Raw genomic sequence first — 115,343 nt, 5'->3', positions numbered from 1 at the left:
GAGTCCTCCCGGGCGCCTGCCGGATGTGCCTATACTTTTCAGCGGCGGGCAGTTCGTTTGGCCGCCGTTGACATTGGTGATTCCCGATGAAAGGCCCGTCATGAGCATCATTCCCGAAGAACTGTCCTACACCGCAGAACACGAATGGGTTTCGGCCCCCAATGCCGACGGCGTGGTCCGGGTCGGCATCACCGATTTTGCCCAGGACGCCCTCGGGGATGTCGTCTACGCCCAGATGCCCGAAATCGGGACAAACATCAAGGCCAACGACGTCGTCGGCGAGGTGGAATCAACGAAGAGTGTCAGCGACATCTACGCCCCCGTGGCGGGCGAAGTCGTGGCCCGCAACGAGGCCCTGGACACCGATTCGGCCCTGATTAATTCGGATCCTTACGGTGAGGGCTGGCTCATCGAAATCAGGCTCGCGGAAGCGGACGCCGTGGAGTCACTACTCAGTGCATCCGAGTATGAACAACAGGTAGGCTAAAGACAGAGGTCGTTCGGGCAGGGACGGTGGGGGAGTGTTGTTGGACAACGAGATGTTGGATGGCAAGACGTCGCCACACCCTGTCGAAAGCCTCGATACCGGGACTGCGAGGCTTTTCCGGACGGCATGCGTTGTTTGCAGGGGGGACACCTGCAACGAATGAGGAGGACTCAATGTTTGGGCACGAACGGAACCCCACCGGGCGCGGTAAGGATACAGGTGGAGTGAAGGCTTCGGAGACCACGTCGATCAACCTCACTCCGGTGCGCGACGAACCCCATTTCACCCCGAAGCTCACCTCCGAGGAATGGACGTCCGTGGAGGCCCTTCCCTTCGGATCGGCGCTGCTCGTGGCGCACAGCGGTCCTAACGCCGGCGCACGTTTCCTGCTGGACTCCGACGTCACGACGGCGGGCCGGCACCCGGACGCCGATATTTTCCTTGACGACGTCACCGTGTCCCGTAGGCACGTTGAGTTCCGCCGCACCGCGCGCAGCTTCGAGGTCGTGGACACCGGAAGCCTGAACGGCACCTACGTAAACCACGACCGCGTCGACGCCGTGGAACTAAAGTCCGGCAACGAAGTCCAGATCGGCAAGTTCCGCCTCACCTTCTACCTGAGCCCTGCCCGCGCAGCAGGCAACGTCTGATTGCGGGGTAGCTGCCTGTGGCCACGGCACAAGCGGATCGGCGCGGACCCCAGGTTCTGAACATCGGTGAGGTCCTCGCTCAGTTGAGTGATGACTTCCCGAGCATGACGGCGTCCAAAATCCGGTTCCTTGAGGAAAAAGGGCTGATCAACCCGCAGCGGACGCCCGCCGGCTACCGGCAGTATTCCGAGAACGACGTCGAACGGCTGCGTTTCGTACTGGCCCTCCAGCGGGACCAGTACCTGCCGTTGAAGGTCATCAAGGACTACCTGGACGCGATCGACCGCGGCGAACGGCCCGAGAACCTGCCGGCAGGCGTCACCGTTTCCCCGAGGATTGTCTCGGAGGAACTCGCCACAGAGCTCCAGAGCCGGGCCCGCCGGCTCAGCGAAGAGCAGCTGCGGGCGGAATCAGGGGCGAGCGTTTCGCTGCTGGAGTCGCTCCTGAGCTACGGTCTGATCGGTCACGTCAACGGCAAGTTCGACGAACACGCCCTGCAAGTAGCGCGGGCTTGCGTCCAGCTGGAGAGCCACGGCCTGGAGCCGCGCCACCTGCGGCCCTTCCAGGCGGCCGCCGACCGCGAATTTGGGCTCGTGGAACGCGCCGTGGCCACGCTGACCTCCCGCAAGGACGCCGCCTCCCATGCCCGGGCCGCCGAGGCTGCACGGGAAATCAGCGACCTCTGCCTGTCTCTGCATCAGGCACTGGTCCACGACCGCATCTCAAGAATGGACATCTGATGATTGAGGTGGAGATTGTGGGCGTGCGGATCGAGTTGCCATCCAACCAGCCGCTTGTCCTTCTCAAGGAATTCCATGGTGAGCGCCACGTACCGATCTGGATCGGCACCCCGGAAGCCAGCGCAATCGCGCTGGCCCAGCAGGGGGTTGTCCCGCCGCGACCGATGACCCATGACCTCCTGGTGGACGTCGTCGAGGCCCTGGGCCACACCATCGTCAGCGTCAATATCGTGGCGGTGGAAGACAACATCTTCTACGCCCAGCTGCAGTTCGAGAACGGCACCACCGTGAGCTCACGGGCCTCGGATGCGCTGGCGCTTGCCTTGCGCGCCAAGTGCCGGATCTGGTGCGCCGACGCCGTCATGGATGAGGCCGGCGTCCGGATCACCGAACACGACGAGGGCGAGGACACACACCCCGGTCCCGCCGTCGACGAGGAAGGCGAGATGCGCCGCTTCCGCGAGTTTCTCGACGACGTCGAACCTGAAGATTTCGCGGGCTGAGGGCCGTCGAACGTTAAACCCGAGAATGAAACTTTCGACACGCCCACCCAATAGGCCCAACGTCTTTGACCTTGGGCCCCGGCAGGCCTAACGTCGGAGGTACAAGTTCCCATTGCATACGGTAGCCGCGCAAGTCACACTGGAGAGTGCAGCCCGGCTGAATTACACGGATGGATTCTTCATTCTGTGTTCTGCAGCTGCTCACACACATTGCTGCCGATGCAATTTACTCAGGGGGAACTCACAACAAGGAGGGTCCACGTGAGTCCGAAAGGCGAAGCAGGCGAGCTCAAGCAGGCCATGACGGCCGGTGTTGCTCTGCCCGCCAGCGGTGCCCAAGGCCTGCTGTTCACCGAGGATCTTCCCGTTCTGGACGAAGACGCGGGTTACCGCGGCCCCACCGCCTGCAAGGCGGCCGGTATCACCTACCGCCAGCTCGACTACTGGGCGCGCACCGGACTTGTTGAACCCGCCGTCCGCGGCGCGGCCGGATCCGGCTCGCAGCGGCTCTATGGCTTCCGCGACATCCTGGTCCTCAAGGTGGTCAAGCGCCTCCTGGACACCGGAGTCTCCCTGCAGCAGATCCGCACCGCCGTCGAGCACCTGCGGGAGCGCGGCGTCGAAGACCTCGCGCAAATTACGCTCATGAGCGACGGCGCGAGTGTCTACGAGTGCACCTCGGCCGACGAAGTGATCGACCTCGTCCAGGGCGGCCAGGGGGTGTTCGGCATCGCCGTCGGCCGTGTTTGGCGTGAGGTTGAAGGTAGCCTCGCCGCCCTGCCCAGCGAACACGCCGCGGACCAGTCCTTTCCCGACGACGAACTGAGCAAGCGCCGCGCAGCCCGCAAGATCGGCTAGCACCAGCAACGCGATTTAAAACCGCAGCAACGCGGGGTCACTTAGCGCCTATTGGAACCCGAAAATTGGGCGCTAAGTGACCCCGCGTTGCTATTTGCGGGCGTTCAGGGTGCGGTGTTCAGGGTGCGGTGTTCAGTGTGTGCCGTGTTCAGCGCTGGCTGCGGTCGCGCACGGCGCCCGCGGCGGCGAGCCCGCGTGGGTGCAGCAGGTTCTGCAGCAGGGCATCGAAGAGACCCGCCGCGTTTTTGGCCGAGTCGCCCGGCCAGTGGTGGATGGAGTGGGCCGCGCCCTGGATCTGCTGCCAGTTGGCCTGCTCCGGGATGTGCGGGGTCAATAGCAGCTCACCGAACATGGACTCCATCTCCGCCAGGCGGAACGCGTGCTCGGCCGAGCCGCTGCGCACGCGGTTGGCCACGATGCCCGCGGGGGACAGCTTGGGTGCGAATTCCTGCCGAAACAGCTGGATGGCACGCATGGTGCGCTCGGTGCCGGCTACCGAGAAGAGGCCGGGTTCGGCCACCAGGGCCACCTTGTCGCTCGCGGACCAGGCCATTCTGGTGAGGCCGTTCAGTGACGGGGGGCAGTCGACCAAGACCAGTTCATAGTCCCCGGCGCCGGCCAGGACGGTTGAGAGCCGGCGGAGGTCGCGGCGGCCGAGGTCCGGCCGGTCGTAGATGCCGGTGTAGGCGGAGCCCACGGCAACATCAAGGACGTGCGGTGCCGAGCCATTCGCGCTGCCGCTGGCCGCGCCGTTGGCTCGGGCCTGACCCACCCAGCCGCTTGCCACCACATTGTCCGCCAGGTGTGCACGCCGGGGGGACCGGAGCATCCTGCCGATGTCGAGCTGGTCGTCCGGGCTGACGCCCAGGGCGGTGCTGGCATCTGCGTGCGGGTCAAGGTCGACGACGAGCGTGGGGATGCCTGCGGCCAATGCCGCCGACGCCAGTCCGGAAGTCACGGATGTCTTGCCGACACCGCCTTTAAGGCTGCTGATGCTCACTACTTGCACTTGAAAAACCAATACCTAACGCCGGTTGCCGAGACTGGGTCGTACCGGCTCCTGCGTTCTCCCGAGCCGGGGCGTGCATGCGCCACGCACCCACTCATCATATGTTGCTGCTCCGACGAATCCCGTTTCATCCGGCCCCGGGGCCGGATGAACCTGGCGAACGGGGCGCCGCAGGGCAATCGCCGAAGGATAAGGACCTGCCCATCGCGCCGTCCGTGACGGATAATGCTGTGACAGTCGCCACAATGATTTGTGTTTGCCCGCACGCGTCTTGGACACTGTGAGCACTTACCGATACGCCCGCGATGATGCAGGAGAAGTATGTTTTCCAAGATTCTGGTGGCCAACCGCGGCGAAATCGCGATTCGCGCGTTCCGCGCCGGCTACGAGCTAGGTGCCAAGACCGTCGCCGTGTTTCCCCACGAGGACCGCAACTCGATCCACCGCCAGAAGGCCGACGAGGCGTATCTGATCGGTGAAGAGGGGCACCCGGTCCGGGCCTACCTCGACGTCGACGAGGTGGTGCGCGTAGCCAAGGAAGCCGGAGCAGACGCCATCTACCCCGGGTACGGCTTCCTCTCCGAGAACCCGCGCCTCGCGCGGGCCGCTAAGGAGGCCGGCATTACGTTCGTCGGCCCGCCGGCGGAGGTCCTGGAACTTGCGGGCAATAAGGTTGCCGCCCTCGAGGCCGCCCGCAAGGCGGGTGTCCCGGTGCTTAAGTCCAGCCAGCCCTCGAAGGACCTGGACGAACTCATCGCCGCCGCGGACGAGATCGGCTTCCCGATCTTCGCCAAGGCCGTCGCCGGCGGCGGCGGCCGCGGCATGCGCCGGGTGGACACTCGCGAGGCGCTCCCGGAGGCGTTGCAGGCCGCCATGCGCGAAGCCGACGCGGCGTTCGGCGATCCCACCATGTTCCTCGAGCAGGCCGTCCTGCGCCCCCGGCACATCGAGGTCCAGATCCTGGCCGACGCCGAGGGCAACGTCATGCACCTCTTCGAGCGCGACTGCTCCATCCAGCGCCGCCACCAGAAGGTGATTGAGATCGCGCCGGCCCCAAACCTGGACGACAACATCCGGCAGGCGCTGTACCGCGACGCCGTGAAGTTCGCGCAGGCACTGAACTACGTCAACGCCGGAACGGTCGAATTCCTTGTCGACACGGTCGGGGAGCGCGCCGGCCAGCACGTGTTCATCGAAATGAACCCGCGCATCCAGGTTGAGCACACCGTCACCGAGGAAGTCACCGACGTCGACCTCGTCCAGGCGCAACTGCGCATCGCCGCCGGCGAGACCCTCGCGGACCTGGGCCTCTCGCAGGAGACCGTCCAGCTCAAGGGCGCTGCCCTGCAGTGCCGCATCACCACGGAAGACCCGGCCAACGGCTTCCGGCCCGACGTCGGCAAGATCACCGGCTACCGCTCGGCTGGCGGCGCCGGTGTCCGGCTCGACGGCGGCACCGTCTACTCGGGCGCGGAGATCAGCCCGCACTTCGACTCCATGCTGGTCAAGCTGACCTGCCGCGGCCGCGACTACCCGGCCGCCGTGGCCCGGGCCCGCCGCGCCCTCGCCGAGTTCCGTATCCGCGGCGTGTCCACCAACATCTCCTTCCTGCAGGCCGTCCTGGACGATCCGGACTTCGTTGCCGGGGATGTGGCCACCTCGTTCATCGACGAACGGCCCGAGCTGCTGAAGGCACGGGTCTCCGCAGACCGCGGCACCAAGCTGCTGACCTGGCTCGCCGAGGTCACTGTCAACAAGCCCAACGGCGAACTGAAAGTCCACACGGACCCGGCGGACAAGCTTCCAGCCCTTAGTGATGCTGCGGCCCGGCCGGGGTCGCGCCAGCGGCTCCTGGAGCTGGGCCCGGAGGGCTTCGCCAAGGCACTGCGCGAGCAGGACGCCGTGGCCGTCACGGACACCACGTTCCGCGACGCGCACCAGTCCCTGCTCGCCACCCGTGTGCGCACCCGCGACCTGGTCGCGGCCGGACCGGCGGTGTCCAAACTGCTCCCGGAGCTGCTGTCGGTGGAGGCCTGGGGCGGGGCGACCTACGACGTCGCCCTGCGCTTCCTCGGCGAAGACCCGTGGGACCGGCTGGCGGCACTGCGCAAGGCAATGCCGAACCTGTGCCTGCAGATGCTGCTCCGCGGCCGCAACACCGTGGGCTACACGCCCTACCCTGAAGAGGTCACGGTGGCGTTCGTCAACGAGGCAGCCGCCACGGGCATCGACATCTTCCGCATCTTCGACGCCCTCAACGACGTCAACCAGATGGCCCCGGCCATCCGCGCCGTCCGCGAGACCGGCACCGCCGTCGCCGAGGTCGCCCTCTGCTACACCGCGGACATGCTGGATCCGGAGGAAACCCTCTACACGCTGGACTACTACCTGGAGCTGGCGCAGAAGATCGTCGACGCCGGTGCGCACATCCTGGCGATCAAGGACATGGCCGGACTCCTCCGCCCCGCTGCCGCCGCACGCCTCGTGACGGCGCTGCGGGAGCGGTTCGACCTCCCCGTCCACCTGCACACCCACGACACTGCCGGCGGCCAGCTGGCCACGCTCCTCGCGGCCGTGGACGCCGGCGTCGACGCCGTCGATGTGGCCTCGGCCTCCCTGGCCGGAACCACCAGCCAGCCGTCGGCCTCCGCCCTCGTCGCCGCGCTGGCCCACACGCCGCGTGACACCGGGCTCAACCTCGCCAACGTCTGTGCACTCGAGCCCTATTGGGAGGCCGTCCGCCGGGTCTACGCCCCCTTCGAGTCCGGGCTGCCGGGCCCCACGGGCCGGGTCTACCAGCACGAGATCCCCGGCGGGCAGCTGTCCAACCTGCGCCAGCAGGCGATGGCGCTGGGCCTGGGCGAGCGTTTCGAGGCGATCGAGGACATGTACACCGCGGCGGACCGCATCCTCGGCCGTCTGGTCAAGGTGACGCCGTCGTCCAAGGTGGTGGGCGACCTCGCCCTGCACCTGGTGGGCCTCAACGCCGATCCCGCGGACTTCAACGAGAACCCGCAGAAATACGACGTCCCGGACTCCGTGATTGGCTTCCTCTCTGGCGAACTCGGCAACCCTCCCGGCGGCTGGCCCGAGCCCTTCCGCACCAAGGCCCTCCAGGGCCGCAACGTGAAGGTCCGTGACGCGGAGCTCAGTGCCGAGGACAGCGCCGCGCTGCAGGGGGACTCCAAGACCCGCCAGCGCACCCTCAACCGCCTGCTCTTCGCCGGCCCCACCAAGGACTACCAGAAGAGCGTCGAGACCTACGGCAACCTTTCAGTGCTGGACACCCGCGATTACCTCTTCGGGCTGCAGCGCGGTGCCGAGCACGAGATCGAGCTCGAGAAGGGCGTCCGTCTGATCGCCTCGCTCGAAGCCGTGTCCGAACCGGACGAAAAGGGCATGCGCACCGTCATGTGCACGCTCAACGGCCAGTCCCGGCCCGTGGTGGTCCGTGACCGTTCCGTGGTGAGCAACGTCAAGGCCGCCGAACGCGCCGATGCCTCCCAGCCGGGCCAGGTGGCCGCACCCTTCGCCGGCGCCGTCACGCTGACCGTCAAGGTCGGGGACACCGTCAAGGCCGGCGACACCGTGGCCACCATCGAGGCCATGAAGATGGAAGCATCCATTACGACGCCGGTGGCCGGCACGGTGGGCCGCCTCGCCGTCGGCGCGGTGGAACAGGTCCAGGGCGGAGACCTGCTGCTCGTAGTGGAGCAGTAGACCGCCCCGAACTACGAAGGGCTCCTCCGGCTACGGCTGGAGGAGCCCTTCGTTTTAACGCAACGCGGGGTCACTTACGGCCCAATAAAGGCCGCTTATGGGGCGCTAAGTGACCCCGCGTTGGGTCAGGCGTGGGTGGGGCGCTTGGCGCTGTACATCTCCTCGATCACGGTCTCGAAGTCCTTGAGCACCTGGGCCCGCTTCACTTTCATGGAGGGGGTCAGATGGCCGGAGGCCTCGGTGAAGTCGGCCGGCACGATCCGGAAGGACTTGATCGCCTCGGCCTGGGAGACGGTCTGGTTGGCACGGTTGATAAGCTCCTGGACCGCGGCCTTGACGGCCGGGTTGGCGGCGGCGTCGGTGAGCGACGTCGAGGCCGGGAGCCCGTGGCGGCCCAGCCAGCCGGGGAGGGCTTCCTCGTCGAGTGTGACCAGGGCGCCGATGAACGGGCGGTTGTCTCCGACGACGAGGACCTGCGAGACGAGCGCGTCGGCCCGGATCTGGTCCTCCAAAAGGGCCGGCACCACGTTCTTGCCGCCGGCCGTGACGATAATTTCCTTCTTGCGCCCGGTGATGGTCAGGAATCCCTGCTCATCCAGCTGGCCAATGTCGCCGGTGCGGAACCAGCCGTCGTCGAAGGCTTCGGCGGACAGGTCGTCGCGCCTGAAGTAGCCCCGCATGACGCAGACGCCCTTGGTGAGGATCTCGCCGTCGTCGGCGATTCGGACGGCGTTGCCGGGTATCGGTGCGCCCACGGTCCCGATCCTGATCAGGTCCGGGGTGTTGACGGAAACCGGCGCCGTGGTTTCGGTCAGCCCGTAGCCTTCCAAAATCTGCAGTCCGATGCCCTGGAAGAAGTGCCCGAGCCGTTCGCCGAGCGGGCCGCCGCCGGACACGGCATGGGAGACGTTCCCGCCCATGGCGTTCCGGAGCTTGCTGTAGACAAGCCTGTCGAACACGGAGTGCTTGAGCTTCAGGACCAGCCCGACCTTGCCCGACTGCCGGGCGCGGGAGTATTCGATCGCGGTGTCCGCGGCGCGGTGGAAGATGGCGCCCTTGCCGCCGTCCTCGGCCTTGGTCAGGGCGGAGTTGTAAACCTTTTCGAAGACCCGCGGGACGGCGAGGATGAAGGTCGGCCGGTAACTTTGCAGATCCGGCAGCAGATTCTTGACGTCCGGGGTGTGCGCCACGGTGACGCCGGCGGCGACCGCCAACACGGAGATAAAGCGCGCAAAGACGTGAGCCAGCGGCAGGAACATGATGGTTTTTGCCTGGTCATGGACCACCCTGCCCAGCGAGGTGGCCAAGGCGTTCTCGGACAATTCCACGAAGTTCCCGTGGGTCAGTTCGCAGCCCTTGGGCCGGCCCGTGGTGCCCGAGGTGTAGATGATCGTGGCGATGTCGCTCAGGGACGCCTGGCTGCGCCGTGCCTCGAGCTCGGCGTCGCTGATGCCGGTTCCAGCCGCGCGGACCTCGTCCAGGCCGCTGCCTTCGAGCTGCCAGACGTTCCGCAGGGCGGTGAGACCTTCGGAGGTGGCTGCCTGCCGAATCACGTCCTCGTGATGGGCGGATTCGCCGAAAGCGGCTACGGCGCCGGAGTCTCCGAGGTTCCAGGCCACCTGTGAAGGCGAGGAGGTCTCGTAGATCGGAACGGAGACGGCGCCGGCGAACCAGATGGCGAAGTCGATCAGGGCCCACTCGTAACGCGTGCGGGACATGATGCCCACGCGGTCGCCAGCGGCCACGCCGTTGGCCATGAGGCCCTTGGCAAGGGCACGGACGTCCGCCAGGAAAGCCCTGGCCCGGACGTCCTGCCACTGGCCCGCGGCGTCGAGCCGGGAGAACAGGGCAGGGTTGGCGGGCTTGGCCGCCTGGCGCACCACGAAGTCGGTGACGTTGGTGTCCGGATCAACCTTCACCAGGGGCGGGACAATGATTTCTCGCACGATAGCTCCTTTGGTATCCATAGGCACGCAACAGGTAGGCCTAAGCCTAGTCTGCCGCCCCGGGTGGTGTGTCCCGGGACACCTACTGGCCAGTAACATTACGTTCGGACGCGCCGTTCCGCCAGTCGTTGCCCCAGACTGCGCCAGTGTGGACGCCCGCGGCGCGCGGCCGTCATCCCGCGTGGCGTCCGGACTGGTAGATAGCGGCGCGTGAATAGAATGGGGAATCATGCAGACACCAACACCCGGCCGGCAGCCCGGCCTGCGCGGCCGCACCGCACCCTGGCGCAGCAGGACCCTGGCTGGAGCGGCTGCCAACGGCGCCGGCCACGATTTCCGCTCGCACTTGAGGCTGGGCCGCAAGGGCCTGGCGATCGGCGTCGATATCGGCGGGACGAAGGTAGCTGCCGGGGTCGTCGATGCCGAGGGGCGGATCCTCAGCCAGGCGAAGCGCTCCACTCCGGGCAACGACCCGCGAGCCGTGGAACAGGTCATTGTCGAACTCGTCGAAGAACTGGGTGCAGGGCACCGGATCTGGTCCGTGGGCATCGGCGCGGCCGGCTGGATGGATCTGGACGGCGCCACGGTGCTCTTCAGTCCGCATCTGGCCTGGCGCAATGAACCACTGCGCGCGAACCTGCAGCGATTGCTGCGCCGGCCCGTTTTGTTGACCAACGACGCCGATGCCGCTGCCTGGGCGGAATGGCGCTTCGGCGCCGGGCAGGGTCAGAGCCGGCTGGTCTGCATCACCTTGGGCACCGGGATCGGCGGCGCCATGGTGATGGACGGGCGCCTGGAACGCGGCCGCTTCGGTGTGGCGGGGGAGTTCGGGCACCAGATCATCATGCCCGGCGGCCACCGCTGCGAGTGCGGCAACCGGGGCTGCTGGGAGCAGTACGCCTCCGGCAATGCACTTGGCCGCGAGGCACGTGAGCTCGCTGCCGCCAATTCCCCGGTCGCCCAGGAGCTGCTGCGGGCCGTCGACGGAGACGTAGCCCGGATCACGGGCGTGACGGTGACGGAGCTGGCCGAAGCCGGTGACCCGACCTCCCGCGAGCTCATTGAGGACGTCGGGGAGTGGCTCGGCCTAGGACTGGCAAACCTTGCCGCGGCCCTGGATCCCGGGAAGTTTGTGATCGGCGGCGGACTTTGCGACGCCGGCGAGCTCCTCGTCGCGCCGGCCCGGAAGGCGTTCTCGCGGAACCTCACCGGCCGCGGCTTCCGCCCTGCAGCGGAGATTGATCTGGCGGCCCTTGGACCCAACGCCGGCCTGATCGGCGCCGCGGACCTCTCCCGGGTCAGCAGCCGCATGCACACGTAGGCAACTCTAGACGGAACAGCAGACGAACCCACCGCGGAGCGAACGGGGGAGCCTAGACGCGCGCACCGTCGTCGTTTTCGTCCTTCTCGCCCGGCAGTTTCATGATCAGGAACACCACCGAGGCCGCAAACGCGGCCACCATGCCAAGGATCGCCAGCAGCGGAGCCGAGCGCCAGAACATTGCCGAGAGGACGAGCGCCACAGGCCCGCCCACGGCACCGATCCAGGCAAGGACGGTCAGCGGATCTGCTCCCGCCAGACTGGGCGGGACCTCCGGGACGAAGGCACCGTCGTCGTCCTCAGGCTCGTAGTCGCGCGGGCCAGAGGCCGAGTCCGGTCCCTCGTCCCCGGCCACGGCACCAGGTTCCCCGCCGGCCTGCCGCAGCCGTTCCGCGGCGGAAGGTTCCTTGGGGGCGGCGCCAGCGAGACCCAGCGGGTCAAAGTCACGGAACGTCCTGGCAGTTGAGGCGGTCCCGCCGGCCCTGTCGGCGCCGCCGGCGCTGTCTGTTCCGGTGCTGTCTTTACCGCTGTTGCTTCTACCGCTGCTGTCCGTTTCGCCGCCCGCAGGGCCGTGCTCGTCCGGCCAGCCGGGCGCGGCCTCGTCCGTGCCGTCCCCGACGCCCTGAAGCCTGGCGACGAGATCCAGCCAGACGGCGTCGTCATCGGTTGCGCCGTCATTGGTTGGACGCGCGCCCGAAGCGTCCATGTCAGCGTCCGTGTCCGGGGCGCGGGTGTCTGCTGGATCCGGGTCCGGAGTTTCCGGATCGGGGACGTCGGGGTCCGGCTTAGTCATTGGCCGTGTCCTTCCGGGTGGCGCTGGCGGAGTCCGAGTCCGAACTGACAGAGGTCGTCACGGACCGGACGAATTCGGCCGTGCCGCGGAAGATTTCGGGCGCGTCGTTGTCCATCGTAGCTACGTGGTAGCTGTTTTCCAGCTGGACCACCTCGAGCGGGGAATGGGTCAGCCCGCGTCGCAGCGCTCTCATGCTGGACTCGGAAACCACGTGGTCCACGGTGGAACGGTAGACCCGGACGGGTGCCGTGATGCGCGGCAGCAGTCTCACGGTGTCCTTGAACATCTTGTTGAGTTCGTGCGCTGCCGCCACCGGTGTCCGCGGATAGGCGCACTCATCCGCGTCAGGTTTGAGGATGTCATTGGCGATCGCGGGCGTGCTCTTGAGGACAAACCTCAAGTAACCGGCCATGGGGGCGCGGCGGTCATCGATGACGAGTCCGGGGTTCACTGCGACAACCCCCGCAACGGGGCGGGTGGCGGCAATTCGCAGCGCCAGGGCCCCGCCCATGGACAGTCCCGCCATGACCACGACTTCGCATTCTTCCGCCAGCTCAAGGTACGCCGCGTCTACCGCGCCGTGCCAGTCCTGCCAGCGGGTCCTGGCCAGATCCTGCCAGCTCGTTCCGTGTCCGGGCAGCAGGGGCAGCCGGACGGCGAATCCGGCGCCAGCCAGGGACTGCGCCCAGTCCCGCACGCCGTGCGGGCTGCCGGTGAAACCGTGGCACACCACGACGCCGGCCCGGGGACCGGTGCCAGTGAACGGGCTGCTGAACGGCGAATGGTCCGGGAGGATGTTCATGGGTTCTCCGAGGTGGCTGCGGGCGGCGTGGTGGAGCGGGCGTGCTGAAGGAAGAATCGGGCTGATTCCTCAAAGAGTAGCGGCGCATCAACGTCCAGGGTTGCAACATGACCGCTGCCCGGGAGGCGGACCACGCTGAGGTCCCGGGACCCGAGGCGCCTGCGCAGCAGTTCGAGGGACGACGGCGGCACCACGGCGTCGGTATCGGACTTGAAGACCAGGACGGGGCACCGGACGGCCGGAAGCTGGCGGAGCGTCGCGGAGAACAACCGGCTCAACTGGTGGACGGCCGCCAGCGGCGTCACGGAGTAGTCGCCGTCGTCGGTGGCGGACGCCGTGGAATTTTCCTCTTGAAGCGGCGGCGTGGTCCGTTGGAAGTACTTGAGCAGTCCGACAATCCTGACCCTGCGGTCGTAAAAGCTCAGTCCGGGATTGACCGCGGCCACTCCGGCGACCGTGTGGCGGGCTGCGGTACGCAGGGCGATCGTGCCGCCCATGGAGAGGCCCGCGACATAGCAGTCGCTGGTGCGGGCGGCCAGGTCCAGGTAGGCCGTTTCAAAGCCCCTGTACCAGTCGTGCCAGTTCTGCCGGGCCAGGTCCCGCCAGTGGGTGCCGTGCCCGGGCAGCAGCGGGACCGACACCGCGAACCCCTCGGCGGCGAGGTGCTCGGCCCATGGCAGGATGCTGTGGGGGCTGCCGGTAAAGCCGTGGCAGATGGCCACGCCGATCCGGGCTTTGGGGCCGTGGCCGGGGTAGCTGAAAGCGGCCGGCGCCGGGAACATGCTGCTTTCAGTCATGAGCCCATCGTGTCACCCTTGGCGGCAAAACTCACTAGAGTAAGGTGTCCATTGAAGTCCTGGCCGGACCCGATTCGGGCGGCCGGCCAGACGCTTTCCGGAGAGGTCGCCAAGTTGTTCTATTGGTTCGTCAAGACATTTGTCCTGGGCCCGGTTCTTAGGCTGCTGTTCCGGCCCTGGGTCAAGGGCCTCGACAACGTTCCGGCCGAAGGCGCCGCCATCCTGGCCTCGAACCACCTCTCCTTCTCGGATTCCATTTTCATGCCCGTCATGGTGCCGCGGCCGGTCGTGTTCCTGGCGAAAGCCGAATACTTCACCGGCACCGGGATCAAGGGCAAGCTGACCGCGGCCTTCTTCCGGCTCACCAACCAGCTCCCCATGGACAGGTCCGGGGGTGCCGCGTCCGCGCTGTCCCTCAACGCCGGCATGGACGTCCTCAGGAACGGTTCCCTCCTGGGCATCTATCCCGAGGGCACCCGCAGCCCCGACGGGCACCTCTACCGGGGCAAGGTCGGCGTTGCCCGCCTCGCGCTGCAGGCCCGGGTCCCCGTCATCCCCGTGGCGATGATCGGAACTGACAAGGTCCAGCCGATCGGCAAGCGCGTGCCCAACATTCGGCGCATCGGCATGATCTTCGGCGAGCCGCTGGACTTCAGCCGGTATTACGGGATGGAAGACGACAGGCTGATCCAGCGTTCGGTGACCGACGAGATCATGTACGAGCTCATGCGGCTGTCCGGGCAGGAATACGTGGACGAGTACGCCGCTGTCGTGAAGCTCCGTCTGGCCCGTAAAACGCAGGATGCAACCGCGGACCTGGCCCGGGAGGCAGCTGCAGCCACGGCTTCAGAAACAGCAGAAGAACCGTCCCCGGACCGCGGCGCGACGGCGGCGGGGGAGGACGAACCGGAAGCCCCCGGCTCGGCGTGAGCGCTGGGCGCTGGCGTCCCGCCAGCCGTCTTGGCAGCTTGGCCTGGCGCCATGTGACGCTACCGCGGCTGTCAATGACAGGCGGGGCCGCCGAACACCCTCGGGACAACTATCCTTAGAGGGTGACCCAGCTATCTGAGAAACCAGTTTCCCCGCTGACCAGCACCGCCCAAAGCGGAGCCGCCAACTATCCCGGACTGGACAACTGGCGGGATCTGCCGGCCTCGCAGCAGCCCACGTGGTCGGACCCGGCTGTTTTCAAGGCGTCCGTCAAGGAACTCTCCGTCCTCCCGCCCCTGGTGTTTGCCGGCGAAGTGGACATCCTCCGCGAACGGCTTGCCGCCGCCGCGCAGGGCAAGGCCTTCCTGCTTCAGGGCGGGGACTGCGCCGAGACCTTCGAGGCGGCGACGGCGGACAAGATCAGTGCCCGCGTCCGGACCATCCTGCAGATGGCCGTAGTGCTCACGTACGGTGCGGCCATGCCGGTCATCAAGATGGGCCGCATGGCTGGCCAGTTCGCCAAGCCCCGCTCCTCCAACGATGAAACCCGCGACGGCGTTACCCTCCCGGCCTACCGCGGCGACATCGTCAACGGCTACGACTTCACCCCCGACTCCCGCGCGCATGATGCCGGCCGGATGCTCAGGGCCTACCACACCTCGGCCTCCACGCTGAACCTGATCCGTGCGTTCACGCAAGGCGGCTTCGCGGACTTGCGCCTGGTGCACCAGTGGAACAAAGGCTTCACCGAGAACCCGGCCCACGCCCGCTACGAGTCGCTGGCCCGGGACATCGACCGCGCCATCAAATTCATGGACTCCTGCGGCGCCGACTTTGAAGCGCTCAAGCGCGTGGAGTTCTACGCGAGCCACGAGGCCCTGCTGCTAGATTACGAGCGCGCCCTGACCCGCATCGACTCGCGCACCGGACTGCCGTATGACACTTCCGCACACTTCCTGTGGATCGGGGAGCGCACCCGCGAACTGGATAACGCGCACGTTGATTTCCTATCCCGGGTCCGCAATCCCATCGGCGTAAAGCTTGGCCCGTCGACGAGCGGCGACGACGCCCTGCGGCTGATCGACAAGCTGGATCCGGACCGGGAGCCGGGCCGGCTGACCTTCATCACCCGCATGGGCGCCGGTAACATCCGCGAAAAGCTCCCGGCGGTCGTCGAGCGCGTCACCGCCTCAGGTGCGCAGGTCCTGTGGGTCACCGACCCCATGCACGGCAACACGGTCACCTCGCCCAACGGCTACAAGACCCGCAACTTCGACGACGTCATCGACGAAGTGCGCGGATTCTTTGAGGTCCACCACGCGCTCGGCACCGTTCCCGGCGGCCTGCACGTGGAGATGACGGGTGACGACGTCGCCGAATGCCTCGGCGGAGCCGACCCGATCGACCAGGAAGCGTTCCTGGACCGGTATGAGTCAGTCTGCGATCCGCGCCTGAACCACATGCAGTCCCTGGAGATGGCGTTCCTGGTGGCAGGCGCGCTCGCCAAGCGCTGACGCGCTGCCGCCCGCACTGACACCTGACAAAGAAGCTCCGCCCGGCTGCACCAGCCGGGCGGAGCTTCTTTGTGCGGTGAGACCGACGACGCTCAGACTACGGTCAGTGTGATGGTCGAACCTTCCGGGACTTTCGTGTTGACGGGGTCCTGGGCGCGGACTGTGCCGAAGAATCCGCCCAGGATTTCATCGATCTGGACCTTGAATCCGAGCTTTTCAAGGGCATCTTGGGCTTCTGTGGCCTGCTTCCCGATGAAGCTCGGGACGTCCACGAGCTTCGGGCCATCGGAAATGGTCAGCGTCACGGCTCCGCCCTTGGTCAGGTTGCCGGAGGCCGGATCCTGGGCAACCACTGAACCCTTGGGGACCTTCCGGTCATTGACCCGCTCCGGGGCGACGACGGCCTTCAGTCCTGCCGCCTCGAGGGCGCTCACGGCGGCATCCTGCTCCTGGCCCCGGACATCCGGAACCGGGATGGGCTGTGGACCCTTAGACACGGTCAGGGCCACCGGCGTCCCGTGCCTGACCGGGTTGCCGCTGCCCGGCGCCTGGGCCAGAACTGTCCCGGCAGGGGCCGTCTCATCGAACTTCTCGGTGATCGGGCCGAGGGCCATGTGGGCGCCGTTGAGGGTTGTCTTGGCCTCGTCCAGGGATTTGCCGGTGAGCTCTGCCAGCGGGAACAATTCCGGGCCCTTGGAAACGGCGAGGGACACAGGCTGGAATTTCCGAATGACCTCGCCGGCTTTGGGCTCGGAACTGACCACCAGGCCGGGCGAGACGTCGTCGTTGAAGACGTCTTTGACGGTGGACTGGAACCCGGCAGTGCGCAGCAGGTCCTGAGCCTGTGCAACGGTCTTGTTGGCCACGGGGGGAATCGTCCCCGGCGAACCGGGACCCATGCCAAAGAACCAGCCGGCGGCGGCGGCGAGCAGCGCCGCGACCACCAGCAGGACAATCCACAGCAGCCCGCGGCGTCGGGGGTTTCCTTCGTGCAGCGTCTTGGTGGGCGTGGCCGCAGCGCGCTGGCGCGCCTTGACTTCGTCCTTCTCCAGCTTGCGCTGAACGCGCTTGCTGGGCGCCGTTGCAACGTCCTGCGGCGCGCCATACCCGGGGCCGTCCTGGTACGCCGACTCCTCCGGAGGGGACAACGGCCCGTAAGCGGGACGCCGCGGGGCGTTGCTCATCACGGTGGTCGGGTTGCCGCTGTGGCGGGAGATCATCTCCGTGGGCTGCTGGAGGCCGCCATAGACTTCGGTTGGCATCCCGTCAGGGGGCTGCTTGTATGCAGTCTCCTGCGCGTCCGGCGCCGGAGCGGTACCGCCGGGCTGTCTGGCGGGCGGGGCGGCTGGCGGCAGGATGCTGCGGATGGCCGCCGGCGGCTGGAGGTCAAGCTCGGCGTCGCTGAGGTTTGTCCTGATATGACGGAGTTCGGACAACAGGGCACCGCCGTCGACGGGGCGCTTGTCCGGGTCCCTGTCGGTGCACCACTGGACGAGTTCGTCGATCTCCGCGGCCAGTCCGGGCACGTGCGCGGACGGAGGCCCCACGGTGGAGTTGACGTGCTGGTAGGCGACCTGGATGGGCACCTCACCGTCGAACGGCTGCCGGCCGGTGATCATTTCGTAGAGCATGATCCCTACCGAGTAGATGTCGCTGCGGGCGTCCGCCTGCTTGCCCAGGACAAGCTCGGGGGAGAGGTAGGCGACAGTCCCGATCAGGGCCCCGGTGCTCGTGGACGTCGAGATGGCGCGCGCCAGGCCGAAGTCGCCGAGCTTGATCCGGCCGTCGTCGGCGATCAGGACGTTTTCCGGCTTGATGTCGCGGTGGATCATTCCAGCAGCGTGTGCGGCCCCGAGCCCCTCGACGACGGGATCGATCAGGGCCAGGGCCAGCCTCGGTGACAGGGCGCCCTTCTCTTTGAGGACGTCGCGCAGCGTGTGGCCCTTGATGAACTCCATGACGAGGTACGCGAGCCGGCCGTCCTCGCCCTGGTCCAGGACACCCACCACGTGGGGGTGGGAGAGCCGGGCGGCAGCTTTGGCTTCGCGTCCCAGCCGGTGCAGGAACTGAGGATCGTCGGCCAGGTGGGGGTGCAGCACTTTTAGTGCCACATCGCGCTCCAAACGCTGGTCCGTGGCGAGGTACACGGTGGACATGCCGCCGCGGGCAAGCCTGGATTGAACCTGGTAGCGGTTATCCACCAGGTTCCCGACGAGAGTGTCCGACACGTATTCTTGCACCCTACAATCGTAGTCGTTGGACAGAAACGGGCCCGGATCAACATGCGATCCGGGCCCGCAGCGTCAAACGCCGTGGTCAAGCGCCGTGCGTGCCTACCTGAACAGCGTCCGGTTGGCCTTGATGGCGGCGACATACCCCTTGGTGTCCTCGAACATGCCGTTCTGGCTAACCGAGTACTGACCCTGGTAATAGCCGGCGATCGCAGTATCCAGATCCGGGCTCGAATTGACCAGCTGGCGGATGATGGCGATTCCTGCAGTGGCGTTGTCATACGGATCCAGCAGGTTCAGTTTCCGCCCGACCAGGTCCGAGGCCCACTGGCCGGAGGACGGGATGACCTGCATGGTGCCGATCGCGTTGGCAGGGGACACCGCTCGCTGGCTGAAGCCCGATTCCTGATACGCGAAGGCGAGGGCCAGGCTGGCGTCCACGCCCATGCGCCGCGCAGTGTCCGCCACGATCGATTTCATCTGTTCGCGGCTGGGGACCGGAGAAGCGTTGAGCAGTGCCTTGTTCTGGTTCGCCGAGCTCACTACGGCCGCCGGGTAAGTGAACCCGAGGAACGTGCTGGGCACCAGCGGCGTGGTTGCGGCAGGCTTGCTCGAAGCCGGTGCGATCGTGGACGCGCCGGGAATAACGAGCTTCTGACCCGGATAGATAATGCTCGACATCGTCAGCCGGTTGGCGGAGAGGACGTCCGAGAGTCGAACGCCGTTCCTGGCGGCAATGCCGGAGAGGGTATCGCCGGCCTTGATCGTGTAGGAACCGGAGCTGGCCGATGTGGTGGCGGGTGCCGACGGGGTTGCGGCGGGCGCCGACGGGGCAGTCTTGGAAGGGGTAGTGGCAGTGGAACCGCCGCCGAGCTTGATCTTCTGGCCGGGGTAGATGATGGAGCCCATGCCGAGCCCGTTCCACTTGAAGATCTGGGAAAGGCCAACGCCGTGGCGGGCAGCGATGGCACTGAGGGTGTCGCCGGCCTTGACGATGTGCACGCTGCCGGTGCCGGAGGCGGCAGTGGCCGGTTTGACGGTGGCTGAGGCGGATGCTGTGGGTGCCGGCGCCGCCTTCGAACCCGTCAGCTTGATCTTCTGGCCGGGGTAGATGATCGTGTTCGCCTGCAGATTGTTCAGCTTGAGCACGGCGTAGGTGTCCAGGCCATAGCGGCCGGCGACGGCGCTGATGGTGTCACCGCGGGCAATCGTGTACTCGGCCGGAGCCGCCGTCCGGGTTGGGCGCAGGGCGTTGGGCAGCGCTGCCGGGACAGAAGCGGCGGGGATCACCGCACCCTTGAGGGACGTCGCCACGTCCGCCTTAGCCTGGGCGCGCATCGCGGCCGCGAGGGTGGCCGGGACGGCACGCGCACGGGGCTCCGCAGCGGCAGGCTGGGCAACCGCCAGGGAGGAAAGCACGACGGCAGGCAGCGCCGCTGTTGTCGCCGCGATCAGCGGCAGGCTGGGCCTCGGGTGGTGCTGTGACGCACGTGAGGTTGTCATTGAAAGATCCTCTTCTCAGCGGCAACGCTGTGGTCAGCCGGTACAAGTGTTGTTACCAGTGTGACAAAAGTTATTGCTGTTACAAATGTGATCTATGTGAATCTCTCACGAATTTCCGGTTAGCACAAGAACTGTTTGATATTCCGAAACCCGCGACCCGGCGGAGTGTCGGCACCGACTAGGCGACGGGGCACCCACCGTGGCAATCTTTATCCGTGAGTAATGTAGAAAACCTCGTGGGCGAATGGCTGCCCCTGCCCGATGTGGCACAGCTTCTTAATGTGTCTATTACCAAAGTCCATGCACTTCTGGACGAGCGTGCGCTGGCGGCCATAAGAATCGGAGACCGGCGCATCCGGTCCGTGCCGGCGGCATTCATCCAGGACGGCCACGCAGTGGAAAGCCTGAAAGGCACCATTGTTGTCCTCTCTGACGCCGGCTACTCGGACGAGGATCTGATCAACTGGCTCTTCACCCCGGACGAGTCACTGCGCGGGCGGCCGATCGACGCCCTCCGCGAAGGCCGCAAGACCGAAATCCGCCGCCGGGCACAGTCCCTGGCCTGGTAGGAGCGCCGCGGCAGCAGACAAAAACAGTATTAAAGAAACTTACCGCGGGCCGTGTGCAGCGAATATCGCTGTACGCGGCCCGCGGCGTTCCTCCTCCTGGGCAGCAGTTGGATTCCGTGGCAGTCCGGATCAGGCGGCGCGGCTGACGGCTGCTTCCGCCAGCTTGCGGAGCGCCGTCTTGGGAAGCTCCTCCAACGGCAGGAGGTCCAAGGCGGTGAAGGCCGCCTTGCCGAACTCTTCGATGAGCACCTCGGTGGCCTGGAGTGCGCCGGAGTCCACAATGATCCGCCGGATCTCCGTGATGTCTGCGTCGCTGAGTTCGGGGTCGCCGAGTTTGGCGTCGATGAACTCCGAATCGGCTGCCGTGGCCTGGTCCAGGGCAAATGCCACGAGCACCGTCCGCTTGCCCTCACGGAGATCGTCCCCGGCCGGCTTGCCGGTTGTGACAGGGTCGCCGAAGACGCCAAGGACGTCGTCGCGCAGCTGGAACGCCTCGCCCAGCGGCAGGGCGAACGCCGAGTAGCCGCGCAGCAGCTCATCGCCTGCTCCGGCCAACGCGCCGCCCAGGGCGAGCGGGTGCTCGGTGGAGTACTTGGCCGACTTGAATCGGATGATGGACTGGGCCCGGCTGACGGCGCCGGCGCGGTCACGCCGCGGCCCTGCGACCTCCTCCAGGATGTCCAGGTACTGCCCGGCCATCACTTCGGCGCGCATGAGGTTGAAGATCAGCCGCGCCGGGCTGCCGGCGGCGGCCCGGTGTCCGATTTCCGTGAAGGATTCCTCGCTGAAGGACAGGCAAAGGTCGCCGGTGAGGATGGCGGCCGCGTGCCCGAATCGTTCGCGGTCCAGCGCCCAGCTCTGTTTTTCGTGCAGTTCGCTGAACCGGCGGTGGACGCTGGGGCCGCCCCGGCGGGTGTCCGAGCGGTCAATGATGTCGTCGTGGATCAGGGCCGCGGCCTGGAAGAGTTCCAGGGCTGCCCCTGCGGTGACCACCTCGGCCGCGTCGGCCTCGCCGCCGGCCCCGCGCCAGCCCCAGTAACACATCAGTGCCCGGAGGCGCTTGCCGCCCGTGACCAGGTTGGAGATCGAGCCCATGAGCGGGTCGATGTCCTGCGAGATAGAGGACATGACAGCCTGGCGGCTGGTCAGGAAATCCGTGAGCTGGCCGGCGACGGCGGCCACGAAGGCCGTCTGTTCGAGTCGCAGCTGTTCGGTGACGCTCACTTGACGGATCCGGCAGCGACGTTAGCGCCAATCGTGAAGGTGGACACGCCTTTGGACTCCATGACGGAGATGTTCACGGTCTCGCTGTCGCCGCGAAGGAAGTCCTTAGAGGGCAGGGCGCCCACGGTTTCTCCCGGGACGGCCTTGAAGCCCTGGGCCTGGAGCCCCTTGGTGTAATAGGCCAGGACATCGGCGGCAGGGGCCGTGATGCCGCCGACGAGTGCCACCGTTGCCGGCACAGTGGTCTTGTCCAAGCTGCTGGAAACCACCTTGGCCCCGGGCATGAGGGGCAGGAGCCTCTGCGGGAATCCGGGAACCAGGGCGCCGACCGTGGCAGAGGTGCCGGGCTCCGCGGAAGGGCTTGGGGGAGCGGTCGTGGAGGACTGCGGTGATGAGGCCGAACTCGACGACGGCGCGGCCGCCGTGGTCCCGGTCCCGGTGCCGGCAGGCGTGCAGGCGGCCAAGGCCAGTAACGTGCCCGCCGCCGCGAGGGCCGCCGTGGCACGTTTGCGCTGTCCAAATACCTTCACAGGGATTTTCCTCCTGGTGTTGACGCGTGGGGTTGACGCGGAATCAGCCTCCAGTTTAGTCAGTCCCCGGGCATAGGATTGAAGGTGTGGGGCCGGACGCAGACAAACACACAGACAAACACACAGACAAACATGCAGACAATCATCAGAGACGGACTACTGCGCCCGCCGAAGTGCCGCCTCCCGGCCGTTTCAGCGAGGACACGCTGCGGGAACTGCGGCGCAGCAGCATCATGCACGTTGACATGGACGCATTCTTTGTCTCGGTAGAGCTGCGCAGCCGTCCCGAGCTGAAGGGAAGGCCCGTGATCGTCGGCTATCCGGCCGACCGGTCCGTTGTGCTCTCCGCATCCTACGAAGCCCGGGCGTTCGGCGTCAGATCAGCGATGCCCATGGCGGTCGCGGCCCGCATGTGTCCCTCGGCAGTGGTCATCGAGCCCCGGCACAAGCTCTACTACGAAGTGTCCGGCCAGATCATGGCCATCTTTGGTTCCATCACCGACCTCGTGGAGCCGCTCAGCGTGGATGAGGCGTTCCTGGACGTCGGAGGTGCCATCCGGAGGCTGGGTCCGCCCCGGGAGATCGGCGAACTGATCCGCGCCCGCGTCGCGCGGGAACTGGGGATCACGGCGTCAGTGGGCATAGCCGCGAGCAAGTTCGTGGCCAAAATCGCTTCCACCCGCTGCAAACCGGACGGCCTGCTGCTAATCACGCCGGAGGAAACCATCCCGTACCTTCACAGCCTTCCGGTCAGCGCGCTCTGGGGGGTCGGGGGGAAGACGGTTGAGGTGCTTGCCCGACGGGGTATCCGGACGGTGGCCGACGTCGCCGCGTCGCCGCTGCCCTCGCTGCGGAAGCTGCTGGGCGCCTCGGGGGAGCACGTCTACCGACTCTCCTGGGGCATCGACCCACGGCCCGTGACGCCAGTCCGGCTGGAAAAGAGCATCGGAGCCGAAGAGACCTTTGCCACAGACACCGCGGATGACGCGTTGCTCCACCGTGAGCTGCTGCGGCTGTCACACCGGACTGCCGAGCGCCTGCGCGGCGCGGGAATGCATGCCCGCACCGTGGCGCTGAAGCTGCGCTACGCGGACTTTTCCACCATCACCCGCAGCCGCACGGTGAGCACCCCGATCGACAGTGCCCAACTGCTCTATGCCGTGGCAGTCCAGCTTCTGGAGTCGGTGGGTGAAAGGCCCATGACCGTACGGCTCGTGGGCATCCGGGCGGAGCAGCTGGAAGAGGCCGCCCACGCCCCCCTGCAACTGAGTCTGGACCGCCGGGACGACAACTGGAGGGCTGCAGAACAAGCGCTCGACGCCGTCACCCGAAAGTTCGGCAACAAGTCGGTTTTGCCGGCACGGCTCCTGGACCCGGCAAACAACCACACGGCTAACACCGATACGGCAAACTCCGACCCGGCCGGCCAGGGGAACACCGGCCGCTGAACCTCCGGCCGTATTTAGGGCCGCCTGGCCCCTCCGTCAGGCCCGCCGGCACGGGACAGGGCCTTAAGACTGTCTTTCAGAACAGGCCGCAACAATCTATCCTTATTAATACCTAGGTTTAGGACGACTAGATCGACCGATCGGCAACGACCTGGCCAGCTGAAGACCGGCGCGGGACTCTGGAGTTGCCCCATTTCACCAAGGGCGGTGATTGGGAACCACTTCGGAATCCCGGGCGTTAGGGGTTTTAAGCCAAAGGCCACGTCAAGTCCCGACGTTGGCAGACTTGAGGAGGTCGCAATGCCGCTCTCGGAGCACGAACAGAAGTTGCTGGAGCAACTTGAGAAGCAGCTGCATGAGGACGATCCCAAGTTCGCAAGCTCGATGGGATCGGTCCCGGGGCGCTCGTGGTCCACACGCCACCTTGTCATCGGGGTACTCGCCACGCTCGCCGGCGTCCTGCTGCTGCTGGTCGGCGTATCGATCCAAAATATCTTTGTTGGCGTCTTGGGCTTCGTTGTCATGGGTGCCGGTGTGTACTTCGCCACGATGCGCAGCTCGGCTGTGGGCAAGGGCCGGGGGGCCAGGGGCCGCAAGCAGGGCAAGCCGCGGAGTTCATTCATGAGCAACCTTGAGCAGCGCTGGGATGAACGGCACCGGGGAGAATCCTGAACCACCTGTGAGGGCTTCCTCGGCCCTCCACTTTCCGCCACCGGTCCGCCGGGGGACGGTGAGAGACCCGCTTCGGCGGGTCTTTCGCCATTTAAGCGGCCCTAAGGACGCGTGAAACGTGCCACGGTGGGCCTCCTGGAGGTAATGCGGCGCTGCCTGGGCCCTCCCGGACCAAACCGTCTGAGGCGGGCGGGGCAACCACGAAAAAAACGCTCCACTTTCCACCACGGCCCCGATTCCTTGCAAATGCTGGCAACGAGGGGGGCCAATCGCCGCAAATTTGTGAAAACATCCCGGGCGTGTCGTTGACTGTGGAGCGTTGTGGAGTAATGTGGAGGACGTAAGAGGGTAGTGGCAGCACAGGGGACGTTGGACTTCCTAGAAAAGACAGGCGGTGGGCCGTGTTTCTCGGCACCCATTCGCCGCGTCTGGACGAAAAAGGTCGAATTATCCTCCCAGCGAAGTTCCGTGAGGAGCTTGCCAGCGGGCTGGTTCTCACACGGGGCCAGGAGCGTTGCATCTACGTCTTCAGTGAGGCGGAATTCGGCCGGGTTCACGAGCAGATGCGGGAGGCTCCAATTTCCTCCAAGCAAGCACGTGACTACATCCGTGTTTTCCTCTCTGGAGCCTCGGACGAGGTACCTGACAAGCAGGGGCGCGTGACGATTCCGCCGGCGCTCCGGGAGTACGCAGGTCTCGGCCGGGAACTCGCCGTCATCGGCGCAGGATCCCGCGCAGAGATTTGGGACGCCCAGGCTTGGAGCGAGTACCTGGCTGAAAAGGAAACAGCCTTTTCGGAAACGGACGACGCAATACCGGGGATTCTCTGAATCCCCACTGAACCACCAGCACACGACGTTCCTTGATCGAGATCTCCAGCCGCCCATCAGGCTGCTGTCCTGGCTCACTTCCCCGGAGCCAGGCCGGCGCAGGATAGGCGCGGATGGGGACCTGGACCAAGGAACGTTGCTTAAGAGCCGCCACCAGAAACCAGCACTCCGGGCAACGAAAGGACGAAGGCATGACGGACCCCGACAAGACGAAGCCCACGTCCGAACGCCATGTACCGGTCCTCAAGGACCGGTGCATCAATTTGTTGGCCCCCGGCTTCGAGGCTGCCCGGAACCGCGGCGAGACGCCGGTAGTGATCGACGCGACCCTCGGCATGGGGGGCCACTCCGAGGCCCTCCTCCAGCGCTTTCCGGACCTCCACCTGATCGGCATCGACCGCGATGAGGAAGCCTTGGCACTCGCGGGGGAGCGGCTGGCAGCCTTCGCGGCCCGGACAGACCTGGTCCACGCCGTCTACGACGAAATCCCGGACGTCCTCGAAGACCTTGGCTTCACCGAAGTCCACGGGGTGCTCATGGACCTTGGTGTCTCCTCGCTGCAACTGGACGAGCGGGAGCGCGGCTTTGCCTACTCCTTCGACGCACCCCTGGACATGCGGATGGACACCAGTCGCGGCCAGACTGCCGCTGACGTCGTCAACAACTACAGCGAAGAAGACCTCGTCCGGATTATCCGGAAATGGGGGGAAGAAAAATTCGCCGGCCGCATCGCGAACAGGATCGTGGCTGCGCGCGCCGAAAAGCCCTTCACCACTACGGGCGAACTGGTCGAACAGATCCGTTCCGTGGTGCCCTCCGGGGCCGCCAAGACCGGCGGGCACCCGGCCAAACGCACCTTCCAGGCGCTCCGGATCGAGGTTAACGAGGAACTGGACGTCCTGGAGCGTGCCATCCCGGCAGCCATTGAGGCGATCGCCTTGGGCGGCCGTGTAGTGGTCATGTCCTACCACTCCCTCGAAGACAAGATCGTCAAGGGCTTCTTCCAAGCCGGATCGAAGTCCTCGGCCCCGGTTGGCTTCCCGGTCGAACTCGAAGAGCACAAAGCCGAACTCAAAACCCTGACAAAGGGCACCGAGGTGCCCACCGCCGCTGAAATCGCTGAAAACCCCCGCGCAGCTTCCGCCCGGCTGCGCGCCGTCGAACGCATCAAAGCCAGGAGAGCAGCATGAGCAACGCCGCCGCCGTCAACAGCTACCCCGTTGTCCAGGGCGCTACTGCCCGTGCCCTGCCCGGCGTCCGCCCGGTCACCGGTCCGGCCCGGAAGTCACGTACTCCGCTGTCGCTGGTCCGCTCGGCACCCCGCAAGCGCCGCGCGCCGTTCGTGGTCCTCTGCTTCGGCATGTTGGCGATCGCCCTCATGGCCGTGCTGGTCTTGAATATCTCCGTCTCCTCGGCCCAGTACCAGCTGGTCCAGCTGCGCAGCGACCAGACCACCCTGACGAAGCAGAACCAGGACCTCACCCAACAGGTCCAGAACTTCGACGCCCCGCAGAACCTCGCTGCCAAGGCCACGGAACTGGGCATGGTGGCTTCGGTCGGCAAGGGCCAGATCGACCTCTCTACCCTGAGCGTCACCGGCAAGGCCAAGCCGGCCGTCAAGGGCGATGCTCCGGGCGCCGTCATCGCCGCACCTGCTGTCGCCGGACAGCTCACCGTTGTTCCGCCGGTTTCCGATAACGAACCGCTCGCCCAGCGGCAAACGGCTGACGCCAAACCGGCCGAGACCAAGCCGGCCGACACGAAGCCGGCCGACAAGCCGGCCGACAAGCCGGCCGGCACGAAAGCGGCCGACACCAAGCCCGCGGCCCCGACCGCGGAACTGCACGGCGGATCGGTGCCGGCTCCCGCGCAGAAACTTCCGGGGCAGTAACGTTCCGGGGCAGTAACGTTCTCAGACCACCAGCAAGGCAAGCAGCAAGGACTCACCGTGGCGCAGAACTCCGGCAAGGCCAGCAAGGCCAAAGCCCCAAACGCCACCCGGCGGCTCCGCGTGGGGCTGGGCCTGATGCTGACCCTTCTGCTGGTGGTTGGCGGCAAGCTGTTCCTGGTCCAGGGGCTGGATGTCGGCGGCATGGCAGAGGCCGCCCTCAATAACCGGCTCACGCCCATCGTGCTGCCCGCGGAACGCGGCAGCATCCTCGATTCGTCCGGCACGGTCCTGGCCAGCAGTGTTATCCGCTACAACGTCGTGGTGGACCAGACGGTCAACACCAAGACCGAGTCCTTCCGCAGGCTTGAGACCATCAACGGCAAGGATGAGCTGGTCAAGGTCACCCGGGACCAGGGCATATCCGAACTGGCGGCGGTGCTCGGCATGGACCGCGATGCCCTACGCGACGCCCTGACCGGAACCCAGCGCTACTACATCGTGGCCAAGGATCTCAAGCCCGACGTCGAGGACCGGGTATCCAAGCTTCAAATTCCCGGCATTGTCACCGAAGGCACCAGCAAGCGGGTCTATCCCAACGGCTCCGTGGCCGGCGGCATTGTCGGCTTCCTCCACGACGGCGCCACCGGGCAGGCCGGGCTCGAACAGACCCAGGACGAGATCCTCAAGGGCACGCCCGGCAAGCGCGTGTTCGAAATCGGCGCCGACGGGCTGCGCATCCCCGTGGGCGTGGACCAGCTGACGCCGGCGGTGAACGGCAAGGACATCAAGCTCACGCTGAACTCGGATCTGCAGTACTTTTCCCAGCAGGCCATCCAAAGCCAGAAAGACAAGCTCGGCGCAGAGTGGGGCGTGATTGTGGTCTCTGACGTCAAGACCGGCAACATCATTGCCATGGCGGACACGGACGCCCCGGATCCCAACGACCCTGGCAAGGTTGCCGCGGAGGACCGCGGGGTCCGGGCCGTCACCGCCGCCTACGAGCCCGGATCGGTGGAGAAGATGATCACCGCTGCGGCAGTGATCGAAGAGGGCAAGTCCAGTCCGCTGGACACCTTCACCATTCCGGCCACCTACACCCTGGACGGGCAGACGTTCACCGACGCGTTCGAACACGGCACCGAGCAACGCACCCTGGCCGGCATCGTCGGCTACTCCATGAATACCGGAACGGTCATGGTGGGCCAGCGCCTGAGCAAGGACCAGCGCTATAACTGGCTGAAGAAGTTCGGCATCGGCGAGGCGCCCGACATTGGCCTGCCCGCGGAATCGAAGGGAATCCTCGCCCCGGCGGATCAATGGGACGGCCGCCAGCAGTACACCGTCCTCTTCGGCCAGGGCGTCGCCCAGTCAACGCTGCAGACCGTGCGGGCCTACCAAAGCATCGCCAACGACGGCGTGATGCTCCAGCCGCGGCTGATCGACAGCTACATCAGCCCTGACGGGAACGAGGAAAAAGTTCCGGCCAAGGACCCGCGGCAGGTCGTCTCCAAAAACACCGCGAAACAGGTGCGCGACATCCTGGAAAGCGCGGTGACCGAGGGTGAGATCAAGGAAGCAGCCATCGACGGGTACCGTGTGGGCGCCAAGACGGGCACGTCCGAGTCGCCGTGCGACGACGGCAAAAGCGGGTTCTGCGGCTACACCGCCTCCATGGTGGGGATGGCGCCCATGGACGATCCGCGGTTTATTGTTGAGGTGGTCCTGCAACGGCCCAAGGGAAGCATCTACGGAATCACCAACGGACCGGTGTTCCGTTCGGTCATGAGCCAGACGCTGCGCACATTCAACGTCCAGCCCTCCACCGGCCAACCCGTCCGCCTGCCGCAGTACGCCAAGTAGCGCTTTGTTCCACCCTGCACGCTGAAGTCCCCATCCGGCGCGTCACCATAGTGCCTGCGCGCCGGGGCCTGCCCGCGCGCAGTGCAGACAAACGCAGTGCACGATTAATTTGGGCCGGATCCACTTAGGCCCGACCCACTAGCACCACAACGGAGATATACGTGTCAGAACCCACCGCCCCAGACGCTTCCGCGCCGGCCGGCAACGACTCCATCCCGGGCTTCCGGCCCGCCACGGTTGCCGCAGTGCCGCTGTCCACCATCGGTGAGTCCATCGGCGTCGCCGTTCCCGGGGCGTCCCACTCGCTCCCGGTCACAGGGATCTCGTTGAATTCCCGGGCGGTCCGCCCGGGAGATCTCTACGTCGCCCTTCCGGGCGCCACGCGGCACGGGGCCGACTTCGTGTCCCAAGCCGTCGACGCCGGTGCCGTCGCGGTGCTGACGGACGAGGCCGGGGCCCGAATGCTGGCCCTCTCCAATGACATCCCCGTTCCCGTGCTGCTCGCCGAGGAGCCGCGCAGCGTTGTCGGCCGGCTGTCGGCGCTGATCTACCAGAGCCGGCCTGAAGGCACCGCCGGGCCGACGCTCTTCGGGGTGACGGGCACCAACGGCAAAACGACCACGACCTACTTCATCAATGCCCTCCTGCAGGCGCTGGGCAAGCGGACCGGACTGATCGGGACGATCGAGATCCTCGCCGGCGGCGAGCCGATCCCCAGCCTGCTCACCACCCCCGAATCAACGGACGTGCACGCGCTGCTGGCCCTCATGCGCGAACGCGGGCTCGACGCCGCTTCCATGGAAGTTTCCTCGCACGCCGTGTCCTTCCACCGCGTGGACGGGGTGGTATTCGATGTCGCCGGCTTCACCAACCTCACCCAGGACCACCTGGACCTGCACGGGACCATGGAAGAGTACTTCCAGACCAAGGCCCGGCTGTTCACCCGGGCACGCGCCCGGGCCGCCGTCGTGACCGTGGACGATGCCTGGGGCCGTAAGCTCGCCGCTGGGGCCGAAATCCCCGTCACAACGCTCGCTACCTTCGCTGGCCATGGCAGCGGGGACGACGGCGCGGACTGGAGCGCCGACTGGAATGTGGTCCGGACTACCCCGCGGGGACTTGGCACCGACTTTATCCTCCGGCACCGCGACGGCGCGGAACTGCGCGTCCACACAGGCTTGCCGGGCAGCTTCAACGTCGCCAACGCCGCCCTGGCCACCGTCATGGTGCTTGCCGGCGGCCACGACCCCGCCACGGTGCAGGCCGCGCTCGACGCCGGCGACCCCTTCACCGTCGCCGTGCCAGGCCGGATGCAGCTTGTGTCCACGGCGCCGGCCGCCGTGGTGGACTTCGCCCACAACCCCGATGCCCTGCAGCGGGCCCTCGAGGCAGTCCGGTCCCCGGAAGCTGGGTCCAACGTGATCGTCGTGTTCGGCGCCACCGGGCAGCGCGACCAGGGCAAGCGACCGGCCATGGGGGCCATCGCGGCCCGGCTGGCGGACACCGTGATTGTCAGCGACGACGACCCCCATGACGAGGACGCGGCGGCCATCCGGGCTGACGTGCTTGCCGGCGCGCAGGCCGCCAAAGACGGCGAGGCCCTGGACTGCACCGTTCTGGAGGTCTTCCCGCGCGAGGCCGCCATTCTGAAGGCCGTGGAGCTCGCCGGAGCCGGGGACACCATCCTTGTGGCTGGGCGGGGCCACGAGGTGTGGCAGGAAGTCAAGGGAGTCAACCTGGCACTGGACGACAGGGTGGAGCTCCGGAACGCCTTGACAGGACGGGGATTCACCGTTCTCGAAGACCACCGGATAGAGTCCTAAACCGAGATGATTGCACTTACCGCGGCGGAAATCGCCGACATAACCAACGGCCGGCTGGCCGCGGATCCCGGCATTACCCCCGATTCCGTGGTGACCGACTCCCGCGAGGCCACGGCGGGTTCCCTCTATGTGGCCAAGCCCGGGGAAAGCGCCGACGGCCATGATTTCGTGGGCGGCGCGTTTGACCGGGGCGCCGTCCTCGCGCTCGTGGAGCGCGATGTCGCCGACGCCGCCGGGGTGTCTTACCCGGCGGTCGTCGTCGAGGACGCCGTCCTCGCCATGGGGGCATTGGCCGCTGAAGCTGTCCGCCGGATCCGCGCCCGCCGCGCGTCCGCCGGTGCCGCGTTCACGGTAGTCGGCATCACCGGCTCCGCCGGCAAGACCACCACGAAGGATCTGCTGGCCGGAATCTTCGCCGCTTCCGATGCCGAAGGCGCCACCGTCGCGCCGCAGGGGTCCTACAACGGCGAGGTCGGCGTCCCGCTTACTGTCTTCAAGGCCGACTACGACACCCGCTACCTCGTCATCGAGATGGGTGCCACGGGCATCGGCCACATCCGGTACCTCGCCGACATGGTCCGGCCGGAGATCGGTGTGGTCCTCGGCGTGGGTTCCGCGCACGCCGGAGAATTCGGCGGCATCGACAACATCGCCGTCGCCAAGGGCGAACTCGTGGAGGCGCTCCCGGCGCAGGGCACAGCCGTGCTGAACCTTGACGACGCCCGCGTCGCAGCGATGGCCACGCGGACCAGCGCCCGCGTGTTCGGCTACACGTCCCGGCCCGCCGACGGCGGCTCTTCGGACGGCGGCTATTCGAACGTGGTCCGGGCTGACGGCGTCGAACTGAATGCCGCTGGCCATCCCGAATTTGAGCTCCACCTGCCCGGCGACCACGCACCACAGGGGACTAACCAGCAGGGGATCAGCCAGCACCACGTCTCCGCCAAACTAATCGGGGCCCATCACATCGCCAACCTGCTCGCGGCCGCGGCCGCGGCGCACGCGGCTGGCATCCCCGGCGCGCAGATCGCAGCCTCCCTCAGCGCCCAGACCGCCGCCAGCCGTTGGCGGATGGAGCGCACTGAGCGCCCCGACGGCGTGACGGTCATCAACGATGCCTACAACGCGAACCCGGAGTCCATGCGCGCCGCGCTTCGGACCCTGGCCGAGCTGGGCCGGGGTCGCCGTACCTGGGCGGTCCTGGGCGCCATGCTCGAGCTTGGCGAGGACTCCATCCGTGAACACATGGCTGTCGGCACCCAGGTGGTGCGGCTCAACATCTCCCGGCTGGTAGTCGTCGGCCGGGAGGCCCGCTCACTGTACGTCTCCGCCGTCAACGAGGGCTCCTGGGGTGACGAATGCGTCTTCGCCGAGACCGCGGACGAGGCCTATGACCTCCTCCAGGCCGAGCTCCTGCCCGGTGATCTGGTCCTGTTCAAATCATCGAACGGCATCGGGCTGCGCCATCTGGGCGATCGGATAGCATTACCCCCACAAGCTCCCGGGGACTCTCCCGAGCGATCTGTTGAGGGACCTGCCACAACCGCCACCGAAGGGAGTGCACAGCTGTGATTGCACTGCTGATGGGCGCCGGAATGGCGCTGCTCCTCTCGTTCGCGGGCACCCCGCTCTTTATTCGCTTCCTGGTCCGCAAGGGCTACGGACAGTTCATCCGAGACGACGGACCCACCTCGCACCACACCAAACGCGGCACACCCACCATGGGCGGCACCGTCGTGGTGATCGCCGTCGTGGTTAGCTACCTGCTCACCCACCTGATCATGTGGATGATGAACCCCAAGTCCGCGGGCCCGAGCGCCTCCGGCCTGCTGCTGCTCTTCCTCATGGTGGGCATGGGGCTGGTGGGCTTCCTGGACGACTTCATCAAGATCACCAAGCAACGCAGCCTGGGACTGAACGCGAAAGCGAAGCTGATCCTCCAGGCCGCGGTCGGCATTATTTTTGCCGTGCTGGCGCTGGGGTTCCCGAACGAGGTCGGACTGACCCCGGCTTCCACCCAGATCTCGCTGGTCCGCGACATTCCGTGGCTCAACCTCGCCTTCGCCGGGACCGTGCTGGGCGCCATCCTGTTTGTCCTGTGGTCCAACCTGATCGTCACGGCGGCGACCAATGGCGTGAACCTCACCGACGGCCTCGACGGACTGGCGGCGGGCGCTTCGATCATGGTCTTCGGGGCGTACACGCTCATGGGGATCTGGCAAAACAACCAGGCCTGCGGATCGCCGCGGCAGGCCGGCGGCGGCTGCTACTCGGTGCGCGATCCACTGGACCTGGCCCTGCTGGCCGCCATACTCAGTGCTGCGATGGTCGGATTCCTCTGGTGGAACACCTCCCCGGCAAAGATCTTCATGGGAGACACCGGGTCCCTGGCCGTGGGTGGCGCCGTCGCGGCCTTCGCCATCCTGTCCCGCACCGAACTGCTGCTGGCCTTCATCGGCGGACTGTTCGTCCTCATCACGCTCTCGGTCATCATCCAGGTGGGTTACTTCAAACTCACGAGGGGCAAGAGGTTCTTCAAGATGGCACCACTTCAGCACCACTTCGAACTCAAGGGCTGGGCCGAGGTTACTGTGGTGGTCCGGTTCTGGATCCTGTGCGGCTTGTTCGTCGCGGCGGGCCTTGGTATTTTCTACGCCGAATGGGTGGTGCTCCTGTGACCAGTCCAATTCCCGCCCCGCTCGCCACGTCGCCGCGGCTGCAGGATCTCACCACGTGGGATTCCGCCTGGTCGGGCCTGCGCGTCGTGGTCACCGGCATCGGCGTCTCCGGCTTTGCCGCGGCCGACACCCTGATCGAACTCGGCGCCCGGGTGGTGGTGGTCGACGCCGCGACCAGCGCCAAGGCGCTGGCCCAGGCAGACACCCTCCGCATCGTCGGCGCGGCCGACGTCCTGCTCGGCGAATCTGCGGTGGAGTCCGTTCCGAAGGTCGACGGGCAGAAACCGGACCTGGTGGTCACCTCGCCGGGGTGGCGTCCGGATCAGGCCCTGCTGGCCGCTGCCGCGCGCGCGCACATTCCGGTGTGGGGCGACGTCGAACTGGCCTGGCGGCTGCGCGAACGCAAGGGCCGCAAGACCGCCGACTGGCTGACCATCACCGGCACCAACGGCAAGACCACCACGGTGGGCCTCACCGAGTCCATGCTCCAGGCCGCCGGCCTCAAGGCCATTGCGGTCGGAAACGTCGGGACACCCATTCTGGACGCCCTCCGGGACCCCGTGGACTATGACGCATTCGCGGTGGAGCTCTCCAGCTTCCAGCTGCACTGGAGCCACTCGGTGTCACCGCTGGCCAGCGTGTGCCTCAATGTCGCTGAAGACCACGTGGACTGGCACGGGTCCTACGCCTCCTACCTGGCAGACAAGGCCAAGATCTACGCGAACACGCAGAAGGCGTGCATCTACAACGCCGAGCAGATCGAGACCGAACGCATGGTCGAAGACGCGGACGTCGTCGAAGGCTGCCGGGCGGTGGGCTTCACCACCCTGACGCCGGCCATCAGCATGCTCGGCGTCGTGGAAGGGCTGCTGGTGGACCGCGCGTTCATCGCCGAACGTAAGGACAGCGCAGCCGAACTCGCCTCGATGGCTGACCTGGGGGCGGGTGCTCCGCGCCACATGGTGGCAAACGCGCTGGCTGCGGCCGCCCTGGTCCGGGCCTACGGCGTGGAGCCCTCGGCGGTCCGCCAGGGACTGCAGAACTACCTCCCGGGAGACCACCGCATCCAGGCAGTGGCCCGCCACGAAGGGGTGCTCTGGGTCAATGATTCCAAGGCGACCAACCCACACGCCGCCGCCGCCGCCCTATCGGCCTTTTCCAGGGTGGTGTGGATCGCCGGTGGACTGTCCAAGGGCGTGAACTACGACTCCCTGGTCCAGGAACATGCCGAACGGCTCAAAGCCGTGGTCCTGATCGGGGCGGACTCCAGTGATCTGCAGGCGGCACTGAAGCGACACGCGCCCAATGTCCCAGTGATCGGGGCGGCGAAGGGCGAGACTGAAGACGTGCAGACTGCCGGAACGGCCACAGCCGGCGCAGGCCCTTCGCCGATCTTCGGCGAGACTGTGATGGCCCAGGCCGTTGCCTCGGCGGCGCAGCTGGCTGCCTCGGGGGACACTGTGCTGCTGGCGCCGGCCGCTGCTTCCATGGATCAGTTCTCTTCCTATGCTCACCGTGGCGATGCCTTCATCGACGCTGTCCGCGAGCTCGTGGAAGGGCAGGCTCAGACCGGCGAGGAGTAACAATGGTCAGCACGCCCACCCGTACGACGGCGGCACAATCGGCCACCGGCCGAAGTACCCGTCGGACCCCCGGCAGCAGCCCGCTCCCGGCGCCTCCAACTGGCGGCAAGACCGCCGTTCCTCCGGCAGTGAGGGTGCGGGCGTGGTGCCGCAGATTCTGGTCCGCACTGGAAGGCAACGGCAAGTCCCGCAATGGATCGACGTATTACCTGATCCTGGGCTCCACCCTTGCCCTGACGGCCATCGGCATCATGATGGTTCTCTCCGCCTCCAGCGTGGAAGCAATCGCGGCGGGGGAGTCGCCGTACTCGGCTGCCCTTAAGCAGGGAATGTTCGCCGGCATCGGCCTGTTCCTCATGTTCCTAATTTCACGGGTGAACGTTGTGTGGTTGAAGCGCGGCGCCTGGATCGCCATCATCGCCGCACTCGTCCTGCTCGGGCTCGTACTGCTCGTCGGCCGCAGCGCCCTCGGCAACAAGAACTGGATCGACGTCGGGCCCTTCACCTTCCAGCCCTCCGAAGCGGCCAAGCTAGCGCTGGCCCTTTGGATGGCGACGGTGCTGGACCGGAAGGCCAGGCTGCTGTCCCAGACCAAGCACGCACTGGTCCCCGTGGTTCCGGGTGCCGCCGCAGTGATCGGGCTTATCCTGATGGGCAACGACCTCGGCACTGCCATGATCGTCATGATGATCATGGCAGCGGCCCTGTTCTTTGCGGGCGTGCGGCTGTACCTGTTCGGCATCGCCGGGGTGGTGACGGTCGTCGGAGTCGCCATCGCGGCGATCACCAGTCCCAACCGGGTCTGCCGCATCCTCTCCTGGACCGGCCAGACCTGCGCGGACGGCTCGGACCTGAGCTACCAGTCCACCAACGGCCTCTACGGACTGGCCTCCGGCGGCTGGTTCGGCGTGGGTCTGGGCCAGAGCCGGCAAAAGTACAGCTGGATCCCGGAAGCCCACAACGACTTCATCTTTGCCATCATCGGCGAGGAACTCGGACTGGTAGGCACGCTCGTCGTCCTGGTGCTGTTCGCCATCCTGGGCGCCGCCATTTACCGGGTGGTCGTAGCCCAGAAGGACATGTTCCACCGCGTGCTGGCCGGCACCATCATGGTCTGGCTGCTGGGCCAGGCCACCGTCAACATGGCTGTGGTCACCGGCCTGGCGCCCGTGATCGGCGTCCCGCTGCCCTTCATCTCCTACGGCGGCTCCGCCCTGCTGATGTCGCTGTGCGCCGTCGGCGTAGTCCTCTCCCTGGCCCGGGTCCAGATGGCTCCAAGCATGCAGCCCAAGAAGATGCTCAGGTTCGGCCCGGCCGCCTTTGCGACCTCGCTGCGGAGGGCCCGCGTTGCCAGGGCGGCGGCGAAGGCATCCGGCAAGCCCGGCAGGAACCCGGCGCGGAGTCCAGCCAAGAATGCAGCCTCCAAAAATCCCGCAGCCAGGAACGCTGCTTCCAAGAGCTCAGCCACCAAGAACGCCGCCCCCAAGAGTCCCGTAGCCACGAGCGCTGCTTCCAAGAACCGCACGAAAGCGTAAACAGCCCTTTATGAACACCGAGTCGCCCTTGTCCGTGGTCCTCGCCGGCGGCGGAACCGCCGGTCACATTAGCCCGCTGCTGGCCATTGCCGGCGCCCTCCGGCAATCCCGGCCGGAGGTGAAGCTGCTGGCAGTCGGCACGCCCGGCGGAATGGAAGCGCGCCTGGTCCCGGCAGCCGGACTGGACCTGGTTACCATCAGCAGGGTCCCGCTGCCCCGCAAGCCGTCCGCAGACCTGCTCCGTCTCCCCGGACGCCTGGCCGGGGCAGTGAAGCAGGCGACCGCCATCCTGGACGATGCCGGGGCCGATGTCCTCGTGGGGGTCGGCGGCTATGTCTGCACGCCGATGTACCTGGCGGCCCGCCGGCGCAAGATCCCGATCGTGGTCCACGAGGCCAACACCCGCCCCGGCCTGGCGAACCGTGTGGGCGCCTTCCTGGGTGCCCACGTGGCCGTCGCCTTTGCCGCGACCAAGCTCGGCAGCGCACGGCACGTGGGCATGCCCATGCGTCCGGAGATTTCCGGCCTCGACCGCGCCGCTGCCCGCGCCGGGGCGCGGCAGGTGCTGGGACTCGACCAGGACAAACCGACGCTGGTGGTCACCGGCGGGTCCTCGGGCGCCCAAAGCATCAACCGCTCACTCGCCGCGGCGGTCGGGGCCCTCGCCGACTCCGGCGTCCAGACGCTGCACATCACCGGCCGCGGCAAGTCCGTGCACGACGCCGACGGCAAGCCGCTCACCGCACCGGGCTACCGGCAGGTCGAATACGTCGACGGCATGGAAACCGTGTACGCCGCGGCTGACCTGCTGCTCGCCCGTGCCGGCGCCGCGACCGTCTGCGAGGTGGCCGCGGTGGGCGTGCCCGCCGTCTTCGTCCCCCTGCCCATCGGCAACGGCGAGCAGGCGCTGAACGCCGCGGGCCTCGTGGCCGCCGGCGGCGCCTTGCTCGTAGACGACAAGGAATTTTCCGCCGACTGGATCCGCGAGCACATCATCCCGGCGCTGCTGGACAAGGAGCGGTTGGCCGGGATGGCCGCCAGCTCCCGGCAGCTTGGCATCAGGGACGCGGACCGGCGCATGGCCGATCTCATCCTCGAAGTCGCGTCCTCAGCCCAGCAAAGCAGGTCCCAGCATGTCAGGAAGCAGTAGAGCAATGACCCAGCCCCAGCACGGCGCGCGTTCTTTGGAATCCCTCGGCCGCGTGCACTTCATCGGCATTGGCGGCGTCGGCATGTCCGCCGTCGCCCGCATCATGGTTGCACGCGGCATTCCGGTCACCGGCTCGGATGCGAAGGCGTTGCCCGTCATGGCTGACCTTGCGGCCGCCGGGGCCCGGATCGCCGTGGGCTATGGTCCCGGCAACCTCGGCGACGCCCAGACCGTGGTGGCTGGCTCCGCGATCCGGCCGGACAACCCTGAGCTCGCAGCGGCCCGCGCCGCCGGGCTGCCGGTGCTGCACCGCTCCGAGGCCCTCGCCGCCACCATGGCGGATGACACCGTAGTGGCCGTCGCCGGAACCCACGGCAAGTCCACCACGACTTCCATGATCACCGTGCTGCTGCAGGGCGCCGGACTGGACCCGTCCTTCGCCATCGGCGCCAACGTTCCGGCGCTCGGCGTCAACGCGGCGAACGGCACCTCCGGGGTCTTCGTGGCCGAGGCCGACGAGTCGGACGGTTCCTTCCTGAACTACCGGCCGACGATCGCCGTGGTGACCAACGTCGAGCCGGACCACCTCGACTTCTACGGCACCGCCGAGGCCGTCTACGCCTCCTTCGACAGCTTCACGGCCCTGCTTCCGTCCGACGGCGTCCTGGTGGCCTGCGCGGACGACCCCGGAGCCAGGGCCCTCGCCCAGCGCACCCTGCAACGCGGCAACACCCGGGTGGTCCTCTACGGGACGGCGGCGGACGCCGCTGTCCGGTTGGACGATGCCGGACCGGGCCGGATCGGGATCACGACGACGGCGGGCACCTTCGGGGTCGAGCTCCAGGTCCCGGGCCGGCACAACGCGCTGAACGCGGCGGCCGCGTTCGCCGTTGCGATCGAACTCGGTGTGGACCCGGAGAAGGCGGCAGGGGCACTGGCGCACTTTTCCGGCGCCTCGCGCCGCTTCGAGTTCAAGGGCGAAGGGCGCGGCGTCCGCGTCTACGATGATTACGCCCACCATCCCACGGAAGTCCGCGCCGCCTTGTCCGCCGCACGGTCCGTTGCCGGGCAGCACAAAGTGCACGTTCTCTTCCAGCCCCACCTCTTTTCCCGGACCCGCGAATTTGCCCGTGAATTCGCCGAAGCGCTCAACGCGGCGGACACAGCCCTGGTCCTGGACATCTACCCGGCCCGGGAAGATCCCATTCCGGGCGTCACGAGCGGGTTGATTGCCGAGCACCTAGGGTCCGGCGGCAGCCTTGTAGGTCCCGGCGCGGAGGCGGTTCAGGCGCTGCTCGCGGCCGCCGGGCCGGGGGACATCGTGCTCACTGCCGGCGCGGGCGACGTCACGGCCTACGGACCGCAGATCGTCGACGCCCTGACGGTCGAGGCCGCCGGTGGCTAGCACCCGGCGCCCGACCTACCGGGCCGGATCCAAGGCAGGAACCGGCTCCCGGCCGTCGTCGGGTGGAACCGGCACGGACGTCATTTCGGCGTCCAAGAACGCCGGGGACACCGGAAGCGGTCCGGGCCGCAACCCGCAGCCGGCGCCAGAGCACGGTTCCGGCCAGGTGCTGTCCTTCCCCGAGCCGAAAGGCAAGCGGCGCAGGCGCATCCTGCTCGGCACCATCGGCGTTGTTGCCGTGCTGATGGCGGCAATCGTCGCGGCCGCCGTCTACTCGCCCGTGCTGGCCTTGCGGACAGTCACCGTGCAGGGCACCAAGCTGTTGGGCGCCGATCGGGTCCAATCCGCCCTCGCACCGCTGAAGGGCAGACCACTTCCGCAGGTCAGCGAAACGGACGTCACCGCCCTCCTGAAGCCGCTGGTCCAGATCAAGGACGTTCGGGTGCGGGCGCTGCCGCCCTCCACCCTGCACGTGGACGTCACGGAACGGATCCCGGTCGCCCTGGTCAAGCAGGGTCAGACGTACCAGCTGGTGGATGTCGAGGGGGTCCAGCTCAGCACCACCAAGGATGCCGCCTCGGTCTCGCTCCCGGTGATCGACGGCGGCGGCGGGACGCTTCCGAAAGACCTGTTCCAAGCCATCACCGCGGTGCTGGGAGCGCTGCCGGCGGATGTGCTGGCGCGGCTCTCCAACGCTTCTGCCGGGTCTGCCGACGCCGTCGAACTCAAGCTCGTGGACGGGCAGACGATCCTTTGGGGCAACGCGGGGGAGAAGGTGTTGAAGGCGCGCGTCCTCGCGGCCCTTCTGAAGGTGCCCGCAGACCCCAAGAATCCAGTGAAGGTCTACGATGTCAGCGTGCCCAGGCACCCTGTCACCCGGTAGCCTTTTGCCCGGTATTCGCGCGACACGCGGCGCCGGTCATTGAATGTCCCCGGCAGAGCAAATACCGTCACAGACATGAGTTACTTGACATAACTATAACCTTCAAGTCGAAGGTTAAGGTTCAAAGCTTCAAGCACCGCTCGATAAGTTTTCGCATCAGTACACGAACAAGGGACACGTAACGTGGCAGCTCCGCAGAATTACTTGGCCGTCATCAAGGTCGTCGGCATCGGCGGCGGTGGCGTGAACGCAGTCAACCGCATGATCGAGGTCGGTCTTCGCGGCGTCGAATTCATCGCCATCAACACCGATGCCCAGGCGTTGCTGATGAGTGATGCCGACGTCAAGCTCGACGTCGGGCGTGAGCTGACCCGTGGGCTCGGTGCTGGCGCGAACCCTGAGGTCGGCCGCCAGGCAGCGGAGGACCACGCCGACGAAATCGAAGAGGTCATCCGGGGCGCAGACATGGTCTTCGTCACGGCCGGCGAAGGCGGCGGGACCGGCACCGGCGGCGCGCCTGTCGTGGCCCGGATTGCCCGCTCCCTCGGTGCCCTGACGATCGGCGTCGTGACGCGTCCCTTCACCTTCGAAGGCCGCCGGCGTGCCGGCTCCGCCGAGGCCGGTATCGACGCCCTCCGGGACGAAGTCGACACCCTGATCGTGATCCCGAACGACCGCCTGCTTTCCATCAGCGACCGCAACGTCTCCGTTCTGGACGCGTTCCGCTCCGCCGACCAGGTCCTGCTGTCCGGTGTCCAAGGCATCACCGACCTCATCACGACACCGGGCCTGATCAACCTCGACTTCGCCGACGTCAAGTCCGTCATGCAGGGCGCCGGTTCCGCGCTCATGGGCATCGGTTCGGCCCGCGGAGAAGACCGGGCTGTCAAAGCCGCCGAACTCGCCATCGCCTCCCCGCTGCTGGAAGCATCGATCGACGGCGCCCACGGCGTCCTGCTGTCCATCCAGGGCGGCTCGGACCTCGGCCTCTTCGAAATTAACGAGGCGGCCCGCCTCGTCCAGGAAGTCGCCCACCCGGAGGCCAACATCATCTTCGGCGCCGTGATCGATGACGCCCTCGGCGACGAGGCGCGCGTCACGGTCATCGCCGCGGGCTTTGACGACGTCAAGGCCACTTCTCCGTCCATGGACCAGTCCCTGCCGGCCGCGCCGCCGCGGCCTGCAACCGCGGCCCCGGCTCCGGCACAGGCGCCCGCCTCGGCCCAGGTCCAGCCCCTGCACGCGGCCGTCGGTGCCTCCGGCTACGGCGGCTGGGGCCAGCAGCGCCCCTCGGCCGTACCGGCCGACTCGGGCTTCGACGTCGACCTGCCGGCCGTCGTGGAGCCGGACCTGTCCGGCCGCCACTCCGACGACCTGGACGTCCCGGACTTCCTCAAGTAACCCGACTTCCTCAGCAAAACGTCCGGCTACAGCATGGCACCGCCGTCCGGCGGTGCCATGCTGCTTTCCGCCGGGTTACGGTGGAACGTATGAACGCAAGAATTTCGGATACGTCGACGGCGGTGTTGTGATTGTTTTCCTGGCGGGCTGAAGTCCGGCCCGGCGTCTGGGTTGCTTTCACCGACGCCGGAGCCGGGAACCTGGCGCTCCATGTGGGCGATGACCCCGCGGCGGTCCGGCGGCGGCGCGCGGAGCTCGAGCAGGCCGCGGGACTGGGCGGGCGCTCGTTCCGGTATATGAACCAGGTCCACGGCAATGACGTCGCCACCATCAGCGCAGGCACCGCCACCGCAGGTGCTGCAACCGTGCCGGCGGCGGACGTCCAGACGGCCCCCACCGCCGATGCCATGGTCTCCCTGACAGAACCGCTGGCCGTTATGGTGGCCGACTGCGTGCCGGTGGTACTGGTCGGCGACGGCCCGTCCGGGGCCCCGGTCCTGGGCGTGGTGCACGCCGGACGGCCCGGTGTGGCCACCGGGATATTGCCGGCCGCCGTCGCGCGCTTACGCGAACTCGGTGCCGGCCGGATCGGCGCCTGGGTGGGGCCAAGCATTTGCGGGCGCTGCTACGAGGTTCCCGACGGATTGCGCTCTGACGTGGCCGCCGCCGTCCCGGCTACGTGGACCACCACGTCCACCGGCACCCCGGGCCTGGACCTGCCGGCAGGCGTGCGGAGCCAGCTGGAAGCGGCGGACGTCGCCATCGAATACGCCGGGGGCTGCACCCTGGAAGATGACACCCTGTTCTCCTACCGCCGCAACAGGAACACGGGCCGCTTCGCCGGTCTGGTGTGGACGAACGCGGCGCACGGGAAGGGAGCACACGGCCATGACCAGGCAGACTGAGGGCTTGGGCGCAGGCATCCCGGCGAGGCCGGGGGAGGACCCAGAGGGGCTCGAAGGACCACGGCTGGCTCAGCTGGGGACGAACCTCACGGCAGTACGCCGCCGCATTGACGCAGCGCTGGCCGCTGCCGGCCGGCAGGGCACGCCGCCCCGCCTGATCGTCGTCACCAAGTTCCACCCGGCCCAGGACGTCCGGCGGCTCGCATCGCTGGGGGTTACCGACGTCGGGGAAAACCGGGACCAGGAGGCTGCGGACAAGGCAGCGCAGCTTCCGGACCTCGGACTGCGCTGGCACTTCATCGGCCAGCTCCAAAGCAACAAGGCCAAATCGGTCGTCAAATATGCCGGGGCCGTGCATTCCGTGGACCGGCCCGGCCTCGCTGCCGCACTCGCCAAAGCGATGGCCGTCGAAAGTGACCGGACAGGCCGGCCGCCGCTGGACTGTTTCATCCAGGTCAGCCTGGCCGATGACGCGGGAGAGGCATCGGCGGCGCACCGCGGCGGCGCGGCCCCGGCAGATGTCCCCGCACTGGCCGAACAGCTGGCGGCAGCAGCAGGGCTGCGGCTGGCGGGCGTCATGGCCGTCGCCCCGCTCGGGGCGGATCCGGCGGCCGCCTTCGAGAAGCTGGCAGGCATTTCCGGGCACCTGAGCTCACAATTTCCCGATGCCACGGCAATCTCCGCCGGCATGAGCCAGGACCTTGAACAGGCCATACGCTTCGGGGCGACACACCTGCGCATTGGCTCCGATATTCTCGGTCCGCGTCCGGACCTGCGGTAAGTTCGACGTATTGGAAGGTAATGGCGGGGATTCCAAGGCTGTCGAGTCATTAAGCGGCCCGCTTACGGACAAGATGAGGAGTCGACCATGGCTGGCGCGCTGCGCAAGACAATGATCTATCTTGGGCTCGCCGACGGCGACGAACACTACGAGTCTGAGCACCCCACACCGCACAAGGATGAGGACGAATCCATGGAGCAGGACCGCGAGGAACGCCGCGCGCCGGCGCCCGTCCGCGAGGTCCCCCGGGAAGAGCCCCACCCCGCTGAAGAGGAATATCGCGCACCTGTGACACCCATCAAGCGTGCGGCATCGAGCCGCGAAGAGACCACCGGACTCCGGCAGATCACCACCATCCATCCGCGGTCCTACAACGACGCCAAACTCATCGGCGAAAGTTTCCGCGACGGCATCCCCGTCATCATGAACGTCACGGACATGGGCGAAGCTGACGCCAAGCGCCTCGTGGACTTCTCGGCGGGCCTGGTTTTCGGCCTCCGCGGCAGCATCGAACGCGTGACCAACAAGGTCTTCCTGCTCTCGCCGTCGTACATCGAAGTCATTGGCGATGACAAGAAGGCCAGCGAGACGCAGGCGAGTTTCTTCAACCAAAGCTAAGCCGGATATTGCGCACGGATGCCAGGCGGGGACACCCGCCTGGCATCCGCGCGCAATTATCCGTGTTGAAATAGAAGGAACACTTTCCTTAGGACACTGCGGTATCCGGAATGAACATGGAGATATGAGTTAGCTCATGGGAATTGTTTTCGGGCTCGTCTATATCGCTCTGTTGCTTTTTTTCGTGGCACTGATCATCCGCCTGGTCTTCGACTGGGTGCAGATGTTTGCCCGGAGCTGGCGGCCGCGCGGGATGGCACTCGTTACCGCGCACGCTGTGTATTCGGTCACGGACAAGCCCCTGAAGCTGCTCCGTCGCCTCATCCCGCCGCTGCGGCTGGGCGGAATGTCGCTCGACATCGGATTCCTGCTGCTGTTCGTCGCCGTCAGCGTGGCCATGTGGGTCGTCAAGGGCCTGGTATACGCCCAGCCGATCGCAGCCTGAGACGCAGCAGCAACCAAGGGCAGGCGGCTGAGCTGGGCCGACGCCGATACTGCTAGAAACTCCGGTTTGACACTGCGGTGTTGAATTAGAGGAACCAGACCATATTTAGGTACCGTAGTTTTGACGGCCGGAAGGCCTACTGACTAACTAGACCAACGAGGTGACCAGATGGCTTTGACGCCAGAAGACGTTGTCAACAAGCGCTTTCAGCCGACCAAGTTCCGCGAAGGCTACGACCAGGACGAGGTTGACGACTTCCTGGACGAGATCGTCGTCGAACTGCGACGCCTGAACCAGGAGAACGACGAGCTGCGCAAGAAGCTCGCGGAATCCGGCGCCGGCACGCCTGCCAGCTCCGCAGCCGCCGCACCCGTGGTGGAAAAGGTCCCGGCGCCCGTCAAGGCCGAAAAGGAAGACACCGCCAAGGCCGAGGCCGAGGCCAAGGCAAAGGCGGCCGCCGAAGCCGCCAAGAAGAAGGAAGCCGAGCAGGCTGCCGCTGCCAAGGCAGCGCAAGCAGCCGAACCGGCCCGCGCCGCCGCCACCCCGGCCTCCGAATCCGCCGCCGGCCTGCTGGCCATGGCGCAGCAGATGCACGACAAGCACGTCGCCGACGGCGAGCAGCAGCGGGACAAGATCATCGCCGAAGCCCAGATCGAGGCCAGCAGCCTCGTCAACGACGCCCAGGAAAAGTCCCGCAAGATCCTCGGTGCCCTCGAACAGCAGCGCTCCGTCCTGGAACGCAAGGTTGAGCAGCTGCGCGGCTTCGAGCGCGACTACCGCTCACGCCTGAAGGCCTACATCGAAGGTCAGCTGCGTGACCTCGACGCCCGAGGCTCCGTTGCCGCTCCTGAGGTCGAAGCCAGCTAGGGCAAAAAGCCAAGTATTCTGAAAGCCGGTGGCTGAGGACTCCTCGGCCGCCGGCTTTTCCGTTTCCCCTGCACCGCCACCGGTTTTCGGTGCGCAGCGCTGGCCGGCACCACGCCCCGGTCCCCGTATTGGCTCCTGAACGAAAGCCCTATGACTGACGAACCATCACCAGACGCCACGCACCCCGCCGCGGACGTCCCGCCCATGCACGCCCGGCCGCGCCGGGCAAAGCTGTATGTATTGTTCGCTGCCTTCGCCGTGTTCGCCTACGTGTTCGACCAGCTGACCAAGCTCTGGGTCACGAGCACCATGACCGAGGGCGAGCGGATCCCCGTGCTGCCGCCGCTGCTGCACTGGTTCTACATCCGCAACTCCGGCGCCGCGTTTTCGATCGGCGAGAACGTCACCTGGGTGTTCACCATCATCATGGCGGCCGTGTCCGTCGCGATCCTGCTGCAGCTGCGCAAGCTGGGCTCCCTCTGGTGGGCGCTGGCGCTCGGGCTGCTGCTCGGCGGCGCCCTGGGCAACCTGACGGACCGGCTCTTCCGCGAGCCGTCCTTCGCCATGGGCCACGTGGTGGACTTCATCCAATTGCCGAACTTCGCGATCTTCAACATCGCCGATTCTGCCGTTGTCTCCGCCGTGGTGATCATCTGCCTGCTCACCCTCCGGGGGATCTCCCTGGACGGTTCGCGCCACACGAAGGACACGGTGGCCAAGGATGCCTGAGAATGCCGCTGGGGTGCACAGGCAATTCACCGTCCCCGAGGAGCTTGCCGGCGCCCGCGTGGACGCCGGCCTGTCCCGACTTATGGACATCTCCCGATCCCAGGCGGCAGCCCTGATCGCCGAGGGCAACGTCAGCAGCAACGCCAAGAGGGTCGGTAAATCGCTCAAGCTGGCGGCCGGCACCGTGCTGGACGTCGTGGTGCCGGACCGGCGGGACCCCCTGGAAATCGTGGAGGAAGTAGTGGACGGCCTTAACATCCTGCTGGACGATGACGAGTTCGTAGTCATCGACAAACCGGTCGGCGTCGCGGCCCACCCCTCACCAGGCTGGGTGGGGCCCACGGTGGTCGGAGGCCTGGCCGGACTCGGTTACCGGATTTCGACGTCGGGGGCACCCGAACGCGCCGGAATCGTCCACCGGCTCGACGTCGGGACCTCCGGCGTCATGGTGGTCGCCAAGACCGAGAACGCGTACACCGTACTCAAGCGGGCCTTCAAGGACCGCACCGTGGACAAGGTCTACCACGCCGTCGTCCAGGGCTTGCCGGATCCGCTGGCGGGCACCATCGACGCGCCCATCGGCCGGCACCCGGGCCACGACTGGCGGTTCGCCGTGATCGAGGACGGTCGCGACTCCGTCACCCACTACGAGGTCCTGGAGGCCTTTGGGAAGGCCTCACTGGTGGAGGTGCACCTGGAAACGGGACGCACCCACCAGATCCGCGTGCACTTTTCCGCCCTCCGCCACCCCTGCGCCGGCGACCTGACCTACGGCGCGGACCCGCGGCTGGCCGCCACCCTTGGACTGACCCGGCAGTGGCTGCACGCCCGCGAGCTGTCCTTTGACCACCCGCGGACGGGGGAGCGGGTCACCGTGACCAGCGAGTATCCACAGGACCTGCAGTATGCGCTGGAGGTCCTGGAGTCCGGAAAGGCCTGAGCGCCCGGGGCCGGGCTGTGCCTGCACGCCGCTGTCGTGGCTCGGCACTAGAATAGTCCGGTGACTTCCAGCAACGACTCGTTTGTCCATCTCCATAACCACACCGAGTACTCGATGCTGGACGGCGCCGCCCGGCTCGGTGAGCTGTTCGACGAAACCGAGCGGCTCGGCATGCCGGCCCTCGCCACGACGGACCACGGCTACCTGTTCGGCGCCTTCGACTTCTGGAAACGGGCAACCGACAAGGGCATCAGGCCCATCATCGGCGTCGAAGCCTATGTGGCCCCCGGGACTGCGCGCACGGACAAGACCCGCGTGCGGTGGGGTGAGGAGCACCAGCGCAAGGATGACGTCTCCGGCGGTGGCTCATACACGCACATGACCCTGCTCAGCTACAACAACGTGGGCATGCGGAACCTCTTCCGGGCCTCGTCGATTGCCTCCTTGGACTCGGTCTTCGGCAAGTGGCCGCGGCTGGATCGTGAGCTGCTGAACACCTACTCCGAAGGGCTCATCGCCACCACCGGTTGCCCGTCCGGCGAGGTCCAGACCCGGCTGCGGCTTGGCCAGTACCGGGAGGCCCTCGAGGCCGCCGCCGAGTTCCGCGACATCTTCGGCGCCGAGAACTACTTCTGCGAACTCATGGACCACGGGCTGGACATCGAGCGCCGCGTCACCGGAGACCTCCTGCGTCTGGCCAAGGAACTGAACCTTCCCCTCGTGGCCACGAACGACCTCCACTACACCCACGAGCACGACGCCAAGGCGCACGAGGCCCTGTTGGCCATCCAGTCCGGCTCAACCCTCCTGGAGCCCACGTACGACAACGGAGGCTCGCGCTTCGCCTTCTCCGGCAGCGGGTACTACCTGAAGTCGCCGCAGGAGATGCGGGAGCTCTTCCGCGACCACCCGGAGGCCTGCGACAACACCCTGCTGATCGCCGAACGCTGCGAGGTGTCCTTCAACACGGGCGCCAACTACATGCCCCGGTTCCCCTGTCCGGAAGGGGAGGACGAAACCTCCTGGCTGGTGAAGGAAGTCGATAAGGGGCTCCAATACCGCTATCCCAAGGGCATCCCGGACAAGGTCCGCAAGCAGGCCGACTATGAGCTGGATGTCATCACCTCCATGGGCTTCCCCGGCTACTTCCTCGTGGTGGCCGACTTCATCAACTGGGCCAAAAACAACGGCATTCGGGTGGGTCCTGGCCGTGGCTCCGGTGCAGGCTCCATGGTGGCGTACGCCATGCGCATCACCGATCTTGATCCGCTGCACCACGGCCTGATCTTCGAGCGCTTCCTCAACCCGGACCGCGTCTCCATGCCTGACTTCGACGTCGACTTCGATGACCGGCGCCGCTCCGAAGTGATCGACTATGTCACGCGCAAATACGGCGACGAGCGTGTGGCGATGATCGTCACCTACGGCACCATCAAGACCAAGCAGGCCCTCAAAGACTCTTCGCGCGTGCTGGGCTACCCGTTCAGCATGGGCGAGCAGCTGACCAAGGCGCTGCCGCCGGCCGTGATGGCCAAAGACATTCCGCTGGCCGACATTCAGAATCCGCAGTCCAAGCGCTACAGCGAAGCCGGTGACTTCCGCCAACTGATCAGCACCGACCCGGAGGCTGCGAAAGTCTTCGAGACCGCCCTGGGCATCGAGGGCCTGAAACGGCAATGGGGCGTGCACGCCGCCGGTGTCATCATGTCCTCGGACCCCATCATCGACGTGATTCCGATCATGCGCCGCTTCCAGGACGGCCAGGTCATCACCCAGTTCGACTATCCGACGTCCGAAGGCCTCGGCCTGATCAAGATGGACTTCCTCGGGCTGCGAAACCTGACGATCATCTCCGACGCCCTGGAAAACATCAAAATGAACCGCGGCATCGACCTCGATCTCGAAACGCTGGAGCTGGATGACACGGCGTCCTACGAGCTGCTCGCCCGGGGAGACACGCTGGGCGTTTTCCAGCTCGACGGCGGCCCCATGCGGTCGCTGCTCAAGCTGATGAAGCCTGACAACTTCGAAGACATCTCCGCCGTGCTGGCGCTGTACCGGCCAGGGCCCATGGGCGCCAACGCGCACACCGACTACGCGCTGCGCAAGAACAAGATCCAGGACGTCATCCCGATCCACCCGGAGCTCGAGGAACCGCTCGCGGAAATCCTCGGCGGCACCTACGGGCTGATCGTGTACCAGGAGCAGGTCATGGCCGTGGCGCAGAAGCTCGCCGGCTACACCCTTGGCCAAGCCGACATCCTGCGCCGCGCCATGGGCAAGAAGAAGAAATCCGAGCTGGACAAACAGTTCGCCGGCTTCTCCCAGGGCATGCAGGACAACGGCTACTCCATGGAGGCCGTCAAGACCCTGTGGGACATCCTGCTGCCGTTCTCCGACTACGCCTTCAACAAGGCGCACTCGGCCGCCTACGGCGTCATATCGTACTGGACGGCCTACTTGAAGGCCCACTACGCCCCGGAGTATATGGCCGCGCTGCTCACATCTGTGGGCGATGACAAGGACAAGTCGGCGATCTACCTGAACGAGTGCCGGCGCATGGGCATCACCGTGCTGCCGCCGGACGTCAACGAGTCGGCGCTCAACTTCACCCCGGTGGGCAACGACATCCGCTTCGGCATGGGCGCCATCCGCAACGTCGGCGTCAACGCCGTTGAGGCCATGGTGGCCGCCCGCGCAAGCGAGGGCGCGTACACCTCATTCAAGGACTACCTCATGAAGGTCCCGGCCGTGGTGTGCAACAAGCGCACCATCGAGTCGCTGATCAAGGCGGGCGCCTTCGACTCCCTGGGCCACCACCGCCGGGCCCTGGCCATGATCCACGAAGAAGCGATCGACTCCGTGATCACGCTCAAGCGCAACGAAGCGATCGGGCAGTTCGACTTGTTCGCCGGCTTTGAGGACCAGGAGCCCGAAGCATCGCTCAGCACGGAAATCCCGGACCTGCCGGAATGGGAGAAGAAGGACAAACTGGCGTTCGAGCGCGACATGCTCGGCCTCTACGTCTCCGACCACCCGCTGCAGGGCCTGGAAGGCGTGCTGAGCCAGCACGCCGAGCGTTCGATCACGTCCATCATTGCCGAGGACGGGCCGCCGGACGGTTCGATCGTCACCATCGCCGGCATGATCACCTCGCTGAGCCGCAGGATCGCCAAGGCCAGCGGCAACGCGTACGCCCGGGCCGAAATCGAGGACCTCGCCGGTTCCATGGAGGTCATGTTCTTCGGCCAGGTCTATGGCCCCATCGCCTCGGTGCTGGCCGAAGACCTGATCGTGGTGGTCAAGGGCCGCCTGCAGCGGCGCGACGACGGCGCCGTCACCTTGAACTGCATGGAACTCTCGGTGCCGGACCTGAGCCAGGGCACGGGCGGGCCCTTGGTCATCACGATGGCGACGCACAAGGCCACCGAAGCGGTGGTCACCGAGCTAGGTGATGTGCTGCGCACCCACCGCGGAAATTCCGAGGTCCGGCTGCACCTGCAGGGTGACACCCGGGTGGAAGTCATGGGCCTGCCGGTGCACCTGCGCGTCAACCCGAGCCCCTCCCTGTTTGGCGATCTGAAGGTGCTGCTCGGTCCGACGTGCCTGGATAATTAGGGGGACACTAGATCTCGTAGTCGAGCGGGACGGGCTGGCTGTACGCGCCAGAGTGGTAGAGCAGGGGAGCGCCGTCGCCGCCTACCTGCCCCTCCACCACCTCGACCACCACAACGGCATTGTTCTCGAACGAGAGCCGCATCTGGATCTTGCCGACCAGCCAGCCGGTGACGCCCTTGAGGACCGGTACCTCGTGGGGCCCGAGCTCCCAGTGGTCGCCGTCGAACCGGTTGCCTGCCCGGGCGAAGCGGTCGGCGAGTTCCTGGTTCTCCAGCCCGAGCATGTGCACGCCGATGTAGCTTGTGTTCGCCACGGCCGGCCAGGAGCTCGACGTCCTGGCCATGTTGAAGGTGAAGCGCGGCGGTTTGGCAGAGAGCGAGGCCACGGAGGTCGCGGTGAATCCGAAGGGGACGCCGTCCTGGTTGGCGGTGATGATCGCCACCCCGGCAGCGTGCCGCCGGAACATTTCCTTGAAAGTCCCCTCGAAGATTCCTTCATCTGTGGCCACTGCGATCCGACTCCCTGCTGCACGTGCGTGTTGTCTCTTACCCTGCCAGCGTATTCCGCCGAAGTAAGAGTGGGGCATTTGTTTACGCCCGCCGTCATGTGTTGTCGCGCGGCGTCATACGCCGGGCCGCCAATTCCTTGTTAGCGTTTATTGCATGACACAGCCCGCAGTAGACGGCCCCGCCCAGCATGCCCCGGAGCCAGCCCAGCCCGAACGGCCGTCAGGCACCGGGCGGCCGTCAGGCACCGGGCGCCAGCCCGGCCGGGGCGGGGCGGCATTGGTCAAGGCCGCGCTCATCGCGGCCGCCGGCGTCCCGGTAGGGCTGCTCTGGTGGCTGCTGGCGCCGTCGGGCCTGAACCTGCTGACCGGAAACCCGGACCTCGCCACGGGCACGAACACCGCAACCTGGCTGCCCCGCGACCTCGTCCTGGCCGGGCTGTGCCTGCTCGCCGGGTGCATCGCGGGATCGCTCGTCTCCGGCTCCAAGCACCATCAGCCGACAACCGGCACAGTCCTCCTGGTGGTGTTGGCCGGCGCCGCCGCCGCGCTTCTCGCGTGGGGAACGGGTGTGCTCAGTGCCCAGTTGTGGGGAGCCCCGGCCGACACCTCGGCCAGCGCCAGCGTCGCGTTCTCGCTGCGGTCCTACGCGGTCCTTGCCCTCTGGCCCGCCGCGATTGCCCTGGCCATCTTCTTGGGCAGCCTCTTCCCGGGCTCGGGCGGCAAACCCCGCGCCTGACCGGCACGCGCGGGCACGTAAAATAGTCGGGTGAGCCAAACTCCTGAGCGCCCTGTGACCCCGATTTCCGCCGTCCTCAACTTCCGCACGGTGGACGTGCGCGGCCAGCAACTGTCCCTCGCGGGGCTCCGCGCTGCCGTTCCCCGCGCACAGTCCGGCACCATGGCCGACGCCGAGGACAAGGTCCTGGACATCATCTCGGCCGTCCGCACGCGAGGCTTCGCCGCGCTCCGGGAGCTGGCGCTCACGTTCGACGGCGTGGAACAGACGCACCCCCGCGTCCCGGCGGATGCCCTGCGGGCAGCATTGGCGGGCCTCGATCCGGCCGTGCGGGCAGCGCTTGAGGAGTCCATCAAGCGGGCCCGCGCCTTCGCCGACGCCCAGCGCCCGGCGAACATCGACGTCGAACTGGGCGTCGGCGCCGTCGTCAGCCAGAACTGGGTGCCGGTGGCGCGGGTGGGGCTCTACGTCCCCGGCGGCCTGGCAGTCTACCCGTCCTCGGTGATCATGAACGTTGTCCCGGCCCTGGCCGCCGGCGTCGAATCCATCGCCCTGGCCTCGCCGCCGCAAAAGGACTTCGGCGGTCTGCCGCACCCCACGATCCTGGCAGCGGCATGCCTGCTAGGCATCGAAGAGGTCTACGCGATCGGCGGGGCGCAGGCCATCGCCACATTCGCCTACGGCATCTCCGCGGGCGCATCCGGCGACGGCAGCCTCGCCGGGATTGAGCCCGTGGATGTCGTCACCGGTCCGGGCAACATCTTCGTGGCTACCGCCAAGCGGCTGGTCAAGGGGGTTGTGGGGATCGATTCAGAGGCCGGCACGACGGAGATCGCAATTCTCGCGGATGCCACCGCCAGTCCCGCCCTCGTGGCGGCGGACCTCATCAGCCAGGCCGAGCACGACCCCAAGGCGGCGTCGGTCCTCATCACCGACTCCGAAGCCCTCGCCGCCGACGTCCGCGTCGAACTCGAGCTGCAGGCCGCTGCCACCAAGCACTCCAGCCGCGTGCTCGAGGCACTCTCCGGCCCGCAGTCCGGCGCCGTCCTGGTTGAGGACCTGGAACAGGGCATCGCCGCCTGCAACGCGTATGCCGCGGAACACCTGGAAATCATGACCAAGGATGCCCCCCGGGTGGCGTCCCGGATCCGCAGCGCGGGTGCGATCTTCGTGGGGGACTACAGCCCGGTGAGCCTGGGAGACTACTGCGCTGGGTCCAACCACGTGCTGCCCACCAGCGGCACGGCCGCCTTCTCCTCCGGACTGAACGTGACCACCTTCCTTCGGGCCATCCAGGTGATCAACTACACCCGTTCGGCGCTGGAGCAGGTCAGTGGTCACATCCTCAGCCTCTCGGGCGCGGAAGACCTGCCGGCCCACGGCGAGGCCGTGACGGCACGCTTCGCCAGCCGGTAGCCGCCGCCGCCGACCACTACATGTAGTAATTACAGGCTTGTGATTCAGCTACATCTAGTCGTAAACTAAGGAAAACCGGTGGGTTTGAGACACGCGTTTTGAGGCAAGCGGTTTGAGACGAGCGGTATGAGATAGGGGAGGAATCGACATGTATTGCCCGTTCTGCCGCAACCCTGATTCGCGCGTTGTGGACAGCCGGATTGCCGACGACGGCTCCGCCATCCGCCGCCGCCGGCAGTGCCCCGAATGCGGCCGCCGCTTCACCACCGTCGAAACCACCAGCCTGACCGTTATCAAGCGTTCAGGCGTGGGTGAACCGTTCAGCCGCAGCAAAGTCATCAACGGCGTCCGGAAGGCCTGCCAGGGCCGCCCCGTCACCGAGGACGATCTCGCCATGCTGGCGCAGGAAGTCGAGGAGACGATCCGGGGATCAGGCGCCGCCGAGATCGAGGCGCACGACGTCGGGCTGGCTATCCTCGATCCCTTGCGGCGCCTCGATGAGGTTGCCTACCTCCGGTTCGCCAGCGTTTACCAGGCCTTCGAGTCGCTGGAGGATTTCGAATCAGCGATATCCCTGCTCCGGCACGAGGCCGAATCCAAGGGCCGGGACGGCAAGAGCCCGAAGAAGAGTCCACTCCAGGCGCCGTCGTAAAATCTGGCCTTCTTAAGACGGGCGACCGACCTTAAAAACGGGCGGCCGACTTAGATCTTGGAGCCTGGTGTTGATGTCCCAGGACCGCCACAGACTCCGGTGGTGGCAGCGGAGGGGAAGCCGCAGCCACCACCGGCTCCACTTAAAAAATGAGCTATCACTCCGGGTCGTTCCCCAACGTTCAGAACGACCCGGAGTGATAGCTCATTTGGCGTTTACTTGGCCAGCTTGTGCTTCAGCGCAATCTCGACGGCGGCGCCCACGATGCCGGCGTCGTTCTTCAGTTCGGCCGGGACGATCGGCGTGCGCAACTTCAGGTGCGGCAAGTACTCGTTGGCACGCTTGGAAATGCCGCCACCCACAATGAACAGTTCCGGGGAGAACAGGAACTCCACGTGGGAGAAGTAGCGCTGCAGCAGCACGCTGTACTGCTCCCAGCTGAGGCCGTCGCGCTCACGGGCCACGGCGGAAGCCTTGCTTTCGGCGTCGAAGCCGTCGATTTCAAGGTGCCCGAGTTCGGCGTTGGGAACCAGCTTGCCGTCGAAGATGAAGGCCGAACCGATGCCGGTGCCCAGCGTGATCACCAGCACGGTGCCGTCGATCCCTTCGCCGGCACCGAACCGTGCCTCGGCGAGGCCGGCGGCGTCGGCGTCGTTGATCACCTCCACGGGCCGGCCGAGGCGCGCAGTGAGCATGCCGTCAATGTCGGCCTCCAGCCACGACTTGTCCACATTGGCGGCTGAGTGCACCACACCGTGCTGAATGATGCCCGGGAAGGTAACGCCCACGGGGCTGCTGGCATCGGGGGCGTCGGGGCGGGCGGAGAGCTCGGCGACAACCTGCGCGACGACCTCGGCCACGGAAGCGGGTGTGGAGGGCTGGGGCGTCGGGATGCGCACGCGGTCACCGATCAGCTTGCCCTTCTTGAGGTCCACGATTCCGCCCTTGATACCGGTGCCGCCGATGTCAATGCCGATCAGGGGGGCGTTCTTCTTCGACTTTTCGTCCTTCTTGGCCAATATTATTCCGTTCGTGGCAGGGGCGGGCTAAAGGGGACCGGCGAGGGCCGGCGGGTGAAGACCTGGACCTTCGGGAAGTGCCGTGGAGCGGGAATCAGGGCAGCGTGAGAATCTCAGCGCCGGACTCCGTGACGAGCAGGGTGTGCTCGAACTGTGCTGTGCGCTTGCGGTCGCGGGTCACAACGGTCCAGTCGTCGGCCCACATGTCCCAGTCAACGGTGCCCAAGGTCAGCATCGGCTCGATCGTGAACACCATACCCGTTTCCATGGTGGTGTTGTACGCGGGGGCCGCGTCATAGTGCGGAATGATCAGTCCGGTATGGAAGGCCTCGCCGACGCCGTGGCCGGTAAAGTCGCGGACCACACCGTAACCGAAGCGTTTTGCGTACGACTCGATGGCCCGGCCAATGACGTTGATTTCGCGTCCCGGTGCTACCGCCCGGATCGCGCGGTTCAGGGATTCCTGGGTGCGCTCAACCAGCAGGCGCGATTCCTCGTCCACATCACCGACCAGGAAGGTGTAGTTCGTGTCGCCATGCACGCCCCCGATGAAGGCTGTGATGTCGATGTTGAGGATGTCGCCGTCCTGGACCACCGTGCTGTCCGGAATTCCGTGGCAGATGACCTCGTTGAGCGAGGAGCAGATCGACTTCGGAAAGCCCCGGTATCCGAGGGTCGAGGGGTAGGCGTTGTGGTCCAAGAGGAACTCGTGGCCCACCCGGTCCAGCTGGTCCGTGGTGACGCCGGGTGTGATGTTCTTGCCGACCTCCACGATCGCCTGGGCGGCGATTTTGGCGGCGATGCGGATCTTTTCGATCGTCTCTGCCGACTTGACCTCGGATCCCGTGAATTTTGCCGGGCCCGGCTTGCCCACATATTCAGGACGCGGGATAGCCGGCGGTACGGGACGCTGCGGGCTCACTGTCCCCGGGACCAGAGTGCCGATGGGTGCAGTTGAGGCTAGAGAAGGCATAGATTGATCATATAAGCCGCTGGGCTTGCCCAGAAAAATACAGCCCGGAAAAACAGCAGGAAATCAGCGGGAAAATCAGCGAAGGAGCACCAATGCCCGAGTACTGGTACAACGTCAATACCCACGAGATCGAGGTAGACGCCATGTCCGACTGGAGCCAGCTGATCGGACCCTACAAGACACGTGAAGAAGCCGAACACGCCCTCGAGAAGGTCAAGGCGCGCAACGAAGCCTGGGAGAAGGGCGACGACGACTAGGCGCGGGTCTGATTTTTCTCACCCCGTGAGGGTGAGCGCCAGCCCGCCCGGGACAGCCATACTGGGAAAATGCCGACGAGAGTTGCCCGCACCCGCGGGGTCCGGGTCCCTGACCTGGCGAGGCTGGCGGCTGCCTGGGTGGCCTCGACTGTAGCCCTCATTGTCACCGGCGCTTTGCTGCCGGGGTTCTCGGCAACCAGCTGGTGGGCCTATGCCGCAGTGGCCGCGGCGGCCGGCATCGTCGGCCTGGTCCTCCGCCCTGTGCTCGTGGAGATCTCCGCAAGGGTCGGCTGGCTGGCAGTGCTTCTTACTGCGCTGCTCGGGCAGGCCCTGATCATGTACGTCGCCATCCGCCTCGTGCCCGGCATCGAGTCGACGGTTTGGACCGCCATTGCCGCCACGTGGGTCAGCGCCGTCGTCGGCACGCTCATCTCCTGGGCCACCACGGCCGGTACCGATGACGGCCTCATCACCTCCCTGGCCGGCAGGGCCCGGCGGCAGAAAATCGTGACCGATCCGGAAATTGACGGCATCCTGTTCGTGCAGCTCGATGGTGTCCCCTTCCCGGTGCTGAAGTGGGCCGTCCAATCCGGGGGAGTGCCCCACATCCGGCGCTGGCTGACGGCAGGGGATTACCAGTTCCGCGAATGGACCCCGCAGCTGCCGTGCACCACGCCAGCGAGCCAGCTGGGCATTCTGCACGGCACCGTAGACGGGATCCCTGCCTTCCGGTGGTACGACCGGGAGCTCAACCGGGTCCTGGTGGCCAACCGTCCGGCAGATGCCCGAGTAATAGAGGAAAGGCACAGCAACGGCCAAGGCCTGCTCTGCGACGACGGCGTATCCATTTCAAACCTGTTCACCGGTGACGCGCCCCGATCGCTGATGACCATGAGCCGGGTGGAGGTCCGGCGCGGCTCCACCCAAACGCGCCGGGCGTTCGCCTGGTTTTTCAACTCGCCCAACGGCTTCATGCGCAGCCTCACACGGACTGTCGGGGAGATCCTCAAGGAGCGTTGGCAGGCCCGACGACAGATCAAGCGGAACCTCGATCCGCGGGTGCATCGGGACTGGACGTTCGCCCTGCTTCGGGCAGTCACGAACGGTCTCCTGCGTGACTTGAACACGGCCTTGGTGGCCGAAGAGATGCGCCGTGGCACGAAGAGCATCTATGTCGACTACGTTGACTACGACGAGATCGCCCACCACGCCGGCATGTTCCGGCCCGAGTCGCTCGCCGCCCTGGACGGCTTGGACCGCACGCTGGGATCCCTGGCCCAGCTCGCCGGGTCCGCTCCCCGCCGCTATCGGCTGGTGGTGCTCTCGGACCACGGCCAGTCGCAGGGCACCCCGTTCGCTGACCGCTATGGCCAGGCGCTCGGCGATCTGTGTGCGGACCTCATTCACGAGCACGTTCAGAACGTGGACGCGTCCGTCGAAGGCCTGGGGCGTGCGGACTCCATCGCCGGCGACATCGCTGCTGGCGGGATGGCCGGGAAACTCGCCGTCCGCGCCGACCGGGTGCTGACCAAGGCACAACAGACGCCGGCACAGCAGGCTTCCGGCCCGGGCGACGCCGCCGAGGAACCGGTTGTCGTCCTGGGTTCGGGCAACCTGGGCCTGGTCTACGTGCGGGGTGACCGGCGCTGGACTCTCCAGGCCCTCGATAGCCAGTGGCCAGCCCTGATCCCGGGACTGACTGCCCATGCGGGCGTCGGGTTCGTCGCCGGCATCGATGAAGACGGCCGGGCGTGGGCCATCGGCAGCGGTGGGCGGATTGACCTGGCAAGCGGCGCGGTGGAGGGCATCGACCCCCTGACCCCGTTCGGGCCCCACGCCGCGCGGATGCTCCACCGTGCGCTGATGCACCCCGAGGCACCGGATCTTTACGTCAACAGCACGGTTGATCCGGTGACCGACGACGTCACGGCGTTCGAAGGGCTCGTCGGATCGCACGGGGGACTGGGCGGTTGGCAGGACCGTGCCGTGTTGCTCGGCCCGGCCGACCTCATGGCGGAACTGCCCGAGCGGATAGAAAGTGCCGCTGAACTCCACCTGGTGTTGGTGGCGATGCTCGAGTCCTGTGGCCAGCGCGCCACGACGGCGTTCACCCCTGAGTGACTAACTTCTGACGAACAAACGCCTGCCATGCAGACCACGACAGGGCTATGGTGAGCTTGTGAGTCCAAAGACGAGCCCCGCAGCGGTGCTGGAAATCAACGCCCGCGAGGTGCACATCTCGAATCCCGACAAGGTGGTCTTTCCCGAGCCGGGCCTCACGAAGCTTGATCTCGTCAAGTACTACCTCGCCATCGCCGACGGTGCGCTCCGGGGTGTCGATGGTCGGCCGATGGTACTCAAGCGCTTCGTCAAGGGAATCAGCCAGGAGGCGTTCTTCCAGAAGCGTGCGCCGGAGAAACGGCCGGAGTGGATCGACACCGCCACCTTGCAGTACGCATCAGGCAACTCGGCCGAAGAAGTTGTGGTGCGGGATGCCGCAGCACTGGCCTGGGTGGTGAACCTCGGATGTATCGACCTCAACCCGCATCCCGTCCGGGCCGAGGACCTCGACCACCCAGACGAGCTCCGCGTGGACCTCGATCCCATGCCCGGCGTGGACTGGCGCCAGATTGTCGACGTCGCGATGATCGCCCGGGACGTCCTCACCGACCACGGCCTGGTGGGCTGGGCGAAGACATCCGGCTCCCGAGGCATCCACATTTACGCCCGGATCGAGCCCCGATGGGACTACCGTCAGGTGCGGCTCGCCGCGGAGACGCTCGCCCGGGAGGTCGAACGACGCGCCCCCGGGCTCGCCACCGCCAAATGGTGGAAAGAAGAACGCGGTGAGAGCGTCTTTGTCGACTTCAACCAGAATGCGAAGGACCGGACAGTGGCATCCGCCTATTCGGTGCGCGCTCGCCCGGACGCCCGCGTCTCGACGCCGCTCGACTGGGATGAGGTGCCGGAATGCCGGCCGGAGGAATTTACGGTCCGCACGGTGCCTGAGCGGTTCGCGGAGCGCGGCGACCCGGCATCCGGAATCAACGACGCCGTCGGGAGCCTGGACGCGTTGCTCGCCCTGGCCGACGAACTCGGCCCGGCCGAGAAACCGCCGAAGTCCTCCGATGGGTCGGGACGACGGGCGTCGACAATGCCACTGATCGAGATCGCGCGCGCCAAAACGAAGCCTGAAGCCCTGGAAGGGCTCGAACGGTGGAAGTCGCAGCATAAGGACGTCGTGAAGCTCCTCGAGCCAGCCGACATCCTGGTCGACGGGATGCGAGGCTCCAGTTCGCTCTGGTACCGGATCCGCGTCAACCTCCAGCACGTGCCAGACAAAGAGCGGCCGGAACAAGCCAAACTCGAGGTGGACTACGACCCGTGGGCAAGGAAAGATCCAACAGGTTCGTGAGACAGCGGGTGGAGGGGGTCGGTTTCCTCCCGCCCGCCGTCGAGCGCGCTCGCGGATGAGCGGCCGTCTCACCGGGGCGCCACCCAGGACTCGCCCGGCACCAGGACTACTGCCGTGCAGCCAGGAGCCTGCTCGGCCACGGCGTCAGCAAACCGGTGCCCGGGCCGCTCAAGCCAGCTTCGGGCAAAGAGCGGAACGAAGGGAGGGTGCAGGGTTCCCCAGTGCACCGGTACCCCGAAGCGCGCCCCGCTCATCGCGACAGCCCGGGCGGCGCCCTCCGGCGTCAGATGTCCCGCCGAGAGCTTCGGTCCCCATCCCCAAACCGGCACCAGCGCGACGTCGATTGGCCCGCCGGCCATGGCCGGGAGCGCGGCCATTTCCGGATACAAGCCGGTGTCACCGGCAATCCACACGGTGCCTGATGGGCCCCGGACCAGCTGGCCGTTGGCGTCGTTGGGCCGGTGTGGCATGGGGCGGCTACGATGCTCGGCAGGAACCTGCCGAATCTGGACCCCGCTGCCCACGGAGGTCCAGTCGTCCCCCAGGGGAACGACGTTCATGAGCTTTCGGCTACGCAGCCAGGCGACGTTTGCCGGCGCGCTCATCAGCGCCGCCTCGCCCAGCATGCGGAGGGAGCGCAACTCGGCGTGGTCGTGGTGGAGGTGGGAGAGAAGCACGACGTCCGGCCGGCTCCACAACGTCGGATCCGGCCGCGGTGCCAGGCGCCGCAGCAGCCCGGCATGCGCACGAAGCAACGGATCGGTCAGAACCCGTACCCCGTCGACGTCCAGAACCACCGAGGAGTGGCCGAGCCAAGTGAGCCTCACGTCATACCTTGCCTGGGAATACGGGTCCGGAATTGGCAGCGTTGGCGCGGCGGAGGCCGTTGCCTAGCTCTGGCCTCCGCGTTAGGTCTCCCTGTCAGCCAGGTCTCTCTGTCAGGCGAGGGCCTTTGCCTTGAGGGAGTCAAACTCGGTCTGGTTGATCGCTCCGGAATCGAGCAGCGCCTTGGCGTCCGCGATCTGGGCCGCGGGAGCGGCGCCCTCGCCTGCGACTTGCTTAATGTAATCCTGCTGGGCGGCCTGCCGCCGGGCGATTTCGGCCATCTGCCGCTCGGCCATCCCGCGGCCTCGGGCGATCAGGTAGATGAGTGCGCCGAGCCAGGGCACGAAGATCATGAGGATCACCCAGCCGGCCTTGGCCCAGCCGTTGAGCGAGTGGTCGCCGAACAGGTCCATCAAGCAGCGGAACCACACCATCAGCGCGGCGATCCAGATAAAGAACCAGAAACTCCACAGGAGGACATCCCAGAAGCTGTTGGCATTTGTGCCCATCGTTATTCCTTCCCTTGCGTTCGCCTGTGCCTGACTCACCGCTTTGCGCACGATGAGTCCGGGGCAAACATCTTCGGGGCCCTGTTGCAGACCTCTGAGGACCAGAGTGCCCTGAGCAGGGGCGCAACACATCGTCCGCGAAGGATGAGGTGTTGCCGCGGTGGTCCCTTGGAAGGAGCAGTCCCTTAGAAGGAGCGGTCGCTTAGAAGGAGTGTTCGGGGCCGGGGAACTGACCCGAGCGCACGTCCTCGCCGTAAGCCTTGGCGGCGTCGCTGAGTGAGGTCCGCAGGTCGGCGTACTGCTTGACGAATTTCGCCATTTTTCCGCCGCGCAGGCCCGCCATGTCCTGCCAGACCAGGACCTGTCCGGTGGTGGCGTTGCCGGCACCAATGCCGACGGTGGGGACGGCGACGGCGGCATCCACCTCGGCCGCCGTGCCGGCCGGAACCATTTCCATCAGCACGCAAAACGCGCCGGCGTCGGCCAGCGCGACGGCGTCGTCGATCAGGCGCTGTGCGTCGTCGCCGCGGCCCTGGACCCGGTAGCCGCCGAGGGAGTGTTCGCTTTGCGGGGTGAAGCCGATGTGGGCCATGACCGGAATGCCGGCCTGGACCATGGCGCGGACGGTGTCGGCGTAAAACTTTCCGCCTTCGATCTTGACCGCGTGGGCCAGGCCCTCCTTGAGGAACCGCACACCGGTGGCCACCGCCTGCTGGGCGGAGACCTCGTAGCTGCCGAACGGCAGGTCCGCGACCACCAGGGCACGCCGCGCTGAGCGGGCGACGGCCCGGCACAGCGGAAGGAGTTCGTCCACTGTGACGGGAAGGCTCGTTTCGTTGCCGAAGACGTTGTTGGATGCCGAGTCACCCACCAGCAGCACCTCGATGCCGGCCTGGTCAAAGATCTCCGCTGTGTACTGGTCATAGGCGGTGAGCATGGCGAAACGCTCACCGTTGACCTTGGCCTGATGAAGATGATGCGTCCGGATCCTGGCCGCCGGTTTCCTGGACGCGCCCTGTGCCCCGGCAGCGGTCCCGTCAGCCATCCCCGCAGTGGCGCCGGCGGCAACCGCCCCAGGTCCGCTGCCATAGGGAGCGGCAAGTTCGGCGGGCGTGCTGGAATCGGAGCTGTTGCTGGTGGCCATGCCACGAGCGTAATGCGATACCGGGCGCCACAGCTACCGCGGAACCTGCCGGCGCCGGTGAGTCACGTCACACAGGACGTGTGCGGAACTGTGCGGGCCACCGGCAGAGGGCAGTTTGCTCGTCTTTGTGTTAACGGTGTGTTACGCGGGGGACCGGCTTCAGCAATCGGTGCCGATGCTTAGTAAAGTGAACGGTGAGCAGCCGGGGCCCGTGAAAGCCGGGTCCGGGCACGGATGAAGAACCAGAAAGAGGCCAGTATGGACCGCCAGCAAGAGTTTGTCCTGCGGACGATCGAAGAACGCGACGTGCGGTTCGTGCGGCTGTGGTTTACCGACGTCGTGGGCTCGCTCAAGTCCGTGGCCCTTGCCCCGGCCGAGGTGGAAGGCGCCTTCGAAGAGGGACTGGGTTTTGACGGGTCTTCCATCGAGGGCCTGGCCCGCGTCTTTGAATCCGACATGCTGGCCCAGCCGGATCCGGCGACGTTCCAGATCCTGCCGTGGCGCGGTGAGACCGAGGCGACCTCTCGGATGTTCTGCGACATTCTGACCCCCGACGGCGAGCCCTCCGCCGCCGATCCGCGCAACGTCCTCAAGCGCACCCTGGCCAAGGCCGCGGACATGGGCTTCACCTGCTACACCCATCCCGAGATCGAGTTCTACCTGCTCAAGTCCCAAGAGCCCGGCCCGGACGGATCGCCCATCCCGGTGGACGAGGGGGGCTACTTTGACCACGTTCCGGGCGGCGTGGCCCAGGACTTCCGCCGGACCGCCGTGACCATGCTCGAATCGGTAGGCATCTCCGTGGAGTTCAGCCACCACGAGGCCGGCCCCGGCCAGAACGAGATCGACCTGCGCTACGCGGACGCGCTGCAGACAGCGGACAACATCATGACGTTCCGTACGGTCATCAAGGAAGTGGCCCTGCAGCAGGGCACCTATGCCACGTTCATGCCCAAGCCCTTCACCGCCCACCCGGGCTCGGGCATGCACACGCACTTCTCGCTCTTTGAAGGGGACACCAACGCCTTCTATGAGGCCGGTGCCGAGTTCCAGCTCTCCAAGACGGCGCGTCAGTTCATCGCCGGCATCCTCAAGCACGCTCCCGAATTCACTGCCGTCACCAACCAGTTCGTGAACTCCTACAAGCGGCTTTGGGGCGGGGGAGAAGCACCGAGCTACCTGAGCTGGGGCCACAACAACCGTTCCGCGCTGGTCCGCGTCCCGCTGTACAAGCCCGGCAAGGGCCAGTCCGCCCGGATCGAATACCGCGGCATCGACTCAGCCGCCAACCCCTACCTGGCCTACGCCGTGCTGCTCGGAGCCGGCCTCAAGGGCATCGAGGAGGGCTACCAGCTCCCCGCCGCGGCGGAGGACGACATCTGGTCGCTGAGCTCGGCCGAGCGCCGCGCCATGGGGCACGACCCCCTGCCGGCGAGCCTGCACGATGCCATCCGGACCATGGAAGATTCCGAACTCATGCCGCAGATCCTCGGCGAGCAGGTCTATGAGCACTTCCTGCGCAACAAGCGTGCAGAATGGCAGGACTACCGCCTCCAGGTGACGCCCTACGAGCTGCAGCGCAACCTAGGCATTTTGTAGGAGACCCCGATGAGCCTGGCACGGCGCCTGATTGCGGCCGGCTTCAGCGATCTCGACAAAGGGGAGCGGTTCCTGGCGGCGAGGGAGCTGGAGGGGCTTGACCAGGATGCCCTCTTTGCCGGGCTACAGCTCGCGGCGAACCCGGACACGGCGCTGCAGTCCCTGGTCCGGCTGATCGAGAAGCACCCGGCGCTGCGCACGCTCGCCGTCGCGGACCCGGAGACTTCCGAACCGCTGTACCGGGTCCTGGGCGCCTCCGAGGCGCTGGGTGAATTCCTCATCCGCCACCCGGAACACCTCGACGCTTTCGACGTCCGGGCCAGCCCCGAGCCGCTGGCGGCGGACGCCGTGGCCCTGCGCGCCCGGCTGCTGCAGTCAGTGCGGGCGGACCCGAAGTCCGTCCGGCCCGTGGCGGGGCTCAGCGGGCAGGAAGCTTACGCGGCGCTGCGCACCGCCTACCGGCGAGGGCTCGTGGAACTGGCCATCAAGGACCTGTGCGCTGCCGATCCGCTGGATTTCATGCCGGCCGCGGGCGCGGAACTGGCGGACCTGGCCGGCGCCGCCCTGGAGGCGGCCCTTGCCGTGTCCCGGGCGGAGACGGCGGAGAAGTTCGACGCCGCGGAGGTGGCCGACGTCGGGCTTGCCGTGATCGGCATGGGAAAGTGCGGCGCCCGCGAACTGAACTACATATCCGACGTCGACGTCATCTACGTGATCGATTCCGGCACGCTGGAGGACGCCACGGCCACCACGATCGGCACGGCACTTGCCTCCGGGATCTCGCGGGCGATCATGTCCACCTGCCGGGAACCCGGGCTGTGGGAAGTGGATGCGAACCTGCGGCCCGAAGGCAAGTCCGGTCCGCTGGTGCGGACCCTGGCCTCGCATGAGAGCTACTATGCGCGCTGGGCGGAGAGCTGGGAATTCCAGGCCCTCCTGAAGGCCCGGACGATCGCCGGCGACACGGACCTAGGCACGCGCTACGAAGCCGCCGTGACACCCTTGATTTGGTCCTCGGCCGGCCGGGAAGGCTTTGTCGAATCCGTCCGCGCCATGCGCCGCCGCGTCACCGAGCACATTCCCGCCGATGAGGAACAGCGCCAGATCAAGCTGGGCCGTGGCGGATTGCGCGACGTCGAATTCACCGTTCAGCTGCTGCAGCTCGTGCACGGCAAGTCCGACGAGTCGCTGCGCTGCCGCGACACCACCTCGGCCATCGCCGCGCTGTCGGCCGGCGGCTACATCGGCCGCTCGGACGCCGCGGAATTCGACCGTGACTACCGGTACCTGCGGCTCCTCGAGCACCGGATCCAGCTCTTCCAGCTGCGCAGGACCCACCTCATGCCGGAGACCGAAGCGTCGCTGCGCTCCCTGGCGAAGGCCGTCCTTGGCCCGTTCTCCGCCGAACGGCCCAAGCCGGACGCCCTCATGGCCGCGTGGCGGAAGACCAAGCGCTCCGTCCGCGAACTCCACGAACGCATTTTCTACCGCCCGCTCCTCAACACTGTCGCGACGCTGAGCAGCGAAGAGGCGCGCCTTACCCCGGAGGCCGCCCAAGGCCGCCTCGCCGCGCTGGGCTACCTCGATCCGCCCGGCGCCATGCGGCACATCGAGGCCCTGACCGCCGGTGTGAGCCGCCGCGCCGCACTCCAGCGCCAGCTCCTGCCCATCCTGTTGGACTGGCTCGCCGACGGCGTGGACCCCGACGCCGGGCTGCTCGCGTTCCGGCGCGTCAGCGAGGCGCTCGGCACCACGCACTGGTATCTGGGCATGCTCCGGGATTCGACGGCGGCGGCCGAGCGGCTCTGCCACGTGCTCGCCAACTCCCGCCTGATCGCAGACCTGCTGGAGGTTTCGCCGGAGTCCGTGGCCTGGCTGGGCGCGGACAAGGAGCTGGTGCCGCTGCCGTTGGAAACGCAGTGGCTGGAGATCACCTCGAAGATGTCCCGGCACGCGGACCCGGAGAGCGCCATGCGGCTGATCCGGCTGATCCGGCGGCGGGAAATCCTGCGGATCGCCATTGCGGACAGCGCCGGTCTGCTGGACCAGGACCAGGTGGGCGGTGCCCTCGCCGATACCGACCAGGCGGCCGTCCTGGGGGCGCTGCGGGTGGCCGAGACGATGATCGCAGCGGAGCAACCCCTGAAGACGCACGTGCTCGTAGTGGCCATGGGACGCCAGGGTGGCCGGGAGATCGGCTACGGCTCGGATGCCGACGTCATCTACGTCCACCGCGGACTCCCGGGCGTCCCCGAAGAAGAAGCGCAGGCCCAGGCCGCGCAGATCGTCGGCAAGCTCTCAAGCCTGCTGACCCAGCCGCTCAAACCGGCCATTCTGGCCGAACGCGTGCTCTCCGTGGACGCGGACCTGCGGCCCGAGGGCAAGAACGGGCCCATGGTGCGGTCGCTGGAGTCCTTTGCCGAGTACTACCGCCGGTGGTCTCTGGTCTGGGAGGCCCAAGCGCTGCTGCGGGCGCGCCCGATGGCCGGCGACGACGCGCTGGCGGCGGATTTCATGGCCCTGATAAATCCGATCCGGTACCCCGAGTCTCTGTCCCAGCAGGACACCCGGGAGGTCCGGCGGATCAAGGCCAGGGTCGAGGCCGAACGCCTGCCGCGCGGCGCCGACCCCGCCCGGCACCTGAAGCTTGGCCGGGGCGGCCTGAGCGACGTCGAATGGCTGGCCCAGCTGCTCCAGCTTCAGCACGCCGGCGAACATCCCGAGCTGCGCACCACTTCCACCGTGGAAGCCCTCGGCGCGGCGGCGGCCCTGGGCCTTCTCGATGAGGGGGACGCCGAGATCCTGCTCGGGGCCTGGCGGCTGGCGAGCCGGATCCGTTCGGCCAACGTCATCTGGACCGGACGGTCCTCGGACCTGCTGCCCTCCTCCCGCCGCGACCTCGAGGCGGTGGCGCGCTGGTGCGGCTACGGCCAGGGCAACGCCGCGGCGCTGGAAGAGGATTACCTGCGCCTGAGCCGGCGCGCCCGGTCAGTTTTTGAGCGGGTGTTCTACGGGCAGTGACGCCTCGTGACCAGGGTTGGTACTGGGGATCGGGTGCTGCGGTGCTGTGCTGACAAGCGGTGCTGACACGCCTGCGGGAGGGTGCTACCTTGGGCGGATGGCCAGGCAACTGTTTGTGAACCTCCCTGTGCGGAATCTTGATAAGTCGGTGGAGTTCTTTACCGCGCTGGGATTCTCCTTCAATCCCGCCTTCACTGATGAAAACGCCACCTGCATGATCGTCAACGACGGCGCCTACGTGATGCTGCTCGTCGAGTCCTACTTCAAGACCTTCACCTCGAGGTCTGTTGTGACCGCGACGGACACCGCCGAGGTCATCATGTCCTTCTCCCTGGAGAGCCGCGAGGCCGTGGACGAGGCCGTCCGGACCGCGCTGAAGTCCGGGGGCAAGGCCTCCGAGGAGGCCCAGAACTACGGTTTCATGTACACCCACAGTTTTCAGGACCCCGACGGCCACCTCTGGGAAGTCTTCTGGATGGATCCGGCCGGCCCGCCAAAGGACGCAGCGCTCTAGCCGCGGCTCCCGCGGCGGCACGCGCCGCAGTATGGGTACGCTGTCTACATGCCTGAACATGTGTGGCTGTTGCCCTTGAAGAACCTCGACGACGACGCCCGGGCCGTCAAGCTGGGAGAGATTGCGCTGCTGGAACTCGGCGAGGGGCAGCGGACGTTCGTGGGCGACCCGCTGCGGATGATGTTGGTGGCGCTTGAGGAAGACTCCAGGTACCCGTTCGCGGTGGACGCTAACGGGGCCGCCGTCGGCGTTCTCACGCTCCAGAGCGGCGCGGCGACCCTGGCCGGCTGGCCCGACGACGACTCCGCCTGGCTCCTCCGCGGGTTCCTGATCGACCGGCGGCAGCAGGGCAAGGGTCTTGGCACCCTCGCGGCGGACGCCGCCGTGCGGGAAGCTGCCAAACTGACGGCGGACATGGGCGGCGGCCAGGGCGGCGTCGTTCTCTCCGTCAATGAACTGAACCCTGGCGGCCTGGCCGCGTACGCCAAGGCAGGGTTTGAGGACCGCGGCCGCTACGAAGGCGGCGACGCCGGCCCGCAACGCACCATGTACCGGGGCTTCTGAGCCGGTCGATCGCAACGAGGGCTGTCAACTTTTGTTGACGCGACTCCTGGCGTCAATTAGAGTTGACGCCGGGAGGTGTGACATGAAGACACTGATTGGTTCGATGGACGGCAAGGGGCCGGCCGAGGCCCTCTATGCCGTGGCGGAGCTGCACAAGGAGCTGGCGCGAACGGAAACCGAGGTTGTGCTCCGTGCCAGGCAGGCCGGACTCTCGTGGGAGGCGATCGCGGTGTGCCTGGGCGTCAGCAAGCAGGCGGTGCACAAGAAGTACGGCAAGCGCTGAGGCTCCCTTCAACATTTCCCCCAAAGAATGCCCTTGGTAAAACAAAGAGTCCGCCCGGCCTGCCATGGCTGGCAGTCCGGACGGACTCTTCAGTTCTGGGCCGACTCAGGCCGCGGAACTAGACGCCGTAGTAGAGCTCGAACTCGTACGGGTTCGGGCGCAGCGAGAGCGGACGGATCTCGTTCTCGTATTTGTACTCGATCCAGGTGTCGATCAGGTCCTGGGTGAAGACGCCGCCGGCCTGCAGGAACTCGTTGTCCTCGGCCAGTGCTTCCAGGGCCTCCTCGAGGGTGCCCGGAGCCTTGGGGATGTCCTTGGCTTCCTCGGCGGGGAGCTCGTAGAGGTCCTTGTCGATCGGAGCCGGGGGTTCGATGCGGTTGCGGATGCCGTCGATGCCGGCCATCAGCTGGGCGGCGAACGCCAGGTAAGGGTTGGAGGAGGGGTCCGGCGCGCGGAACTCGATGCGCTTGGCCTTCGGGTTGGAGCCCGTGATGGGGATACGGATACCGGCGGAGCGGTTGCCCTGCGAGTAAACCATGTTGACGGGAGCCTCGAAGCCCTTGACCAGGCGGCGGTAGGAGTTCACCGTCGGGTTGGTGAAGGCCAGGACAGCGGAGGAGTGCTTCAGCAGGCCGCCGATGTACCAGCGGGCGGTGTCGGACAGGCCGGCGTAGCCCTTCTCGTCGTAGAACAGCGGCTCGCCACCGTTCCACAGCGACTGGTGGCAGTGCATGCCCGAACCGTTGTCGCCGAAGACCGGCTTCGGCATGAAGGTCACTGACTTGCCCCAGGCGTCGGCGGTGTTCTTGATGACGTACTTGAACTTCTGCAGGTCATCGGCCGCGTGGGTCAGGGTGGTGAACTTGTAGTTGATTTCAGCCTGGCCGGCGGAGCCGACTTCGTGGTGGCTGCGCTCGACCTCAAGGCCGGCCTCGTCCAGGGCAACACACATGGCGTCGCGGAGGTCGGCCTGCTTGTCAGTGGGGGAGACCGGGAAGTAACCGCCCTTGACCGGGGTCTTGTAGCCGAGGTTTCCGCCCTCTTCTTCGCGGCCGGTGTTCCAGTGAGCTTCTTCGGAGTCGATCTTGTAGAAGCTGCCCTGCGGGGAGGACTGGTACTGGACGTTGTCGAAGACGAAGAATTCGGCCTCGGGAGCGAAGAACGCGGTGTCGGCGATGCCGGTGGAGGCGAGGTAGGCTTCGGCCTTCTCGGCCACGCCGCGGGGGTCGCGGTGGTAGGGGTCGCCCGTGCGGGGGTTCACGATCGAGAAGTTCAGCGCGAGGGTCTTCTCCATGCGGAACGTGTCGAGGAATGCCGTCGTCACGTCCGGGATGAGCTGCATGTCAGACTCGGCGATGCCCTGGAAGCCGCGAATCGAAGACCCGTCGAAGAGCTGCCCGTTGACGAAGAAGTCGGCATCAACGCTCTTGGCGGGCACGTTGAAGTGCTGCTGAACGCCAGGGAGATCGGTGAAGCGGATATCGACGAATTTGATGTCTTCGTCCTTGATGAACTTGAGGACTTCGTCCGCAGTCTTGAACATCTATGCTCCTTACGCATATGAAAGATCTGGCCGTCAGGCACATTTGTCCAGCGCAGTCCAACGGCGGGGAAACACAAAGCTTCCCCGCTCCGCAGTCGCTAGCAACTGTTACCACCCTAAGGACATGGGATTTCCCCGCAGTGTCCGCATTGTTTCAGGCAGGTTACAGATTGGAGGTGAGGTCACAGAATCGCCTGACAGCTCAACGCTAGCCCTCTGTCCATACTGTGACCTATCCGGTCCACAGTGTGACACGGTGCTGCCCGCACTGTGGACAGGCGGAAGCCGATAAGCTGGGACGGTGGTAGATCGCAAAGACATCGGTTCATGGCTCAGCGGGCCGGACACCTCCGGCATCTCCAGGTACCCTGGCGAGCGGCTGGGACTGCCCGAAGCCGGGCCGGGCTCGATCGCCCGCGCCGGCCGCCGTATCCTCGCGATCTGCATCGACTGGGGGATCGCGTTGTTGATCAGCAATTTCGCCTTCGCCGGAAATTCCTGGGGCACGCTGGCCATCTTTGCCGTCGAGCAAATCCTGCTGGTGGGCACCCTCGGCTACAGCATTGGCCACCGGATCGTGGGGATCCACGTGTTGCGCTTGGGCGGCCGTCCGGCAGGCCCGCTCGCGGCCCTGGTGCGCACCCTGCTGCTGTGCCTCGTCGTCCCGGCCGTCGTCTTCGACCCGGACCAGCGCGGCCTACACGACAAGGCCATGAATACCGTACTCGTCCGGATGTAGCGGGACGCTGTAAACCATCGCGGGGAGCCATCGGCAAGGACGACGCCGGCCCCCGGCGGTTGCCGCCGTCCGAACCCGCAGCGGCTGGCTGCGGTCTTTTCGGCGGCGCCTTTCACTCTGTGATGGTCGACGTTGGGCCAACGAAAAAGCCCCGGTTCGCGGCCTGTGGTGGCCGTGAACCGGGGCAAATTTTCGTTTCGCTGGCGGGGGAAGCTTCTGGCAGCGGGCTAGCGTCCGCGGGCAGCCTTGCGGTCCGGGCGGGCCTTGTACGGGTCGATGCCCTTCGGGATGGGCAGGCGGCCGCCGAGCGACGAGATGCGCTTGGACACGGCGCTGACCTCAGTCTTCGTCAGTTCGCCCTTGAGCTTGTTCATCTTCTTGGCGATCTGGCTGAGCGGAACCTGGCCCTCACCGCGCCCGCTCTCGATCACGTGGATCGTGACGTTGGGCAGGATGCGCGCCAGCCGCTTGCGTTCGGCGTCGACCAGCGGCTTGACCCGGTTGCTGGGGCCTTCGCTGACAAGCACGACGCCGGGACGGCCGATGGCGCGGAAGACGGCGTCCTGCGTGCGGGGGTTGACGGCGACCGGCTGGTCCTCGGTGATCCAGCCGCGCTTCAGCGTGCCCAGCGCTGCACCTGATGCGCCCGGCTGGCCCTCGATCTGCGCGAACGCCGCGCGCTCGGCGCGGCGGGACAGGATCAGGGTGGCGGCAATGGCGCCCAGCGCGATGCCGATAATCAGGCCCGTGACCCAGTTGTCGAGCAGGAAGCCGACGAGGAGGCTGGCGGCGACAACGCCCAGGAAAGCCAGCAGCATGAGCCACGGAACCATGGGATCGTGGCGGCGGGTCATCTGGAAGACCTCGCCGATCTGCTTCAGTCGGCTTGGCTTCTTGGCCTTTACTTCCTTGGGCTTGCGGGAGAAAAGACCGCGCTTGGAAGCATCGGAAGCCGGGCTGGAGTTGCTGGAATCAGGGGAGTTCGCCATAGTGCCTTAATTCTACGTGATCGACGGCTAGGGGCCGGACCCGGAATGCTCCGGTGCCGGCCCCTAGGCGGAAGGGTTGTTACAACAGGGTTCAGGAATGCGCCGCGAGCAGTGAGCTGGCTTCCTGGCGGGTGCTGCCCGAGCTTTCGATGTGTGCGAGCTCGGCCGGGATTTCCCAGCCCTTCTTGCGCATCGCGGTGGCCCAGAGCCGGCCGGCGCGGTAAGAGGAACGCACCAGCGGTCCGCTCATGACGCCCAGGAAGCCGATCTCGTCCGCTTCCTGCTGCAGGTCCACGAATTCCTGCGGCTTGACCCAGCGGTCCACCGGAAGGTGCCGTTCGCTGGGCCGCAGGTACTGGGTGATGGTGATGAGGTCGCAGCCGGCCTCGTGCAGGTCCCGGAGTGCCTCCGAGATTTCCTCGCGGGTCTCGCCCATGCCCAGGATCAGGTTGGACTTGGTCACCATGCCGAGCTTGCGGCCCTGGGTGATGACGTCCAGGGAGCGCTCGTAGCGGAACGCCGGGCGGATCCGCTTGAAGATCCGGGGCACGGTTTCGACGTTGTGGGCGAAGACCTCGGGCTTGGAGTCGCAGATCGCCGCGATGTGCTCGGGCTTGCCGGAGAAATCGGGGATCAGCAGTTCGACGCCGGTACCCGGGTTCAGTTCGTGGATCTTGCGGACCGTCTCGGCGTACAGCCAGACGCCCTCATCGGCGAGGTCGTCGCGGGCCACGCCGGTCACGGTGGCGTAACGCAGCTGCATGGACTGGACCGAGCGGGCCACCTTGGTGGGCTCGAACATGTCCACGGGCGAGGGCTTGCCGGTGTCGATCTGGCAGAAATCGCAGCGGCGCGTGCACTCGGAGCCGCCGATCAGGAAGGTGGCTTCCTTGTCTTCCCAGCATTCGAAGATGTTCGGGCAGCCGGCCTCTTCACAGACGGTGTGAAGGCCTTCCTTCTTGACGAGGCTCTTGAGCTGGACGAACTCGGGGCCCATCTGGACCTTGGCCTTGATCCATTCCGGCTTACGTTCCACCGGTGTGGCCGCGTTTCGCTGCTCAATGCGCAGCATCTTCCGGCCTTCTGGTGCCAGTGTCACAGTAGAGCTCCTTCTGGGGTTGCAACTAGGGCTTCTTCATTGTTGCGCAGTTCTTCGGTGATCCGCGACACGAGGTCAGCCGGGGTGACGTCCCTGCCGGTCTCCTGGGCGATCGTGGTGACTCCGGCGTCACTGATGCCGCAGGCGATGATCTGGGCGTACGGGGAAAGATCGTTGTTGCAGTTGATGGCGAAGCCGTGCATGGTGACGCCCTCGTTGACGCGGATGCCGATGGCTGCGATCTTGCGGGCCGGGCCCTTCTCGTCCTGCTCGATCCAGACGCCCGCGCGGCCCCGGATTCGTACGGCGTCGATGCCGTAGTCCGCCAGGACGGCGATGATCACGGCTTCCAGGCGCTCCACGTAGTCGCGGATGCCGGCCTTGTTTTTCAGCTTGATGATGGGGTAACCCACCAGCTGGCCGGGACCGTGCCAAGTGAGTTTGCCACCGCGGTCGACGGCGACCACGGGAGTTCCGTCAAAGGGGCGTTCGTGGTCTTCGGTGCGTTTGCCGGCAGTGTAAACAGCGGAGTGTTCGAGCAGCAGTACGGTGCTGGGCGCGGTGCCCGCGAGGACTTTTTCGTGCAGTTCGCGCTGGATGTCCCAGCCGCGCGTGTAATCGATGAAGTCCGGGGCGAGACCCAGCTGTTTGAACTCAAGAGTCATGGCTTCAAGCTTAGACCCCGCCCGCCGTCCTTCCCGATTGTGTGCTTAAGCTCTCATGCCTGTGGATAACTTCTGCAGCGTTCCGCAGGATCGGCTATTCCTAGGGGATGGAAGAGTACTTGCAGGCCGGTGGCCGGGCCCCGGCGGTTCATGGTCCGGCGCCGGTGGTTGATGGTTACGACGTCGGCCGCTGTCTGGGCCGTGGCGGCAGCGCCTCGGTCTGGCTAGTGACCGAACGGTCCACGCGCCGCGACTTTGCGCTCAAGTGCTTCGAGGCGGCCGGCGCCGCGCCGGCGGAAGGCATCGCCATAAGGGAAGCGGAAGCGGCCATGCGGCGCGAGGTCCGGATCCTGTCCGTTCTGGAACACAACCATCTGATCCGCGCGCACGCTGTGGTCCGTCTGCAGCGGCGCGGCGGTGGCGATGGCGACGACGGCGGTGGCCTCGGGGTGGCGTTGGACTATGCTCCCGGCGGCTCGCTGGCGTCCCTCGTCGCGGCCCGCGGCCGACTGGGTCCGGGGGAAACGGTGACAGTTCTGACTCCGATTGCACAGGTTCTGGCGTACCTACACGGCCAGGGGTTCACCCATGGTGATCTGGCCCCCGGCAACGTGCTGTTCACCGCCTCCGGCAAACCCTTGCTGGCCGACCTCGGTGTCGCACGGATGGTTGCCGAGCCTTCCCCCGTGTCGGCGCCCGGCACCAAAGGATTCCAGGATCCGGCCCCGGAAGACGTGCTGCGAGCCGGGCTTCAGCCGGAACGGGACATGTACTCCCTCGCTGCCCTGGGCTGGTACTGCCTGACCGGCCGGGCTCCAGAACCAGGTGCGGAACGTCCGCCCCTGCGCCTGCTGGCCCCGGAGGTTCCGGCCGCGTTGGCCGCTGCCCTCGAAGCAGGGCTGAGCGCCGAGCGCCGGCAGCGTCCGGCGGCGTCAGAGTTTGCCGCGCTCGTCTATCGGAGCGCCCAGGCGGAACCGGTGGACCTGTCCGTCTCCGTACATCCGACGGTTCTCCCAGAGTTGCTCACCCGGCGGGCAGTTCAGACCGCTCAGCGCAGGCGCGGAGCGGTGGTTCCTTGGCGCCGCATGGCGGCCGCGGTGGGCTTTCTGCACAGGAACTATCTGCACAGGAACCCGCACCCGAACCGGCCGGAATCATCACCCGTTCCGGTTCAGCCCAGGCGCTCCCGTGCCCGAATCCCCGGTCCGGGCCGGCGGCCCGGCTCGATCCGGGCAACCGGACTCCACCGCCGATCCCCAAAGGCTGCAGCCCAAACACTTGGGGCCCGAACGCCCGGAGTCCGGAAAACGTCCGCACGGCGGCCCCTTCCGCCCAGGCTCGCGGCTGTGGTTCTGGTGGGGGTGGTCCTGCTGGGTGGCGCCTGGCTGCTGACTGGCGGCGGATCCGTACCGGACGCCGTCGCCGTGCTGTTTCCAGACCACAGTGCCGACCACAGTGCAGATCAGGGTTCGGATCAGGGTCCGAGCATACAAACAGAACCCGCTGCCGCTGGCGGCCCGGCAAGCGCGGTACGTCCGGACCTCGACGCTCTGCTGGCCTCGGCGGATCCTACGGAGGCAGTCCGCGGTCTCGCCCGGCTCCGCTCGCTGGCGCTCAGTTCCGGGGACTTCGGCCTGCTCGACGCCGTCAACGCCCCGACGTCGGCCGCCGCCGCTGCCGACGGGGTAATCAGGACGAAGCTCAGCGGGTCCGGCCATGTCCTGGCCGGCTTCTCGACGTCCTTGACCCGGATCGAAACCACGGCGGACAGCAGCCCGGCCCGCGCCGTGGTGGCCATTACCGCGGTGTCCTCCGGGTACCAGGTCATCGATGCGCACGGGAAGGTGGTGGATGAGGTGCCCGCTGCTGCCGCCCAGCAGCTTCAGCTTGTCCTGGTGCCGGTCGACGGGCGCTGGCGGATCCAGGACGTCCTGCCTCCGGGACCCGATGCAGGCTAGGGCAACCGGTTAGTCCCGGCCCGCCACCCACGCCGCGGCCCCGGCGAGTGACGGATGCTGCCAGGTGAAGCCGTTGTCAGCCAGGACTGCTGGCTCCAGCCGCTGGCTCGCGAGGAGCAGTTCATCGGCCAGCCTGCCCATCACCAGCCGCAGCACAGGGGCGGGCACCCGCAGAACCGCGGGTCGGTGCAGTGCGCGGGCCAGCTCAGCGATCAGGGAGTTCACATTTGCCGGTTCGGGCGCACAGAGGTTCACCGGACCGGACACGGGCTTCGAGAGAAGGAAGGAGAAGCCGGCGGCCACGTCCGGCAAGGTGACCCAGGGCCAGTATTGCCGGCCGTTACCCAGCGGGCCACCGACCCCCAGGCGCACGAGCGGCAGCAGTCGGCCCAGCGCCCCGCCGGAGCGGCTCAGGACGACGCCGGTGCGGGGGGTGACCACACGGACACCCGCGGGAGCCTCGTGCGCGGCGGCTTCCCAGTCGACGCAGATCCTGGCGAGGATCCCACTGCCGGCGGGCTCGTTTTCCCGAAGAACCGTATGGCCGGCATTGCCGTAATAGTTGGCGCCCGACTGGCTGAGGAAGACCGCCGGCGGCGCCGCCTGCCGGTTCATCGCCGCCGTCAGGGTCCGGGTCGCCCCCAGCCGGGAGTTGCGGAGTTCGTTGACTCGGGCCCGGGTCCAGGGCCGGTCGCCGATGCCGGCGCCGGAGAGGTTGACCACCGCATCCGCGCCCTTCAGGGCAGTGTCGTCGATCCGGCCGGCGGCGGGGTTCCACTGGAACTCGGCCGCTGACACCGGCGGACGCCGGACCAGGGCCACAACGTCGTGCCCTTCGCTACGCAGCGCGCTGGACAGGGCAGTTCCGATCAGCCCGGAGGCCCCGGCAATGAGGATTCGCATGATCCATCTCACCATGCCCGGCACGGCCATGAAACCTCCCGGGCGGTCAAGGAGGTTGTAGCTATGATCGAACGATGACCCCCTCGAGTTACTTCCGCTTTCCGCATGTCCACGGCGATCTGGTCACCTTCGTGGCCGAGGACGACGTCTGGATTGCACCCGTGGGCGGGGGCCGTGCCTGGCGCGTCTCCTCCCTGCAACTGCCGGCCCGCAACCCCCGCTTCACCCCCGACGGCAAGCGCCTGGTCTGGACGGTGGTCCAGGGGACGGCCCCGGAGGTCGTCACAGCCGATGTCGACGGCGGCGGCTACCGGCAGCTGAGCTACTTCGGGCACAGCTCCACCCGGGTCAAGGGCTTCACCCCCGACGGCGACGTCCTGGTCACCAGCGCGTTCCGCCAGTCAGACAGCCGGCACACCCACGCCTACAGCCTCCCCGTTGCCGGCGGCTGGGCACGGGAACTCCCGTTCGGCCCGGTCGAAGCGGTAGCCTTCGGACCCGTCGTCGGGGACGAACGTCCCGTAGTGCTCGCCAGCGTGCTCTCGCGTGAGCCTGCCTGGTGGAAGCGCTACCGTGGCGGCACGGCGGGCAAGCTGTGGATCGACTCCGACGGAAACGGTGAATTCGAGCGGCTCGCCGCCGGATTGGACGGCAACCTCACGGACCCTCTTTGGGTCAAGGACCGGATCGCGTTCCTGTCCGACCACGAGGGTTACGGAAACCTCTACTCGGTGCTGCCCAACGGCAGCGACCTGCGGCGCCACACGGACCACGAGGACTTCTATGTCCGCCACGCCGCCACCGACGGCGAACGGGTGATCTTCGAATCAGCCGGGGAACTCTGGCTGCTGCCCAGCCTCGACGCGGACGCCGTCAAACTCGACATTTCGCTGGGATCCGCCTCGCAAGCACGCCGCCCCGCGCCGCTTAAGGCCTCGCGGCACCTCGGCGACGTCGTGCCGGACCGCACCGGCGGCTCCAGCGCCGTCGAATCCCACGGAACGATCCATTGGCTGCGGCACAAGGACGGACCCTCCCGCGTCCTGGAAGCCACCCCGGGTGTGCGGGCGCGGCTGCCCCGGCCGTTCGGCGGCGGCCGGATCGCCTATGTGGCGGACCACGACGGTGTCGAGGCCCTGTACCTGAAGGCCATCGCGGCGCCGCTGCCGGGCGGCACCCCCCCAGGACCGACCGCAGGGCAGACCGCGGCCAAGGGCCCAGCGCAGCCCGCAGCGCAAACTGGCCCGGGTTCGGACGCGACCGGCACCGGGATTCCGCTGCCCAAGCCAGTCTCCGCCGCCGCCCTGACCGGCTCGGGCGCAGCCTCGGCAGCAGGCGGCAGTTCCGTGTCCAGCCCGGTCGCCGTTGGGTCCGTCGTTCCCGCCGCCGAGACCGGATCCGGCCCAGCCGGCACTGATCCCTCCGCCGCCGTACACCAGGGCGGCGCCCCGGCACACCAGGCCGCAGCTCAGGAGACACCGGCATCTGGCACGGTGACGCGGATCGACTTCCCGAAGCCCAGCCGGTCCAGCGCGATCGAAGCCAGCCCCGACGGGCGCTGGCTCGCCGTCGGCACCTCCTTCGGCGACATCTATGTTGCCGATACCCGCACGGGCACCATGTCCCTGCTCAGCAGCATCGGCGAAGGCAGCATCGAAGGCTTCAGCTGGTCCCCGGACTCCGCCTGGCTCGGCTGGTCGGAGCCGGTCACGTCCTTCGGCTCCCGGAGCCGGTTGCGGATCGCCCGGGTCGGCGGCGGCGCTGGCGCGGAGATCATTGATGTCACCGACGGCCGGTTCCGCGACGACTCACCCTCGTTCACTCCGGACGGCAAGTACCTCGCCTTCCTCTCCAACCGCAGTTTCGATCCGGTCTACGACGGCCACTCCTTCGACCTGTCCTTCCCGAGCCCGATCAAGCCGTACCTTGTGGCCCTCGCTGCGGACACCCCGTCCCCGTTCGGACCGAGCGTCGATCTCCACGACGAAGCCGAAACCGGCGCCCCAGCAGGAGACGGTGCCGCAACAGGAGACAGTGGCGCAGATTCGCCGTCGTCCGCCAAACCGGTACCGGCCGTGCGCGTCGACGCCGAGGGCCTGGCCCACCGCGTCATCGTCGTCCCCGTGCCGCAAGGCAACTACTCGTCACTGACCGCCGCTGCCGGCGCCCTGCTCTGGCTGGACAGCGAGCTCGCCGGCACCACCGGTGAAGGCCGGGCCACCCTTGAGGACAAGACCGCGCCGCCGAGCCTGGTCCGCTACGACCTCGCCAAGCGCCGGACTTCCACCATTGTGGAGGCCCTGGACAGCTACCGGCTCTCCGGCGACGGCGAAAAGGTCGTGTTCATCCAGGACAAGCAGATCCGGGTGGCGCCCGCCGGCGCCAAGGCCGACGAGGAGTCCGGCCAGCTGGTCAAGGTGGACCTCGGCCGGGTGCGGGTGCAGCTGGACCCGCTGAGCGTGTGGGGCCAGGCGTTCGACGAGGCCTGGCGGCTCCAGCGGGACTTCTTCTGGACCGAGGACATGGCCGGCCAGGACTGGGAATCGGTCCACGCCCGCTACCGCCCGGTGGTTGAACGGCTCGGCTCCCATGACGACCTCGTGGACCTGCTCTGGGAGCTGCACGGCGAACTGGGCACCTCCCACGCCTATGTCCGCCCGGTGGCTGTCACCGAGAACGGCAGCAGCCCCCAGGGTCGCCTCGGCGCGGATCTCGAGTTCACCGGCAAGGGCTGGGAAATCACCCGCATCCTGGCGGGGGAGTCCTCCGACCCGCTGGCCACCTCGCCGCTGACCCGGCCCGGCGCCGACGCCAAGCCCGGCGACGTCCTGCTGGCCATCGACGGCGTCGAACTCACGGAGTCCCTGACCCCGGCCATGCAGCTTGTTGGCGCTGCCGGCCGCGCCGTCGAGCTCACCCTGCGCAACGGCGCCGGCCACGGCCCGGCCGCGGGGGTGCAGCGCCGCGTGGCGGTGGTTCCGGCCAAGGACGAGGAACGGCTGCGGTACCAGGACTGGGTCACGGGTAACCGTCGGACCGTGCGGGAAGCCTCAAACGGAACGTTCGGCTACCTCCATATCCCGGACATGATGGCCAACGGCTGGGCCCAGCTCCACCGCGACCTCGACACCGAAACGGCCCTGGACGGACTGATTGTCGACGTCCGGCGCAACCGCGGCGGCCACACCTCCCAGCTCGTGGCCGAACTCATCGGACGGAAGGTTACCGGCTGGAGCATGCCGCGAGGGGAAAAGCCCCGGACCTACCCGCACCACGCGCCCCGCGGGCCGGTCATTATCCTTACGGACGAGTTCGCCGGTTCCGACGGGGACATCATCACCCAGGTTTCCAAGCTGCGGGGGATCGGGCCGGTCATCGGCACCCGCACGTGGGGCGGCGTCGTCGGGATCGACAACCGCTTTGCGCTGGCTGACGGTACGGGCGTGACCCAGCCCCGCTACGCCACCTGGTTCGGCGGCGGCGTTGGCTGGGGCGTGGAGAACTTCGGCGTCTCCCCGGACATAGAGGTGACGTTCCCGCCACACGCGTACGCCGCCGGCACCGACCCGCAGCTGGAATACGGAATCGGGGCCTTGAAGGAAATGATCCAGGAACTGCCCACGGACCGTCCGCCGCTGCGCGAGGGCTACCGCAGGCTCCGGCCCGCCCCGCTGCCGGCCCGGCAGCAGGCCGGCCGGGTGTAGGAGAGGGTCCGCGAAGGACCAGCCACGAAGGCCCCCGTTGCCCTGGACATGCCAGGGCAACGGGGGCCTTCGTTGTACTGCCCGCGCTGTAGTGCGGTGGAGCTAGGAGGCCAGGCTGGCGTCCAGGGTGATTTTGATGCCGGTGAGGGCGGCCGAGACGGGGCAGCCCACCTTGGCTTGCTCGGCGATGCGCTGGAACTCGTCTTCCGTGATTCCCGGGATCCGTGCGCTGACGGTCAGGTGGCTGTCCGTGATGCCTGTGCCGGGCACGAAGGTGACGTCGGCCTTGGTGTTGACTTCCTCGGGGGTGTGGCCCGCCTCCTTGACAGCGAGGCTGAACGCCATGGAGAAGCAAGCCGAGTGTGCCGCCGCGATGAGCTCCTCGGGGCTGGTCTTGCCTTCGGCGGCCTCGGCGCGGGCCTTCCACGTGACATCGAAGTTGCCCAGGCCGGAACTGTCCAGCGTGGTGTTGCCGGCGCCCGACATCAGGTCGCCATTCCATACAGTGTGTGCGGTGCGTGTTGTAGCCATGTCCACTCCTCGACGTCGTTGTGATCAGCGATCCGGCGAGGCGCCGGATCCTGCCGTGATCAATCCTAGGGATTCGGTGCGGCCGCCGCACGGGGGTTCCGCTGTCAGAGGATTGTGACCCATAGGGTGTCCTGCCGGCAACGGCGGCTCGGCGGCTGCGGCTCAACGACGACGGCGCCGCCCCCGTGCGGGGTGCGGCGCCGTCGTTTGTTCCGGGACCTGTGTGCCGGAGCTGTTACTGCCAGAGGGTCGCGATCGCTACGTTGAGCAGCGCGAGGCCGCCGACGCTTTGCGCGAGACCGTTGCTGACCGGCTCGCCCTTCTTGTACTTGCGGCGGCCGATGAAGGCAAGGACGCCGACGACGAGGGCGATGACGAGCTTGACGCCGAGCTTGGCGTAGTTGGCGTTCATGTCCAGGGCCGGGATCAGTCCCATCATGACGATGCCCGTGATCAGCTGCAGCATCGCGCCGTCGAACTGGCGGGGGTGGACGGTGGGCTTCTTCATCTGGCCAATCCAGATGCCGACGATCATGGCGGCGCCAACGATGTGCAGGAAGACCATGACGTTAAAGAGGATGTTCATGGCATCAGTGTAGCCAGAGTCTTCTACGCACTGTAGTAGGGCGCGCGGTCAGGTCCCGGACGGAACAGCAAAAACAGCGACGGCGGCGCCGGGACCGGTGGATAACCACCGGTCCCGGCACCGCCGCCGCTGTAGTTGGAACCCTTTAGACGCTGAGGCTAGAGTCCCAGGTCGGCTTCGAAGGCGCCTTCTTCGAGGCGCGCCTTGAGCGTCTGCAGGAAGCGGCCTGCGTCGGCGCCGTCCACCAGGCGGTGGTCGTACGTCAGGGAAAGGTACATCATGGAGCGGATGGCCAGCGAGTCATCGCCGTTTTCGTCCGAGACCACCACGGCGCGCTTGACGATCGCGCCGGTGCCCAGGATTGCCACCTGCGGCTGGTTGATGATCGGGGTGTCGAAGAGGGCGCCCACGGACCCGATGTTGGTGATGCTGAAGGTTCCGCCGGAGAGCTCGTCCGGGCCGATCTTGCCGTTGCGGGTGCGGTCCGCGACGTCAGCGATCTTGCCCGCCAGGCCGGCGAGGTTCAGGTTGCCGGCGTCGGCGATGACCGGAACCAGCAGGCCCTTGTCGGTGTCCACCGCAATCGCCAGGTGCTCGGCGTTGTGGTAGGTGATCTCCTGCTTGTCCTCGTCGTAGGAGGCGTTGACCTTCGGGTGCTGCTTCAGGGCCTCGGCAACAGCCTTGGCGATGAAGGGCAGGAACGTCAGCTTGGAGCCGTTCTGGGCCTGGAAGGAGTTCTTGGCCCTGGCGCGCAGCTTGGCCACCTTGGTCATGTCGACCTCGTGGACCTGGGTCAGCTGCGTGGAGATGTCCAGGGACTCGCGCATGCGGCGGGCAATGACCTGGCGGATGCGCGGAGCCTTCTGCACCGTTCCCCGCAGCGAGGTGGCCGCGGCGGAGGCGGCCGAAGCAGCCGGAGCCGCTGTGGCGGCTGCCGGAGCGGAAGCGGCCGGTGCGGCCTTAGCCTCGGCGGCTGCCAGCACGTCTTGCTTGCGGATGCGGCCGCCGACGCCGGAGCCCGTCAGGGAGGCGATGTCGACACCCTGCTGGTTGGCCAGTTTGCGGACGAGGGGAGTGACGTAGCCGGACTCGGCCGGTGCCGCCTGAGCAGCCGGTGCCTGGGCAGCCGGAGCAGCGGGGGCCGGAGCCGCCGGTGCTGCGGGGGCTGCCGGGGCGGGAGCAGCTGCTTCCGGTGCCGGTGCGGCGGGGGCTGCTGCCGGGGCGGGAGCTTCCTGCTTGGGCGCTTCCGCTGCCGGGGCTGCGGGCGCTGCAGCGCCGGAACCGATGACGGCCAGAACGGAGCCGACCTCGGCGGTCTCGTCCTCGTTGACGCGGATTTCCAGAAGGGTTCCGGCGACCGGGGACGGGATCTCGGTGTCAACCTTGTCGGTGGAAACCTCGAGCAGCGGCTCGTCGACCTCAACGGTATCGCCGACGCTCTTCAGCCAGCGGGTAACGGTGCCTTCGGTGACGCTTTCGCCGAGGGCCGGCAGCGTGACGTCGTGTCCTTCGCCGGCAGGAGCTGCGGCCGGTGCCTCAGCAGCGGGGGCCTCGGCAGGTGCTTCAGCGGCAGGTGCTTCAGCGGCGGGAGCTTCGGCCTCGGGGGCAGGTGCTTCCGCGGCGGCCGGGGTCTCTTCGGCGGGGGCGGCGGCCGGGGCTTCCGCGGGGGCCGCGGCGCCATCGCCGGAGCCGATGCGGACCAGCGGGGCGCCGACTTCTGCGGTCTCGTCTTCGGCGACGAGGATTTCCTCAATCACGCCGGCAATCGGAGAGGGGATTTCGGTGTCTACTTTGTCGGTGGAGACTTCGAGCAGCGGCTCGTCCACCTCTACCCGGTCACCTACCTGCTTGAGCCAGCGGGTGACGGTTCCTTCGGTGACGCTCTCACCGAGGGCGGGCAAGTTAACGGATTCAGACATGTCGTCCCCGTTCTCCTTATTTATCTTTAGTGCGGATGATTGCTGCCTTGTTCGAGCTTAGTGCACCCGGCATTTTGGGCCGGGCGCACTAAGCCCTGTTGTCTTGCGGAAGTGCCTAGCCGTGGAGGGGCTTGCCCGCCAGCGCCAAGTGCGCCTCGCCCAGGGATTCGTTCTGGGTCGGGTGGGCGTGGACCAGCTGGGCCACGTCCTCGGGGTAGGCTTCCCAGTTCACGATCAGCTGGGCCTCGCCGATCTGCTCGCCCATCCGGGCGCCGATCATGTGGACGCCGACGACGGGGCCGTCCTTCTGGCGGACCAGCTTGACGATGCCGCTGGTACCCAGGATGGAGCTCTTGCCGTTGCCGGCGAGGTTGTATTCCTGGGTTTCGACCTGGTCGTCACCGAACTTGGCCTTGGCGGCCTTCTCGGTGTAGCCGACGGTCGCGATTTCCGGGTCGGAGTAGGTGACCTTGGGGATGTTGACGTCTTCGACGACTACCGGCTTCAGGCCGGCGATTTCCTCGGCGACGAAGATGCCCTGCTGGTAGCCGCGGTGGGCCAGCTGCACGCCGGGGACGATGTCGCCGACGGCGTAGATGTTGCCGACGCCGGTGTGCAGGCGTTCGTTGGTGATCACGAAGCCGCGGTCGATCGTCAGGCCGGCCTCTTCGTAGCCAAGGTTGGCCGTGACGGGCCCGCGGCCCACTGCGACGAGAAGGAGGTCGGCCTCGAAGGTCTTGCCGTCGACGAGGGTGACCTTGACGCCGTCGTCGTTCTGCTCGACGCCCTGGAAGAACACGCCGGTGGAGAACTTGATGCCGCGCTTCTTGAAGGCGCGCTCGAAGTTCTTGACGATCGTGGTGTCCTCGTTCGGGACGAGCGAGGGCAGGCCTTCAACGATGGTGACGTCAACGCCAAAGGACTTCCACACGGAAGCGAATTCAACGCCGATCACGCCGCCGCCCAGGATGATCGCGCTCTTGGGGATGTAGTCCATGGTGAGGGCTTCGTCGGAGGTGATGACCTTGCCGCCGATTTCCAGGCCGGGCAGCGTGCGGGAGTAGGAGCCGGTCGCGAGGACAATGTTCTTGCCCTTGTACGCGGTGCCATTCACCACGACGGTGTCGGTGCCCTGGAGCTTGCCTTCACCCTCAATGACGGTGATGCCCTTTTTGCCCTTGATCAGGCCCTGCAGGCCCTTGAACTTGCCGGCAACGATGCCGTCTTTGTAGGCGTTGACAGCGGTGATGTCGATGCTGTCGAGGGTGACATTCACGCCGTACTTCGCGGAGTCACGGGCGTGGTCGGCCAGCTCTGCGGAGTGCAGCAGGGCCTTGGTGGGGATACAGCCGTTGTGCAGGCAGGTGCCGCCGAGCTTGCCCTTTTCGATGAGGCCGACGGTGAGGCCAAGCTGAACAGCACGCAGAGCGGTGGCGTAGCCGCCGCTGCCGCCGCCGAGTACCAGGATGTCGAATTCTTGCGCAGTTGCCTGATCGGCCACTTAAACGCTCCCTCGCGTGAACGATGACACGAGAGTACGCGTCATCTGGTCTTGGAACTTGCCCGCCGTGATCGTTCCGGCCGGACGGTTCCCTTTCGTTTGGAACTACTTCTTGGGGTCTACTTCCTTGAAACAAGGTTTACCTTAGCGAACCACTAATACATGCTCCACCTTGTCGTGGTGTTTGTGGAGCGCTTGTGTCCAGTGTCACGCGGCTTTGTGGCCGAGGTGTCAGCACACCGGCCGCAAAGCCGCGTGGGTACGGGCTGGCGTAACTGCTAGGCGGATGCCGCCACGAGGTCTTCGGCGTAGGCCACCAGTGTGCGGACCGTGCAGCCCGTGCCCTGCTTGTGGTTGTAGCCGTACGGGCTGCCGTTGTTGAACGAGGGCCCGGCGATGTCGATGTGTGCCCACGGGATCTGTTCGCCGTCCTTGCCCTTACCGACGAACTCGCGTAGGAACACGGCTGCGGTCATCATCCCGCCGTGGCGTTCGCCGATGTTGGCGATGTCCGCCACCTGCGAGTCGAGGCTGGGCCGCAGTTCTTCGGGCAGCGGCATGGGCCAGACGAGCTCGCCGGCACGGTCCGCGGCGGCCTTGAGGGCGCCAGTGACGGAATCGGCGCCCATCACCCCGGCTGTGCGGTCGCCCAAGGCGATCAGCTGCGCGCCGGTGAGGGTGGCGACGTCGATGATGGCGTCCGGGAACTCCTGGCTGGCGGCCACGATGCCGTCGGCCATGACCAAGCGCCCCTCGGCGTCGGTGTTGAGGACCTCCACGGTCTTGCCGCCGAACATCGTCAGAACGTCGGCAGGACGCTGGGCCGCGCCGGAGGGCATGTTCTCCGCAATGCACAGCCAGGCGGTTGCCTTGACGGGCAGCCCCAGCCCCGCGAGGGCCAGCACGGTGTTAAGGACGACGGCGGCGCCAGCCATGTCGCTCTTCATGTCGCCCATGCCCAGGGCCGGCTTAATGGAGATGCCGCCGGTATCGAAGGTGATGCCCTTGCCCACGAGGGCGATCTTGGCTTTGGCTTTGGCCGGGGAGTACTCGACCTTCACGAGGCGCGGCTGGCGGGTCGAGCCCTTGCCCACGCCGAGGATGCCGCCGAAACCCTCCTTCTCCAGGCGCTTTTCGTCCCAGACGGTCACCTTGACCGGCAGGCCCTTGGAAAGTTCTTTGGCGGCGTCGGCAAAGGACTCGGGGTAGAGGTGGCTCGGCGGCTGGTTCACCAGCGTGCGGGTGGCGTTGACGGCTGTTCCGATCAGGGCGGCCCGATCCAGGACCTTCTGCAGCGCCTTGTCCGCGGGGAGGTTGGTGTGGATTGCGACGTTCTTGACCGGATCCTTCAGCCCGTTGTTGGAGGAGCGGTATTCGGTGAAGGAGTAGGCGCCCAGGGCTGCACCTTCAGCGACGGCCGCGACGTCGGCCAGGGTGGCCGTCGGAAGCGCCAGGGTGACGGTGGTCAGCCCGGCCAGCTGGCGGACTGCCGACCCGGCGGCGCGGCGCAGTACTTCTTCGCTGAGGGTGTGCTTTGTGGGCGCGTTCCCGGGCACCGTGTTCGCAGGCACCTTAGCCGCAGGCAGCGCGTTCGCCGGCACCTTCGCCGCGGGCAGCTTGCCTACGCCGGCGAGCACCAGGACCGAGGCGCCTGCTTCGGGCAGGCCCGGCAGGCGGTGTGCCTGGTCTGCTGCCCCGGTGATGCCAAGAACGCTCAGTGATTCCGCCAGGGCCTCCGCGGCCTTGGCCGTCAGCGGATTGTTGAGCAGTACTGGCCCGTCCGGACCCTGCCCCACGCCGATGACGAGGGCATCGCTCGGGGACTTCATCAGAACCCCTGCGACTGCACTAAGTTTGACTTCACTATTCTTGACCACGAGGACAGTCCTCAATTCTCTGTGATGGTTCTCGGTGATTGTTGGCAGGTACTGCATGTTCGGCGCCCTGCCGCGGATCCCGGGCGGCCGTCGTTCTGGGACGCCACCCGGTGTCTGCAAGCTGGCCCTAAGGCCAGTTCCGATCGTAGTCTCTCTGCAGTCCGGAGATTCAATCGAATGAGAGCTGGAGCACACCCGCAGCAGGAATTAGCCCGGACACCGGTGCGTTGTACTGTTAGCGGCGTTTGCCGCGCGGTGAGTACCTTGTGGGACTGGCCGTCCGGCAGGACCTGCCTGATCGTCCGGAATCTGCCTGATCCTCCGGAATCTGCCTTATCGTCCGCACGGGGGGACCGCGTCCTGCTTCTCCCGCCGCCGCCATCGTGAGTCATCGTGAAAGGAACACGCCGTGATTGAACGGATTTCCGGTTCTTTGCTGGACCCCCAGTCGCTCTATGTCCGGGATGACGCGTTGTTCTCCAGCCCCGAACTGCGTGGGCTCAACCTCGTCATGGGGTTCACCGGCTTCGCCGACGCCGGCCATGTGGTCCGGCAGATCACCGCCGAACTGCTGGATACGCCCGCCGCCGAGATGATCGCCGAGTTCGACGCCGACCAGCTGATCGACTACAGGTCCCGGCGCCCGCAGGTCAGCTTTGTCGAGGACCATTTGCAGGATTACCAGGCGCCCAGCCTGGCGCTGTACCGGCTCGTCGACGGGCTGGGCAGCCCGTTCCTGCTCCTGGCCGGGTTCGAACCTGACCTGCAATGGGAGCGCTTTGCGCGCGCCGTCGCCGGCATCGTCGAGGAACTCGACGTCAACCTCGTCACCTGGATCCATTCGATCCCGATGCCGGTGCCGCACACCCGCCCGGTCGGTGTGACCGTGCACGGCAACCGGCCGGAACTGATCGAGGGGATTTCCGTCTGGAAGCCCACGGTCGAGGTCCCGGCTGCGGTAGGCCATATTCTGGAGCTGCGGCTGACGGCCGCGGGCCGGAACGTCGCAGGCTATGTCATTCACGTGCCGCATTATCTGGCCGAGGCCGAATATCCCACGGCCGCCGTCGCCGGACTCGAATACCTGGGCGCGGCAACGTCGCTCATGTTGCCGACCGACCGTCTGCGCGAAGCCGGCCGCGATGTGGTTCGACAGATCGCCGAGCAGATTGAGGCGTCCGAGGAGGTCCAGCAGGTGGTGTCGCGGCTGGAGAGCCGGTACGACGAAAAGGCCGAAGGCACGGTCCGGCGGTCGTTGCTGGCCGACGAGAACGACCAGCTCCCCAACGCCGATGCCTTGGGTGCCGCCGTGGAAGCGTACTTGGCCCGTAAAGAACCCGGCGAATAAATACTATTTATCGCCGGGCCGGGCATAATAGGCTAGTGACCTCCCCCCGCGCCTGGCTAATTTGGATCATCGGGATCTTTGCGTATCTCGTTGCGGTCTGCCAGCGCACCTCTTTCGGGGTTGTCGGCTTGGAAGCCACGGAGCGTTTCCACGCCAGCGCGGCGGAAATCTCCTTCTTCACCGTGCTCCAGCTGCTGGTCTACGCCGCGTTGCAGATTCCGGTGGGCATCTTGGTGGACCGATTCGGCTCGCGTGCCATGCTCGCCGGCGGCGGCATCTTGATGGGTCTCGGCCAGCTGCAGCTGGCGTTTGCCGACAACATCCCGGGCGGTGTCCTGGGTCGCGTCCTGGTGGGCGCCGGTGATGCCATGACCTTCATCTCAGTGATCCGGCTCATTCCGATCTGGTTCGCACCGGGTCGCGTGCCGTTGCTGACACAGCTGACCGGCATGTCCGGACAGCTGGGCCAACTCTTCAGCGTGGTGCCGTTCGCGATGATCCTGCACACCGCGGGCTGGACGCCTGCCTTCCTGACGCTTGCCGCGATGTCTGGTCTCGCCGTCGTGCTGGTCGTGCTTTTGCTGCAGGACCTCCCGCCCGGGCACCCCGCTCCGGTGAGGCCCCAGGGGCTGCGCGCCACCGGCATTTCGCTGGGCCACGCCTGGCGGCAGCCCGGAACCCGGCTGGGACTCTGGAGCCACTTCACCGTCCAGTTCAGCGGCACGGTCTTTGCCATGACCTGGGGCTACCCCTTCCTCATTTCCGCTCAAGGGCTGGACCGTGGAACCGTCTCCGCCCTGATGTCGCTGTACGTGGCTGCTGCCATTGCCGCCGGACCCCTCATGGGCAGATTCGTTGCCCGGCATCCGCTGCGGCGTTCCACCATGGTGCTCCTGATTTCCGCGTGCACCGGGGCAGCCTGGGCAGCGGTGCTGCTGATGCCGGGACGGGCCCCGCTCTGGCTGCTGGCAGCACTTGTGGTGATACTGGCCATCGGCGGACCCGGTTCGATGATCGGCTTCGACTTCGCCCGGACCTTCAACCCGGCCCACCGGCTCGGCACGGCAACCGGGATCGTCAACGTCGGCGGCTTCATCGCCGCGCTGGTGTCCATCTATCTGATTGGGCTGGTGCTCGACCTGCTGCACGCCAGCGGATTTTCCCAGGGCGAGCTCTATGGCCTGGATCCCTTCCGCATCGCACTCAGCGTGCAGTTCCTGCTTTTGGCCGGGGGAGCCGGTGCCATCATCGCCACCCGGCGGAAAGTCCGGCGCCAGATGGCGGCCCAAGGAGTCATGGTTCCGCCGCTGCTCGAGGCCCTCGCCAAGCAGCGGAGGCTGGTCGCGGAACGCCGTCGCACGCCCTGAGCCCCGGCGCACAGTTATCCACATAGCGCACTCCGGGCCTGCCACGGCTACACGGGCGGCGCGAAGCTGGCTCTATGACAGCTCCCGATCACCTGAGAATCACCGGCCCCGAAGACATTCTGGGCTTCATCCCGCACTCCCTGGGTTACTGGCCTGAACACAGCCTCGTGGCCATGACCCTGCAAGGTAAACGGCTCGGAGCCACCCTGCGCGTCGACCTCCCCGTCCTCGGCGGCGGAGGTGGTGCACCTACGGCCCGGGGGCGCAGTCGCGGCGGCGCGAAACGCCGGAGCGGCTCCGGCAGAAAGGACGCGCTGGCCGGCTTCGCCCGGAATGTCGTGTCCTACCTTGAAACAGACGACGCAGCCGACGGCGCGCTGCTGGCCTTCTTCACGGGCACCGGCACCGGCACCGGCGCGGGCACGGCCACGGGCAGCGGCATCGGCACCGGCACTGGCGCTGAGACGGGCACGGCCACTGGCAGTGACGCGGGCACGGCCGCCGGCACCGGCACCGGCTCGGGTGCGGACACGGCCACCGGCAGCGGCAGCGGCACCGGCACTGGCGTGGGCACGGGCACTGGCGTCGACACAGGCGTCGGCTCTGGCCTTGCCGCCAACGGCGACGACGACGCCACTGTGTGGGCAGGCCTGCTCGCCGAGCTCGAAATTGCCCTGGAAGCGGCCGGAATGCCCCTGAGGGACGCGTGGATTGTGGGAACCCAGTTCTGGCGCAACGCATACTGCAGCGATCCGGAATGCTGCGGCCCGCCCCGCCGGCCGGTCGAGGAGATCCGGAACAGCCGACTCAACGCCGAGATGGTCTTCCGCGGCAGCAGCGTCGGCGCCGCCCCCGGTGCAGATGGGGCGAAGACACAGCCACCGCCCGTGGACCCCGCAATTCGTGCGGCCGAGTCCGGCTGGGCCGCGCAATTTTCGCCGCGGCGACGGGACCGGGCACAGTTCGCGCAGGTACTCGATGTGTGGACGATGGTCATGAACCAAGCCGCCCCGAATCCCGGAGCGGTGAGCAGCTGCGTGGCCGATTCTGAGGCGTCCGAGGCCAAGACACTCGAGACCGGGAACGCCGATGCCAGGAGCGCCTATGCCAGGACCGCCGATGCCAGGACCCTGGGCTGGCCGCTCGAACTGCCAGCAGAACTGACCGGGTACCTGCGGGCCAGCCTTTGCATCCCGTCATGGCGGGACGCCGTGCTCGTCATGGCGGCAGCCGGTCGATATGCGGCTGAACGCGGCGCAGACGACTTTGGCATGTTCGACATTCCCATAGCGCCCGGTTTGCCGCCCGGAACCGCGCCTTTGCCCCTGCCGGGTCCGGCTCTTGGTCCGACGCCGAGTCCGCCACCCATCCCGGCATCCGGGGCGCCCACTAACAAAGAGCGTACTAACAAAGAGCCCACTGACAAGGAGCCCGCTGGCAGGGAGCCCGCTGGCAGGGAGCCCACTGACAGGCGTCCGGCCAGCGGCGGCACTCCGGATACTGACGCAGTCCCCGGGTATGGGGAGGTCCTGCTGGGCCTGGCGCCTGCCGTCCCGGACTGGGCCCTCATGGACGGGCTCGAACGGGTTCTGGAATTGCTGGGCCGTCTCGGCGACGGAGAGCCCACGGCTGCCGCGGTGACGGCCAGGGGCTGGATCGAATGGTGCCGCGGCCGCGGTTCCTACGCCGACGCCCTGTACCGGCAGGCCTTGCGGGAGCGCCCTGGTTACAGACTGGCCGAACTGCTGGCAGAACTCGGCGGACGGGGAACCCTGTGCGGCTGGGCGGCCAGGCGGGAGGCGGCTTGGCAGAAGTTCGCGCCCGACGCGGCCTGATAGACGGCCACAATATCGCGGGCCGGCTTCCCGAAAGGCGCATGCTGAGAAAATCGTGAGACAATGGTTGCCGAGACCCGGTTGGGTCCGTGTATCAAGTGCCCGTGATGAACCTTGGAAACAGGGAACATTACGGCCCCTTCAGCAGTTCTACTAAGTGGCTCTGCTGGTCGTGGTTGCACCTGATGTTGAACACGGACTTGACAGGGTCATAGTGGTGTTGCCCGTATGGTGATTCCGCATACCGCAGCTAGAAAGGTTTTCAGTGACCCCGTCTTCCGCGAAGAAGGAACCCGCCGACCAGGCCGAAATGTCCCCTGAGGAGAAGAAGGCGGCGACCAGTGCCAAGCGCGCCGCCACGCGTGCAGCCAACAAGGCCGCTTCCGCAGAGGGTGGCGACACCGCAACCGGAGTCGCCAAGCCTGAGCCCAAGAAGCGCGGGCCCAAGCCCGGCGCCAAAGCCGCGGCGGAGGCCGCCGGCAAATCATCCAGTGACGATGACGTTGAAGTCGATGAAGACCTCGACGACATCACGCCCGATGCCACCGAACTCAGCGACGAAGTGGAAAGCGAAGAGGTCCCCGGGAAGGCCGCAGCGGCCACCGGCTCCGGCTTTGTCTACTCCGACGCCGACGACGACGACGCGCCTGTGCAGCAGGTCATGTCGGCCGGCGCCACCGCCGACCCCGTCAAGGACTACCTGAAGCAGATCGGCAAGGTCGCCCTGCTGAACGCTGAGCAGGAAGTGGACCTGGCCCTGCGGATCGAGGCCGGTCTGTTCGCCGAGGAGAAGATCGCCGCCGACGACGGTTCGATGGATCCGAAGCTCAAGCGTGAGCTTGAATTCGTCATCCACGACGGCAAGCGCGCCAAGAACCACCTGCTGGAGGCCAACCTCCGCCTGGTCGTCTCGCTGGCCAAGCGCTACACCGGCCGCGGCATGTTGTTCCTGGACCTGATCCAGGAAGGCAACCTGGGCCTGATCCGTGCTGTCGAAAAGTTCGACTACACCAAGGGCTTCAAGTTCTCCACCTACGCCACCTGGTGGATCCGCCAGGCGATCACCCGCGCCATGGCCGACCAGGCCCGGACCATCCGTATCCCCGTTCATATGGTGGAAGTCATCAACAAGCTGGCCCGTGTCCAGCGGCAGATGCTGCAGGACCTCGGTCGTGAACCCACGCCTGAGGAACTGGCCCTCGAGCTGGACATGACCCCGGAGAAGGTTGTCGAGGTCCAGAAGTACGGCCGCGAGCCCATCTCGCTGCACACGCCCCTTGGCGAGGACGGCGACTCCGAGTTCGGTGACTTGATCGAGGACTCCGAGGCCGTCGTTCCCGCGGATGCCGTGAGCTTCACCCTGCTGCAGGAACAGCTGCACTCGGTGCTGGACACACTCTCCGAGCGCGAAGCCGGTGTGGTCGCGATGCGCTTCGGCCTCACCGACGGACAGCCGAAGACTTTAGACGAAATCGGCAAGGTCTACGGTGTGACGCGTGAGCGCATCCGGCAGATCGAATCCAAGACCATGTCCAAGCTGCGGCACCCGTCGCGCTCACAGGTCCTGCGCGACTACCTGGACTGACGGCCAGCCGGCCGCAAGCTAAGAGCACAAGGCAAACGCGGGGTCACATCCGGCCCGTCCTCGGTGGAGGAACGGGCCGGATGTGACCCCGCGTTGTTGTTCCCGCAGCCATTATCAGGAGCCACCGACCCGCAGCCATTAACGGATCAGGGCCCCTCCGAAGTGGAGGGGCCCTGAAGCTGTGGTCTCAGGTGGCTGCGGCTCGGCTATGCCAAGCCGGAACCGGTGGGGTCTAATCGACCGGCACCGGCGCCTTTTCGTGAAGACGGGCAGTCTCGTCATGCCAGTCTGAGCTGAGCGGCTTGAGTGTCGGTTCTACGGCGCGTGCGTGGTGGCCGCAGAAAAGAAGCTCACCGCCGGAGGCGCCGAGAACAACCCGGACATATGCCTGTGCTCCGCAACGATCGCACCGGTCTGCGGCGGTCAGTGTGCGGTCCGCAACTGCTGTTGTCATGTTCGGCCTCCTTAGTTAGATCGGTACACCTATATAACCAGCATTCGGGGCCAAACCATGGCTAGGATGGCCCACTTTCGCTGTCCGCGTATCACGTCTCAGTAACGGCCCAGCACCGGAGGGCCGCTGCGGGGAGTGGCAAGCGGGGGAGAACCCAGAGTCGGACTACCCTAGGAAGAGCGCCAATTACCGTGGCAGTCCCCCTTTGCACCCTGCAAGGTGCTGTCCTCATCTGTAAGGAGTTCACGACCCGTGGCACCCAGTTCTGATTACACCGCCCGGCACCTTTCTGTGCTGGAGGGCCTTGAGGCCGTCCGTAAGCGCCCGGGCATGTACATCGGCTCCACGGATTCCCGCGGACTCATGCACTGCCTCTGGGAGATCATTGACAACTCCGTCGACGAGGCTCTCGCCGGCTTCGGCCACGACATCAAGATCATCCTGCACGCGGACAACTCGGTGGAAATCCACGACGACGGCCGCGGCATCCCCGTCGACGTCGAACCGAAGACCGGGCTGACCGGCGTCGAGGTGGTCTTCACCAAACTGCATGCCGGCGGAAAATTTGGCGGCGGCTCCTACACGGCGTCCGGCGGCCTGCACGGCGTCGGCGCCTCGGTGGTCAACGCGCTGTCTGCACGCCTCGACGTCGAGGTGGACCGCGGCGGCAAGGTCTACAAGATGTCCTTCCGCCGGGGTGAGCCGGGACGGTTCAAGGACCCGGGCACCAAGGCGGACCCGGCAGCTGTCTTCGAACCCTTCGTGGACGGCTCCGTGCTCGACGTCGTCGGCAAGGCCAAACGCGGGGTCACCGGAACCCGGATCCGCTACTGGGCAGACCGGCAGATATTCACCCCGGATGCCAAATTCTCCTACGATGACCTCGCCGCACGCGCCCGCCAGACCTCGTTCCTGGTCCCCGGGCTGAAGCTCACCGTCCGCGATGAACGAAAGCTGGCCGGCACGCCGGGCGAATCGGGCCCGCACGAGGAGGTCTTTCATCACGATGGCGGCATCTCCGAGTTTGTCGAGTTCCTCGCCGCCGACCCGGCCGTTACTGACACCTGGCGCCTGCACGGCGCCGGAAAATTCAAGGAGACAGTGCCCGTCCTCGACGAGAGGGGCCACAGCCAGCTTGCCGAGGTCGAACGTGACTGTGAAGTCGACATCGCCCTGCGCTGGGGGATCGGCTATGACAGCACGGTGCGAAGCTTCGTCAACATTATTTCCACGCCCAAGGGCGGCACCCACCAGTCCGGCTTCGAGCAGGCCTTGCTGAAGACCTTCCGGAAGGCCGTGGAAACCAATGCCCGCAAGCTCAAGGCCGGCAACGACAAGATCGAAAAAGACGACATTTTCGCCGGCCTGACCGCGGTCCTGACGGTGCGGCTGGCCGAACCGCAGTTCGAGGGCCAGACCAAGGAAATCCTGGGTACCTCGGCGGTGCGTGCCATCGTGGCCAAGGTCGTGGAACGGGAAATCACCGCGAAGCTGACCAGCGCAAACCGCAACGACAAGGCCCAGTCCGCGCTGCTGCTGGAAAAGATCGTCAGCGAGATGAAGTCCCGCATCTCCGCGCGCGTCCACAAGGAAACCCAGCGCCGCAAAAACGCCCTGGAAACGTCCTCGATGCCCACCAAGCTCGCGGACTGCCGCACGGACGACGTCGGACGCTCCGAACTGTTCATCGTCGAGGGTGACTCCGCGCTCGGCACCGCCAAGCTGGCGAGGTCCTCGGACTTCCAGGCGCTCCTGCCCATCCGCGGCAAGATCCTCAACGTCCAGAAGGCCTCCGTGGGGGACATGCTCTCCAACGCCGAGTGCGCGGCCCTGATCCAAGTGGTGGGAGCCGGCTCGGGCCGGACGTTTGACATCAATGCGGCCCGGTACGGCAAGGTGATCCTCATGACCGACGCCGACGTCGACGGCGCCCACATCCGGACCCTGCTCCTGACGCTTTTCTTCCGCTATATGCGCCCCATGATCGATGAGGGCCGCGTCTTCGCCGCCGTCCCGCCGCTGCACCGGGTGGAGGTCATCAACGCCGGGCAGAAGGCCAACGAGATGGTCTATACCTACTCAGAGACCGAACTCCACGTCCTGCTCTCGCGCCTCGCCAAGGAAGGCAAGCGCTACAAGGAACCGATCCAGCGGTACAAGGGGCTGGGCGAGATGGATGCCGAACAGCTGGCAGAAACCACGATGGACCCGCGGCACAGGACCCTGCGCAAGGTCGGGATCGACAACGCCAAGCAGGCCGAAGAGACCTTCGACCTGCTCATGGGCTCCGACGTCGCGCCGCGCAAGGACTTCATCATCGCCGGCGCCGCGAGCCTGGATCGGGAGCGCATCGACGCCTGACGCCCCGTCGCGGTCCCAACCTCCGCCCAAGGTGCTTCCGATAGCTTCGTCGCACCGAGATGGGCAACAACGCCCGGATTCGGATTCCGCAGCCGAAGTCCAGGAGATCCCTATGAAACAACGCCGGAATATTCGCCGTGCGGCTATCGCCGCCTCGATCGGATTGGCGGCCGGCTTTGCGCCGCCCGCACTTGCTGACAACGGAACAAATACGGCACCCCTGCGTGCCGCCGTGTCGGCAACGAACATCATGAAGCATCTTGCCTCGCTCCAGGCAATCGCAGACGCCAACGGCGGCACCCGCGCTGCCAGCACTCCGGGCTATGAAGCCTCTGCCCGGTACATTGAGGGCCAGTTGCGGGCCGCCGGCTACACTCCGGTCCGCCAGCCGTTCACCTACGACCGCTACGACTTCGCCTCGGCTTCGCTGGACCGCGTGTCGCCTGATCCAGAGTCCTATGCCTATGGGGACGGCTTCCTGGACATGACCTACTCGGGTGCCGGTGATGTCACCGCCCCGCTGGCCGCGGTCGACATTAACCCGGCCGGCGACCACGCCTCGACCAGCGGCTGCGAAGCGGACGACTTTGCCGGGTTCACGCCGGGCAACATCGCCTTGCTCCAGCGTGGCACCTGTACTTTCCGGAGCAAGGCGGACAACGCCGCCGCGGCCGGGGCCTCCGGTGTCATCATCTTCAATCAGGGCAACGTCGACCCGGCGGATGACCGGGTCGGCCTGTTCGGCGGCACCCTTGACCTCCCGCAGGCCGCTATCCCTGTGGTAAGCACCAGCTACGCCACCGGCGCCGAGCTCGCCGGCCTCAGCGACGTTGTGATGCACCTCGCTGTTGATGCCGACGTGATTCCGATCAGCTCCTTCAACATCCTCGCCGACACGGCCGGCCGAGCCGACCGCACGGTGGTGGTGGGGGCGCACCTGGATTCGGTGGCCGAAGGCCCCGGCATCAACGACAACGGTTCAGGAACGGCCGCGATCCTTGAGACCGCGCTCCAAATGAAGGCCCTGGACGTTAAACCGACAAATCGGGTCCGCTTCGCCTTCTGGGGAGGAGAAGAGGACGGGCTGATCGGTTCCGAGTACTATGCCTCGCAACTGACGGCCCGCCAGCTCAAAGAACACGCCGTCAACCTCAACTTCGACATGGTCGGCTCGCCCAATTATGTCCGCTACGTCTACGACGGCGACGGCTCCAGTTTTGGGGAAAAGGGACCTAACGGCTCCTCGGTGGTGGAGGCGGTCTTCCTGGACTATTTCAAGTCCCAGAACCTCCCGGTTGCTGCCACGGAATTCGACGGACGGTCCGACTACTTCGGCTTCATCGATAACGGTATCCCGGCCGGTGGCCTGTTCACCGGAGCCGAGGGACTGAAGACAGCAGAAGAGGCGGCGGTCTTCGGCGGAACAGCAGGAGATCCGTACGATGAGTGCTACCACGCGGCCTGCGACACCATAGATAACGTCAACACCACAGTGCTGGAGCAGATGGCCGACGCGATCGCCCACTCGACCCTGACATTTGCCATGACCACCTCGGCGGTCAACGGCACGGCCAAGGGTAACGGGACCGGCAACGTGGACCTCGAATACAAGGCCAACAAGCTGCTCAAGTAGCCACCGGGACAGTAGCGCCACGAGCGCCGGGCCGCTCCGCCTCCGGGCGGGGTCGGCCCGGCATCTGCACGGGAAGGCTGCGGTGCTGGTCGCCGGGGGCGGGCCTCAGCCGAGCAGGCCGGGGACCAACAGCAGTGCCGTCGGTACGGCCAGAAGCAGGGCGCAGGCTGCCAGGACAGCGGCGCGCAGGGCTTCCGGAAGCGGCGGCCGAGGCGAGAGCAGGCGGCTCACGCGCGACGCCGTCGTGCCGGACGACCCCGTGCCACCGGTGGCCCCGGGCTGGCCTGCCTCCACATCGGGCAGGCCGGACTCGCCGAACGCCAGGCGTGGATCTGGAGCGGCGGGGGAGCCGCTGGCCACGATGGCGATCGCCCTGATCAGGGTGGCCTTGCTCTCGGTCTTGAGTGCGACGTCGTCGGCCAGCATTTCGATCAGTGAGTTTACTGACTCCTGCGCCAGACGGGTGGTGGGGAGCCACGGCAAAGCCTGGCGCCACGCAGCGAAGGCCCAGAGCAGAAGGTGGTGGCGCTGGCTTAGGTGGGCGTTCTCGTGGATCAGCACCGCGCGTAGTTCGTCCGGTTCCAGCGCGGACATGAGCCCATCGGAGAGGACGGTCACGGAACGGGCGCCGCCGGGCAGGCAGTACGCCACCGGTGAGTCCACGTTGAGCACCACGGTGCCGGGTCCGTCAGCGGACGGCGAGGCGAGCAGGTCCAGCAGTTCGCGGTGACGCCGGCGCTGGCGCTGGATCTTGTAGTAAGTCAGCAGCAGCGTGAAAACGAGGTGGGCCGTCAACAGGGCCGCAGCCGACAGTGCGAATATATGCCAGAAGCCCAGATCGGTGGTGGGGGCATTGTTGAACACCATGCCCGCCAGGGCACGCAGGCCGGAGACCAGGTTGTCCCCGACCGGCTCGAGCCCGTAGACCAGCATCGCGCCGATCATGGACAAACCACCGGCCAGTGCGATCGCCTGCCACAACAGCATCGCCGTGAAGGGGGAACGTGCAGGCCATTGGGCGCGCGAAAGAAGGATAGGCACCGGCCAGGCCAGCACTATCGCCAGGACCGCCAGAAAATATGAGGTCCAGAACATCGGGCGCTAGCTGCGGCCCAACAGTTTACGCAGGGTTTCTGCTTCGGTGTCCGTGACCGACCCGATGAATCGGGCCAGAACAGCCTCACGGTCGGGAGCGGAGCCGAGAACCTCGTGCATGAGTTCCGCGGTGTGGTCCGCCCGGCTGGAGACGGCCTGGTAGCGGTGCGGGCGGGTGCCGCGTTCGCGTTCCACCAGTCCCTTCCGCTCGAGGCGCGAGAGCACGGTCAGCACCGTGGTGACTGCGAGGTCCTTGCCCGCATGTCCAGTGGAGCCGTCCTGGGGGTTGGTGCTCTGCGCGAGGAGGTCCCGCAGAGTGTTGGCGGTCGCAGCTTCTTGCCCTGCCCAGAGCAGGTCCATCACTGCCCGTTCCAGTTCGCCGAGACTTGCCATTGCGTACATCCTTCTATGACTGCCGCTCCGACGTCGTGCTGGAAAGCTGGCGCCTGCCGGGGCGGTGTATGTGAATACTTCAATTACAAATCTAGCGGGTTTCGCGCGTTCTTTCTACATGAAGTAGAACACCGCCGCCAGCGTGTCGGGCCATTGTCCCGGGCTTGCCGGCAGGAGCCCACCGGTCCCATTGCGGGCCATGAGGTGCCGTGGGAGTCTGAGTTACGGGGAGGCGCCGAAGTGTTCTACACTCTGTAGAAGTAATACTTCTACGCCGCGTAGAAGTTGTTTCGCGAACCTAGCCAAAAGTAGGGACTGCCTTGGACGCCTTGGAAATCGCACGCTGGCAATTCGGGATCACCACGGTCTACCACTTCATGATGGTGCCGCTCACCATCGGCCTGGGCCTGGTGGTGGCTGTGATCCAGACGCTTTGGCACCGCACCGGCAAGCCCGAGTATCTGCGCATGACCAAGTTCTGGGGCAAGCTCTTCCTGATCAACTTCATCATGGGCGTTGCCACCGGAATCGTGCAGGAATTCCAGTTCGGCATGGCCTGGAGCGAGTACAGCCGGTTTGTCGGTGACGTGTTCGGCGCGCCGCTGGCCATGGAAGCGCTTCTGGCGTTCTTCGTGGAGTCGACGTTCCTGGGCCTGTGGATCTTCGGCTGGAAGCAACTCAAGCCCGGCATCCACCTGGCCTGCCTCTGGATCGCCGTAATTGGCTCCTTCTTCTCCGCCTACTTCATCATCGTGGCCAACAGCTGGATGCAGCACCCCGTCGGCGTCGAAATGGTCAACGGGCGGCCGGTCATGACCGACGCGTGGGCCGTCTTCACCAACAACACCGCCCTCGTTGCGGTGCCGCACACCCTGTTTGGCGCGCTGGCCGTCGCCGGCGGGTTCCTGCTCGGGATCGCCTGGTACCACCTGTGGCGCCGCCGCCACGACGGCATCGACACGGTCGGGCCCGATGGCCAGGTCATCCCCGGCGACGCCCCCGCCATCCTTGGCCGGGACCGCAGCGACCACACTGTCTGGATCCGCTCGCTGCGGATCGGGGCCGTCGTCGCCATGATTTCCTTCGCCGGTACCGCCGTCACCGGCGACCTGCAGGGCAAGCTCATGTTCGAGCAGCAGCCCATGAAGATGGCCGCTGCCGAGGCGGCCTGCCACGACGGCACCGGCTTCTCGGTCCTCAGCGTCGGCAACGTAGGCTCCAAGAACTGCGATGACATCGTGGCTGTGATAGAGGTTCCTGGCATCCTGTCCTTCCTGGCCAAAGGTGACTTCACCACCGAGGTCAAGGGCGTCAACAGCCTGCTGGAGGAATACCAGACAAAGTACGGCACCACCGTCCCGAACAACCCCATCTACGGGGAGCGCGCCGGCCAGGAGATCCAATACGTGCCCGTCATGGAAGTCACCTATTGGGGCTTCCGGATGATGATCGGATTCGGTGGCGTCGCCGCCCTCGCAGCGCTCCTGGCGCTGTGGGCCACCCGCAAGGGAACCGTGCCGGTCTCCCGCGGGCTCATGCGCCTGGCGGTGTTCGGCATCCTCGCACCGTTCGGCGCCAACGCCGCGGGCTGGATCTTCACCGAGATGGGCCGCCAGCCGTTCGTCGTCGCTCCTAACCCGGACGCCAGCGGAATCGACCAGGTCTTCATGTTCACCGCCGCAGCCGTCTCACCGGGCGTCTCGGCCGGCGAAATCCTGACCTCCCTCGTGGTCCTGACCTCCATCTACGCGGTGCTGCTGGTGGTGGAGGTCAAACTCCTGGTCAAGTACATCCGCGGCGGCGTCGCCTCGGCCATGCCGGAACTTGTGCATGCCTCCGTTGACGAAAACGAAGACAGCACACCGCCCGGCGGCACGGGCAAACCCGAGGGCGACGACGTCCTGGCTTTCGCCTACTAAGCGCCCCGCCAGCACTCACCCGAACAGCAACCACCCACGAAGAAGCACAGAGGATTCTCAGCATGGAACTGCTACCCACCATCTGGTTCATTGCCATCGCGGTGCTGTGGACGGGCTATCTCTTTCTCGAGGGCTTCGACCTCGGCGTCGGCATGCTGATGAAAGGTTTCGCCCGGAATAACACGGAGCGCCGGGTCCTGATCAACACGATCGGCCCGGTCTGGGACGGCAACGAAGTCTGGCTCCTGACCGCCGGTGGCGCCACCTTTGCGGCCTTCCCGCTGTGGTACGCCTCGCTGTTCTCCGCGCTGTACCTGCCGCTGCTGCTGGTCCTCGTGGCGCTGATCTTCCGTGCAGTGGCCTTCGAATACCGCGGCAAGGTGGACAATCCGCGGTGGCGCACCCGCTGGGACTGGGCCATCTGCGCAGGTTCGTTCGTCGCGGCCTTCGGCGTCGGTGCAGCACTCGCCCTGACCACCACGGGACTGCCGCTGGACGCCAACGGCGACCGCGAGGGCGGCCCGTTTGCATGGTTCAGCGGCTACGCCGTGCTCGGCGGCCTCGCAGTTGTCGGGTTCTCGCTCCTGCACGGGCTGGGGTTCCTGGCCCTGAAGACCGACGGCGAGGTCCGTCACCGGGCGCGGGCGTGGTTCGTCCGGCTGCTGCCCGTGCTGCTCCTGCCCATCGCCGGCTGGGCGGTGAGCCTGCAGGCGCTCAGCGGCGAAGCCTGGACCGTTGCCGCCGTCGTCGCCGCCGTCGTCGCCGCAGTCCTCGCCTGGAATTACGCCCGCACGGGCGCCGAAGGGCGTGCCTTCCTTTCCCTCGGGGCCTTTCTCCTGCTGGGCAGCGCGTCCATCTTCGGTGCAGCCTTCCCCGTGGTGCTGCCCTCCACCCTGGATCCCGCCTTCAACCTGACGGTCTCCAGTGCCTCGTCCTCGGACTACACGCTGGGCCTGATGAGCATTGTGGCCTGCATCGGACTGCCGCTGGTCCTGGCGTACCAGGCCTGGACCTACTGGGTGTTCCGGCGCCGGGTGAGCAGCGCCCACATTCCCGAGGCGCACAGCTTCCTGCCCGCGATCGCCGCCAAAGCGCTGGCACCGAAGGACTAACTGCCTCATGAGAGCGTTCCCCGCCGGACCAGCAACCCGTTCCGCCCTCTACCTGCTGGGCCTGTTGGCGGCCCTGAAGGCGCTGTCCCTCGTGCTGATGGGCCAGGCCGTCGCTTCGATGCTCGCCGGCCTCACGGCCCATGACCCTGCGTGGGGGGACCAGCTTGTCCTGGGCGCTGCCGGGGCCGTGCTGCGCTCACTGACCGTCTGGGCGCAAGCGGTGGTTTCCCGCCGGGCCGCCCTCGGGGTGAAGGAGGAGCTGCGCTCGCAGCTGCTGGCGCAGGCCCTGAGAACCGGAACGCGGGCCGCCGGACCGACGGACGGCGGCCTTGCCATCCTCGCCACGCGGGGACTGGACGCGCTGGACAACTACTACACCCAGTTCCTGCCCGCGCTGGTGAACTGCGCGGCCATCCCGCTGCTGCTGGGGGCACGCATCTTGTTCGCGGACTGGATCAGTGCGGTGGTGATCGTGCTGACTGTGCCGCTGGTGCCGCTGTTCATGGTGATGATCGGCCGGTATACCGAGGACCGGGTCCGGGAAGCCCAGTCAGCGCTGGCGCGGCTGTCCGGCCACATGCTGGAGCTCGCCAAGGGCCTGCCCGTCCTGGTGGGCCTGGGCAGGGCCGCTGCCCAGCGCAAGGCACTGGAGGACATGTCCGAAGAGTATCGTTCCCGGACCATGGGGACCTTGCGGACGGCGTTCCTTTCCGCCCTGGCCCTGGAACTTATCGCGACGATTTCCGTGGCGGTGGTCGCCGTGTTCATCGGTGTCCGCCTGGTGCACGGCGACATGGCCCTCGAGGCGGGGTTGCTGGCACTGATCCTGGCCCCAGACTGCTACCTGCCGCTCCGGGAGCTTGGCACCGCACACCACGCGAGCGACGACGGCCGGGCCGCGCTCGCCGAAACCACTTCGGTCCTCGCGGATCCGGGAGCCACGCCCCTGATCCCAGCGCCGGCCGCCGGGGCCACCGCCGCCGCCGTCGCCGGTATTGAAGATGGCCTGCCCGCCGTCACTGTGGAGGGGCTCACGGTCCGCTTTGGCGGACGCACGGACGCCGCCGTAGGACCGCTGAGCTTCACGGCGGCCCCCGGCCGGATCACGGCCCTTGACGGGCCCAGCGGTGCCGGCAAGAGCACCGTCCTCGGGGTCCTCGCGGGGACGGTTGGAACGGGCACCGGAACGGTTGTTTCCGGAAACGTCGGCGGATTCACGACGGCGGATGTCGCCTGGGTGCCGCAGCACCCGGTCATGGTCGCGTCGACGGTGCTGGACGAGATCCGCCTCTATCTCGGCGTGCCCGCCTACGGGCCGGACGCCGGAGTTGCTACTGATGCAGACGTTGATGCTGGTGCGGATGTCAGCGGCGGCACCCCGGCCGGCGCTGGGGCCGTGGGCAGCCGTGCGGCTGGCACGGGCCCTGCCGGTTCCGCAAGCGATGCGGCTGCCCTGCGGAGCCTCACGGCCGTGGCAGCTGAGCATCTGGCCGCCAAGCATCCGGCCGAGCTGAGCCCGGGGGAGCTGCGGCGGGTGGCTCTGGCGCGAGGGCTGGCGCGCATCGAGTCCGGTGCGAGCGTCCTGCTGCTGGATGAGCCGACCGCGCATCTGGGCCGGGCCTCGGCCTCTGTGGTCAACCGGGCTCTCGCCGGGCTCCGCGGAAAGGTCACCGTGCTGCTTGTCGCGCACGACCGGCAGACGCGGGAGTTGGCCGACCACGTCGTGGCGGTCACTACGCGCGGAGTCGGGCAGCAGGGGATAGAGCATCCGGAGCGCGGCAAGATCACGTTCGGGCCCGCGGCGAAAGCGGACAGGCATGATGCGGCGATCCGGCCGCCGTCGACCGTTCTCGCCGCGGAATCGGCCCCGGGCGCCGTCACCGCCCCGTCGCCGGATGCGGCCCGGACTCCGATTGCGGCACTCTCCCCGGACGCCGAACGGAGCGATGGGGCGGCCACGGCGACGGCCCGGGCAATGGCGCGTGCCGGATCCTTGCCTGGCACTCAGCCCACCGCTCCCGCCGGCCCGGTTGTGGCCCAACTGCGCCGCCTCCTGGCCCCGGTGGCGGGCCGTTTTGCGGCCGCCGGAGCCGTGGGCATCCTGGCGGCCCTGTTTGCCGTTGCCTTGGCCGGCCTCTCCGGCTGGCTGATCATCCGCGCGAGCGAACAGCCGCCCATCCTGTACCTGCTCACGGCGATTGTGGGCGTGCGGTTCTTCGGAGTGGGCCGGGCAGCCCTGCGTTACGCTGAGCGGCTACTGTTGCACGACGCCGTGTTCGTGGCCCTGACCCGGCTTCGGGGCCGGCTTTGGGAATCGCTGAGCCGCCGTGCCCTTTCCCTGCGCCGGCTCCTGCAGGGCGGCAACGTCCTCGGCGCGGTGGTGGATGATGTCGACACCGTCCGGGAACTGCTGCCCCGGGTCGTGCTGCCGCCGATAACCGCCGTTGCTGTCGCCTTTGCTTCAGTTGTCGGGATCGGGTTGTTGCTCCCCGCAGCGCTCCCCGCCGTAGCCGCGGCGGCGCTGCTGAGCATTGTCGTGGCCCCTGCACTAGCATTGGCCGCCGACCGAATGTCCGCCGGCACCGAACAGCGGCTGCGTTCCGGTGTGCTTCGGGACGTCGCCGCCGCCCTGGACGCGAGGGCGGAACTCCACGCGAATGGCGTCACCGCCCCGGTGCTGGGCGCGATCAGTCGGGCCGACCGGTCCGCTACCGCAGCCTCCCAGCGCTCGGCGTGGGCGGAAGGGCTCGGCCAGTCCCTGACCGTCCTGGCCTGCGCCGGTGCAGCGCTCGTCAGCGCCGTTCTGGCTGCCCCGCTGGCCCTTAGCGGAGCGGTCGAACCGGCGACGGTCGCCGTCGTCGTGCTCGTGCAGCTTGCACTCGTGGACCCCTACGCATCTATCACGACGGCGGTGCGGCAGTACCCGGCGCTGCGCGCGGTGCTGCGGCGCATCAGTGAAGCCGGGGTCCTGGATCCCGGGGCGGATCGCGACGGGGAAGGCGACAGTGCTACTGACGGCCTGGTGCCCGTAGCGGCACTTCCCGGGGGCGGGCCCGGGATCGAATTTGTCGATCTTGCAGTTGCATGGCCTGGTGGCGGCAACGTCTTTGCCGGGCTCACGGCTGCGGCCGGCCCGGAGCGGTGGCTAGCCGTCACCGGCGCCTCCGGGTCCGGCAAGTCGACCCTGCTGGCCGCAATTTTGGGGTTCCTGCCGCCGGCCAGCGGCCAGCTGTTCCTGAGTGGCCGCGCCGCGTGGTGCCCGCAGGAAGCGCATTTGTTCGACTCCACGATCCGCGGCAACCTCCTACTGGCGCGGCCGGAGCGCGGCGGCGCCACCGCGGATGGTGTTTCGCAGGTGTCCGGCGACGCGGGGCCAGCGGCAAGCGGGGCCGTCAGCCCGGCCGGAGACGAGGAGCAAATCCGCGCGGTGCTCGACGCCGTCGGGCTCGGTCCCGTGATGGCCCGGCTCGAGAACGGACTGGACACCCGGATCGGTCCTGGCGGTGCCTTCCTCAGCGGTGGGGAGCGCCAGCGTTTGGCCGTCGCGCGAACGCTCATGACCGGGGCCGATGTGATCCTGCTCGATGAACCGACGGCGCACCTCGATGCCGAGTCCGGCAGGCTCATGCTGGCCGAACTGCGGGACGGGCTCCGGGACCGGACCGTGGTCCTCGTGACGCACAATCCGGACGACATCGACGTTGCCGATACCCGCCTGGATCTCGACGCCGCGGCTGCCGCAGGCGTGGGCGCGGCCGCGGCGAGAGTGCTGGCGCGGGGGTAGCCCGCCGGTTAGCCTGTTGCGATGAACGGAAACGGCGAGCCCCGGCCCCGGCCGGCGCTCGATCCCAGACTGGTCTGGCGGCCGGCGGAGCACTGCGACCTCGATGGGTGGGCCAAGCTGATCGCCAGGACCGCCGCCGTCGAGCAGCCCGTCTGGTTTGAGCGCCGGGAGGATCTGGAACAAATCCTCGACTCGAAGAACAACCCCGCGGTGGCCAACACCATCCTCGGTTTTGATCCGGAAGGCGTTGCGCGGGCGTACGGACGGATTATGAAGAACCGCGACGGCGACAAGGCCATCGGCTTTTGCTGCGTCGATCCCGAGTGGCAGGGGAGCGGGATCGGCACCGGACTGCTGGGCTGGCTCGAGCAGCGAACCAGGGAGCGTTTCGCCGAGGACGGAGCGGTGGCCTCGGACGTGCGGGAGGCTGGTTCGGTCGGCGCGGCCGGGGCGGCGACCCCGCAGCGCCCCAGGCTGCGGCTCTACATGGAGCAGCAACAGCAGCACCAGGCGGCCTTGTTCGCCGCGGCCGGCTACGGCATTGTCCGCTACTACAACGAGATGCACCGTCCGCTGAATCAGGAGTTCCCGGATGCCGTCCTGGGCCCGGGGCTGGAGCTCGTGACGTTCGGGCCGGCGCTGCATGAGCCCGTGCGGCTGGCGCACAACGCTGCGTTCCGCGACCACTGGGGGAGCGAGCCTCGGGACGAGGAAGCATGGGGCTTTGTTGTTAATGATCCGCAGGCCCGGCCGGACCTCAGCGCCGTCGTGCTTGAACGTTCCACTGGAACCGTAGCCGGCTATCAGCTGGCCACCCACGATGCCGAGGCCGCCGTGACCCGCGGATTCCGCGAGGGGTACACGGAGCTGCTTGGGGTGCGGCGGGAGTTCCGCGGCCGGGGCATCGCGCAGGCGCTCCTCGCCGATGCCATGCGCCGGTTCGCCGCGGCAGGAATGGAGGTGGCCTCCCTGGACGTCGACTCGGAGAACCCGACTGGAGCCCTCGCGCTCTACATCAAGATGGGCTACGTGGCGGTCAACCGAAGCATGGCTTGGGACAAGGAGCTCCAGCCCGCGGCGGGCTAGCGGTTGTGAACCGCGGTGGTGGCTGCGGTGTTGAGTTCGGTGGTGGCTGCGGGGCTAGCCGTCGACGTCGTGCAGGTGATGGACGACGTCGTGCAGGAAGTACTGCGCAAAGGTCTGGACGGTAAACACCGAGCCGTTGCTGCGGGTCCCCTTCCGGTCCCAGTCTTCCTCCGTCACGCGGGCGAACGACGCTGCAATTTGCTCGCCTTCGGCGGTCAGCTCGACGGCGACCTCAGCCGGATCGGCGCTGGCGTAGTCCTGTTCGATTGCCGTCTGGTCCTGGTCCCAGTCATCGAACTGTGCGTCGTCCTCGGCCAGCATGAGCGACAGACGGTGGTCGAAAAGCGTGAAGACGTCACGAACGTGGCAGCTGTACTCGAGGACGGACCACGTGGAGTCATCTGGCCGTTCGGCCGCGTCCGACCGGCGGAGGGCAGCACGCCATCGCGGGAGCATGCTGGTGACGGTCCCGGGCACAGTCGCTGGAGTCACCAGGGAGGCGTCGAAACCGCATTCAGGGCAAGGCCGTGACAGGACCCAAGTCCAGTCCTTGGTATCCGGGGTGATAGGCATGCCAGCAGTCTATTTGTATTTGTCGCGCTATTTGTACTTGTCGCGCCAGGCATCGCGCCTCTTGTGGAATTTCTATCTTTGTAGCGTCTTGGTCCTCGCAGCCTCGCGGGGGCCGCACCCGGCGGGGGTGCAGCCGGTGGGGCGGTGCACTCGCCGGGAAGTGCAGCCGGCGTGAAGTGCTGACGCTTGGGGCGGTGCAGGCACCGGGGAGGTGCACCGCCGGGAAGTGCTCACGATCGGGTCGCCCCCCGCCGGGAAGTGCAGCCGGCGGGAAGTGCACCCACCGGGAAGGTCTGACGAACGATCGGGGCCCGGACCCGGGAGCCGCGCCGTGGTTTCCGCTTAAAAAGTCGCACCCCTTTGAAAGACTGTGTCTATGGAAGCCGCCAGGGATTTCATTCCGTTCGGGGACGACGGGCAGGGCGCGGGCCGCGGGGCAGACCGCGGCGCCGATCCCGCCCGGTTCTCCGGTGCGGATCACGCCCTGGCCGTGCTGCGGGATGCGGTTTCGGCGGCTGCGGCGGATGCCGGTTCGTGGGGTTTTAGGGCGGCGGCGGAGTTCGCCGGACAGATCGAGGAGCTCTCCCGCACGGTGGAGTATGGGCAGTTGGTCGCGGCGTCGGCTGTGGACCGGGCCAGGAAACAGGCCGCAGCTGCCGCAGCTGCCGGCGCCTCGGGGACGACGGGCTGGACTACGGGCTGGACTACGGGCTGGCGCGAGGACGCCGCCGCGCCTGAGGCCGGGATTGCCGGCGTTGCGGGTTCCGGGACCGGCGGTGGTGTTGCTTCCCCGGACGCGGCGGATGTGGCGGCGGCCGATGACGGGTACCGGAACACCGTGGAGTTCCTGCGGGCCAGGTTGCGGATTGGCGCTCCGGAGGCCCGGCGCAGGCTCACCCTGGCCGGGCGCGTGCTGCCGCGCCCGGGCCTGGCCGGACGGCGGGAACCGCCCGTGCACGAAGAGCTCGCCGCCGCCGTCGCGGCCGGGGAGATCGCCTCCCGGGCTGCGTCGATCATCACGGACGCGCTGGTCCGGGTCAGCCACGTCGCCGACGCCGGGACCGCGGCCCGGATGGAGCACGCCCTGACCCGCACGGCCGCCGAGAACGACGCCGATTTCCTGGTTCGGGTCGCCCGGAGCTGGACCGACGCGCTGGACCAGGACGGTGCTGAGCCCTCCGAGGAGCTGTTGCGCCAGCGCCAGGGCGCCTTCCTCCGCGGCCGGCGCCACGGCCTGCACCGCCTCGAGATCTTCGCGACCACCGAACAGTTCGAACACCTCCTGACCGTGATGAACACCGCCGCCAACCCCAGAATCCCCACCCCGGACACCAACACCCCGGACACCGACGTGCCCGCCGCCGGCGGGGGCTGGAACGTTGATGCGTGCCCCGCCGGCCAGGGCTGGAAGACAAGCCCCGCCAGCGAAGGCTGGGTGACCGGTGCCGGCAGTGTGAGCGCCTGCGCTTCCCACGCTGCCGGTGTGTCGGCCGCCGCGGGAACCGCCGCCGCCACGGAGGATGAGCTGGTCCTGGCGGATCAGCCCGCCGCGGCTGCCGCCCCCGCCGTGGCATACCAGCCCGTGCCGGAGGAGGATCCCGGCGCGGAGGGCCTGGACCTGCGTACCCGGGCGCAGAAAATGCTCGACGGCCTGGTCGGTGGCTGCAAGGCCGCCCTCGCCGCCGGCGCCGTCCCGGCCTCCGGCGGGCTCCGCCCCCAGGTCATGGTCACCATCGACTACCGCGACCTGCTCAGCCGCCTCGGGGCCGGTACTGACGGCACCACCTGCGACACCGCAGCGCCCTCAGCATCTGCCGCCGGCGTTCCCTGGCCCGCCGGCGTTCCGGGACCGGCCGGCCGGGCACCCGAGCAGACCGGCTCGCTGCTGTTCACCGGTCCCGTCACCGCCGGAACCGTCCGCAAAATCGCCTGCGACGCCGACATCATCCCCGTCCTCCTCGGCACCGAAGGACGGATCCTGGACATCGGCCGGGCCTCCAGAATCTTCCCGCCCCACCAGCGCAAAGCCCTCATCGCCCGCGACCGGGGCTGTTCCTTCCCGGGCTGCACCGTCCCGGCCCCGTGGTGCGAGGCCCACCACATCACCTACTGGTCCCGCGGCGGGACCTCAGGTACCGACAACGGCGCACTGCTGTGTTCCCACCACCATCATTTGATCCATAAGGAACGCTGGAGCATCCAGTCCCGCTCCGGGGTGCCGTGGTTCATCCCGCCGCCCCACATCGACCCCCGCCAAAGACCACGACGCAACCACTACTTCCACCCCGCCCAACTTCCCCGGGCCGCGTGACCGCGGTTATGGCGGCCGCCGTGTCAGGGACAGCGGCCGGGCACGGCACAGGATGCCATGGACCGAAACACCTCATGAGGATATTCGGCCACCACACCCCGTCATAGCGGCGAACAGCAGCCTGCGACGTCGTGTATGACGCTTCCGCGACGCGCTGTGAAGGGGGTTGCGGCGCTGGAGGAACCGCTGATGTGCTTCCAGTTTCAGGGGGCGCTCTGTGCACCCGGAGGAGTAAAATTCCTTCCGGGGGGCGGGCCTGGAAAGAGGATAGCCATGCTCAAGGATCAGCAAGTCGGCGCAGTATTACCGGCAGCGGACATCGCCAGGGCGCGTGCCTTCTACCGCGACAAACTCGGACTCGAACCCGAAAATCCGGATGCACAGGACAATCTGCAGTACAAGTGCGGCGGCGGGACCGGGTTCCTCCTGTATGAGACGCCCAATGCGGGCAGCGCTAAGAACACGCAGATCGGCTGGTCGGTTGATGACCTGCCGGCCGCAGTTTCGGAGCTCCGAGCCAAAGGAGTCGTCTTTGAGGAATACGATTTCCCGGGTTTGAAAACCGAGGACGGCATTGCGAAGACTCCGGACGGGAGTTCGGCAGCGTGGTTCCTGGACACGGAGGGCAACATTCTGAGCCTCAACCACATGGCGTAGGTATTACGCCACTGAAGTGCAGGAATCATCCTTGCGGGAGCATCGACAGCTGGCCGGAGTTCTGACGCGAGGGCCAACCGCGTAGCCAGGCGATTTAGCCGGCAAGACCAAGGATCGAGTACAGAGCCCGGTGGGGCCGCAAAAGTGCGGCCCCACCGGGCTCTTCAGGCTACGCGACCGTCCCCGCCTCCAGCTCCGTCTCGAGGACCGGCTCCTCGGACCAGGCCATGCTGGGGCCAATGGCGTCGATGGCCTGCGACAGCGGGATTCCCGAGCCGTCACGGCGGCCGTGCTCGCCGGGGAGTGAGCGGGCCACGCCGGCCAGGGAGGATGCCTTGGCCGGGCCGTGGCCGGCCCAGCCGAGCAGCAAGGTGTCCTCGCCCTTGAGGAAGCGGTGTGCCCGCACTCCAGCCGTGGCCCTGCCCTTAGCGGGGTACTCGGCCAGGGCAGTGACCTTGGCGGCCCCGGGCGCGGTGCCCGGCAGGGCGCCGTCGGTCCCCGCGATGGTCACGACGACGGCGGCGGCGTCCGTTGGGCTGGCGGTCCCGAAGAACAGCACGCGGTCCCCGGCGGCCAGCTTGATCCCCGCCATGCCGCCCGCGGTCCGGCCCTGCGGGCGGACGGCAGAGGCGCTGAAGCGCAACAACTGGGCCTGGCGCGTGAGGAAGACGAGGTCGTCGTCGTCGGACGCGGCGGCCGCCACACCCACAACGGTGTCCTTGTCCTTGAGTGCGATCACTTCCCAGTCCTCACGGTTCAGCGGATAGTCCGGCTGCAAGCGCTTGACCACGCCCTGGGCCGTTCCGATCGCGAGGATCTGGTCCAGCGGCGCGAAGGCCACAAGCGACTCGCCCTTCAGGAGCGTGATGAATTCCTTGGCAGGTACGCCGCCGGCCATGTTCGGCGTCCCGGACGTCGGCGGCAGCACTGGCATGTCCATGACCTGCAGCCGCAGCATGCGTCCTTGCGAGGTAACGGCTGCGATCTCGCCGCGGGCGGATGTCTTGACCACCGAAGCGAACACGTCGTGGCGGGTCCGCGGCCCGGTCTCGGCCAGACTGTCCTGGTTGGAGGTGCGGGCGATTTGCCCGGACACCGTGAGGATGGCCCAGCAGGGATCGTCCGCGATCTCGAGCGCCAGCGGCGCCGCCTTGCCCTTCACGCCTGTAGCGGCACCAGCGGAGGCGGCGACGGTGGGGGAGACGGCCTCGGATTCCAGCAGGACGGTCCGTCGCGGCGTGCCGTACTTCGCCGCGATCTCGGCGAGTTCGTCTGAAACGAGGGCGCGCAGCAGCGCGGGGGAGCCCAGGATGGCCTCGAGCTCGGCGATCTCCCGGCGGAGCTCCTCCTGCTCCTTCTCCAGTTCGATCCGGGAGTATTTGGTCAGCTGCCGCAGCCGCAGTTCCAGAATATAGTTGGCCTGGATCTCGGAAAGGTCGTAGATGGACATGAGCCGGGTCCGGGCCGCGGCGACCTCGTCGGAGGACCGGATGATCTGGATGACCTCGTCAATGTCCATGATCGCGACCAGGAGGCCCTCGACCAGGTGCAGACGGTCCTTCTTCTTGCCCAGCCGGAAGGCGGTGCGGCGCCGGACGACGTTGATCCGGTGGTTCACGTAGACCGAGAGCAGCTGGACCAGCCCAAGGGTCTGCGGCTGGCCGTCCACGAGCGTGACGTTGTTGATGCCGAAGGAATCTTCCATCGGGGTGTAGCGGTAGAGCTGCTGGAGCACGGCAGTGGGGTTAAAGCCGTTCTTGAGCTCAATGACCAGGCGGAGGCCGTGCTTGCGGTCGGTGAGGTCAACGATGTCGCTGATGCCGGTGAGCTTCTTGCCGTTAACGGCGTCCTTGATCTTCTCGATCACCTTCTCCGGCCCCACCATGTACGGCAGTTCGGTGACCACCAGGCCGGTGCGGCGGGCGGAGAGCTGCTCGACCTCCACCTTCGCCCGGGTCTTGAACGAGCCGCGGCCCGTGGCATAGGCGTCGCGGATGCCGTCCAGGCCCACGATCCGGCCGCCGGTGGGCAGGTCCGGGCCGGGGACGAACTTCATGATGTCCTCGAGCGTGGCGTCCGGGTTCTCGATCAGGTGCCGCGCCGCGGCGATGACTTCCACGAGGTTGTGCGGCGCCATGTTTGTGGCCATGCCGACGGCGATGCCCGTCGCGCCGTTAACCAGCAGGTTGGGGAACGCGGCCGGCAGCACCTCCGGCTGGGTCAGCTGGTTGTCATAGTTGGGAATGAAGTCGACGACGTCCTCGTCGAGGTGGTCCGTGAGCGTCAAAGCAGCAGCCGCGAGGCGGGCTTCGGTATAGCGGGGGGCCGCCGGGCCGTCGTCGAGCGAACCGAAGTTGCCGTGACCGTCGATCAGCGGCAGCCGCAGGGAGAAGTCCTGGGCCATGCGGACCATGGCGTCGTAGATCGCTGCGTCGCCGTGGGGGTGCAGCTTGCCCATGACCTCGCCCACCACGCGGGCGCTCTTGACATGGCCGCGGTCCGGGCGCAGGCCCATGTCGGTCATCATGTACAAGATGCGCCGCTGCACGGGCTTGAGCCCGTCGCGGGCGTCCGGGAGGGCCCGCGAGTAGATGACTGAATACGCGTATTCGAGGAACGAGCCTTCCATCTCGGAAGTGACATCGATATCGACGATGTTCTCTGCAAATATTCCTGCGGAATCTTGGCTGGCGTCCCCTGCAGGGGGCGTGGTTTGGCGGCGTGCCATGGGGCGGCTGGGTCCTTCTGAGGGGTGCTAAAGGGGTACTGCGTAAGTTTATGACTAGGCTAAGCCTATGGTGGATCAGCCCGCGGACGGCGTATATCCGGAATATTGGGAAGCCGATGTTGTCCTGCGCGACGGCGGCACCGCGCATTTGCGCCCCATCCACCCCTCCGATTCAGACGCTGTCCAGGCCTTTCACGTCGGCCAGTCCCAGAAGTCGATCTACATGAGGTTCTTCGCCTTCAAGTCCCGCCTGTCCAGCAAGGAACTCCAGCGCTTCACCGAGGTGGACCACAAGGACCGGGTGGCGCTGGTGATCACCATCGGCGGCGAGATTCTGGGCATCGGCCGCTACGATCGGCTGCAGGACCCGGCGGAGGCCGAGGTGGCCTTCAACATCGCCGACGCGCACCAGGGCCGCGGGATCGGCTCCATCCTGCTTGAACACCTCGCTGCCGCCGCCCGCGAGAATGGGATCCGCAAGTTCACTGCCGAAGTGCTCCCGGAAAACCGGAAGATGCTCATGGTGTTTTCCGATGCCGGCTATGACGTCAAACGGCACTTCGAGGACGGCGTGGTCAGCCTGGAGTTCAACATCGATCCCACGGACAAGTCCCGGGCCGTGATGGAATCCCGCGAGCACCGCGCCGAGGCCCGCAGCATCCAGGAGCTGCTCGCACCGTCCTCCGTGGCGGTGATCGGAGCGAGCCGCAAGTGGGGAACGGTGGGCTACCAGCTGCTCGAGCACGTGATCGAAGGCGGGTTCCCAGGCCCGGTCTATGCGATCAACCCCGAGGCGTTTGAACTGGCAGGGATGCTCTCCTTCGCCCGGCTTTCCGAGGTCCCCGGCCCGGTCAAGCTCGCCATTATCGCTGTCCCGTATGACGAAGTCCCCAAGGTGGTCCAGGAATGCGCCGCAGCCGGGGTGAAAGGGATCGTGGTGGCCACCGCCGGGTACGCGGACGACGGCGAACGCGGCCTCGCGCGCCAGCGCGAACTCGTGCGGCAGGCCCGCGCCAACGGCATGCGCGTGATCGGCCCGGCCTCCCTGGGCATCGTCAACACCAACCCTGCCGTATCCCTCAACGCCTCGATGGCCCCCGCACTGGCCCGCCGCGGCGGCCTGGGGCTGTTCAGTCAATCGGCCGCGATCGGCGTCTCCCTCTACGCCGCTTCCAGCCGCCGTCGCGTGGGCATCTCCACCTTCCTCTCCGCCGGAAACCGCGCCGACGTCTCCGGGAATGACATGATGCAGTACTGGGAGGACGACGCCGACACCACCGCCGTGGGCCTGTACCTGGAATCGATCGGCAACCCGCGCAAGTTCTCCCGCCTGGCACGCCGTCTTGCCCGGACCAAGCCCGTGATTGTGGCCAAGTCCGGCGCCGTGGGGTTGAACCTGCCGCCCGGGCACGCCGTCCGCACCACCCAGGCGCCTCCCGAAGCCCTGGACGCCATGATGCGCCAGGCCGGGGCCATCCGGGTGGAGACCATTGAAGAGCTCATGGATGTCGCCCAGGTCGTGTCGAGCCAGCCGCTGCCCAAGGGTCCCGGCATCGCTGTCTTCAGCAACTCCCGCGCCCTTGGCAAGGTAGTGGCGGACAGCGCTGCAGGCCAGGGCCTCGGGGTGGAACGGATTGTGGCCGACGTCGACCTCGACGCCGGCATGTCGAGTGCGCTGCCTGCCTTGCGTCGAAGCCTGCAGGAAGCGCTGACCGTGGACACCGTGCACGCGGCGGTGGTGGCACTGCTTCCCGCGCGCGGGCTTACGGTCGAGAAGATCGCCGCAGTGCTGGCGGAATGTTCAGCGGCGGCGGGCAAACCCGTGGTCGCCGCTTTCAGCGGGATCCTTGATCCCTCCATCTACGTCGAGGGCATGGTGGGTGCTGACGGCGGCCGGCCGGGTGAGTCTCCCGCAACCCCGCCGGTTCCCTGCTACTCCAACCCGGGCGCGGCGGTGGCCGCCCTGGCCGCCGTCGTGCGCTACGCCCAGTGGCTGGACCGGGACCATGGCCTGTTCGTCGAGCCCGAAGGCTGCCACCCGGACGCTGCCCGGGCGGAGCTGGAGCAACTGCTCCACGATGTCGGCGGCGAGCAGCTCGTCCGGCTGGACCAGGCGACGGCGGCGCGGCTGCTGGGCCACTACGGCATCCGGGTGGTTCCCTCCGTCGGGTTCGAGACCACGGAGGAGGCAGTGGCGGCTGCCGAGCAGCTGGGCTGGCCCGTGGCATTGAAGACCACGGATCCCGCGCTGCGGCACCGGCTGGACCTTGGCGGCGTGCGGCTGGACATTCAAGACGCCGGTTCGCTGCGCAGCAACGTGGTGCAGATGCGCCAGTCGCTGGAGCGGTACGGATCCCCGTCCCTCGAAGTGCAAACCATGGTGCCGGTGGGGCAGGCCTGCACTTTCCGTGCGATTGAAGACCCGTTGCTGGGGCCGGTGGTCTCCTTTGGCCTGGCGGGAGACGCCGTGAACCTGCTCGATGACTGGGCCCACCGCGTGCCGCCGCTGTCCGGATCCGATGTCCACGATTTCATCCGCTCGCCCCGGGCCTCGAGGAAACTCTTCGGCTATCAGGGCCTGCCCGCCGTGGACGTTGGGGCGCTCGAGGACCTCGCCGCACGGCTCACGCGGCTCAAAGACAACCATCCGGAGGTTGCGCTGGTGGAGTTCAATCCCGTCTTGGCCGGCCCCGATGGCGCCTCCATTCTGGCCGCCGACGTCCGGATCGCCAACGCCGCCCAGCGGACGGACAGTGCCCGCCGCGCAATGCGCAGCTAGCCGCGTGAATGCCGGGGCGGTTAGCGTGTGCCCAGCCGATCTGTGAAAATGGGACCATGAGCTCCCAGCCTCCAACACCCAAACCCCTGGCGACTGCCCCCGGACGCCAGACCGCGCGCCTGAACGGCCTCCATGACCACAGCGCGCAGGGCCAGAGCCTGGACGGGGCTCTCCAGCAGGCCGGGTTCTACCCGCGGCTCGTGGCCGACGTCGTCGCCGATGCCCTGGATGGCCGCGACTGCGTGGCCCACCTGGTTCACCTCGAGACACACTTCGACCGTGCCGAGGTCCGCCGCCACATCACCGTCCTGGTGCTGACGGAGGACATGCTGGTCATCACCCACGTTGACGACCAGCAGCTCGACGAAGCCGGCGAACAGACCGTGGCCCAGGTCTCGACTGAGTCCGTCCCCGTGACGCAGATCCGCTCGGTGGTCTTGAGCTACGTCTACGCGCAGCCGCAGGACTACAAGCCGTCCGACCCGGTCCGCGAACTGACCCTGTCCATTGCCTGGTCCGGCGGCCAGCGCCTCGACATGGGACCGGCTACCTGCGGGGACCCGCAGTGCGAGGCCGATCACGGCTACAGCGGCACCATCGCGCAGGAAGACATTGTCCTGCGGATCAGCGCCGAGGCGGACGGCCTGCAGGCGGTGCAGGACGCCAAGCACTTCGCGCGCGCGCT

General features: G+C 67.0%; 91 protein-coding genes (1 of these 91 only partly in view). 61 read left to right on the top strand and 30 right to left on the bottom strand.

Features of this window, described 5'->3' with window-relative positions; all coding sequences use genetic code 11:
- Nucleotides 1-100: 100 nt before the first annotated feature.
- The 5 genes from gcvH to BM372_RS17090 all read left to right on the top strand — a co-directional run bounded on the left by gcvH (nucleotide 101) and on the right by BM372_RS17090 (nucleotide 3,238).
- Nucleotides 101-487, top strand: a complete 387-nt coding sequence (gene gcvH, locus BM372_RS17110) for a glycine cleavage system protein GcvH (protein WP_090956651.1) — start codon at nucleotides 101-103, stop codon at nucleotides 485-487.
- A 173-nt stretch (nucleotides 488-660) separates the two neighbouring features.
- Nucleotides 661-1,137 (top strand): FHA domain-containing protein, encoded by a 477-nt coding sequence (locus tag BM372_RS17105; RefSeq protein WP_090956650.1) that lies wholly within the window; start codon nucleotides 661-663, stop codon nucleotides 1,135-1,137.
- A gap of 17 nt (nucleotides 1,138-1,154) precedes the next feature.
- Nucleotides 1,155-1,877, top strand: coding sequence for a transcriptional regulator FtsR (locus BM372_RS17100; protein WP_090956649.1), 723 nt, complete (start codon nucleotides 1,155-1,157; stop codon nucleotides 1,875-1,877).
- Nucleotides 1,877-2,380 carry a bifunctional nuclease family protein gene (locus BM372_RS17095; RefSeq protein WP_090956648.1) on the top strand — a complete coding sequence of 168 codons (504 nt, stop codon included), beginning with the start codon at nucleotides 1,877-1,879 and terminating at the stop codon, nucleotides 2,378-2,380. Before BM372_RS17100 ends, BM372_RS17095 begins: the two co-directional genes overlap by 1 nt.
- 261 nt (nucleotides 2,381-2,641) lie before the next feature.
- Nucleotides 2,642-3,238: a MerR family transcriptional regulator gene (locus BM372_RS17090; protein WP_090956647.1), complete on the top strand. Its 597-nt coding sequence runs from the start codon at nucleotides 2,642-2,644 to the stop codon at nucleotides 3,236-3,238.
- Nucleotides 3,239-3,386: 148 nt separating this feature from the next.
- Here BM372_RS17090 and BM372_RS17085 read toward each other — a convergent pair whose 3' ends face one another.
- Nucleotides 3,387-4,247, bottom strand: coding sequence for a ParA family protein (locus tag BM372_RS17085; protein ID WP_090956646.1), 861 nt, complete (start codon nucleotides 4,245-4,247; stop codon nucleotides 3,387-3,389).
- Between the two features lie 321 nt (nucleotides 4,248-4,568).
- On the opposite strand from BM372_RS17085, the gene BM372_RS17080 reads away from it, so the two are divergent.
- Complete coding sequence (locus tag BM372_RS17080) at nucleotides 4,569-7,967, top strand: pyruvate carboxylase (protein ID WP_090956645.1); 3,399 nt, start codon at nucleotides 4,569-4,571, stop codon at nucleotides 7,965-7,967.
- Nucleotides 7,968-8,092: 125 nt separating this feature from the next.
- On the opposite strand, the gene BM372_RS17075 is transcribed toward BM372_RS17080, so the two are convergent.
- Nucleotides 8,093-9,913 carry an AMP-dependent synthetase/ligase gene (locus BM372_RS17075; protein WP_090956644.1) on the bottom strand — a complete coding sequence of 607 codons (1,821 nt, stop codon included), beginning with the start codon at nucleotides 9,911-9,913 and terminating at the stop codon, nucleotides 8,093-8,095.
- A gap of 229 nt (nucleotides 9,914-10,142) precedes the next feature.
- On the opposite strand from BM372_RS17075, the gene BM372_RS17070 reads away from it, so the two are divergent.
- Nucleotides 10,143-11,234, top strand: coding sequence for an ROK family glucokinase (locus BM372_RS17070; protein WP_090956643.1), 1,092 nt, complete (start codon nucleotides 10,143-10,145; stop codon nucleotides 11,232-11,234).
- 52 nt (nucleotides 11,235-11,286) lie between these two features.
- On the opposite strand, the gene BM372_RS17065 is transcribed toward BM372_RS17070, so the two are convergent.
- From BM372_RS17065 to BM372_RS17055, 3 genes are all read right to left on the bottom strand, one after another.
- The gene (locus BM372_RS17065; RefSeq protein ID WP_090956687.1) at nucleotides 11,287-11,940 is read right to left on the bottom strand and encodes a hypothetical protein; all 654 of its coding nucleotides are present in this window, start codon (nucleotides 11,938-11,940) and stop codon (nucleotides 11,287-11,289) included.
- 79 nt (nucleotides 11,941-12,019) lie between these two features.
- Nucleotides 12,020-12,829 carry an alpha/beta hydrolase gene (locus BM372_RS17060; RefSeq protein WP_090956642.1) on the bottom strand — a complete coding sequence of 270 codons (810 nt, stop codon included), beginning with the start codon at nucleotides 12,827-12,829 and terminating at the stop codon, nucleotides 12,020-12,022.
- Nucleotides 12,826-13,626 carry an alpha/beta hydrolase gene (locus BM372_RS17055; protein ID WP_090956641.1) on the bottom strand — a complete coding sequence of 267 codons (801 nt, stop codon included), beginning with the start codon at nucleotides 13,624-13,626 and terminating at the stop codon, nucleotides 12,826-12,828. Before BM372_RS17055 ends, BM372_RS17060 begins: the two co-directional genes overlap by 4 nt.
- A gap of 114 nt (nucleotides 13,627-13,740) precedes the next feature.
- Between BM372_RS17055 and BM372_RS17050 the strand changes: the two genes are divergently transcribed.
- On the top strand, nucleotides 13,741-14,556 hold the full coding sequence (locus BM372_RS17050) for a lysophospholipid acyltransferase family protein (RefSeq protein ID WP_090956686.1): 816 nt from the start codon (nucleotides 13,741-13,743) through the stop codon (nucleotides 14,554-14,556).
- A 122-nt stretch (nucleotides 14,557-14,678) separates the two neighbouring features.
- Nucleotides 14,679-16,070 carry a class II 3-deoxy-7-phosphoheptulonate synthase gene (locus BM372_RS17045; protein WP_090956640.1) on the top strand — a complete coding sequence of 464 codons (1,392 nt, stop codon included), beginning with the start codon at nucleotides 14,679-14,681 and terminating at the stop codon, nucleotides 16,068-16,070.
- A gap of 92 nt (nucleotides 16,071-16,162) precedes the next feature.
- Here the strand turns inward: BM372_RS17045 and BM372_RS17040 are convergent, their stop codons facing one another.
- Both BM372_RS17040 and BM372_RS17035 read right to left on the bottom strand, forming a co-directional pair.
- Nucleotides 16,163-18,310, bottom strand: coding sequence for a Stk1 family PASTA domain-containing Ser/Thr kinase (locus BM372_RS17040; RefSeq protein ID WP_256214362.1), 2,148 nt, complete (start codon nucleotides 18,308-18,310; stop codon nucleotides 16,163-16,165).
- A gap of 93 nt (nucleotides 18,311-18,403) precedes the next feature.
- Entirely contained in the window at nucleotides 18,404-19,804 is a 1,401-nt protein-coding gene (locus tag BM372_RS17035; RefSeq protein WP_090956639.1) for a lytic transglycosylase domain-containing protein, read from the bottom strand.
- Between the two features lie 215 nt (nucleotides 19,805-20,019).
- On the opposite strand from BM372_RS17035, the gene BM372_RS17030 reads away from it, so the two are divergent.
- Nucleotides 20,020-20,373 (top strand): Rv2175c family DNA-binding protein, encoded by a 354-nt coding sequence (locus BM372_RS17030; RefSeq protein ID WP_090956638.1) that lies wholly within the window; start codon nucleotides 20,020-20,022, stop codon nucleotides 20,371-20,373.
- A gap of 129 nt (nucleotides 20,374-20,502) precedes the next feature.
- Here the strand turns inward: BM372_RS17030 and BM372_RS17025 are convergent, their stop codons facing one another.
- Entirely contained in the window at nucleotides 20,503-21,597 is a 1,095-nt protein-coding gene (locus BM372_RS17025; RefSeq protein ID WP_090956637.1) for a polyprenyl synthetase family protein, read from the bottom strand.
- A complete protein-coding gene (locus tag BM372_RS17020; protein ID WP_090956636.1) occupies nucleotides 21,594-22,127 on the bottom strand; it encodes a hypothetical protein in 534 nt (177 codons plus the stop codon). Before BM372_RS17020 ends, BM372_RS17025 begins: the two co-directional genes overlap by 4 nt.
- A gap of 233 nt (nucleotides 22,128-22,360) precedes the next feature.
- Here BM372_RS17020 and dinB point away from each other — a divergent pair, with 233 nt between their 5' ends.
- The 23 genes from dinB to dnaE all read left to right on the top strand — a co-directional run bounded on the left by dinB (nucleotide 22,361) and on the right by dnaE (nucleotide 50,189).
- Nucleotides 22,361-23,575: a DNA polymerase IV gene (gene dinB / locus BM372_RS17015; RefSeq protein ID WP_256214360.1), complete on the top strand. Its 1,215-nt coding sequence runs from the start codon at nucleotides 22,361-22,363 to the stop codon at nucleotides 23,573-23,575.
- 300 nt (nucleotides 23,576-23,875) lie between these two features.
- Complete coding sequence (locus BM372_RS17010; protein ID WP_090956634.1) at nucleotides 23,876-24,247, top strand: DUF3040 domain-containing protein; 372 nt, start codon at nucleotides 23,876-23,878, stop codon at nucleotides 24,245-24,247.
- Nucleotides 24,248-24,648: 401 nt separating this feature from the next.
- A complete protein-coding gene (mraZ, locus tag BM372_RS17005; RefSeq protein ID WP_090956633.1) occupies nucleotides 24,649-25,077 on the top strand; it encodes a division/cell wall cluster transcriptional repressor MraZ in 429 nt (142 codons plus the stop codon).
- Nucleotides 25,078-25,268: 191 nt separating this feature from the next.
- Complete coding sequence (gene rsmH / locus BM372_RS17000) at nucleotides 25,269-26,267, top strand: 16S rRNA (cytosine(1402)-N(4))-methyltransferase RsmH (RefSeq protein WP_090956632.1); 999 nt, start codon at nucleotides 25,269-25,271, stop codon at nucleotides 26,265-26,267.
- Entirely contained in the window at nucleotides 26,264-26,968 is a 705-nt protein-coding gene (locus BM372_RS16995) for a cell division protein FtsL (RefSeq protein ID WP_090956631.1), read from the top strand. Before rsmH ends, BM372_RS16995 begins: the two co-directional genes overlap by 4 nt.
- A 57-nt stretch (nucleotides 26,969-27,025) precedes the next feature.
- Nucleotides 27,026-28,828 (top strand): peptidoglycan D,D-transpeptidase FtsI family protein, encoded by a 1,803-nt coding sequence (locus BM372_RS16990; RefSeq protein ID WP_090956630.1) that lies wholly within the window; start codon nucleotides 27,026-27,028, stop codon nucleotides 28,826-28,828.
- 161 nt (nucleotides 28,829-28,989) lie between these two features.
- Entirely contained in the window at nucleotides 28,990-30,651 is a 1,662-nt protein-coding gene (locus tag BM372_RS16985; protein WP_090956629.1) for a UDP-N-acetylmuramoyl-L-alanyl-D-glutamate--2,6-diaminopimelate ligase, read from the top strand.
- A gap of 6 nt (nucleotides 30,652-30,657) precedes the next feature.
- Nucleotides 30,658-32,223: a UDP-N-acetylmuramoyl-tripeptide--D-alanyl-D-alanine ligase gene (murF, locus tag BM372_RS16980; RefSeq protein ID WP_090956628.1), complete on the top strand. Its 1,566-nt coding sequence runs from the start codon at nucleotides 30,658-30,660 to the stop codon at nucleotides 32,221-32,223.
- Nucleotides 32,220-33,329 (top strand): phospho-N-acetylmuramoyl-pentapeptide-transferase, encoded by a 1,110-nt coding sequence (gene mraY, locus BM372_RS16975; RefSeq protein WP_090956627.1) that lies wholly within the window; start codon nucleotides 32,220-32,222, stop codon nucleotides 33,327-33,329. The genes murF and mraY overlap by 4 nt, the downstream gene beginning before the upstream one ends.
- The gene (gene murD, locus BM372_RS16970) at nucleotides 33,311-34,912 is read left to right on the top strand and encodes a UDP-N-acetylmuramoyl-L-alanine--D-glutamate ligase (RefSeq protein WP_090956626.1); all 1,602 of its coding nucleotides are present in this window, start codon (nucleotides 33,311-33,313) and stop codon (nucleotides 34,910-34,912) included. The genes mraY and murD overlap by 19 nt, the downstream gene beginning before the upstream one ends.
- Nucleotides 34,913-34,914: 2 nt before the next feature.
- Entirely contained in the window at nucleotides 34,915-36,447 is a 1,533-nt protein-coding gene (gene ftsW, locus BM372_RS16965; protein ID WP_090956625.1) for a putative lipid II flippase FtsW, read from the top strand.
- Nucleotides 36,448-36,457: 10 nt separating this feature from the next.
- Nucleotides 36,458-37,597 carry an undecaprenyldiphospho-muramoylpentapeptide beta-N-acetylglucosaminyltransferase gene (gene murG, locus BM372_RS16960; protein WP_090956624.1) on the top strand — a complete coding sequence of 380 codons (1,140 nt, stop codon included), beginning with the start codon at nucleotides 36,458-36,460 and terminating at the stop codon, nucleotides 37,595-37,597.
- Between the two features lie 4 nt (nucleotides 37,598-37,601).
- Nucleotides 37,602-39,002, top strand: coding sequence for a UDP-N-acetylmuramate--L-alanine ligase (gene murC / locus BM372_RS16955; RefSeq protein ID WP_090956623.1), 1,401 nt, complete (start codon nucleotides 37,602-37,604; stop codon nucleotides 39,000-39,002).
- The gene (locus BM372_RS16950; protein ID WP_090956622.1) at nucleotides 38,995-39,885 is read left to right on the top strand and encodes a cell division protein FtsQ/DivIB; all 891 of its coding nucleotides are present in this window, start codon (nucleotides 38,995-38,997) and stop codon (nucleotides 39,883-39,885) included. The genes murC and BM372_RS16950 overlap by 8 nt, the downstream gene beginning before the upstream one ends.
- A 183-nt stretch (nucleotides 39,886-40,068) precedes the next feature.
- Nucleotides 40,069-41,286 carry a cell division protein FtsZ gene (gene ftsZ / locus BM372_RS16945; RefSeq protein ID WP_090956621.1) on the top strand — a complete coding sequence of 406 codons (1,218 nt, stop codon included), beginning with the start codon at nucleotides 40,069-40,071 and terminating at the stop codon, nucleotides 41,284-41,286.
- 131 nt (nucleotides 41,287-41,417) lie between these two features.
- The gene (locus BM372_RS16940; protein ID WP_090956620.1) at nucleotides 41,418-42,191 is read left to right on the top strand and encodes a purine nucleoside phosphorylase YfiH/LACC1 family protein; all 774 of its coding nucleotides are present in this window, start codon (nucleotides 41,418-41,420) and stop codon (nucleotides 42,189-42,191) included.
- Nucleotides 42,175-42,972 carry a YggS family pyridoxal phosphate-dependent enzyme gene (locus tag BM372_RS16935; RefSeq protein WP_090956619.1) on the top strand — a complete coding sequence of 266 codons (798 nt, stop codon included), beginning with the start codon at nucleotides 42,175-42,177 and terminating at the stop codon, nucleotides 42,970-42,972. The genes BM372_RS16940 and BM372_RS16935 overlap by 17 nt, the downstream gene beginning before the upstream one ends.
- Nucleotides 42,973-43,059: 87 nt before the next feature.
- Nucleotides 43,060-43,590: a cell division protein SepF gene (locus BM372_RS16930; RefSeq protein WP_090956618.1), complete on the top strand. Its 531-nt coding sequence runs from the start codon at nucleotides 43,060-43,062 to the stop codon at nucleotides 43,588-43,590.
- Between the two features lie 136 nt (nucleotides 43,591-43,726).
- Nucleotides 43,727-44,035 (top strand): YggT family protein, encoded by a 309-nt coding sequence (locus tag BM372_RS16925; protein WP_090956617.1) that lies wholly within the window; start codon nucleotides 43,727-43,729, stop codon nucleotides 44,033-44,035.
- A 168-nt stretch (nucleotides 44,036-44,203) separates the two neighbouring features.
- Nucleotides 44,204-44,902, top strand: a complete 699-nt coding sequence (locus BM372_RS16920; RefSeq protein ID WP_090956616.1) for a DivIVA domain-containing protein — start codon at nucleotides 44,204-44,206, stop codon at nucleotides 44,900-44,902.
- Nucleotides 44,903-45,052: 150 nt separating this feature from the next.
- The gene (lspA, locus tag BM372_RS16915; RefSeq protein WP_090956615.1) at nucleotides 45,053-45,631 is read left to right on the top strand and encodes a signal peptidase II; all 579 of its coding nucleotides are present in this window, start codon (nucleotides 45,053-45,055) and stop codon (nucleotides 45,629-45,631) included.
- Nucleotides 45,624-46,571, top strand: coding sequence for an RluA family pseudouridine synthase (locus BM372_RS16910; RefSeq protein WP_090956614.1), 948 nt, complete (start codon nucleotides 45,624-45,626; stop codon nucleotides 46,569-46,571). Before lspA ends, BM372_RS16910 begins: the two co-directional genes overlap by 8 nt.
- A gap of 60 nt (nucleotides 46,572-46,631) precedes the next feature.
- Nucleotides 46,632-50,189 (top strand): DNA polymerase III subunit alpha, encoded by a 3,558-nt coding sequence (dnaE, locus tag BM372_RS16905; protein WP_090956613.1) that lies wholly within the window; start codon nucleotides 46,632-46,634, stop codon nucleotides 50,187-50,189.
- A gap of 7 nt (nucleotides 50,190-50,196) precedes the next feature.
- Here the strand turns inward: dnaE and BM372_RS16900 are convergent, their stop codons facing one another.
- Entirely contained in the window at nucleotides 50,197-50,655 is a 459-nt protein-coding gene (locus tag BM372_RS16900) for a flavin reductase family protein (protein ID WP_177236052.1), read from the bottom strand.
- A gap of 196 nt (nucleotides 50,656-50,851) precedes the next feature.
- Between BM372_RS16900 and BM372_RS16895 the strand changes: the two genes are divergently transcribed.
- The 3 genes from BM372_RS16895 (at nucleotide 50,852) to nrdR (ending at nucleotide 53,501) form a co-directional block, all read left to right on the top strand.
- Nucleotides 50,852-51,433, top strand: a complete 582-nt coding sequence (locus tag BM372_RS16895; protein ID WP_090956611.1) for a hypothetical protein — start codon at nucleotides 50,852-50,854, stop codon at nucleotides 51,431-51,433.
- A 30-nt stretch (nucleotides 51,434-51,463) separates the two neighbouring features.
- Nucleotides 51,464-52,849: a histidinol dehydrogenase gene (hisD, locus tag BM372_RS16890; RefSeq protein WP_090956610.1), complete on the top strand. Its 1,386-nt coding sequence runs from the start codon at nucleotides 51,464-51,466 to the stop codon at nucleotides 52,847-52,849.
- Nucleotides 52,850-52,997: 148 nt separating this feature from the next.
- On the top strand, nucleotides 52,998-53,501 hold the full coding sequence (gene nrdR, locus BM372_RS16885) for a transcriptional regulator NrdR (protein WP_090956609.1): 504 nt from the start codon (nucleotides 52,998-53,000) through the stop codon (nucleotides 53,499-53,501).
- 215 nt (nucleotides 53,502-53,716) lie between these two features.
- On the opposite strand, the gene ppgK is transcribed toward nrdR, so the two are convergent.
- On the bottom strand, nucleotides 53,717-54,520 hold the full coding sequence (gene ppgK / locus BM372_RS16880) for a polyphosphate--glucose phosphotransferase (protein ID WP_090956608.1): 804 nt from the start codon (nucleotides 54,518-54,520) through the stop codon (nucleotides 53,717-53,719).
- Between the two features lie 94 nt (nucleotides 54,521-54,614).
- On the bottom strand, nucleotides 54,615-55,493 hold the full coding sequence (gene map, locus BM372_RS16875; RefSeq protein ID WP_090956607.1) for a type I methionyl aminopeptidase: 879 nt from the start codon (nucleotides 55,491-55,493) through the stop codon (nucleotides 54,615-54,617).
- Between the two features lie 92 nt (nucleotides 55,494-55,585).
- On the opposite strand from map, the gene BM372_RS20520 reads away from it, so the two are divergent.
- The 3 genes from BM372_RS20520 (at nucleotide 55,586) to ligD (ending at nucleotide 59,165) form a co-directional block, all read left to right on the top strand.
- Nucleotides 55,586-55,750, top strand: coding sequence for an SPOR domain-containing protein (locus BM372_RS20520; RefSeq protein ID WP_143111495.1), 165 nt, complete (start codon nucleotides 55,586-55,588; stop codon nucleotides 55,748-55,750).
- A 69-nt stretch (nucleotides 55,751-55,819) separates the two neighbouring features.
- Nucleotides 55,820-57,871: a phage holin family protein gene (locus BM372_RS16870; RefSeq protein ID WP_090956606.1), complete on the top strand. Its 2,052-nt coding sequence runs from the start codon at nucleotides 55,820-55,822 to the stop codon at nucleotides 57,869-57,871.
- A 58-nt stretch (nucleotides 57,872-57,929) separates the two neighbouring features.
- Complete coding sequence (gene ligD, locus BM372_RS16865; protein ID WP_090956605.1) at nucleotides 57,930-59,165, top strand: non-homologous end-joining DNA ligase; 1,236 nt, start codon at nucleotides 57,930-57,932, stop codon at nucleotides 59,163-59,165.
- A gap of 68 nt (nucleotides 59,166-59,233) precedes the next feature.
- Here the strand turns inward: ligD and BM372_RS16860 are convergent, their stop codons facing one another.
- The 3 genes from BM372_RS16860 to panB all read right to left on the bottom strand — a co-directional run bounded on the left by BM372_RS16860 (nucleotide 59,234) and on the right by panB (nucleotide 61,643).
- A complete protein-coding gene (locus tag BM372_RS16860; RefSeq protein ID WP_090956604.1) occupies nucleotides 59,234-59,992 on the bottom strand; it encodes an MBL fold metallo-hydrolase in 759 nt (252 codons plus the stop codon).
- A gap of 111 nt (nucleotides 59,993-60,103) precedes the next feature.
- Nucleotides 60,104-60,499 (bottom strand): PLDc N-terminal domain-containing protein, encoded by a 396-nt coding sequence (locus BM372_RS16855; protein WP_090956603.1) that lies wholly within the window; start codon nucleotides 60,497-60,499, stop codon nucleotides 60,104-60,106.
- A gap of 202 nt (nucleotides 60,500-60,701) precedes the next feature.
- The gene (panB, locus tag BM372_RS16850; RefSeq protein ID WP_090956602.1) at nucleotides 60,702-61,643 is read right to left on the bottom strand and encodes a 3-methyl-2-oxobutanoate hydroxymethyltransferase; all 942 of its coding nucleotides are present in this window, start codon (nucleotides 61,641-61,643) and stop codon (nucleotides 60,702-60,704) included.
- Nucleotides 61,644-61,901: 258 nt separating this feature from the next.
- On the opposite strand from panB, the gene glnA (BM372_RS16845) reads away from it, so the two are divergent.
- The 5 genes from glnA (BM372_RS16845) (at nucleotide 61,902) to BM372_RS16825 (ending at nucleotide 67,624) form a co-directional block, all read left to right on the top strand.
- Nucleotides 61,902-63,242 (top strand): type I glutamate--ammonia ligase, encoded by a 1,341-nt coding sequence (gene glnA / locus BM372_RS16845; RefSeq protein ID WP_090956601.1) that lies wholly within the window; start codon nucleotides 61,902-61,904, stop codon nucleotides 63,240-63,242.
- 9 nt (nucleotides 63,243-63,251) lie between these two features.
- A complete protein-coding gene (locus BM372_RS16840) occupies nucleotides 63,252-66,263 on the top strand; it encodes a bifunctional [glutamine synthetase] adenylyltransferase/[glutamine synthetase]-adenylyl-L-tyrosine phosphorylase (protein WP_090956600.1) in 3,012 nt (1,003 codons plus the stop codon).
- A 97-nt stretch (nucleotides 66,264-66,360) separates the two neighbouring features.
- Entirely contained in the window at nucleotides 66,361-66,777 is a 417-nt protein-coding gene (locus tag BM372_RS16835; RefSeq protein ID WP_090956599.1) for a VOC family protein, read from the top strand.
- 48 nt (nucleotides 66,778-66,825) lie between these two features.
- Nucleotides 66,826-67,341, top strand: a complete 516-nt coding sequence (locus BM372_RS16830) for a GNAT family N-acetyltransferase (protein WP_090956598.1) — start codon at nucleotides 66,826-66,828, stop codon at nucleotides 67,339-67,341.
- A gap of 82 nt (nucleotides 67,342-67,423) precedes the next feature.
- Nucleotides 67,424-67,624 carry a transcriptional regulator gene (locus BM372_RS16825; RefSeq protein WP_090956597.1) on the top strand — a complete coding sequence of 67 codons (201 nt, stop codon included), beginning with the start codon at nucleotides 67,424-67,426 and terminating at the stop codon, nucleotides 67,622-67,624.
- Between the two features lie 118 nt (nucleotides 67,625-67,742).
- On the opposite strand, the gene glnA (BM372_RS16820) is transcribed toward BM372_RS16825, so the two are convergent.
- Nucleotides 67,743-69,167 carry a type I glutamate--ammonia ligase gene (gene glnA, locus BM372_RS16820; protein WP_090956596.1) on the bottom strand — a complete coding sequence of 475 codons (1,425 nt, stop codon included), beginning with the start codon at nucleotides 69,165-69,167 and terminating at the stop codon, nucleotides 67,743-67,745.
- A 301-nt stretch (nucleotides 69,168-69,468) separates the two neighbouring features.
- Between glnA (BM372_RS16820) and BM372_RS16815 the strand changes: the two genes are divergently transcribed.
- Nucleotides 69,469-69,906 (top strand): RDD family protein, encoded by a 438-nt coding sequence (locus tag BM372_RS16815; RefSeq protein WP_090956595.1) that lies wholly within the window; start codon nucleotides 69,469-69,471, stop codon nucleotides 69,904-69,906.
- A gap of 227 nt (nucleotides 69,907-70,133) precedes the next feature.
- Here BM372_RS16815 and BM372_RS16810 read toward each other — a convergent pair whose 3' ends face one another.
- The 3 genes from BM372_RS16810 to lipB form a co-directional block, all read right to left on the bottom strand.
- On the bottom strand, nucleotides 70,134-70,895 hold the full coding sequence (locus tag BM372_RS16810) for a DUF4191 domain-containing protein (protein WP_090956594.1): 762 nt from the start codon (nucleotides 70,893-70,895) through the stop codon (nucleotides 70,134-70,136).
- Between the two features lie 91 nt (nucleotides 70,896-70,986).
- The gene (lipA, locus tag BM372_RS16805; RefSeq protein WP_090956593.1) at nucleotides 70,987-71,994 is read right to left on the bottom strand and encodes a lipoyl synthase; all 1,008 of its coding nucleotides are present in this window, start codon (nucleotides 71,992-71,994) and stop codon (nucleotides 70,987-70,989) included.
- Complete coding sequence (gene lipB, locus BM372_RS16800) at nucleotides 71,991-72,659, bottom strand: lipoyl(octanoyl) transferase LipB (protein ID WP_090956592.1); 669 nt, start codon at nucleotides 72,657-72,659, stop codon at nucleotides 71,991-71,993. The genes lipA and lipB overlap by 4 nt, the downstream gene beginning before the upstream one ends.
- A 107-nt stretch (nucleotides 72,660-72,766) precedes the next feature.
- Between lipB and BM372_RS16795 the strand changes: the two genes are divergently transcribed.
- The gene (locus tag BM372_RS16795; RefSeq protein WP_090956591.1) at nucleotides 72,767-74,617 is read left to right on the top strand and encodes a serine/threonine protein kinase; all 1,851 of its coding nucleotides are present in this window, start codon (nucleotides 72,767-72,769) and stop codon (nucleotides 74,615-74,617) included.
- Nucleotides 74,618-74,626: 9 nt separating this feature from the next.
- Here the strand turns inward: BM372_RS16795 and BM372_RS16790 are convergent, their stop codons facing one another.
- A complete protein-coding gene (locus BM372_RS16790; RefSeq protein ID WP_090956684.1) occupies nucleotides 74,627-75,520 on the bottom strand; it encodes a TIGR01777 family oxidoreductase in 894 nt (297 codons plus the stop codon).
- A 74-nt stretch (nucleotides 75,521-75,594) separates the two neighbouring features.
- Between BM372_RS16790 and BM372_RS16785 the strand changes: the two genes are divergently transcribed.
- Nucleotides 75,595-79,224 carry a S41 family peptidase gene (locus BM372_RS16785; protein ID WP_090956590.1) on the top strand — a complete coding sequence of 1,210 codons (3,630 nt, stop codon included), beginning with the start codon at nucleotides 75,595-75,597 and terminating at the stop codon, nucleotides 79,222-79,224.
- A 102-nt stretch (nucleotides 79,225-79,326) separates the two neighbouring features.
- On the opposite strand, the gene BM372_RS16780 is transcribed toward BM372_RS16785, so the two are convergent.
- From BM372_RS16780 to BM372_RS16760, 5 genes are all read right to left on the bottom strand, one after another.
- Nucleotides 79,327-79,755 (bottom strand): OsmC family protein, encoded by a 429-nt coding sequence (locus BM372_RS16780; protein WP_090956589.1) that lies wholly within the window; start codon nucleotides 79,753-79,755, stop codon nucleotides 79,327-79,329.
- 235 nt (nucleotides 79,756-79,990) lie between these two features.
- The gene (locus BM372_RS16775; RefSeq protein WP_090956588.1) at nucleotides 79,991-80,341 is read right to left on the bottom strand and encodes a hypothetical protein; all 351 of its coding nucleotides are present in this window, start codon (nucleotides 80,339-80,341) and stop codon (nucleotides 79,991-79,993) included.
- 158 nt (nucleotides 80,342-80,499) lie between these two features.
- Complete coding sequence (gene sucB, locus BM372_RS16770) at nucleotides 80,500-82,260, bottom strand: 2-oxoglutarate dehydrogenase, E2 component, dihydrolipoamide succinyltransferase (RefSeq protein ID WP_090956587.1); 1,761 nt, start codon at nucleotides 82,258-82,260, stop codon at nucleotides 80,500-80,502.
- Between the two features lie 115 nt (nucleotides 82,261-82,375).
- Nucleotides 82,376-83,761, bottom strand: a complete 1,386-nt coding sequence (gene lpdA / locus BM372_RS16765) for a dihydrolipoyl dehydrogenase (protein WP_090956586.1) — start codon at nucleotides 83,759-83,761, stop codon at nucleotides 82,376-82,378.
- A 278-nt stretch (nucleotides 83,762-84,039) separates the two neighbouring features.
- Entirely contained in the window at nucleotides 84,040-85,590 is a 1,551-nt protein-coding gene (locus BM372_RS16760; protein ID WP_371261759.1) for a leucyl aminopeptidase, read from the bottom strand.
- A gap of 457 nt (nucleotides 85,591-86,047) precedes the next feature.
- Between BM372_RS16760 and BM372_RS16755 the strand changes: the two genes are divergently transcribed.
- The 4 genes from BM372_RS16755 to BM372_RS16740 all read left to right on the top strand — a co-directional run bounded on the left by BM372_RS16755 (nucleotide 86,048) and on the right by BM372_RS16740 (nucleotide 91,773).
- Entirely contained in the window at nucleotides 86,048-86,986 is a 939-nt protein-coding gene (locus tag BM372_RS16755; RefSeq protein ID WP_090956584.1) for a proteasome assembly chaperone family protein, read from the top strand.
- A gap of 35 nt (nucleotides 86,987-87,021) precedes the next feature.
- The gene (locus BM372_RS16750) at nucleotides 87,022-88,353 is read left to right on the top strand and encodes an MFS transporter (RefSeq protein ID WP_090956583.1); all 1,332 of its coding nucleotides are present in this window, start codon (nucleotides 87,022-87,024) and stop codon (nucleotides 88,351-88,353) included.
- A gap of 74 nt (nucleotides 88,354-88,427) precedes the next feature.
- Nucleotides 88,428-90,188 (top strand): DUF4192 family protein, encoded by a 1,761-nt coding sequence (locus BM372_RS21295; protein ID WP_371261758.1) that lies wholly within the window; start codon nucleotides 88,428-88,430, stop codon nucleotides 90,186-90,188.
- Between the two features lie 265 nt (nucleotides 90,189-90,453).
- On the top strand, nucleotides 90,454-91,773 hold the full coding sequence (locus BM372_RS16740; RefSeq protein ID WP_090956582.1) for an RNA polymerase sigma factor: 1,320 nt from the start codon (nucleotides 90,454-90,456) through the stop codon (nucleotides 91,771-91,773).
- 232 nt (nucleotides 91,774-92,005) lie between these two features.
- On the opposite strand, the gene BM372_RS16735 is transcribed toward BM372_RS16740, so the two are convergent.
- Complete coding sequence (locus tag BM372_RS16735) at nucleotides 92,006-92,227, bottom strand: DUF7455 domain-containing protein (protein ID WP_090956581.1); 222 nt, start codon at nucleotides 92,225-92,227, stop codon at nucleotides 92,006-92,008.
- A 252-nt stretch (nucleotides 92,228-92,479) separates the two neighbouring features.
- On the opposite strand from BM372_RS16735, the gene BM372_RS16730 reads away from it, so the two are divergent.
- Together BM372_RS16730 and BM372_RS16725 are read left to right on the top strand one after the other, a co-directional pair.
- Nucleotides 92,480-94,588, top strand: coding sequence for a DNA gyrase/topoisomerase IV subunit B (locus BM372_RS16730; RefSeq protein ID WP_090956580.1), 2,109 nt, complete (start codon nucleotides 92,480-92,482; stop codon nucleotides 94,586-94,588).
- Nucleotides 94,589-94,700: 112 nt separating this feature from the next.
- Entirely contained in the window at nucleotides 94,701-96,221 is a 1,521-nt protein-coding gene (locus BM372_RS16725; RefSeq protein ID WP_090956579.1) for a M20/M25/M40 family metallo-hydrolase, read from the top strand.
- A 105-nt stretch (nucleotides 96,222-96,326) separates the two neighbouring features.
- Here BM372_RS16725 and BM372_RS16720 read toward each other — a convergent pair whose 3' ends face one another.
- The gene (locus tag BM372_RS16720; protein WP_090956578.1) at nucleotides 96,327-97,316 is read right to left on the bottom strand and encodes a M56 family metallopeptidase; all 990 of its coding nucleotides are present in this window, start codon (nucleotides 97,314-97,316) and stop codon (nucleotides 96,327-96,329) included.
- A 6-nt stretch (nucleotides 97,317-97,322) separates the two neighbouring features.
- Nucleotides 97,323-97,709 (bottom strand): BlaI/MecI/CopY family transcriptional regulator, encoded by a 387-nt coding sequence (locus tag BM372_RS16715; protein WP_090956577.1) that lies wholly within the window; start codon nucleotides 97,707-97,709, stop codon nucleotides 97,323-97,325.
- Between the two features lie 320 nt (nucleotides 97,710-98,029).
- Here BM372_RS16715 and BM372_RS16710 point away from each other — a divergent pair, with 320 nt between their 5' ends.
- The 4 genes from BM372_RS16710 to BM372_RS16695 all read left to right on the top strand — a co-directional run bounded on the left by BM372_RS16710 (nucleotide 98,030) and on the right by BM372_RS16695 (nucleotide 105,610).
- A complete protein-coding gene (locus BM372_RS16710; RefSeq protein ID WP_090956576.1) occupies nucleotides 98,030-99,628 on the top strand; it encodes a cytochrome ubiquinol oxidase subunit I in 1,599 nt (532 codons plus the stop codon).
- A 62-nt stretch (nucleotides 99,629-99,690) separates the two neighbouring features.
- Nucleotides 99,691-100,740 carry a cytochrome d ubiquinol oxidase subunit II gene (gene cydB / locus BM372_RS16705; protein ID WP_090956575.1) on the top strand — a complete coding sequence of 350 codons (1,050 nt, stop codon included), beginning with the start codon at nucleotides 99,691-99,693 and terminating at the stop codon, nucleotides 100,738-100,740.
- A 7-nt stretch (nucleotides 100,741-100,747) separates the two neighbouring features.
- The gene (gene cydD / locus BM372_RS16700; protein ID WP_090956574.1) at nucleotides 100,748-104,524 is read left to right on the top strand and encodes a thiol reductant ABC exporter subunit CydD; all 3,777 of its coding nucleotides are present in this window, start codon (nucleotides 100,748-100,750) and stop codon (nucleotides 104,522-104,524) included.
- A 21-nt stretch (nucleotides 104,525-104,545) separates the two neighbouring features.
- Nucleotides 104,546-105,610: a GNAT family N-acetyltransferase gene (locus BM372_RS16695; protein ID WP_090956573.1), complete on the top strand. Its 1,065-nt coding sequence runs from the start codon at nucleotides 104,546-104,548 to the stop codon at nucleotides 105,608-105,610.
- Between the two features lie 54 nt (nucleotides 105,611-105,664).
- On the opposite strand, the gene BM372_RS16690 is transcribed toward BM372_RS16695, so the two are convergent.
- Nucleotides 105,665-106,183, bottom strand: coding sequence for a DinB family protein (locus BM372_RS16690; RefSeq protein ID WP_090956572.1), 519 nt, complete (start codon nucleotides 106,181-106,183; stop codon nucleotides 105,665-105,667).
- A gap of 376 nt (nucleotides 106,184-106,559) precedes the next feature.
- Between BM372_RS16690 and BM372_RS16685 the strand changes: the two genes are divergently transcribed.
- Both BM372_RS16685 and BM372_RS16680 read left to right on the top strand, forming a co-directional pair.
- Entirely contained in the window at nucleotides 106,560-108,494 is a 1,935-nt protein-coding gene (locus BM372_RS16685; protein WP_090956571.1) for an HNH endonuclease signature motif containing protein, read from the top strand.
- A gap of 273 nt (nucleotides 108,495-108,767) precedes the next feature.
- Nucleotides 108,768-109,151, top strand: coding sequence for a VOC family protein (locus BM372_RS16680; protein WP_090956570.1), 384 nt, complete (start codon nucleotides 108,768-108,770; stop codon nucleotides 109,149-109,151).
- Nucleotides 109,152-109,320: 169 nt separating this feature from the next.
- Here the strand turns inward: BM372_RS16680 and BM372_RS16675 are convergent, their stop codons facing one another.
- Complete coding sequence (locus BM372_RS16675) at nucleotides 109,321-111,879, bottom strand: DNA gyrase/topoisomerase IV subunit A (RefSeq protein ID WP_177236050.1); 2,559 nt, start codon at nucleotides 111,877-111,879, stop codon at nucleotides 109,321-109,323.
- A 67-nt stretch (nucleotides 111,880-111,946) separates the two neighbouring features.
- Between BM372_RS16675 and BM372_RS16670 the strand changes: the two genes are divergently transcribed.
- Together BM372_RS16670 and BM372_RS16665 are read left to right on the top strand one after the other, a co-directional pair.
- Nucleotides 111,947-114,658: a bifunctional acetate--CoA ligase family protein/GNAT family N-acetyltransferase gene (locus BM372_RS16670; protein WP_090956569.1), complete on the top strand. Its 2,712-nt coding sequence runs from the start codon at nucleotides 111,947-111,949 to the stop codon at nucleotides 114,656-114,658.
- Nucleotides 114,659-114,714: 56 nt separating this feature from the next.
- Nucleotides 114,715-115,343, top strand: partial view of a DUF5998 family protein gene (locus BM372_RS16665; RefSeq protein ID WP_090956568.1) — the 5' portion only. 115 nt of this gene lie beyond the right edge of the window; the window shows 629 of its 744 coding nt (coding positions 1-629); the start codon lies at nucleotides 114,715-114,717; its stop codon lies off the right edge, out of view.

The organism is Arthrobacter sp. ov118 (assembly GCF_900116495.1).
GTDB lineage: Bacteria > Actinomycetota > Actinomycetes > Actinomycetales > Micrococcaceae > Arthrobacter.
This window is presented reverse-complemented; position numbering and strand designations above follow the sequence as displayed.

What these genes read in the sequence shown, in the direction of transcription:
- gcvH (WP_090956651.1), top strand. Translation starts at nt 101, where the DNA reads ATGAGCATCATTCCCGAAGAACTGTCCTACACCGCAGAACACGAATGG.
- BM372_RS17105 (WP_090956650.1), top strand. Translation starts at nt 661, where the DNA reads ATGTTTGGGCACGAACGGAACCCCACCGGGCGCGGTAAGGATACAGGT.
- BM372_RS17095 (WP_090956648.1), top strand. Translation starts at nt 1,877, where the DNA reads ATGATTGAGGTGGAGATTGTGGGCGTGCGGATCGAGTTGCCATCCAAC.
- BM372_RS17080 (WP_090956645.1), top strand. Translation starts at nt 4,569, where the DNA reads ATGTTTTCCAAGATTCTGGTGGCCAACCGCGGCGAAATCGCGATTCGC.
- BM372_RS17070 (WP_090956643.1), top strand. Translation starts at nt 10,143, where the DNA reads ATGCAGACACCAACACCCGGCCGGCAGCCCGGCCTGCGCGGCCGCACC.
- BM372_RS17065 (WP_090956687.1), bottom strand. Translation starts at nt 11,940, where the DNA reads ATGGACGCTTCGGGCGCGCGTCCAACCAATGACGGCGCAACCGATGAC.
- BM372_RS17060 (WP_090956642.1), bottom strand. Translation starts at nt 12,829, where the DNA reads ATGAACATCCTCCCGGACCATTCGCCGTTCAGCAGCCCGTTCACTGGC.
- BM372_RS17055 (WP_090956641.1), bottom strand. Translation starts at nt 13,626, where the DNA reads ATGACTGAAAGCAGCATGTTCCCGGCGCCGGCCGCTTTCAGCTACCCC.
- BM372_RS17035 (WP_090956639.1), bottom strand. Translation starts at nt 19,804, where the DNA reads ATGACAACCTCACGTGCGTCACAGCACCACCCGAGGCCCAGCCTGCCG.
- dinB (WP_256214360.1), top strand. Translation starts at nt 22,361, where the DNA reads ATGCACGTTGACATGGACGCATTCTTTGTCTCGGTAGAGCTGCGCAGC.
- BM372_RS17010 (WP_090956634.1), top strand. Translation starts at nt 23,876, where the DNA reads ATGCCGCTCTCGGAGCACGAACAGAAGTTGCTGGAGCAACTTGAGAAG.
- rsmH (WP_090956632.1), top strand. Translation starts at nt 25,269, where the DNA reads ATGACGGACCCCGACAAGACGAAGCCCACGTCCGAACGCCATGTACCG.
- BM372_RS16995 (WP_090956631.1), top strand. Translation starts at nt 26,264, where the DNA reads ATGAGCAACGCCGCCGCCGTCAACAGCTACCCCGTTGTCCAGGGCGCT.
- murF (WP_090956628.1), top strand. Translation starts at nt 30,658, where the DNA reads ATGATTGCACTTACCGCGGCGGAAATCGCCGACATAACCAACGGCCGG.
- murD (WP_090956626.1), top strand. Translation starts at nt 33,311, where the DNA reads ATGGGTGGTGCTCCTGTGACCAGTCCAATTCCCGCCCCGCTCGCCACG.
- ftsW (WP_090956625.1), top strand. Translation starts at nt 34,915, where the DNA reads ATGGTCAGCACGCCCACCCGTACGACGGCGGCACAATCGGCCACCGGC.
- murG (WP_090956624.1), top strand. Translation starts at nt 36,458, where the DNA reads ATGAACACCGAGTCGCCCTTGTCCGTGGTCCTCGCCGGCGGCGGAACC.
- murC (WP_090956623.1), top strand. Translation starts at nt 37,602, where the DNA reads ATGACCCAGCCCCAGCACGGCGCGCGTTCTTTGGAATCCCTCGGCCGC.
- BM372_RS16935 (WP_090956619.1), top strand. Translation starts at nt 42,175, where the DNA reads ATGACCAGGCAGACTGAGGGCTTGGGCGCAGGCATCCCGGCGAGGCCG.
- BM372_RS16930 (WP_090956618.1), top strand. Translation starts at nt 43,060, where the DNA reads ATGGCTGGCGCGCTGCGCAAGACAATGATCTATCTTGGGCTCGCCGAC.
- BM372_RS16925 (WP_090956617.1), top strand. Translation starts at nt 43,727, where the DNA reads ATGGGAATTGTTTTCGGGCTCGTCTATATCGCTCTGTTGCTTTTTTTC.
- BM372_RS16920 (WP_090956616.1), top strand. Translation starts at nt 44,204, where the DNA reads ATGGCTTTGACGCCAGAAGACGTTGTCAACAAGCGCTTTCAGCCGACC.
- lspA (WP_090956615.1), top strand. Translation starts at nt 45,053, where the DNA reads ATGACTGACGAACCATCACCAGACGCCACGCACCCCGCCGCGGACGTC.
- BM372_RS16910 (WP_090956614.1), top strand. Translation starts at nt 45,624, where the DNA reads ATGCCTGAGAATGCCGCTGGGGTGCACAGGCAATTCACCGTCCCCGAG.
- BM372_RS16900 (WP_177236052.1), bottom strand. Translation starts at nt 50,655, where the DNA reads ATGTTCCGGCGGCACGCTGCCGGGGTGGCGATCATCACCGCCAACCAG.
- BM372_RS16895 (WP_090956611.1), top strand. Translation starts at nt 50,852, where the DNA reads ATGACACAGCCCGCAGTAGACGGCCCCGCCCAGCATGCCCCGGAGCCA.
- nrdR (WP_090956609.1), top strand. Translation starts at nt 52,998, where the DNA reads ATGTATTGCCCGTTCTGCCGCAACCCTGATTCGCGCGTTGTGGACAGC.
- map (WP_090956607.1), bottom strand. Translation starts at nt 55,493, where the DNA reads ATGCCTTCTCTAGCCTCAACTGCACCCATCGGCACTCTGGTCCCGGGG.
- BM372_RS20520 (WP_143111495.1), top strand. Translation starts at nt 55,586, where the DNA reads ATGCCCGAGTACTGGTACAACGTCAATACCCACGAGATCGAGGTAGAC.
- BM372_RS16870 (WP_090956606.1), top strand. Translation starts at nt 55,820, where the DNA reads ATGCCGACGAGAGTTGCCCGCACCCGCGGGGTCCGGGTCCCTGACCTG.
- BM372_RS16855 (WP_090956603.1), bottom strand. Translation starts at nt 60,499, where the DNA reads ATGGGCACAAATGCCAACAGCTTCTGGGATGTCCTCCTGTGGAGTTTC.
- panB (WP_090956602.1), bottom strand. Translation starts at nt 61,643, where the DNA reads ATGGCCACCAGCAACAGCTCCGATTCCAGCACGCCCGCCGAACTTGCC.
- glnA (WP_090956601.1), top strand. Translation starts at nt 61,902, where the DNA reads ATGGACCGCCAGCAAGAGTTTGTCCTGCGGACGATCGAAGAACGCGAC.
- BM372_RS16840 (WP_090956600.1), top strand. Translation starts at nt 63,252, where the DNA reads ATGAGCCTGGCACGGCGCCTGATTGCGGCCGGCTTCAGCGATCTCGAC.
- BM372_RS16835 (WP_090956599.1), top strand. Translation starts at nt 66,361, where the DNA reads ATGGCCAGGCAACTGTTTGTGAACCTCCCTGTGCGGAATCTTGATAAG.
- BM372_RS16830 (WP_090956598.1), top strand. Translation starts at nt 66,826, where the DNA reads ATGCCTGAACATGTGTGGCTGTTGCCCTTGAAGAACCTCGACGACGAC.
- BM372_RS16825 (WP_090956597.1), top strand. Translation starts at nt 67,424, where the DNA reads ATGAAGACACTGATTGGTTCGATGGACGGCAAGGGGCCGGCCGAGGCC.
- glnA (WP_090956596.1), bottom strand. Translation starts at nt 69,167, where the DNA reads ATGTTCAAGACTGCGGACGAAGTCCTCAAGTTCATCAAGGACGAAGAC.
- BM372_RS16810 (WP_090956594.1), bottom strand. Translation starts at nt 70,895, where the DNA reads ATGGCGAACTCCCCTGATTCCAGCAACTCCAGCCCGGCTTCCGATGCT.
- lipB (WP_090956592.1), bottom strand. Translation starts at nt 72,659, where the DNA reads ATGACTCTTGAGTTCAAACAGCTGGGTCTCGCCCCGGACTTCATCGAT.
- BM372_RS16795 (WP_090956591.1), top strand. Translation starts at nt 72,767, where the DNA reads ATGGAAGAGTACTTGCAGGCCGGTGGCCGGGCCCCGGCGGTTCATGGT.
- BM372_RS16790 (WP_090956684.1), bottom strand. Translation starts at nt 75,520, where the DNA reads ATGCGAATCCTCATTGCCGGGGCCTCCGGGCTGATCGGAACTGCCCTG.
- BM372_RS16785 (WP_090956590.1), top strand. Translation starts at nt 75,595, where the DNA reads ATGACCCCCTCGAGTTACTTCCGCTTTCCGCATGTCCACGGCGATCTG.
- BM372_RS16780 (WP_090956589.1), bottom strand. Translation starts at nt 79,755, where the DNA reads ATGGCTACAACACGCACCGCACACACTGTATGGAATGGCGACCTGATG.
- BM372_RS16775 (WP_090956588.1), bottom strand. Translation starts at nt 80,341, where the DNA reads ATGAACATCCTCTTTAACGTCATGGTCTTCCTGCACATCGTTGGCGCC.
- sucB (WP_090956587.1), bottom strand. Translation starts at nt 82,260, where the DNA reads ATGTCTGAATCCGTTAACTTGCCCGCCCTCGGTGAGAGCGTCACCGAA.
- BM372_RS16760 (WP_371261759.1), bottom strand. Translation starts at nt 85,590, where the DNA reads ATGAAGTCCCCGAGCGATGCCCTCGTCATCGGCGTGGGGCAGGGTCCG.
- BM372_RS21295 (WP_371261758.1), top strand. Translation starts at nt 88,428, where the DNA reads ATGACAGCTCCCGATCACCTGAGAATCACCGGCCCCGAAGACATTCTG.
- BM372_RS16735 (WP_090956581.1), bottom strand. Translation starts at nt 92,227, where the DNA reads ATGACAACAGCAGTTGCGGACCGCACACTGACCGCCGCAGACCGGTGC.
- BM372_RS16725 (WP_090956579.1), top strand. Translation starts at nt 94,701, where the DNA reads ATGAAACAACGCCGGAATATTCGCCGTGCGGCTATCGCCGCCTCGATC.
- BM372_RS16720 (WP_090956578.1), bottom strand. Translation starts at nt 97,316, where the DNA reads ATGTTCTGGACCTCATATTTTCTGGCGGTCCTGGCGATAGTGCTGGCC.
- BM372_RS16715 (WP_090956577.1), bottom strand. Translation starts at nt 97,709, where the DNA reads ATGGCAAGTCTCGGCGAACTGGAACGGGCAGTGATGGACCTGCTCTGG.
- cydB (WP_090956575.1), top strand. Translation starts at nt 99,691, where the DNA reads ATGGAACTGCTACCCACCATCTGGTTCATTGCCATCGCGGTGCTGTGG.
- cydD (WP_090956574.1), top strand. Translation starts at nt 100,748, where the DNA reads ATGAGAGCGTTCCCCGCCGGACCAGCAACCCGTTCCGCCCTCTACCTG.
- BM372_RS16695 (WP_090956573.1), top strand. Translation starts at nt 104,546, where the DNA reads ATGAACGGAAACGGCGAGCCCCGGCCCCGGCCGGCGCTCGATCCCAGA.
- BM372_RS16690 (WP_090956572.1), bottom strand. Translation starts at nt 106,183, where the DNA reads ATGCCTATCACCCCGGATACCAAGGACTGGACTTGGGTCCTGTCACGG.
- BM372_RS16685 (WP_090956571.1), top strand. Translation starts at nt 106,560, where the DNA reads ATGGAAGCCGCCAGGGATTTCATTCCGTTCGGGGACGACGGGCAGGGC.
- BM372_RS16680 (WP_090956570.1), top strand. Translation starts at nt 108,768, where the DNA reads ATGCTCAAGGATCAGCAAGTCGGCGCAGTATTACCGGCAGCGGACATC.
- BM372_RS16675 (WP_177236050.1), bottom strand. Translation starts at nt 111,879, where the DNA reads ATGGCACGCCGCCAAACCACGCCCCCTGCAGGGGACGCCAGCCAAGAT.
- BM372_RS16670 (WP_090956569.1), top strand. Translation starts at nt 111,947, where the DNA reads ATGGTGGATCAGCCCGCGGACGGCGTATATCCGGAATATTGGGAAGCC.